Source organism: Streptomyces sp. LMG1-1-1.1, from assembly GCF_040815545.1.
Classification (GTDB): Bacteria; Actinomycetota; Actinomycetes; order Streptomycetales; family Streptomycetaceae; genus Streptomyces.
The window spans coordinates 1-112,215 of sequence record NZ_JBFPNH010000024.1 but is presented as its reverse complement, the minus strand read 5'-3'; the positions used below and the strand labels follow the sequence as shown (position 1 = coordinate 112,215).

Below are 112,215 nucleotides of genomic sequence, written 5' to 3'. Positions count from 1 at the left end.
GGCCGAAGACCTCGGCGCGGGCCAGGGTGACGCCGGCCGGAAGGTCGGTGAGGACGGTCGGGGCGTAGGTCGCGCCCTCGCGCTTGCCGCCGGTGAGGAGCTTGGCGCCGGCCGCGACGGCCTCGTCGACCCAGGACTCGACGCGCTGGGCGGCGGCCTCGTCGACCAGCGGGCCGACGTCGGTGGCGGCGTCGGACGGGTCACCAGTGACCTGGGCCTCGACGGCGGCGACGATCTTCGGCAGCAGGCGGTCGTGGACGGAGGAGTCGACGATCACGCGCTGGACGGAGATGCAGGACTGGCCGCCCTGGTAGTTGGAGAAGGTCGCGATGCGGCTCGCGGCCCAGTCCAGGTCGGCCTCGGAGGACCAGTCGGACAGGACGACGGCCGCGGCGTTGCCGCCGAGCTCCAGGGTGCAGTGCTTGTGCGGCACGGACTGCTGGATGGCGTAACCGACCTTGTCGGAGCCGGTGAAGGAGATGACCGGGAGGCGCTCGTCCTGGACGAGGGCCGGCATGCGGTCGTTCGGCACGGTCAGGATCGACCAGGAGCCGGCCGGCAGGTCGGTCTCGGCCAGGATCTCGCCCAGGATCAGGGAGGAGATCGGCGTCGACGGGGCCGGCTTGAGGATGATCGGGGCGCCGACGGCGATGGCCGGGGCGACCTTGTGGGCGCTGAGGTTCAGCGGGAAGTTGAACGGCGCGATGCCGAGGACGACGCCCTTGGGGATGCGGCGGGTGAGGGCGAGGCGGCCCGCGCCGCCGGCCTCGGTGTCCAGACGCTGGGCCTCGCCGGCGTTCCAGCGGCGGGCCTCCTCGGCGGCGAAACGGAAGACGGAGACGGCACGGCCGACCTCACCGCGGGCCCACTTGATGGGCTTGCCGTTCTCGGCGGAGATCAGCAGCGCGATCTCCTCGGTGCGCTCGGCGAGCCGCTTCGACACGTGGTCGAGGGCGGCCGCGCGGACGTGCGCCGGGGTCGCGGCGAACTCGTCGACGACGGCGTGCGCGGCGGCGACGGCCTCTTCGACCTGGGCCTCGGTGGGCACGCTGACCTTGCCGACCAGACGTCCGTCGAAGGAGTTCGTGACGTCGAAGGTGGCGTCGCCGGTGGCCTCGCGGCCGGCAAGCCAGAAGGCGTGGGTGGTCGTCATTGCGTCCCGGCCCTTTCCGTTTCGGATGGTGCGAGCGATTGCTCTCGTGACACGTTAGGGCCGGGGCGGCGGGCGTGGGCTTGTCCGGTGTGGAGTGGTGGGGTGGAAGCTCTGTCCGAATTGGCCGAAGGGGCCGGGCCCGGGCGCGGCCTTCGGCGGCGGCGCGGGCTCCGACGGCACGACGACGCCCGCCCGCCACCGGCCCCCTCGCCCTCGGGTCACCCCCGGGTCACCTGCGGCGTTCGGTCGAGACGATCAGGCACACCCCGCCGACGACGACCGCGCCGCCGAGCAGGAGCGGCCAGGTCAGGGCCTCGTTCAGGACGAGGGCACCGAGGAACACGGCGACGACCGGGTTCACGTAGGCGTAGGTGGCGACGAGCGAGAGCGGAGCGGCCTGCAGGAGCCAGGCGTACGCGGTGAACGCGAGCAGCGAACCGAAGAGGACCAGATAGGCGAGCGCCGCCCACGAGCGCCCCGATATCGCGGTCACGTCGAGGCCGTGCTGCTCGCCGCGCACGAGGCCGATCAGGAGCCCGGCGATACCGCCGGCGACCATCTCGTACGCGCTGGCCGTGAACGGGTTCTTCGGCATGGGCAGGCGGGAGGACGAGAACGAGCCGACCGACCACATCAGGGTCGCCACCACGACCAGGAGCACGCCGCTGATCCGCACCTCGCCGCTCAGGCCCGGCAGCGTGAGCACGGCGAGACCGGCGAGCCCCAGCAGCACGCCCCCGACGGCCCCCGTCCCGGGGCGCTCACCGGTCGCGGCGCGCAGGATGACGACCCAGGCCGGCACGACGGCGATGAGCAGCGCCGCGAGCCCCGACGGAATGGACGTCTCTGCGAGGACCACCAGGCCGTTGCCACCGGGGATCAGGAGCAGACCGACCAGCACCGCGGACCCGAGCTGCCTGCGGGTGACCTTCAGCGCGGCGGGACCCTGGCGCCAGGCGATGATCCCCACGAGCAGCAGCCCCGCGGTGACGAAGCGGGCGCCCGAGGACAGGAACGGCGGCATCGTCTCGACGACGATCCGGATGCCGAGGTACGTCGACCCCCACACCACGTACACGACACCCAGCGCCGCCCACACCGCACCGGTGATCCGGCGGGCGGGCCCCGCCGCCGTCACGGCGGGGACTTCGGGAACGGCCTTGTCTACCTCGGGTGCCGGATCCACGGCAGGGGTTGTCATGCTCAGGAGACTAGGGAGTGTCCGGCCGAATGACCAAGAAAATTGCCCGGATCCGGGCAGGGACACCGCGATACGGACCCCGCCGCCGCACGTGAGCCCCCACGCGACCGGGTGACAGGATGACCGGGACCGCAGGACCACAAGGGGGAAGACCATGATCCTTTCCGTTCTCATCACCGTCGTCGCACTCGCCGCCGCCGGCTGCGTCTGCGTCGTATGGGCCGAACGCGGCGGCCCCCGCTGGGTCCGCGCCGTAGCCGCCGTCACCCTGCTCGGCAGCGAGGTCGTCCGCAGCGGCCGACGACGCGGGCTGCGACGGGGGGACGACGGGGGCGACGGGGGCGACGGGGGCGACGGGGGGAGCGGGAGCGGCAGCGACGGGTAATGGCGGGAGCGGCGCGGTGGTAGGCGAAGGCCGGGGGCTACGCAGTGGTAGGCGAAGGCGGGGGGCTACGCGGTGGTAGGCGAAGGCTCCAGGGGCGAGGGTCTCGCGGAGCGAGGGCGGCCGCCCCTGGAGGGTGGACCCCGGCAGCGGCGCCGGCCGCCCCGCTACTCCGTCCCCTCGCCCGTCGCCTTCAGCGCCAGCCACAGCTCCATGCGGACGTCCGGGTCGTCGAGGGAACGGCCGAGGATCTCCTCGACGCGGCGCATCCGGTAGCGCAGGGTGTGCCGGTGGACGCCGAGGTCCGCCGCCGCCGCGTCCCACTGGCCGTGCCGGGAGAGCCAGGCGCGCAGGGAGGCGACGAGGTCGCCGCGCCCCGTCGCGTCGTGGTCCCGCAGGGCCCGCAGCATCCCGTCGGCGAAGGCGCGGACGGCGTCGTCGGCGAGGAGCGGGAGGACCGACCCCGCCGCCAGGTCCTCGTGTTCTACGAGCGCCCTGCCCCGTCGCCGGGCCACCGAGAGCGCCTGCTCGCCCTGCTTGAACGCCGTCGCGGCGGCGATCGGGCCGGCCGGGGCGGACAGTCCGATGACGACACCCGCGTCGTCCGCGTCCCGCTCCGCGTACCCCTCGCAGGCGGCGACGACCGCGCCCCCGTCCGCGGCGAGGACGACGAGCCGCCGCTCCCCCTCCTGGACCGCGAGGACCGCCTCCCCCGCCCGGGCGGCCGCCGCCTCCAGGGCCTCGGCGAGCACCGGCAGCGGAGGCTCGGCCGCCGCCTCTCCCCCGGCGGGCTCCGCGACGAGCACCCGGAACGGGGCGTCCAGCAGCTCGCCGTACACGTCGCCCGCCACCGCGCGGGCGTGGCCCGGCTCGCCCGTCAGCATCATCTGCAGCACCGCCGCGCCCAGCCGCTGCTCCGCGGCCTGGAGCGAGCGGGAACGTTCCGTCGTCAGGGTGAGCAGGGCGATCGCCGAGTGCACCGCGTAACGCTCGGCGGTCCCCAGGGGTGCGCCCGTGCCGACCGCGAGGGCGCCGCGCACCCGCCTCCCGGTGCCCAGCGACTGGAGTTCGACGCGGTCGTCCGTACCCCCGACGACCGCGCTCGCGGGCGCCGGCCTGTCCCGGAGCCGCTCCACGTCCGCCGTGAGCCGGGCAGCCCTGCGCGCCGCCCACTCCGGCGACACCGCGACCACCGTCCCTGACGTGTCGTACAGCGCCGCCCAGCCGTCCACGTGCGCCGCGAGCCGCGCGACCACCGCCTCGGGCCCCTCGGCGAGCGCCGCCCTCGTCAGCTCCCGCTGCGCCTCGAAGCCCGCCGTGACCGCCCGGTACTGGTCTGCGGAGATCGCCGCCGACACCGCCTTGCTGATCGCGAGGAACGGCGTCCTCCGCGGCACCTCCAGGAGCGGCAGATGTTCCTCCCGCGCCGCGTCGAGCAACGCCGGCGGGATCTCCTCGTAGTTCACCCCCACCGCGAAGCCCAGCCCCACCACCCCCGCCCCCAGCAACCGCCGCACGTAGCGGCGCATCGCCTCCAGATCCTCCGCGTCCAACGTCAGCGCCGTCGTCAGCAGCAGCTCCCCGCCCTCCATGTACGGAACCGGGTCGGCGAGCTCGCTCACATGAGCCCACCTCACAGGCGTGTCGAGCCGGTCCTCACCGGCACGGACGACGAGCTTCAGGGCGGAGTGCTGCACAAGCGAGGCGAGGGTGGGCGGCATCGTGAAACCGTCGGACCTTTGAGCGAGGGGGCGCCGCTCAGCCGAGCGGCGCCCCCGATTGTGCCAGCCCCGATGGGTACCCGCTCAGCCACGCGGACCGGTGGGCACCCGCCCCCGTCAGCCGCGAAGGTCGACGAGCAGCGGCGGCATGTGCTCGCCCCGTACATGCGTGAGCGAGAGCACGGCATGCCCCGGTGGCACCGCGTGCGCGAGCTCCGACGCCGACCACCGCTGCCGCTCCACCTCACGGACGGTGACCGCTTCGGTTGTCACGGCCTTGCCGGTCACCAGCTTGCGCAGGGCGTGGAGGGCCCTGGTCATCGGTTGGTCGGCGAAGACCGTGTGATGGGCCACCTCGGTCGTCTCCACCCGTTCGGTGCCCCACGCCTCGGCGAAGGCCCGGCCGTCCCAGGTGGGCAGCCCGGTGAACGCCATCCGGCATCCGACGGCCGCCAGAAGCGGGCCGTGCAGGGCCTCGGGCACCTCGGCGAGCGTACGGAGGGCGAGTACGACACCCGCGTTCTGCGGGCGCAGTCGCTGGAGGGCCCGCACGGTCCCGGGTGTCAGCGCACCGCCCGCGTCGTCGAGCACCAGGCACGCGAAGTGCCGGCTCCCGGCGCGGTCCCGGGTGACGTGCTGGAACTGGGCGAGCAGCAGCCGGGTGAGCAGGCGCCCCGCCTCCTCGTGGCCTCCGGCCGGCAGGCAGATCCGCACGCGCATCGGATGCTGGGCCACGGCGCCCAGGGAGAAGGGCCGCGCATCGGCCCCGCCTCCGAAGAACTCGGCGAAGACCGGTCGGTCCAGGGCGGTGAGCCGGTCCGCGAGCACGGGCCCCACATCGGTCGCCGTACCCACCTGGCGCATCCGGGACTCCAGCTCGCGGCGCATCGCCTGCGCGCCGTCGGCCGGCAGCAGGTCGAGCAGCGCCCCGAGCGCCTCGCTGCGGGCTTCGAGCAGTTCCCGCAGGACCGGCACGGTCGGGAAATGCCCGTACGCGGCGCGGTAGGGGCCGATCAGCTGGGCCAGCACGGTGGCGGCGCGCCGGGTCTCCACGCCTTCCATGTCGCCGACGAGCCCCTCGGCGAGGAAGGCCGCGGCCTCGTCGGGGTCGACGGCACCGGCGTACAGGTCCAGGTCGTATCGGGAGGACGGGTCGCCCAGTCGCACCACGACGTCGTAGGCCTCGTCGGGACCGAGCGGGGCGCCTGCCGCGCCCACGGCGACGACCGAGCAGGCGCCGGTGAGCGCCTGGAGGCTGAGTGACTCGACGACGGGCGCGACGAGGGAGCGGGTCTTGCCCACACCTGAGGCGCCCACCGCGAGGAGGGACGTGCCGAGGAGCCCGAGGTCGAGCGCGAGACCGGCACCGTGGTAGGCGCGCGGGGTGCGCTCGAGAACGGCTCCCCGCCCCACGCGGACCTGGCCCACGAGCAGGTCGTGGGTGGCCGAACGGTTCGGCAGGTCGCGGTCGCCCGACGGATGGGCACCCGCTGCGGCGCCCTTCCGGAGGACGGTGTCGACGAAGACGGAGCGTCGTTTGGCGTCCTGGCCGCTGTCCTGCCACATACGGCGTACGCGCGCGCAGTCGACGTCGTTCATCCTCCCGGTGACCAGTTCACCGGCAAGGAGGTCGGCAGCCCGGTGCTCGCCCGCGGCCCGGAGCTCGGTCCACTGCGAGCGGGGGCTGCCGGGTTCGGTCCGGCTGGCGGCGGCCGGGGCCGCGGGGGTGGACTTGGCGCGCCACTGCCGGTAGAGGCCCGCCCACTCACCGACGCGGGCGAACGGCCAGACGGCTGCCGCCGCGATCAGCAGGCGCACCGGGTAGAGGACGAACACCGAGGTGGGAATGTCCCAGCCGCCGGTGACCAGGGCGAGGAGGCAGAAGACCGGGTTGACGACGGGCAGCGGGGCCCAGCCGAGGTCGAGCTGCTCGGAGAAGACGAACGCAAGGACGAGCAGGGCTGCCGCGCCCGAGAGCGCGGCGCGCAAGGGTGGACGGCACCGGCCGAGGTAGTAGCGGGCGACCTTGCCCCAGGAGCCGAGGGCGCCGATCCCCCATACGAGTCCGACGAACAGGACGCCGTCGAAGACGCTGTGGGCCGCGACGCCCTCCCACCCCTTCGGTGCGGTGGTGAGGGAGTACCACCAGTCGTTCGGGGTGAAGGTCCGCAGCACGACGTCCGCGTACGGGAGTGTGTTGCGCCGCCAGGCCGACCAGATGATCAGTCCCACGGCTGCGGGGACCAGCATCCCGACGAAGGTGACCGGGGCGAGCCGCACCTTCTCCTGGGGTGGCGGAACGTGCCGGAACCGCCAGATTCCGAGGCCGGCCTCGGGGCGAGGAGCGTCCAGCCACTCGACGACGGACGCGGAGGCCGGTACGCCCGGGGCGCGGGCCGGGCGGGGCGGTACGTCCGGCGGGGCCGGAGGTCGTCCGGGGCCTCCGGCCCGAGCGGGGTCCGGGGCAGGGGAGGAGGGGGTTGCGGGGCGTACCTGGTAGGGCGGTCGTGCGGACGGGGCCTGCGGCATCTGAGGGGCCGGCGCCTCCGCCGGCGGGCCCGCCGGTCGGGGGACCGCGTTTCCCCGGGTGTCGCGTGACTCGTACGTGCCGTCGGTTTCCATGAACCCCTGCCCCCTGACCAGCCAGGTCGCCGCGTCTGTGCCAACGTCAATCTAGTGGGCGTGGGGCGTGGGGGAGGGGTTTCGAGCAGGCGTGCGGCGGATCGGTGGGAGGGGGCTTCCGGGAAGTGGAAGAGGAGGGGACCATGTCCATCGCGGACAACGACACGCACCCCACTACTCCCGATCGGCGCATGCCTGACGGGGCCTCGCGCGCCTAGCCTGCGGAGGAAACCCGCAAGTGCGTCCAGAACACCCCCAGGAGCCCCGCATGAACGCTGTCCCGCAGGAGCGGCGCATCGTCACCGCCATCCCCGGCCCGAAGTCGCAGGAGCTTCAGGCCCGCCGTCTCGACACGGTCGCCGGTGGCGTCGGCTCGACGCTGCCCGTCTTCACCGCGCGGGCCGGCGGGGGCATCATCGAGGACGTCGACGGCAACCGTCTGATCGACTTCGGCTCCGGCATCGCCGTGACCTCGGTCGGCGCGTCCGCCGAGGCCGTGGTGCGCCGCGCCTCCGCGCAGCTCCAGGACTTCACCCACACCTGCTTCATGGTGACGCCGTACGAGGGTTACGTGGAGGTCTGCGAGGCGCTGGCCGAGCTGACCCCGGGCGACCACGCCAAGAAGTCCGCGCTGTTCAACTCGGGCGCCGAGGCCGTCGAGAACGCGGTCAAGATCGCCCGCTCGTACACCAAGCGCCAGGCCGTCGTCGTCTTCGACCACGGCTACCACGGCCGTACGAACCTGACGATGGCGCTGACGTCGAAGAACATGCCGTACAAGCAGGGCTTCGGTCCGTTCGCGCCCGAGGTCTACCGCGTGCCGGTCGCCTACGGCTACCGCTGGCCCACCGGCCCGGAGAACTGCGGCCCCGAGGCCGCCGCCCAGGCGATCGACAACATCACGAAGCAGATCGGCGCCGACAACGTCGCCGCGATCATCATCGAGCCGGTCCTCGGCGAGGGCGGCTTCATCGAGCCGGCCAAGGGCTTCCTGCCGGCGATCGTGAAGTTCGCCAACGACAACGGCATCGTGTTCGTCGCGGACGAGATCCAGTCGGGCTTCTGCCGTACCGGCCAGTGGTTCGCCTGTGAGGACGAGGGCATCGTCCCGGACCTCATCACCACCGCCAAGGGCATCGCGGGCGGTCTGCCGCTCGCCGCCGTCACCGGCCGCGCCGAGATCATGGACTCCGTCCACGGCGGCGGTCTGGGCGGCACCTACGGCGGCAACCCGGTGGCGTGTGCCGCCGCGCTGGGCTCCATCGAGACGATGAAGGAGCTCGACCTCAACGGCAAGGCGCAGCGCATCGAGGAGCTCATGAAGGCCCGCCTGACGGCGATGGCCGAGAAGTTCGACGCCATCGGCGACATCCGCGGCCGCGGTGCCATGATCGCCATCGAGCTGGTCAAGGACCGCGCCACCAAGGAGCCGAACCCGGAGGCCGCCGGTGCGCTGGCGAAGGCCTGCCACGCCGAGGGCCTGCTGGTCCTGACCTGTGGCACCTACGGCAACGTGCTGCGCTTCCTGCCGCCGCTGGTCATCGGCGAGGACCTGCTGAACGAGGGCATGGACGTCATCGAGAACGCGTTCGCCCAGATCTGAGCCGTCCGGGTCCTCAGGGCCCGGATCTCATACACGGTGTGAAGACTCTGTGGGGGGCCGATGGCGGGATGTACTTCCCGCTGTCGGCCCCCTCTTCTCTGGCGTACGGTTTCCGCAGATGAGAGAAACACCCCGGGCGGAGCCTCCCCAGCCCCGTCCACACCGTGCCTTCGCGCACACCACCGGCGCCACGTGCTCCGGGACTCCTCACCGATCGGATGGCCGCACGCCCCATACCCCCCGGGGCGCGCGGCAGCCCGATCCCCTCGGCCGCCCTGGAACCACCCCCCCTGTTCCAGGGCGGCCGGCTCTCTTCTCGGCGCTCGTCGCCCTCGCCGTCGTGACCTGGCAGGTGCTCGTCCACGGCCCCTTGGCCAGGCTCGACGAGCGGGTGTCCGGCGCGGTGGTGGACTCGGTCCCCCGGCGTCTGAGTGAACTCGCCTCCGACCTCGGCAACATGACGGTCGCTCTTCCGGTCCTCGTCTGCGCCATGGCGTACGCCGTGTGGCGGGGCCGCCGCGCCGCCGCTCTCCACGCGGGCCTCGCCATGGCGGCCGTACCGCTGCTCGTGATCCCCCTGAAGGAGTGGACGGCCCGTCCCGGCCCCCTCGAACCCTGGGCCCACGGCTACTACCCGTCCGGGCACACGGCCACCGCGATGGTGGCCTACTTCGGCGCGGCCTTCCTCGTCTCCCGGCGGCTGGTCCCCGTCGCCGCCGTACTGACGGCGGTGACGGGGACCGGGCTCGTCCTGCGGGGCTTCCACTGGCCACTGGACGTGCTGGCCAGCCTCTGCCTGGGGCTGCTGGTCCTGGCCGTCAGCTCCAGTTGTACGCGTCGAAGTTCTTCGAGAAGGACCACTGGTTGTAGCGGTCCCAGTTGATCGACCAGGTCATGAGGCCGCGGAGGGCGGGCCAGGTGCCGTGGGTCTGGTAGGTGCCGCAGTTGGTCTTCCTGGTGAGGCAGTCGAGGGCCTTGGCGACCTCGGCGGGGGCGGTGTGGCCGTTGCCCGCCTGGGTGGAGGCGGGGAGGCCGATGGCGACCTGGTCGGCGCGCAGGGCGGGGAAGAAGCGGTCGGTGTTGCCGGCGACGGGGAAGCCGGTGAGGAGCATGTCGGTCATCGCGATGTGGAAGTCGGCGCCGCCCATGGAGTGGTACTGGTTGTCGAGGCCCATGATGGAGCCCGAGTTGTAGTCCTGGACGTGCAGCAGGGTGAGGTCGTCGCGGAGGGCGTGGATGACGGGCAGGTAGGCGCCGGCGCGGGGGTCCTGGCCGCCCCAGGGGCCGGAGCCGTAGTACTGGTAGCCGAGCTGGACGAAGAAGGTCTCCGGGGCCATGGTGAGGACGAACTTCGCGCCGTACTTGGCCTTGAGGGTCTTGACCGCCTGGACCAGGTTGACGATGACCGGGGTGGTGGGGTTCCGGAAGTCGGTGTCGCCGGTCTGGAGCGAGAGGGAGTGGCCCTCGAAGTCGATGTCGAGGCCGTCGAGGCCGTACTCGTCGATGATCTTCGAGACGGAGGAGACGAAGGTGTCGCGGGCGGCGGTGGTGGCGAGCTGGACCTGGCCGTTCTGGCCGCCGATGGAGATGAGGACCTTCTTGCCGGCGGCCTGCTTGGCCTTGATGGCGGCCTTGAACTCGGCGGCCGACTCGACGTTCGGGCACTCGGTGGCCGGGCAGAGGCCGAAGCGGATGTCGCCTGAGGTCACCGAGGTCGGTTCGCCGAAGGCGAGGTTGATGACGTCCCAGGAGTCGGGGACGTCTGCCATGCGGGTGTAGCCGGAGCCGTTGGCGAAGCTGGCGTGGAGGTAGCCGACGAGCGCGTGGGCGGGCAGGCCGCCGCCCCCGTCTCCGCCGCCGGAGGTCGTGGTGGCGGTGACGGCCGCGGACTTCGGGGACTCGCCGGCGCTGTTCACGGCGGTGACCTGGAAGGTGTACGGGGTGGAGGCGGTGAGTCCGGTCGCGGTGGCCGAGGTGCCGGCGACGGTCTGGACCTTGGTGGCGCCCTGGTAGACGTTGTACGAGGTGGCGCCGGAGACCGCGGTCCAGGTGAGCGGCACGGTGGTGGAGGTCGGGGAGCCTGCCGCGAGACCGGTGGGGGCGGTCGGGAGCTGGACCGGGTCGCCGCCGGGGCCGTACAGGGAGAGGTCGTCGGCCTGGTAGGCGGGGGTGCCGTACCAGCCGTGCGTGTAGATCGTCACCGAGGTGGTGGAGGCGCCGGTGGTGAAGGTGGTGGCGAGGCGCTGCCAGTCGGGGGCGGAGCCGGTCCAGGTGGAGACGTCGGTGGTGCCGGTGCCGGTGGCGCCGAGGTAGACATAGCTGCCGCGGACCCAACCGCTCAGCGTGTACGAGGAGTTGGGCTTGACGGTGACGGTCTGGGAGCAGCGGGCGTTGTCGCTGCCGGCGGGGGTGGCCTGGAGCGCCTTGGTCCCGCCGTGGACGGGCGAGGAGACGGCGGCGCCGCTGCCCGCCGTGCACGTCCAGCCGTCGAGGCCGGCCTCGAAGCCGCCGTTGCGGGCGAGTTCGGTGTCGGCGGCCTGGGCCGAGGGGGTGAGCGCCATGAGTCCGCCGGCGGCGAGGGCGCCCGCCAGCAGGAGGGTGAGGGGTCTGGTGCGGTCCACAACTGCCTCCGGGAGTGGGGGAATCGAGGTGGGAGCGCGCCACAGCATGGTCCAGACCAATTAAGTGGTCAAGACCTCTGTTCGCCGTTCGTCCGCCCCCGGGACCTCCCCGATGCGCCGTTCATCCGCCCCGGGACCTCCCCGATGCGCCGTTCGTCCACGTCAGACCGCGCCGCCCCCTCCTTCACGCCGGGCGAGCCGCCCCGCCGCCTCGTGCATCGCGAGCTCCAGGAGCGAGGCGTCGTTGAGGGTGCCCACGCCGTCCGGCGCCACCAGCCAGCGCACCCCGCCGGTCGACCGGCCGGGATAGGGGACCACGATCCAGGTGCCGGTGCCTGCGCTGCGCACCCCGGTGCCGATCCAGCGGGCGGCGGTGCCCGGCGGGACGAAGAAGCCGATGCGGGATTCGCCGAAGTCGGCCAGGACGGGCCCCGGGCGGTCCACGAGGCGGGTCAGCACGTCGAGGGTGGGGTAGCCGAGTTCGCCCGGCAGGATCAGCACGTCCCAGCGCCTGCCGGCGGGCAGCAGCGCGACCCCGTGCGGGTTGCGCTCCCACTCCCACCGGCAGGCGTCGGGATCGGGCGCGACCGAGGCCAGCCACTCCACCGCACTCTTGGCACCAGAAGCCCCCGTACCGGTCATCTCAACGATCTCCTCTCCGTGCGGACGCGGTGTCCACACGGAGAGAGCGGGTACGGGGGCTCCTCTTACGCGGGTTCGGCTACCCGTCGGTTGTGACCTGTGTCACACGACGGGCTCAGCTGTCGAAGCCGAGGCCCAGCCGGTCCATCGTCTTGAGCCACAGGTTGCGCCGGCCGCCGTTCTCGTCGGCGCGGGCCAGCGCCCACTTGGTGATGCCGATGCCGGCCCAGGCGATCGGCTCGGGCGGGAACGGCATCGGCTTGGAGCGGACCATGTCCAGCTCGGTGCGTTCGGTGCGCTCCCCCGCGAGCAGGTCGAGCATCACGTCCCCGCCGAAGCGGGTGGCGCCGACGCCGAGACCGGTGAAGCCGGCCGCGTACGCCACCTTCCCCTGGTACGCCGTACCGAAGAAGGCCGAGAAGCGCGAGCAGGTGTCGATCGCGCCGCCCCAGGCGTGGCTGAAGCGGAGCCCCTCCAGCTGCGGGAAGCAGCGGAAGAAGTGCTCGGCGAGCTTGAGGTACGTCTCCGGACGGTGGTCCATGTCGGCGTTGAGCTTGCCGCCGAAGGGATAGATCGCGTCGTAGCCGCCCCAGAGGATGCGGTGGTCGGCGGTGATCCGGAAGTAGTGGAACTGGTTGGCGGAGTCGCCGAGGCCCTGCCGGTTCTTCCAGCCGACGGAGGCGAGCTGCTCGGGGCTGAGCGGCTCGGTCATCAGCGCGTAGTCGTAGACCGGGACGGTGTACGGCCGGACGCGCTTGACCAGGGACGGGAAGACGTTGGTGCCGAGCGCGACCTTCTCGGCGACGACGCGGCCGTACGGGGTGCGCACGCCCATGCCGGCGCCGAAGGAGACCAGCTCCAGACCGGGGGTGTTCTCGAAGATCCGTACGCCCAGGTCGAGGCAGGCCCGCTTCAGGCCCCAGGCCAGCTTCGCCGGGTTGAGCATGGCGACGCCGCGGCGGTCCCAGAGGCCGCCGAGGAAGGTCGGGGAGTCGACCTCGGCCCGGACGGCGTCCTGGTCGAGGAGTTCGAGGCCGTCCGCGAGACCGAGCCGCTCGATCTCCTCGTACATGTCGGCGAGTTCCTCGACCTGGTGCGGCTCGGTGGCCACGTCGATCTCGCCGGTGCGCTCGAAGTCGCAGTCCAGGGAGTAGCGGGCGACCGCCTCCTCGATGCCGTCGAGGTTGCGCTCGCCGAGCTCCTCCAGCTTCGGCAGCTCGCCCGGCCAGCGGGCGAGCCCGTTGCCGAAGCCGTGGGTCAGGGAGGCGGCGCAGAAGCCTCCGTTGCGGCCCGAGGCGGCCCAGCCCACCTCGCGGCCTTCGATCAGGACGACATCCCTGGCGGGGTCGCGCTCCTTGGCGAGGAGTGCGGTCCACAGTCCGCTGTATCCGCCGCCGACCACGAGGAGATCGCACTTCTCGGTGCCGGTGAGGGCGGGCAGGGCGCCGGGCTTGCCCGGGTCTTCCAGCCAGAAGGGGACGGGCTGGGCGTCGGAGAGAGATTGTGCAGCGAGACGCATGGCGACTGGGGCCATGGTTTCCAACTCCTTCGGTGCCTGAGCTGCCTATTGCTCAGGCTGTTGCTGTTTTCTTGCGCCGGTTCGCGATGATCTGCCCGGCCACGACCATCAGTACCGCGAGGACGAACATCGCGGTGCCGATGACGTTGATCTGAACGGGGGTTCCGCGCTGCGCCGAGCCCCAGACGAACATGGGGAAGGTGACGGTGTCGGGACCCGCGTTGAAGTTGGTGATGATGAAGTCGTCGAACGAGAGCGCGAAGGCGAGCAGCGCGCCGGCGGCGATGCCGGGGGCGGCGATCGGCAGGGTCACGCGCAGGAAGGTCTGCGCGGGTCCCGCGTAGAGGTCGCGTGCCGCTTCCTCCAGGCGCGGGTCCATGGACATGACCCGGGCCTTGACCGCCGTCACGACGAACGACAGGCAGAACATGATGTGGGCGATCAGGACCGTCCAGAAGCCCAGCTCGATCCCCATGTTGAGGAAGAGGGTGAGCAGCGAGGCGGCCATGACGACCTCGGGCATCGCCATCGGCAGGAAGATCAGCGAGTTGATCGCGCCGCGCGCCCGGAAGCGGTAGCGGACCAGCGCGAAGGCGATCATCGTGCCGAGGACGACCGCGCCGAGCGTCGCCCAGGCGGCGAGCTGGAGCGAGAGCGAGAGCGACTCGCACATGTCGGCGACGCCGCAGGGGTCCTTCCAGGCGTCGAGCGAGAAACGCTGCCAGGAGTAGTTGAAGCGCCCGTTCGGTTTGTTGAACGAGAACACCATGACCACGACGTTCGGCACGATCATGTAGGCGAGCGTGAACAGGCCCGCCAGGACGACGAGGTTCTTCCGGAGCCAGCGCATCAGACCAGGTCCTCCGTTCCCGCCTTGCGGATGTACAGACTGACGATCACCAGGACGATCGCCATGAGGATGAAGGAGAGCGCGGCCGCCGTCGGGTAGTCGAGGACGCGGAGGAACTGCGACTGGATGACGTTTCCGATCATCTTGGTGTCGGTCGAGCCGAGCAGTTCGGCGTTGACGTAGTCGCCGCTCGCCGGGATGAAGGTGAGCAGGGTGCCGGAGACGACGCCGGGCATCGACAGCGGGAAGGTCACCTTGCGGAAGGTGGTGGACGGGGACGCGTACAGGTCCTGCGCGGCCTCGTGCAGCCGGCCGTCGATCCGCTCCAGCGAGGTGTAGAGGGGCAGGATCATGAACGGCAGGTAGTTGTACGTGAGACCGCAGACCACCGCCATCGGCGTGGCCAGCACCCGTTCACCGTCGGTCCAGCCGAGCCAGCTGGTCACGTCCAGGAGGTGCAGCGCGTTCATCAGTTCGACGACGAAGCTGTCGTCGGCCAGGATCGTCTTCCACGCCAGCGTCCTGATGAGGAAGCTGGTGAAGAAGGGCGCGATGACCAGGACGAGCAGCAGGTTGCGCCAGCGGCCCGCCTTGAAGGCGATGAGGTACGCGAGCGGGTAGCCGAGCAGCAGGCAGAGCAGGGTCGCGGTGCCCGCGTACAGCACCGAGCGCAGGAGCTGCGGCCAGTACTCGGTGAAGGCGTCCACATAGGTCTGGAAGTGCCAGGTGACCTTGAAGCCCGCTTCCAGGCTGCCCTCCTGGACGGAGGTCGAGGCCTGGTAGACCATCGGCAGCGCGAAGAAGACGAGCAGCCAGATGATGCCGGGCAGCAGCAGCAGGTACGGGACGAGCCGCCTGCGGGTCGAAGGCTTGCGAAGAACCGGTTCCTCTGTCGGAGGCGCGTCCTTCGTCAGCGTGGGAGTGCTCATCCGGCGTCCTCCACCGTCTCCACGCCCGCGTCGATGTCCTGCGCCGCGTCGAGCCCGAAGGTGTGCGCCGGGTTCCAGTGCAGGACGACCTCGGCGCCGGGGACCAGGCGGGTGTCGCGCTCTATGTTCTGCTCGTAGACCTGGAGCTCCGCGCCCGCCGGCGAGTTCACCACGTACTGGGTGGAGACGCCGATGAACGAGGAGTCGGCGATCCGGCCGGTGACGCGGTTGCGGCCGTCGGCGATCGAGCCCGCGTCGTCGGCGTGCGCGAGCGAGATCTTCTCGGGCCGGACGCCGACGAGCACCTTGCCGCCCTGGCGGACGGCGGAGGTACAGCGGTCGCCGGGGATCCGGAGCTTGCCGCCGCCGGCGGTGGCGAGCACGTCCGAGCCGGTCTCCAGGACCTCGGCCTCGATGAGGTTGGAGGTGCCGAGGAAGTTGGCGACGAAGGTGGTCTGGGGGTTCTCGTACAGGTCGGCGGGGGCGCCGAGCTGCTCGACCCGGCCGCCGTTCATGACCGCGACCTGGTCGGCCATGGTCATGGCCTCCTCCTGGTCGTGGGTGACGTGCACGAAGGTGATGCCGACCTCGGTCTGGATCCGCTTGAGTTCCAGCTGCATCTGACGGCGCAGTTTGAGGTCGAGGGCGCCGAGCGGCTCGTCGAGGAGCAGCACCTGCGGGTGGTTGATGAGCGCGCGGGCCACGGCGACGCGCTGCTGCTGGCCGCCGGAGAGCTGGTGCGGCTTGTGGTGGGCCTTGTCGCCGAGCTGGACGAGCTCCAGCATGTCGTCGACCTGCTTCTTCACCGACTTGATGCCGCGGCGGCGCAGGCCGAAGGCGATGTTCTCGGTGATGTCCATGTGCGGGAAGAGCGCGTAGGACTGGAAGACGGTGTTGACCGGCCGCTTGTACGGCGGGAGGTCGGTGACGTCCTTGTCGCCGAGGAAGACGGTGCCGGTGCTCGGGTCCTCCAGGCCGGCGATCATGCGCAGCGTGGTGGTCTTGCCGCAGCCGGAGGCGCCGAGGAGGGCGAAGAAGGAGCCCTGCGGGACGGTCAGGTCGAGCGGGTGGACGGCGGTGAAGGAGCCGTACGTCTTGCTGATCCCGGTGAGACGGACGTCGCCGCCGCCCGTGTTCTTTCCAGTGTGAGCAGTCTTGTCAGTCATGGGTTGCGGTCCCAGGGGAGTGAGAGAGGTGGACGAGGCCGGACTCAGGCGCCGATGAGCTTGGCGAACTTCTCCTCGTACGCCGTCTCCTCCGCGCTGGTGAGCGAGCGGAAGGCGTGCGACTTCTTGGCCATGGCCTTGTCCGGGAGGATCAGCGTGTTGTTCGCGAGCTCGGGGTCGATCTTGGCGAGCTCGTCCTTCACCCCGTCGACGGGGCAGACGTAGTTGATGTACGCGGCGAGCTGGGCGGCGACGGGGAGCTCGTAGTAGTAGTCGATGAGCTTCTCGGCGTTCGTCTTGTGCCGGGACTGCGCGGGGACGAGCAGGTTGTCGCTGGAGGTGATGTATCCGGCGGACGGGATCGCGTAGCGGATGTCCGGGTTGTCCGCCTGGAGCTGGATGACGTCACCGGCCCAGGCGAGGCAGGCCGCCAGGTCGCCCTTGTCCAGGTCGGAGGTGTAGTCGTTGCCCGTGAAGCGGCGGATCTGCTTCTTGTCGACGCCCTTCTGGAGGCGCCCGATCGCCGCGTCGTAGTCGGCGTCCGTGAACTTCCCCGGGTCCTTGCCGAGGTCGAGCAGGGTCATGCCGACGGAGTCGCGCATCTCCGTGAGGAAGCCGACCCGGCCCTTGAGGGAGGGGTCGTCCAGGAGCTGGGTGACCGAGTCGACCTTCTTCCCGCCGGTCGCCTTGATGTTGTACGCGATGACGGTGGAGATGCCCGTCCACGGGTACGAGTAGGCGCGGCCCGGGTCCCAGTCGGGGCTGCGGAACTGGGTGGAGAGGTTCGCGTACGCGTGGGGCAGGTTCGAGGCGTCGAGCTTCTGCGCCCAGCCGAGCCGGATCATCCGGGCGGCGAGCCAGTCGGTGACGCAGATCAGGTCGCGGCCGGTGTCCTGGCCGGCCGCGAGCTGCGGCTTGATCTTGCCGAAGAACTCGACGTTGTCGTTGATGTCCTCGGTGTACTTGACCTTGATCCCGGTGCGTCGGGCGAACGCCTCCAGGGTCGGGCGGGACTTCTCGTCCTCGCTGACGTCCATGTACTCGGTCCAGTTGGAGAAGGCGACGCTCTTCTCCTTGGCCGACACGTCGATGGACGCGGGGCCCTGGCCCTCCCGCTTGGCCGGCGGGATGCCACAGGCGCTCAGGCCGGCGAGGCCGCCGACGGTGAGCGCGCCGACGCCACCCGCGCGCAGCATCGATCGACGGCTGAGGGCGCCCCGGCCGCTCGTCATGCTGCGCCGTATCGCCGCCAGCTGCGCGGCGGACAGGCTGTCGGGCTCGTACTGCTCCATGCGCTGTGCCCTTTCGGGATGGGTGGGCCGCTGGTCGGGCGGCGAATTGCTATCGGTCCCCGAAGATCGTGCGGTGCCAATCCTTGGCCGCCACCGCTGTGTTGTCGAACATCACGTGCTTGACCTGCGTGTACTCCTCGAAGGAGTACACCGACATGTCCTTTCCGTAGCCCGATGCCTTGGTGCCGCCGTGCGGCATCTCGCTGATGATCGGGATGTGGTCGTTGACCCATACGCAGCCCGCCTTGATCTCCCGCGTGGCGCGGTTGGCGCGGTAGACGTCGCGGCTCCAGGCGGAGGCGGCGAGGCCGTACGGGGTGTCGTTGGCGAGCCGGATGCCCTCGTCGTCGCCGTCGAAGGGCAGGGCCACCAGGACCGGCCCGAAGATCTCCGACTGCACGACCTCGCTGTCCTGGTCGGCGCCGGTGATCAGGGTCGGACGGTAGTACGCGCCGTTCTTGAGGTCGCCGCCGGGGGCTTCGCCGCCGGTGACGACGGTGGCGTAGCCGCGGGCACGCTCGACGAAGGCGGCGACGCTGTCCCGGTGGCGGTGGCTGACGAGCGGGCCGAGGTCGGTGTCCGCCGCGAAGGGGTCGCCGACGCGGACGGTCTCCATCAGTTCGGCGACCCGGGCGACGAAGGCGTCGAAGAGCGGGCGCTGGACGTACGCGCGGGTGGCGGCGGTGCAGTCCTGGCCGCTGTTGATGAGGGAGGCGGCGACGGCGCCGTGGGCGGCTGCCTCCAGGTCGGCGTCGTCGAAGACGACGAAGGGGGCCTTGCCGCCGAGTTCGAGGTGGAGCCGCTTCACGGTGGCGGTGGCGACCTCGGCGACCCGCTTGCCGACCGGCGTGGAGCCGGTGAAGGAGGTCATGACCACGTCGGGGTGGCCGACGAGGTGCTCGCCGACGACCCGCCCGGAGCCGCTGACGACGTTGATCACACCGTCGGGGATGCCGGCCTTCTTCGCCGCCTGCGCGAACATCAGCGAGGTCAGCGGGGTGAGCTCGGCGGGCTTGAGGACGATCGTGTTGCCGGCGGCGACGGCCGGGAGGATCTTCCAGGCGGCCATCTGGAGCGGGTAGTTCCAGGGGGCGATGGAGCCGATGACACCGATCGCCTCCCGCCGGATGTACGAGGTGTGGTCGCCGTCGTACTCGGCGGCCGACTGGCCCTGGAGGTGGCGGGCGGCGCCGGCGAAGAACGCGGTGTTGTCGATCGTGCCGGGCACGTCGAACTCGGTGGTGAGCTTCAGCGGCTTGCCGCACTGGAGCGACTCGACCCGCGCGATGTCGTCCGCCCACTCGGCGAGGACACCGGCGAGGCGGTGCAGCGCGTCGGAGCGCTCGCCCGGGGTGGCGCCCGACCAGCCGGGGAAGGCCGCCTTGGCGGCGGCGACGGCGTCGTCCACGTCGGCCGTGGACGCGAGCGCGTAGGTGTACACGCTGTCCCCGGTCGCGGGGTCGATCACGCTGTGTTCCTGACCGGAGGTTCCGGCCCGGAGCCGCCCGCCGATGTACTGTGCGCCGTCCGCGAAGCGGTCCGTCACCTGGAAGCGGTTGCCCATGACGCTCTCCGTTGTCCCAGCTCGAATTGAGTGCCGATCCTGACATGGGGAAAGGGCCTCAACAAGTGATTCCGTTGTTGCCTTTTGGTTACGCGACGGAATCGGTGGACCATGTGTCGAGGCAGCCGGAAAATCTCCGTACGGAATGTCAGTGGCGGCTGCCACACTCGCATGCATGAACAAGATCGACGAGCTGACACAGCAGGTCAACAGGGGTGACCGTCCGAAGTGGCTGCTCTTCTGGGGCCACCGCCCCCACCCGGACGGGCGGCTTTCCGCGAGCTGCCTGAGCCAGTGGTGGCCGGCCCCGTTCACGGTCGACGGAGTGGCGTACGCGACGGCCGAGCACTGGATGATGGCGGCCAAGGCCCGCCTCTTCGGGGACGCCGACGCCGAGCGCGCGGCGCTGACCGCCCGTACCCCCGCGGAGGCCAAGAAGGCGGGCCGGCTCGTCCGGGGCTTCGACGACGCCGTGTGGGAGCGGGAGCGCCTCGGGATCGTCGTCGAGGGCAGCGTCCACAAGTTCTCGTCGAACGAGGCCCTGCGCGGGTACCTCCTGGGCACCGGCGACCGGATCCTGGTGGAGGCCAGCCCGGTGGACCGCGTGTGGGGCATCGGGCTGGCCGCCGACGACCCCGGCGCCCACGACCCGGCCCGCTGGCGCGGCCTGAACCTCCTGGGCTTCGCGCTGATGGAGGCCCGGGACCGGCTGCGCGGCGCCTGACCGGCGAAGGCACCACCGGCACAGGCCCCCTGGTACGCGAAGGTCCCGCACCTCACCGAGGTGCGGGACCTTCGCGCGTCGTGCGGGGCTCAGCGCTCGATCTCGAGCACCAGGCTCGACGAGAACGGGTCCTCGTCGGTGCCGGAGTCGTCGAAGGACGAGGAGTCCTGGGCGATGGCCCAGATGATGAAGCCGAGGAAGACGGCGCTCACCACGGTGCCGATGGAGCCGAGCACGATGCCCGCGATGGCCATGCCCCGGTTCGTCGCCTCGCCCCGGTTGACCTTCTTCAGGCCGATGACGCCGAAGATCAGGGCGAGGATGCCGAGGATCATGCCCAGGCCGTACATACAGAATCCGGCCACCGCGATGATGCCGAGCACCATCGCGGTCGTCCCCATGCCGTTGGACGGGGACTGCTGCCAGCCCGGCTGGCCGTACCCCGAGCCGTAGCCCGGGTAGCCGTAGCCGGACACGGCCGGGGCCGTCGGCGCGACCGGCTGCGGGGCCGGGGCCGCCGGGTAGCCGTAGGCGCCTGGCGTGGCCGGCGGGTAGCCGTAGGCATCGGGCGTGGCCGCGGGGCCGCCCGGGGCGACCGGGGGCGGCGGGACGTCGCCGCCGGGGCCGGTGGCGGCCGGCATCGACGTGACCGTCATCTGGTCGTGCACGGGCGGTGGCGTCGGTGTAGGCGACTTGCTCAGTTCCACCCCGTCGCGGTTCGGCGGAGCCCACGGGTCCGCCGGGTCGTACCCGCCCTGCGGCTGGTCTCGATTGTCAGACATGGGCCTCCCCCATCGTGGTCACGCCATGCTACGACCTCACCCCTACGGGGGACCCGCCCGGCCTACGATGATCGGATGACCGATCTCCACCCCTTCATCGCCGGCCTGCCCAAGGCCGAACTGCACGTCCACCACGTGGGCTCCGCCTCGCCGCGGATCGTCGCCGAGCTCGCCGCCCGGCACCCCGACTCCAAGGTCCCCACGGACCCGGAGGCGCTGACCGACTACTTCACGTTCACGGACTTCGCGCACTTCATCGACGTCTACCTGTCCGTCGTCGACCTGGTCCGCACCCCGGAGGACGTCCGGCTGCTGACCTTCGAGGTCGCCCGGGACATGGCCCGGCAGAACATCCGGTACGCCGAACTCACCATCACCCCCTACTCCTCCACCCGCCGCGGCATCGACGAGCGGGCCTTCATGGCGGCGATCGAGGACGCCCGCAAGGCGGCCGAGGCCGAGTTCGGCACGGTCCTGCGCTGGTGCTTCGACATCCCCGGCGAGGCCGGCCTCGTCTCCGCCGAGGAGACCGCGCGGCTCGCGACGACCGACGGGCTGCGCCCGGAGGGCCTGGTCTCCTTCGGCCTCGGCGGCCCGGAGATCGGCGTGCCGCGCCCGCAGTTCAAGCCGTACTTCGACCTGGCCCGCGCGGCCGGCCTGCACTCCGTCCCGCACGCGGGCGAGACGACGGGACCGGAGACGGTCTGGGACGCGATCCGGGACCTGGGCGCCGAGCGCATCGGCCACGGCACCAGCTCCGTCAAGGACCCCGAACTCCTGGCGTACCTCGCCGAGCACCGGATCGCCCTGGAGGTGTGCCCGACGTCGAACATCGCGACCCGGGCCGTCGCCACCCTGGAGGAGCACCCGATCCGGCGGATGGTCGACGCCGGCGTCCTCGTCACGATCAACAGCGACGACCCGCCGATGTTCGGCACGGACCTCAACAACGAGTACGCCGTCGCCGCCCGCCTCCTCGGCCTCGACGAGCGCGGTGTCGCCGCCCTCGCCAAGAACGCGGTGGAGGCCTCCTTCCTCGACGCGGCCGGCAAGGCCCGGATCGCCGCCGAGATCGACACGTACACGAACGACTGGCTGGCGCGCTGACGGCGACGAGAATGGGGCCATGCGCTCCGTCACTGTCGTAGGCCATCGCGGCGACCCGTACCGCGTCCGTGAGAACACGCTCCCCTCGATCGCCTCGGCGATCGAGCGGGGGGCGGACGCCGTCGAGATCGACGTCCGGCTGACCGAGGACGGCGTGCCCGTCCTCCTCCACGACGACACCCTGAAGCGGCTGTGGGGCCACGACCGTCCCCTCGCGGCGCTCACGTACGAGCAGGTGCGCGAGCTGACGCACGACGGGGTGCCGACCCTGCGCGAGGCGCTGCTCGCCGCCGGGGAGCACCGGCTGATGCTGGACCTGCCGGGCGGGAACGAGGAGTCGGTCCGCCGGATCGTCGGCACGGTCCGCGAATGCGGCGCGGGTGAGCGGGTGTACTACTGCGCCGGGGCCGTCGCCATGCTCCAGGTGCGGGCCGCCGACCCGGCCGCCGAGATCGCCCTGACCTGGACCACGCTCGCCCCGCCCCGGCCCGTGCTGATCGACGCGGTACGGCCCAGGTGGCTCAACTACCGCTTCGGCCTGGTGAGTCGGGAGCTCGGCGAGCGGGTCCACCGGGACGGGCTGCTGATCTCCTCCTGGACGGCGGACACCCGGCGCACCATGCGTAAGCTGATCTTGAGTGGGGTCGACTCCATCACCACGAACCGCGTCGACGCCCTCGCCTCCGTCCTGCGAAAGGCCCACGCGTGAACGACCGCACCCGGACCGACCTCGCCCCCGGCCCCCGGCCGTCCGCCGTGAGACCCACGCCGTAATGGGCATACGGGGGGATCTGAGGAACCACTGGGAGCGCACACGGAGTTGGGGCGCGGCGAACCCGTGGGCGGTGGACATCGGGATCGCGCTGCTCGTACAGGCGGCGATGACGATGCCGTTCGTGGTGCCGCGCGGGCCCGAACTCGAACCGGCGACCTGGCCCGCGTACGGCCTGACGACGCTCACCGTGCTGCCGCTGGTCTGGCGGCGGCGCGCGCCGCTCGCCGTACTGCTCGCGATCGTGGCGGCGAGCGCGCTGTACAAGCTGGCCCTGGAGGGGCCGGGTCAGCCGCTGCCGTACACCGGGCTCGTCAGCGTCTACACGGTCGCCGCGCTGTCGCCGCCGTGGCAGCGGCTCACGACGGCGGCGCTGCTGGTGGTCGCGGTGCCGGCCTCGGTGTGGCTCAACACCCAGTCGGCACGCGAACTGACCTTCTCGCTCTTCGTGTTCGGCGCCGCGTACGTCTTCGGGCGGCTCCAGGACGCCCGGCAGCGGGCGCACCGGATCGAGGCCGAGCAGGCCGCCGCGCGCGAACGGGCGCGGATCGCACGGGAGATGCACGACATCCTGTCGCACGCGGTGAGCCTGATGATCGTGCAGGCCGAGGCCGGTCCGGTGGCGGTGCGGGCGGCGCCCGAGCGCGCCGAGGCCGCGTTCGAGGCGATCTCGGAGACCGGCCGCGAGGCGATGGCCCAGCTGCGCCACATGCTGGGGCTGCTGCGCGAGGGCGACGAGGGAGCCGCTCCCCGTGAACCGCAGCCGGACCTCGGAGGCATCCCCGACCTGGTGGAACGGGTGCGGGCCAGCGGCCTCACCGTCGGGTACGAGACGGAGGGCGGGGTACGCGCGCTGCCGGCGGCGACCGGCGCGAGCGCGTACCGGATCGTCCAGGAGGCGCTGACGAACGTGGTCAAGCACGCCCAGGCCCGCGCGGCGGACGTCCGGCTGGCATACGGGGACGGCGTCCTGCGCGTGACGGTGACGGACGACGGCCGCGGCCCCCGGCCCGGGTCCGGCGGGCACGGGCTCGTCGGCATCAGGGAGCGGGCCGCCGCGCACGGCGGGACGGCGGCGATGGGCCCGGGCCCGGGCGGCCGGGGCTTCGAGGTGCGGGTCCTGCTGCCCGTGCCTTCCGGGGCGGAGACGGTGGAGGCGGGGAGATGACGATCCGGGTGGTGGTCGCGGACGACCAGGAACTGGTCCGCAGCGGCTTCGCGATGATCCTGGACGCGCAGCCGGACATCGAGGTGGTCGCGGAGGCCGGGGACGGGGCCGAGGCCGTCGAGGCGGTGCGCCGGCTCGCGCCCGACGTGGCGCTCCTCGACATCCGGATGCCCCGGACGGACGGCATCGAGGCCTGCCGGACGATCAGCGCGGAGTCCGGCTGCCGGACCGTGATCCTGACGACCTTCGACACCGACGCGTACGTGTACGAGGCGCTGCACGCGGGCGCGAGCGGCTTCCTCCTGAAGGACGTGCGCCGCGACGACCTGGTGCACGCGGTGCGGGTGGTGGCGGCGGGCGACTCGCTGCTCGCGCCGTCGGTGGCCCGGCGGCTCGTGGAGCAGTACACGGCGGGCGGGCCGCGCGCGACGGCCCCGGGCCCCGACCCCCGGCTCGACGTGCTGACCGGCCGCGAGCGGGAGACGCTGCTGCTGCTCGCGCGCGGGCTCTCCAACGCGGAGATCGCGGCGGAGCTGGTGGTCAGCGACCACACGGTGAAGACGCACGTGGGCAACGTCCTCGCCAAGCTGGGGCTGCGCGACCGGATCCAGGCGGTGATCTGCGCGTACGAGACGGGTCTGGTCTCGGCGGGTTCTCCCCCGCCCGGGGGAGGCGGGTAGCCCGCTCCTCCCCCGTGTCGGCGAGGAACCGGCCCGCAGGAGACCGCCGGTGCGGGCGATCCGCGGAGCGCCGCAGGTCAGCAGGATGGAGCCATCGAGAACAACGGCTCACACCACCGGAGTTGACCATGAGGAAGTCCACCCGCACGCTGCTCGCCGCCGCCTTGGTCCTGGGCATCGCCTCAGGGCCCGCGCTCTCCCCGGCCTTCGCGGCGGCGCCCCCTGCGGCCGCGTCCCCGGTGTCCGCGCCGGCCCCGTCGAGCCCGGACCTGGGCGCGGTGATCGCCGGGCTGCCCCGCGCCGACGCGACGGCCGCACTGGTCCGGGTCGGCGGCTCGGAGGGCTCGTGGCAGGGCAGTGCGGGTGTGCACGACCTGGAGTCGAACGCCCCCGCGGACCCGGCGGCCCGCTTCCGGGCGGGTTCCGTGACGAAGGTGTTCACGGCGGCGACCGTCCTCCAGCTGGCCGCCGAGGGCCGGATCGACCTGGACCGCCCGGCCCGCTCGTACCTCCCGGACCTGATCCCCGGCCGGTACGCCCGGGTGACCGTGCGCCAGCTCCTGAACCACACCCACGGCATCCCGGCCGCCGACATGCCCGGCGAGACGGTGGAGGAGTGGTACGCGAACCGGTTCGCCGTCCACACCCCCGAGGAGATGGTCCGCTCGGCGACGGCCAAGCCGCGCGAGTTCCGGCCCGGCACCCGGCAGCACTACCTCAACATCGGCTACACGATCGCCGGCCTGATCGTGGAGCGGGTCACCGGCGACTCCTACGCGCATCAGGTGGAGCGCCGGATCCTGCGGCCGCTCGGCCTGCGCGACACCTCCTTCCCCGGCACCGCGGCCGGGATCGCCGGGCCGTACAACCACGGCTACCAGACCATGCGGCTCGACGACGGCACGACCGGGCTCCGCGACGTCTCCGTGTGGGGGGTGACGGACGGCTGGGCCGCCGGTGACCTCGTCTCGACCACCGCCGACCTGGAGCGGTTCACCCGGGCCCTGTTCGCGGGCCGGGTGGTGCGGGGTCCCCTCCTGGAGGAGATGTTCACCCTGCCGAAGGTGGCGGACCTGCGGTCCGGCGACCCGGCCGCGTACTCCGCCGGCCTGTCCATGAAGCGGCTCGGCGGGCGGGAGGTGTGGGGCAAGACCGGCGGCCGCTGGGGCTACAACACGGCCATCGCCTCGACCCGCGACGGTGCCCGCACCCTCGTCTACAGCGTCAACGCCACCGACGCCAAGGGCCAGGACATGAACCGCACCGCCCTGACCCTGATGGTCTCGGCCTTCGGCCTCCCCGACTAGCCCGGCCTGAAGGGCGAGCCACCCCTAGGCGGAAACGGCCTCGCCCACGGGAGCCGCGGCCGTCGCGGCCTCCAGGCGCTTGATCAGCCGGCGTACGTGGAGCAGCGGCAGGATGCCGATCACCCCGAACGACATGTCGATGACCGACCACCAGAAGGGGATGCCCCGGATCGGGCCGCAGATCAGGGCGAGCGGGATGACGCCGACGCAGGCGATCATCCCGAACTCGACGACCCAGATGTTGCGAACGGGGTCGCGGTACACCCCGTAGAAGGCGACCGCGATGACGAGGTGCGCGAAGGCGAGCCAGTCGGTGCCGTAGAGGACGTACGGGGCGTCCCGGTCGGTGGCGGTGAGGCCGTCCCGCACCCGGTGGATCCACTCGGCGAGTCCGGGGAGCAGGTCGGCGACGGGGGCGGCCCAGCCGGTCAGCGCGGAGTCCACGAGCCGGAGTTCGGTCACGAGCGGGAAGGCGGTGGCCCCGCTCAGGACCAGGCAGACGACGAAGACGATCAGCCAGACGCGGATGTTCCTGAGAGGGGCTCTCGGCCCGTTCGTGTCGCTCACGGGGACAGCCTACGCCCCTCTTGAACGTGTTCAGAAACGGGGCGCGAGCCGTCGCGCGACGGCGTGCGAGACCACCGTCGCCCCCGCCGCCACCGCGAGCCCCGCCACCACTCCCCCGAGCCCGACGGGCCGCAGCACCCCGGCCCGCCGCAGCCGGCCGCGCGCCCACAGGGAGAAGGGGATGACGACGAGCGGCGAGGTGACCGAGCCGGGCGTCACGCCCCGGACCGCGGCGGCCTGCGCGAGATGGACCAGACCGTGCAGCCCGAAGCCGGTCACCGCGCCCTGGTAGAAGGCGGACCGGCCGCCCGAGCGCCCGCCCGCCACGGCGGCGCCGCCGACGATCAGCGCCATCACCCCGACGGCCAGGGCGAATTCACGGTCGTCGACCCCCTCGGCAGCCTTCCAGACCGCCTCCGGGACTCCGGGGAAGCGCTCCCGCAGCCCCGGCAGGTTCTCCCGGAGCCAGCGCGGGCCGCAGGCGAGCTCCTCCAGGTCGTGCACGGCCCAGGCGAGGAACAGCCCGTAGGTGGCGAGTGGTTCGAGGCGTGTGTCGGTCATGCCTGTGCAACTCACAGGCCGACGATCGCGTTCCACCTCTTCGCGAACTCCTGCCGCTCGTCGGCGCCGATGTCCCGGGCTATGGCGAGCCGTCCCCGCATGGCCGCGTCGGGGAAGATCAGCGGGTCCTCGGCGAGCGCGACGAGCTCCTCGTCGCCGGAGTCGGCGAGGACGGCCTGGGCGGCCGGCACCGGGCAGACGTAGTTGACCCAGGCGGCGAGTTCGGCGGCGACCTCGGGCTCGTAGTAGTAGTCGACGAGCTTCTCGGCGTTGCCCTTGTGCTGGGCGCGGTTGGGGACGAGCAGCGACTCGGCCCAGAGCTCGGCGCCCTCCTCGGGGACGACGAACTCGATGTCCGGGTTGTCGGCCTGGAGCTGGATGACGTCGCCCGAGTACGCCTGGCAGGCCAGCACGTCGCCGGTGGAGAGGTCCTTGATGTAGTCGTTGCCGGTGAAGCGCCGGATGTGCCGTGTCCGGACGAGTCCCTCGATCTGCTCGCACAGGGCGTGGAAGTCGTCGGCGGTCCACCGGGTCACGTCGACGCCGTTGCCCATCATGAGCAGCGCGAACGACTCGTCGAGCCCGGAGAGCAGGGTCACCTTGCCGCGCAGGTCGTCGGCCCAGAGGTCCTTGGTCGAGCGGAGTTCCCGGCCGAGCTTCTTCCGGTTGTACGCGATGCCGGTGATCCCGGACTGCCAGGGCACGCTGTGCAGCCGGCCCGGGTCGAAGGCGGGCGAGCGGAGCTGCGGGTTCAGGTGCCGCGCCACGTTCGGCTGGGCGGCGCGGTCCATCTCCTGGACCCAGCCGAGGCGGACGAAGCGGGCGGCCATCCAGTCGCTGACGACGATCAGGTCGCGGCCGGTCTCCTGGCGGTTCATCAGCGACGGGCCGATCTTGCCGAAGAACTCGTCGTTGTCGTTGATCTCCTCGGTGTACCGCACGGAGATCCCGGTGCGCTCGCTGAAGGCGTCCAGGGTGGGGCGCTTCGCCTTGTCCTCGTCATCGGTGTCGATGTAGAGCGGCCAGTTGGCGAAATCGACCGTCCGGTCCCGGGCGGACAGGTCGCGCCCGGCCCGGTCGCCCTCGTCCACATAGGCGGCGGGCACTCCGCAGCCGGCGAGCAGGGCCGCGGCCCCGACACCGCCGGCGCCGCGCAGCAGGGACCGGCGGGACACGTAGTTGCTGACTGTCGCTCTCACCCGGCCAGCATCCCGGGCGCCCGTCACCTGCGGCAATGGACGGTCCGTCGAGCGACGGCGCGCGGCCCCGACACCCTGTCGATCAAGGGTGACGGGGCCGCGCGGTGCGGGGCGGGGATCAGCCCAGCGAGGTCATGACGTGCTTGATGCGGGTGTAGTCCTCGAAGCCGTAGGCGGAGAGGTCCTTGCCGTAGCCGGACTTCTTGTAGCCGCCGTGGGGCATCTCGGCGACCAGCGGGATGTGGGTGTTGATCCACACGCAGCCGAAGTCGAGCGCCTTGGACATGCGCATCGCGCGCGCGTGGTCCTTGGTCCAGACGGAGGAGGCGAGGGCGTACTCGACGCCGTTCGCGAACTCCAGGGCCTGGGCCTCGTCCGTGAAGGACTGGACGGTGATGACCGGGCCGAAGACCTCGTTCTGGACGATCTCGTCGTCCTGCTTGAGGCCGGAGACGACGGTGGGGGCGTAGAAGTAGCCCTTGTCGCCGACGCGGTGACCGCCGGCCTCGACCTTGGCGTGGGCCGGGAGGCGCTCGATGAAGCCGGTGACCTGCTTCAGCTGGTTGGCGTTGTTGAGCGGGCCGTACAGCACGTCCTCGTCGTCCGGCTGGCCGGTCTTCGTCTCGGCGGCGGCCTTGGCCAGCTGCGCCACGAACTCGTCGTGGATCGCCTCGTGGACGAGGACGCGGGTGGCGGCCGTACAGTCCTGGCCGGCGTTGAAGAAGCCCGCGACGGAGATGTCCTCGACGGCCTTGGCGATGTCGGTGTCCTCGAAGACCACGACGGGGGCCTTGCCGCCCAGCTCCAGGTGGACGCGCTTGACGTCCTTGGCCGCCGACTCGGCGACCTGCATGCCGGCGCGGACCGAGCCGGTGATGGAGGCCATCGCCGGGGTCGGGTGCTCGACCATGGCCTTGCCCGTCTCGCGGTCGCCGCAGACGACGTTGAAGACGCCCTTGGGCACGATCTGCCCGATGATCTCGGCCATCAGGACGGTCGACGCGGGGGTCGTGTCCGAGGGCTTGAGGACGACGGTGTTGCCCGCGGCGAGGGCCGGGGCGAACTTCCACACGGCCATCATCATCGGGTAGTTCCACGGCGCGACCTGCGCGCAGACGCCGACCGGCTCGCGGCGGACGATGGAGGTCATCCCCTCCATGTACTCGCCGGCCGAGCGGCCCTCGAGCAGCCGGGCGGCACCCGCGAAGAAGCGGATCTGGTCCACCATCGGCGGGATCTCCTCGCTCGCGGTGATCCCGACCGGCTTGCCGGTGTTCTCGACCTCGGCGGCGATGAGTTCCTCGGCGCGCTCCTCGAACGCGTCCGCGATCTTGAGCAGTACCTTCTGGCGGTCGGACGGCGTGCTGTCACGCCAGGCGGGGAAGGCGGCCGCGGCGGCCTCCATGGCGGCGTCGACGTCAGCCTGCCCGGAGAGCGGGGAGGTGGCGTACACCTCTCCGGTGGCCGGGTTGACCACCTCGATGGTGCGGCCGTCGGCCGCGTCGCGGAACTCCCCGTTGATGTAGTTACGCAGCCGGCGCAGCTCGGTGGTCACTTGCCACCCCTCCTGTCACGTTCTGTCTTCGCACATCCTTGTGCGGTGTCCCGATGGGCGAGACACCTCAGCCTAATCGCTCGACTGACGCTTTCAACAGCCCCGACCCCCCGCAACTTCGGATTCAGTGAGATTGAGGGCCGTCGACAACGAATTACATCGGTCCGGGCTTGCACGACAGACAATCTCGGTGCACAGTGGAGCCGTGGCCAGTCGAAGCACAGACTCCAGAACCGGAACCGGTTCGTCCCCGACGATCGACGCCGTCTCCCTGGCGATCATCGAACAGCTCCAAGAGGACGGTCGCCGCCCCTACGCGGCGATCGGAAAGGCCGTGGGCCTCTCCGAAGCCGCCGTGCGGCAGCGCGTCCAGAAGCTGCTCGACCAGGGCGTCATGCAGATCGTCGCCGTCACCGACCCCCTCACCGTGGGTTTCCGACGGCAGGCGATGGTCGGCATCAACGTCGAGGGTGACCTGGATCCGGTCGCCGAGGCACTCACGGCCATGGCCGAGTGCGAGTACGTGGTCATGACCGCGGGCTCCTTCGACCTGATGGTGGAGGTCGTCTGCGAGGACGACGACCACCTACTCGATGTGATCAACAAGCGGATCCGCACCCTCCCCGGCGTGCGCTCCACCGAGAGCTTCGTGTACCTCAAGCTCAAGAAGCAGACCTATATGTGGGGAACCAGATAACCGTGACCCAGGACCTCTCCAAGACCGCGTACGACCACCTGTGGATGCACTTCACCCGCATGTCGTCGTACGAGAACTCGCCTGTTCCCACGATCGTGCGTGGTGAGGGCACCTACATCTTCGACGACAAGGGCAAGCGCTACCTCGACGGTCTCGCGGGTCTCTTCGTGGTCAACGCGGGACACGGCCGACGAGAGCTGGCCGAGGTCGCGTACAAGCAGGCCCAGGAGCTCGCGTTCTTCCCCGTGTGGTCGTACGCGCACCCCAAGGCCGTCGAGCTCGCCGAGCGCCTCGCCCACTACGCCCCGGGCGACCTGAACAAGGTCTTCTTCACCACCGGTGGCGGCGAGGCCGTCGAGACCGCCTGGAAGCTCGCCAAGCAGTACTTCAAGCTCAAGGGCAAGCACACCAAGTACAAGGTCATCTCGCGTGCGGTCGCCTACCACGGCACCCCGCAGGGCGCGCTGTCCATCACCGGTCTGCCGGCCCTGAAGGCCCCCTTCGAGCCGCTGGTCCCCGGCGCGCACAAGGTGCCGAACACCAACATCTACCGCGCCCCGATCCACGCCGACGACCCGGAGGCCTTCGGCCGCTGGGCCGCCGACCAGATCGAGCAGCAGATCCTCTTCGAGGGCCCCGAGACCGTCGCGGCCGTCTTCCTGGAGCCCGTGCAGAACGCCGGCGGCTGCTTCCCCCCGCCGCCCGGCTACTTCCAGCGCGTCCGCGAGATCTGCGACCAGTACGACGTGCTGCTCGTCTCCGACGAGACGATCTGCGCCTTCGGCCGCCTCGGCACGATGTTCGCCTGTGACAAGTTCGACTACGTGCCGGACATGATCACCTGCGCCAAGGGCATGACCTCGGGCTACTCCCCGATCGGCGCCTGCATCGTCTCGGACCGCCTCGCCGAGCCGTTCTACAAGGGCGACAACACCTTCCTGCACGGCTACACCTTCGGTGGCCACCCGGTGTCCTCGGCGGTCGCGCTCGCCAACCTGGACATCTTCGACAAGGAAGGCCTGAACCAGCACGTCCTCGACCAGGAGGGCAACTTCTTCAACACCCTGAAGAAGCTGCACGACCTCCCGATCGTCGGCGACGTCCGCGGCAACGGCTTCTTCTACGGCATCGAGCTCGTCAAGGACAAGGTCACCAAGGAGTCCTTCAACGACGACGAGGTGGAGCGCGTCCTGTACGGCTTCCTCTCCAAGGCGCTGTACGACAACGGCCTGTACTGCCGCGCCGACGACCGTGGCGACCCGGTCATCCAGCTGGCCCCGCCGCTGATCGCCGACCAGGGCACCTTCGACGAGATCGAGGGAATCCTGCGCACGGTGCTCACCGAGGCGTGGACCAAGCTGTAGGACCACGCTGCACGGACCCCGAGCTGTAGCGAGGTCCCCCCAGCATCACGCCGCCCTCACGGCGTGACCCCGGCCCGGGCATGCCGCCATCCGAGTGGATGGCGGCGGCCCGGGCCGCGTGCTGTCCGTATGAGCGGATCTGAATCCTTACGGTGCCGAGTGACCCACAGCCCCGTCTCCTCGTTCCCCCGTACGGGGGAACACATCAGATCCGACATCGAGGTGTACGCGATGGCCCCACCGGACAACGACGTGCTCTGGGCGCGTTCCCTGCACTGCTCCCTGGGCGGCACGGAGGCGCTCACCGGCGTCTCCCTCGGCGTCCGCGAGGGCGAGATCCTCGCCCTCGCCGGGCCGCGCGGCAGCGGCAAGACCACCCTCATGCGCTGCCTCTCCGGCCAGCTCGTCGCCCAGCAGGGCGAGGTCTGGTTCAACAGCAGCCCCGTGCACACCCTGAGCCCGACCCAGCGCGAACGGCTCCGCCGCGACCGCTTCGGCTGGATCGACCCCGAACCCGGCCTCGTCCCCGAACTCACCGGCTGGGAGAACGCCGCCCTGCCGCTGCTGCTCCGCGGGGCCTCCCACCGGGCCGCGAAGACCGCCGCCCTGGAATGGCTCGACCGGCTCGACATCGGCGCGAGCGCCCGCAAACGGCCGCACGCCCTCACCCACCCCCAGCGCCAGCGGATCGCCATCGCCCGCGCCCTCGTCACCACCCCCTCGGTGCTCTTCGCCGACGAGCCCACCGCCGCCCTGCACCAAGCCGACGGCGCGCAGGTCCTGCGCACGCTGACCGCCGCCGCCCGCTCGCACGGCATCACGGTGCTCCTCGCGACCCACGACGGCGAGGTCGCGGCGCTCGCCGACCGCACGGTCGGACTCCTCGACGGACGCCGGGTGGGCACCGTACCCCCGGCGTCAGGGGCGGAGGGCGTCGCCGCGTGCTCGCTCTCCGTCTAGCCCGCGGGACCCACCCCCTCGTCCTCACGCGGCGGCTCCTCGTCGCCGCCGCGGCCGCGGGGGTCGGCTTCCTCCTGCTCTGCACCCTCGGATACGCCGTCGGGCACCCGGCACACTCCTCGGCGTCGGTACTGCGGCTGCTGTGGTGCGGGCTGCCGCTCGCCGCCACGGTCCAGTTCGCCGTCGCGGTGGCCCGCACCGACCCCAGCACCCGGCCGCGCCCCGGCCTCTCCGCGGTCGGCCTCGGCCCCGCCCGGCTCACCGCCATCGCCGCCGCGTCCACGGCCGTCGCCTGCACCCTCGGCTCGATGGTCGCGCTCCTGTTCTACCTGCACCTGCGCGGCGACATCACCGGGCTGCCCTTCGACGGGGCGGCCGCCGAACTGCTCGCCGCCGACCAGCCGATGCCCGTCGCGGCGGCCCTCACCCTCCTCGCGGTCCTGCCGGTCGTCGCCGCCACGGCGGCGGGCCTGGCGCTCCGGCCGCGCACGGCCGCCGCCGCCCCGGAGGGCGCGGAGCGGCCCGTGCCGTCCGGCCTGCCCTGGGGAGTCGCCCTCGTCGCGGTCGGCCTCGCGGTCGAGACGTACGCGGGCCGCGGCGGCGGCGACGGCGTCCCGATGCCCGGCCGCTTCGACGGCAGCCCGGCCGGCGTCCTCGTCGGCTGGATCCTCACCGCGGTCGGCCTCGCGATGGCCGGCCCCGGCCTCACCCACCTCAGCGGCCGCCTCCTCCAGGCGATCAGGCCCGGCGCCACCCGGCTCCTCGCCGGCCGCGTCCTCATGGACGAGTCCCGCCGCATCGGCCGCCCACTCGGCGTCGTCAGCGCCGTGCTCTCCGGCACCCTCGCCGCCGCCGCGCTGTACGACGCGCACACCGGCCCCGCCGCCTTCGGCCCGCTCACCGGCCTCGGCGCCGCCCTCGTCCTGGCCTGCACCACCGCCACGCTCCTCACCGCGGCCCTGGAGTCCAAGCAATGCCGGACCCACACCACCGAGGCCCTGCTCCGCCTCGGCGCACCCCCCACGGTCCTGCGCACGGCCGCCCTCATGCGCGCCGGCGCCCTCCTCGCCGTCTTCCTCCCCCTCACCTGGGCAGTCGGTCGCCTCGCCGCCCTACCCCTCACCGGCTGAAACCCCCTCAGAAGGGGCCGCCCCACCCGGCGGCCCCTTTCGTGCGCCCACGGCGACGCTCCCACTGCCCACCGCCCGCCCGGCCCGCGCGGCCCGCGCGGCCACGGTCACAAGATCCACCCACGCGGCCACGGTCCCGAGATCCACCCGCGCGGGGCGTCCCGCCCCACCCACCCCCCGTGGGCAACCATCCCGCCCCACCCCGCCCACTCCCCGTGGGCAGGGCATCCCGCCCCACCCCGCCCGCCCCCTCCGTGTGGGCAATCGTCCCGCAGGGCGGGACGGGTGGGCACACGGGACGGCGCCCTCAGCGGCGCCTCCGCCCCCGAAACCTGACCCGCGCCACCCGCACCTACCAGCGCGAGCGACCCGCAGGACCCGCGACCGGTGCCGGCAAGCACCGGAGGTACCGGAGACCCGAGGTTCCATCAGACGCCGGACGTACCGGAGCCACGGGCCAGCACCACAACGTCCTCCACCCGGAACTCCACGCCGACCCGCCCCCCCTCCTCCGGCGCCTCCCGCAACGGCAGTTCGGCCTCCAGAGCGGGCCCCTCCACCGGGCGGAGCCGTAGCGCGACCCGGTCGCCACGGAAGGTCCGGGACTCCACCGTCCAGCTCGCCCCCTCGGCCACGAGCCGCACACCCCCGGGCCGGACGAGGAGCCGCCGCTCCCCCTGGGGCGAACCGTCCGGGACGGGAATCCGGCCCCAGGGGGTCTCCGCGACCGCGCCGCTCACCCGCGCGGCGACCACGTTGTCGAAGCCGAGGAAACGGGCGACGAACTCGGACGCGGGGCGGGACCACACGTCGACGGGAGCGCCGGACTGGGCGATCCGCCCGTCGCGCATCACCACGACCCGGTCGGCGAGGGCGAAGGCCTCGCCCTGGTCGTGGGTGACGGCGAGCACCGTCGTGCCGAGCCGCCCGAAGAGCTGCCGCAGCTCGACGACGAGCCGTTCACGCAGCCCGCGGTCGAGCTGGCCGAGGGGCTCGTCCAGCATCAGCAGCCGGGGCCGCGGCGCGAGCGCACGGGCGAGCGCCACCCGCTGCTGCTCACCGCCGGAGAGCGCGGCGACGGACCGCCGCTCGGCGCCGGGCAGACCGACGAGGTCGAGGAGCTCCCGCACCCGCTCGGCCTGCTCCGCCTTCGCGGCCCCCCGCATCCGCGGCCCGAAGGCGACGTTGCCGCCGACGTCCCGCTGAGGGAACAGCTGGTGGTCCTGGAACATCAGGCCGACGCCCCGCCGGTGCACCGGCACCCCGGCCTGGTCGGCGCCGCCGAGCAGCACCCGGCCTGCGTCCAGCGCCTGGAGCCCGGCGACGGCCCGCAGCAGCGTGGACTTGCCGCTGCCGCTGGGGCCGAGGACGCACACGATCTCGTGCTCGGCGACCTCCAGGTCCACGGCGTCGAGCACGGCCCGCTCCCCGAACCGTACGGTCGCGTCCTCGATCGAAAGCATCAGAACTCCCCGGAGGTCCGGTCGGTGCGCAGCCGTTCGAGCAGCAGCAGGGACGCCGCGCACACCACCATCAGAATCGTCGACAGGGCCATGGCCTGGCCGTAGTTGAGCTCGCCCGGCCGGCCGAGCAGTCGGGCCACCGCCACCGGCAGCGTCGGGCTGTCGGGCCTGGCGATGAAGACGGTCGCACCGAACTCGCCCAGCGAGACGGCGAACGCGAACCCGGCGGCGATGAGCAGCGCCCGCCGCACCAGCGGCAGGTCCACCTCCCGCCAGGCCCGCCACGGCGACGCGCCGAGCACGGCCGCCGCCTCCCGCAGCCGCTCGTCCACGGCCCGCAGCACCGGCAGCATGGTCCGTACGACGAAGGGGACGCCGACCAGCGCCTGTGCGAGCGGGACGAGGATCCAGCTGGCCCGCAGGTCGAACGGCGGCTCGTCGAGCGTGATGAGGAAGCCGAAGCCGACGGTGACCGCCGACACCCCGAGCGGCAGCATCAGGAGGGCGTCGAAGCCGCGCACGAGCCGTCCGGCGCGCCGCGTGAGGGCCGCCGCCGCGAGCCCGCCGATCACCACCGCGATGGCGGTGGCGGCCACCGCGTACCGCAGCGAGTTCCCGACGGCCTCCAGGGGCGGCACGAGGAACGTGCCGCTCTCGTCGAGCGAGCCCAGCGCCCGGTAGTAGCCGAGCCCGTACCCGCCGGACCCGGCGAAGGAGCGCTCCACCAGGACGCCGAGCGGCAGCAGGATCAGCAGCGCCACGGAGAGCAGCACGCCCGCGAGGAGCGTCCACTGGCCGGCGCCGCGCGGCCGGCGGGCGGTCCGCTCCGGCGGGACGAGCCGCAGCGCGGTCTCCCGTCGGCGTACCGTCCACGCGTGCACGCCGAGGATCGCGCCGACCGCGGCGAACTGCACGAGCGTGAGCACGGCGGCCGTCCGCAGGTCGAGCAGCCGCGCGGTCTGGCGGTAGATCTCCGCTTCCAGGGTGGAGTACGCGTCCCCGCCGAGGATCTGCACGACGCCGAACGAGGTGAAGGTGAAGAGGAACACCATCAGCGCGGCCGCCGACACCGCCGGGACCAGCGCGGGCAGCGTCACCGTCCGCCAGGCCGTCCAGCGCGAGGCGCCGAGGACCCGGGCGGCCTCCTCCTGGCGCGGGTCGAGCTGGGACCAGAGGCCGCCGACGGTCCGTACGACGACGGCGTAGTTGAAGAAGACGTGGGCGAGGAGGATCGCCCAGACGCTGGTGTCGAGCCGCAGTCCCCACAGCTCGTCGGTCAGCCCGCCCCGTCCGACGACCGCCAGGAACGCGGTGCCGACGAGGACGGTCGGCAGCACGAACGGCACGGTGACGACGGCCCGCAGCACGTTCTTGCCGGGGAAGTCGAAGCGGGCGAACACGTACGCCCCCGGCAGCGCCACGAGCAGCGTCAGCACCGTCGAGGCGAGGGCCTGCCACACGGTGAAGCCGAGCACGTCGAGGATGTCGGGCCGGCTCAGCGTCTCGCCGATCCGCCCGAGGTCCCAGGTGCCGTCGGGTCGGAGCCCGCGCTCCACGATGGACGCGACGGGCCAGGCGAAGAGGACGCCGAAGAACGCGAGCGGCAGGGCCATGAGCCCCAGCCGCGTCGCGCTCCCCTTGACGTCGCGCCTTACTTCAGGACGAGCGACGACCACTGCTGGATCCACGCGTCTCGCTTCACGGCGATCTTCTCAGGGACCATGGTCTCCGGCTTCTCGACGACCACGCCGTGCTTCGTGAACAGCTCGGGCAGCGCCGCGTCCTTCGCCACCGGGTTCACGAACATCTGGAGCGGCATGTCCTCCTGGAACTTCTTGGAGATCAGGAAGTCGATCAGCGCCTTACCCCCCTCGGGGTTCTTCGCCCCGTTCAGCAGACCGGCGAACTCCGTCTGCCGGAAGCAGGTGCCGGTGGAGACGCCGGTGGGCGCCACCTTCGGCTGCGGCTCGCCGTACAGCACCTCGACGGGCGGGCTGGAGGCGTACGACACGACCAGCGGCCGGTCGCCCTTGGCCTGCTTGCCGCCGGCCGAGCCGGAGAACTCCTGGTTGTAGGCGAGCTCCCAGCTGTCGACGGTCTTCACGCCGTTGGCCTTGAGCTTCTTCCAGTAGTCCTGCCAGCCCTCGTCGCCGTACTTCGCGGCCGTGCCGAGGAGGAAGCCGAGGCCCGGGGAGGACCGCTCGGGGTTCTCGACGACGAGCAGGTCCTTGTACGCCGGCTTCGCCAGGTCGTCGAAGGTCACCGGCGGCGCCAGCTTCTTGTCGGCGAAGTACTTCTTGTCGTAGTTGACGCAGATGTCACCGGAGTCGATCGGGGTGACCCGGTGCTCCTTGTCCAGCTGGTACGCGGCCGGGACCCGGTCGAGCCCCTTCGCCTCGTACGGGACGAAGATCCCGTTGTCGAGGGCGCGGGACAGCAGGGTGTTGTCGACGCCGAAGAAGACGTCGCCCTGCGGGGAGCCCTTGGTGAGGATCTCCTTGTTGACGGCCTCGCCGGCGTCGCCGCTCTTGAGGACCTTGACCGTGAAACCGGTCTGCTTCGTGAACGCGGCCAGCACCTCCTTGGAGGCGTTGAACGAGTCGTGGCTGACGAGCGTCACGGTCTTCGGCGCGGGCGCACCGGTCTTGCCGGCCGCGTCCCTGACGTCGTCGGTGCCGCACGCGGCGAGGCTGGTGACGCCGAGCGCCGCGACGAGCGCGGTGGCGGCGGCCTTCTTGATGCTCACTGGTTTTCCTCCTGGGTGTGACCAGGAAGAGACGCGGCCCCGCCCACCCGGAGGTGGGCGGGGCGCAACAGCTCGAGTTACGACCGAACTTCCTACCCAGAATGACCTGGGCGAGGTTCAGAGGGTCTGCGGTCCTACGGTGACCGCACTCTCAGCGCTGTGGCGCTCCCCTGTCGGAATATGAAGATGTGTTCGAGCTCAGACTACAAGGTCAGCGCTCGGCCGCCGCCAGCTGTCCACAGGCGCCGTCGATCTCCTGGCCGCGGGTGTCCCGCACGGTCACCGGCACCCCGTGGCGCGCGATGGCCTCCACGAACGCCTTCTCGTCCTCGGGACGCGACGCCGTCCACTTCGAACCGGGCGTCGGGTTCAGCGGGATGAGGTTGACGTGCACCCGCCGGCCCTTGAGGAGCCGACCGAGCAGGTCACCGCGCCAGGCCTGGTCGTTGATGTCCCGGATGAGCGCGTACTCGATGGAGATCCGGCGCCCGGACTTCTCCGCGTACTCCCAGGCCGCGTCGAGGACCTCGCGGACCTTCCAGCGCGTGTTCACGGGCACCAGGGTGTCGCGCAGCTCGTCGTCCGGCGCGTGCAGCGAGACCGCGAGCCGGCACTTGAAGCCCTCGTCGGCGAACCGCAGCATCGCGGGCACGAGACCCACGGTCGACACCGTGATCCCGCGCTGCGACAGGCCCAGCCCGTCCGGCTCGGGGTCCGTCAGCCGCCGGATCGCTCCGACCACCCGCTTGTAGTTCGCGAGCGGCTCCCCCATACCCATGAAGACGATGTTGGAGAGCCGCGCCGGTCCCCCGGGCACCTCCCCGTCCCGCAGGGCCCGCATCCCGTCCACGATCTGGTGCACGATCTCGGCCGTCGACAGGTTCCGGTCGAGGCCCGCCTGCCCCGTCGCGCAGAACGGGCAGTTCATCCCGCAGCCGGCCTGCGACGAGATGCACATGGTCACCCGGTCCGGGTACCGCATCAGCACCGACTCGACGAGCGTCCCGTCGTGCAGCCGCCACAGCGTCTTGCGGGTCGTGTCGTCGTCGCACGAGATGTGCCGCACCACCGACATCAGGTCGGGCAGCAGCTCCCCCGCCAGCTTCTCCCGCGAAGCGGCCGGAATGTCCGTCCACTCCGCCGGGTCGTGGGCGTACCGCGCGAAGTAGTGCGTGGACAGCTGCTTCGCACGGAACGGCTTCTCGCCGATCGCGGCGACAGCCTCCTTCCGCTCGGCAGGCGTGAGGTCGGCCAGGTGCCGCGGCGGCTTCTTGGCTCCGCGGGGGGCGACAAAAGTGAGTTCTCCGGGCTTGGGCATGGTGCTACCAGTGTCGCAGACACGCGCGGGTGTGCCGGCGCGTGGCGGGTGAGGGGGGTCACGGGGTGGGGTGGCCGGGTGGGGTGCGGGGGATGCGGGAGGTGAAGAAGAGGGCGAGGACGGAGGCGGCGGCGAGGATGGCGAGGGCGGCGCGGACGCCGTCGAGGCGGGCTTCCGTGTTGGCGTCGAGGGCGGCGTCGGTCACCGCGGGGCCGGCGCCGGCCTCGTCGAGGGCGTCGGTGAGCTGGGCGTCCGAGAGGAAGGGGATGCCGCTCTGGAGTTGTACGACGGCCTGCTCCTTCACCCTCGCGGGGACCGCCGGGTTCTGTTCGACGCTGGTGAGGAACGAGGAGGTGAGCGCGGTGATCATGAGGGAGCCGGCGAGGGCGGTGCCGATGGAGGCACCGAGGTTGGTGACGGAGTTCTGGATGCCGCCGACCTCGGCGCTCTGCTCGTCCGGCACGGCGGACACGGTGACGGCGCCGAGCTGGGAGGCCAGGGCTCCCATCCCGAAGCCGACGAGCAGCAGGGGGACGGTGACGACGGCGGCGTCGGCGTCCGCATCGAGGGCGGCCATCAGCACGACGGCGCCGGCGAGCAGCGCGAGCACCCCGACCCGCACCACCCGGCGGGGGGACGCCCCGGGGAACAGCCGGGGGATGAGGAGCGCGGCGGCGAGCAGGGTCACCGACAGCGGCAGGATCCGGACGCCGGTGTCGAGCGCCGACAGGCCGAGTGCGACCGACAGGTAGAGCGGGACGACGAAGAAGACGCCCATCTGGACGAGGTACTGGAAGAAGAACATGGTGAGGCCGCCGCCGAGCTGCCGGTTGCGCAGCATGTCCGGGTGGATGAGCGGCTCCCGGTGGCGTGCGACGAGCCGGGACTCCCAGCGCAGGAAGAGCCACAGCAGCAGGAGGCCCGCCAGCATCAGCCACACGACCAGTGACACCCCGAGCCAGGCGGGCGCGTCGGGCTTCGGCTGGAGCCAGCCCCACTCACCCGAGCGGAGCACGCCGTACACGAAGATCCCGAGGCCGGCCGCGCAGAGCAGCGCGCCGAAGAGGTCGACGCGCGGGCGTTCCTCGCTGACGGCGTCGGCGATGCGGCGGGCGAAGACGAGGATCACGAGCACTACCAGGACCTCGCCGGCGAAGACCCAGCGCCAGGAGAAGTACGTGGTGGCGACACCGCCGATGAGGGGCCCGGCGGCGATCGCGACGGCGCCCGCGGCGGCGACGACGCCGTACGCCATCGGGCGGCGCTCGGTGGGGAAGTTGCCGGCCACCAGGGCCACGATGGCGGGCATGATCAGCGCGGCGCCGACGCCTTCGAGGAACGACCAGCCGAACAGCAACACCGGGAGGTTCGGGGCGAGGGCCGTGGTGAGGGAGCCGGCGCCGTAGACGCAGCAGCCGATCATGAAGGCCCGCTTGCGGCCGATCAGGGTGCCGACCTTGCCGCCCGGGATCATGAGCATCGCCATCACCAGCGTGTACGCGGTGATGGCGCCCTGGATGCCGGTGATGGTGGTGCCGACGTCCTCGGCCACCGTGGCGATGGAGACGTTCATGACGGAGCTGTCGAGCGCCATGAGGAACTGCCCCGCCGCGAGGGTCAGCAGGACCGAGAGGGCCCCGGAGGGCCGTTCGGCGGAGCGGGCCGTGGGTGCTGTCATGCTGGGCATCCTTCCCGCGCCGGGGCGGCGGGCCGCCGATCCGCCGCCCGCTTCCCCCACATGGCCGACGCCGGAACGAGGACGGGCCCGCTGCCACGAAGGCAGCGGGCCCGTCCCACGGAACGAACGGTTCAGCCGGTCCCGACGAACAGCGCGAGCAGCAGCCACACCACCGGTGCCGTGGGCAGCAGCGAGTCGAGCCGGTCCATGATGCCGCCGTGACCGGGGAGCAGCGTCCCCATGTCCTTGATGCCGAGGTCGCGCTTGATCATCGACTCGCCCAGGTCGCCGAGCGTCGCGCTCGCCGCCACCGCGAGACCGAGGATCAGGCCCTGCCACCAGGCGCCGTCGTCGATCATGAACTCCATGCACAGCGCGCCCGCCGCCATGGCGAACGCCACCGCGCCGACCAGACCCTCGCGGGTCTTGCCGGGGCTGATCCTCGGGGCCAGCTTGTGCTTGCCGAAGCGCCAGCCGACGGCGTACGCCCCGGTGTCGCTGACCACCGTCAGGATCAGGAAGGTCAGCACCCGCTGCGGACCGTCGTCGGCGGTCAGCAGCAGTGCCACGAACGTCGCCAGGAACGGCACGTAGAACGCGGCGAAGACGCCCGCCGTGACGTCCTTCAGGTAGCCCTCGGGGGGCTCCGTCATCCGCCACACCAGCACCGCGAGCGCGGTCAGCGCCATCGCCACCCAGGCACCCTCGGCACCCCGGACGTAGCCGGCGACGACCATCGCCGCACCGCCGACCGCGAGCGGCACCAGCGGGGCCTTGATGGCCTTGCGCTCCTGGAGGCGGGAGGTGAGCTCCCAGAGGCCGACCACCACGGCGACCGCTATCACCCCGATGAACGCGGCCTTCCAGATGAACAGCGACGCGACGATGACGGCGCCGAGTCCGACCCCGACCCCTATGGCCGCGCCCAGGTCGCGCCCCGCGCTCTTCTTCTGCCGTGGCGCCGTCGGCGCGGGCGGCGGAGGCGGGGTGGGGCTGGGCATGGGCTCCTGCGGGTGCTCGTGCGGCGTCTCGTCACGGAACAGGGGACCGCTCGGGTGAGCGGCCCCCCGGCCGTGACCGTCCTGGAATCCGCCGGCGGGAACGTCGGGCACGATGGGCATGGGCCGAGTCTGCGCCGCCTGGTGCCGATCGTATGCGGGACCCGCCGGGGCGGGACCCTGGTCGGGTCCACCACGGCCGGAACCGGCCGGGGCACCCCAGGAAGAGTCGTTCATCAGACCTCGAGCAGCTCGGCTTCCTTGTGCTTGAGCAGCTCGTCCACCTGCGTGACGTACTTCGCGGTGGTGTCGTCGAGCTCCTTCTCGGCGCGGCGGCCCTCGTCCTCGCCGACCTCGCCGTCCTTGACGAACTTGTCGATGGTCTCCTTGGCCTTGCGGCGCACCGAGCGGATCGAGATCTTCGAGTCCTCGGCCTTGCCCTTGGCGACCTTGATGTACTCCCGGCGGCGCTCCTCGGTCAGCTCCGGGAACACCACACGGATGATGTTGCCGTCGTTGCTCGGGTTGACGCCGAGGTCCGAGTCACGGATCGCCTGCTCGATGTTGCGCAGCGCGCTCTTGTCGAACGGGGTCACCACGGCCATCCGCGGCTCCGGCACGGAGAAGGACGCCAGCTGGTTGATGGGGGTGATGGCACCGTAGTAGTCGGCCACGATCTTGTTGAACATCGCCGGGTGCGCACGGCCGGTGCGGATCGCGGCGAAGTCCTCCTTGGCGACCACGACGGCCTTCTCCATCTTCTCCTCGGCCTCGAGGAGGGTCTCTTCGATCACCACATGCTCCTGCGTGTCGTCGCGTTGTGTCCTGCACGGTGTACGACCGGCAGGGCTCTGTCCATCCCCTTGCGGGGCGGTTCCCCGGTTCGGGTGTCAGGCCCGGGTGCCCTGGTCGCTCACGAGCGTGCCGATCTTCTCACCCTTCACCGCGCGAGCGATATTGCCCTCGGTGAGCAGTTCGAAGACGAGGATCGGGAGGTTGTTGTCCCGGCACAGGGTGATGGCGGTGGCGTCGGCGACCTTGAGGTCGCGGGAGAGCACCTCGCTGTACTCCAGTGCGTCGAACTTGACCGCGTCGGGGTTGGCCTTGGGGTCGGAGTCGTAGACGCCGTCCACGCCGTTCTTGCCCATCAGCAGAGCCTCGGCGTCGATCTCCAGGGCACGCTGGGCGGCCGTGGTGTCCGTGGAGAAGTACGGCATGCCCATGCCCGCACCGAAGATGACCACACGGCCCTTCTCCAGGTGGCGCACGGCGCGCAGCGGGATGTACGGCTCGGCGACCTGGCCCATCGTGATGGCGGTCTGGACGCGGGAGTCGATGCCTTCCTTCTCCAGGAAGTCCTGGAGGGCGAGGCAGTTCATCACGGTGCCGAGCATGCCCATGTAGTCGGAGCGCGCCCGGTCCATGCCGCGCTGCTGGAGCTCGGCGCCACGGAAGAAGTTGCCGCCGCCGATCACCACCGCGATCTCCGCGCCGTCGCGGACGACGGCTGCGATCTCACGCGCGATGGCGTGCACGACATTGGGGTCGACACCCAGGCCGGTACCGCCGGAGAAGGCCTCTCCGGACAGCTTCAGCATGTAGCGGCCGGCCTTGCTGCCGTTGTTGTCGTCGCCCTGTACGGCGCCCTGGTTCATGGAGATCTCCTCGTGCACATACGAAGGAGGCCATTGCCTTGGGTCCTCGCGGTATCCCGTACGGCAATGGCCTCCTCGTCAGATCTGCGGTCGTCCTGCGCGTGCGCGGACGACTGCCTCAGACCCTACCGGGGTCCGGTGTCCGTCGCGTTCGCGTACGGACTCAGATGCCGACCTTGATGCGGGTGAAGCGCTTCAGGGTGACACCGGCCTCGTCCAGGATCTGCTGGACGGACTTCTTGTTGTCAAGGGCGTACGGCTGACCGAGCAGCGTCGCGTCCTTGAAGAAGCCGTTCACGCGACCCTCGACGATCTTCGGGAGCGCGGCCTCGGGCTTGCCCTCGGCGCGGGTGGTCTCCTCGGCGACGCGACGCTCGGTCTCGACGACCTCGGCCGGAACGTCCTCACGGGTGAGGTACTTCGGCGCGAAGGCGGCGATGTGCTGCGCGATGCCCTTGGCGACGGCGGCGTCGGCCTTGTCGAACTCGACGAGGACACCGATCTGCGGCGGGAGGTCCGGCATCGTGCGGTGCATGTACGAGAAGACGAAGCCGTCGGCGTACTGCGCGAAGCGGTCCAGGACGATCTTCTCGCCGAGGTTGGCGTTGGCCTCGTCGACGAACGCCTGCACGGTCTTGCCGGCCTCGATCTCGGAGGCGAGCAGCGCCTCCAGGTCGGCCGGGGAGGTGGCGGCGACGTGGGCGGCGAGCTGGTCGGCGACGGCCTGGAACTTGTCGCCCTTGGCGACGAAGTCCGTCTCGCACTTCAGCTCGACGAGGACACCGGAGGTGTTGTCGTCGGCGATGAGGGAGACCACGGCGCCGTTCTCGGCGGAGCGGCCCTCACGCTTGGCGACACCCTTCTGGCCCTTGATGCGCAGGGCCTCTACGGCCTTGTCGACATCGCCCTCGGCCTCGTCCAGGGCCTTCTTGCAGTCCATCATGCCGGCGCCGGTGAGCTCGCGGAGCTTCTTGACGTCAGCGGCGGTGTAGTTCGCCATGAGTCTGTTTCTCTCTCGAAGTCTGAAAGATCGGGCGGGTCCACGGGTGGACGGCGGGGGCTTCGTGGGCCCCCGCCGTCGTCACCCGAAGGTCCTGAGGGGTCAGGCCTGCTCGGCGTCCGCGGCCGGAGCCTCGGTGGCCTCGACCTCGGCCTCGACCTCGGCCTCGGCGGCGGCCTCGGCCGGAGCCTCGGTGACCTCAGCGGCCTCGACGGCCTCGGCGGCGGGGGCCTCGACGGTCTCGTCGGCCTTCTTCTCGCCCGCGAGCAGGTCGCGCTCCCACTCGGCGAGGGGCTCGCCGGCGGCCTTCTCGCCCGGCTTCGAGTCGCCGGTCGCGGCGCCGGAACGGGCGATGAGGCCCTCGGCGACGGCGTCGGCGATCACGCGGGTGAGCAGGGTGACGGAGCGGATCGCGTCGTCGTTGCCCGGGATCTTGTAGTCGACCTCGTCGGGGTCGCAGTTGGTGTCGAGGATCGCGACGACCGGGATCTTCAGCTTGCGCGCCTCGCCGACGGCGATGTGCTCCTTCTTGGTGTCCACGATCCAGACGGCGCTGGGAACCTTGGACATCTCGCGGATACCACCGAGGGTCTTCTCCAGCTTGGCCTTCTCGCGCGAGAGCACGAGAAGCTCCTTCTTGGTGAGACCGGAAGCGGCGACGTCCTCGAAGTCGATCTGCTCGAGCTCCTTGAGGCGCTGCAGACGCTTGTAGACGGTGGAGAAGTTGGTGAGCATGCCACCGAGCCAACGCTGGTTGACGTACGGCATGCCGACGCGCGTCGCCTGCTCGGCGATGGCCTCCTGGGCCTGCTTCTTCGTACCCACGAACATGATGGAGCCGCCGTGCGCGACGGTCTCCTTGACGAACTCGAAGGCGCGGTCGATGTACGACAGCGACTGGAGCAGGTCGATGATGTAGATGCCGTTGCGCTCGGTGAAGATGAAGCGCTTCATCTTCGGGTTCCAGCGACGGGTCTGGTGACCGAAGTGGACGCCGCTCTCCAGCAGCTCCCGCATCGTGACGACGGCCATGGCCATCTCCTTGGTTTTCTCGGTTGTGTTCCTGACGCCCCGGCGCGCCATGCCCACGAGGGACCGAAAGGCGCTGCCACGGCCGGTGAGGGCAGTGGCGGGGCGTGCGAAGTCGACCCGGTGACCCGGGTCGCCATAGGAAGTGTACGGGACCTCGGGAGCGGCGGGTGACGACCCCGTCCACAACCGACGAGTAGTCCACAGAAACCGTCGCGGAACCGTCCGAACCGGTCAGCCGGTGAAGCCTTTTCCCATGCACCTCACCACACTGCTCCTCGTCCTCGGGCTGCTCTGGCCGGTGGGCCCTCCGCCGCCGGAGATCGTCCGCGGCTGGAAGCCGCCGCCCGGTCCCTACGCCGCCGGCCACCGGGGCGTCGACCTGGCCGCAGCGCCGGGCGTCGCGGTCCTCGCCCCCGCCGCGGGGACGGTCTCGTTCGCGGGCCCGGTCGGCGGTCGCGGGGTCCTCACCCTCACGCTGCCGGGCACGGGCACTCCCCCGCTCCGGACCACGTTCACCCCGGTCGTCCCGCTCCTGAGGGCGGGCGCCCGGGTCCGCGCGGGCACCCCGATCGCCCGGGTCGCCCCCGGCACGCACTGCCCGGAGTCGTGCCTCCACTGGGGGCTGCTGCGCGGCGGGACGTATCTGAACCCGCTGGTCCTGACGCGCCGGCCGCCCTCGCGGCTGCTGCCGCTCGGGGAGGGAGGGGTCAGGCCGTCGCGCCGTTGACGCCGTGGAGGGCCATCGAGACCGCCGCCTCGGCGATCTCCGAGGGGTTCTCGGCGGCACCGAGTTCGATGCGGCGGACGGCCGCGTCGACGACTCCCTGGAGGAGCATGGCGCCGAGGCGGGGCTGCGGCTGGCCGAGGGCGGCGAGGGCTTCGACGATCATGGCGACCAGTCCGCCGTGGGCGGCCCGGATCTTCTCGCGGGCGCCGTCGTCGAGCTCGCTCGCGGAGATCGCGACGACGGCGCGGTGGCGGCGGTCCCCGACCAGCTCCAGCTGCTTGCGGACGTAGGCCTCGACCTTGCCGCCGGGCGTCTCGGAACCGGCCATGGCGGCCTCGACCTCGGCGGCCCACAGGGGGAAGTCGACGGCGCACAGCTCTTCGACTACGGCCGCGCGCGACCGGAAGTACTCGTACACGGAGGAACGGGCGAGGCCCGTGCGCTCGGCGAGTGCGGGGAAGGTCAGCGCCTCCGTCCCGCCCTCGGACAGCAGGGATCGCGCGGCGTCCAGGAGGGCGCCGCGCTGCATCGTCCGGTGCTCGGCCACCGAGGCCGCTCGAATCCTGGGCACGGATCCACTGTACGACCGGCCCCGGACGCTCAGCGTCCGACGTCGGCCAGCTTGGCCCGGAGCTGCAGGACCGATTTGGTGTGGATCTGGCTGACGCGGCTCTCGGTGACGCCGAGGACGTTCCCGATCTCGGCGAGGGTGAGGCCCTCGTAGTAGTAGAGCGTGACCACGGTCTTCTCCCGCTCGGGGAGCGTGTTGATGGCGCGGGCCAGCAGTCGGCGCAGCTCGCGGCCCTCGGCGACCTCGACGGGGTTGTCGGCGGCCGTGTCCTCCAGGGTGTCCATCAGGGAGAGCCGGTCGCCCCCCTCGCCGCCCACGTGCAGCAGCTCCTCCAGGGCCACCACGTTCGCCAGGGACAACTGGCTGAAAACCGCGTGCAGTTCCTCCAGGGTGACGTCCATCTCCGCGGCCACCTCGCTCTCCGAGGGGGTGCGCCGGAGCTGGGCCTCGAGGGTGGCGTAGGCGCGCTCGACGTTGCGCGCCTTCTGCCGGACGGAGCGCGGGATCCAGTCCAGCGCCCGGAGCTCGTCGATCATCGCGCCGCGGATGCGGGTGATGGCGTACGTCTCGAACTTGATCGCCCGCTCGACGTCGAACTTCTCGATGGCGTCGATGAGGCCGAAGACCCCGGACGAGACGAAGTCGGCCTGTTCCACGTTGGACGGCAGACCCACGCTGACGCGTCCGGCAACGTACTTGACGAGCGGCGAGTAGTGCAGGATCAGCTGCTCCCGCAGCCGCTCGTCGCCCGTGTCCTTGTACGACCGCCACAGTTCGTCGAGCGATGTCGGTGCGGGCGGTCGCACGGTGCCCCGGGCTGCTGGGGGCACCGCAGCGCGGTCAGACCCGGAGGTGTGCTGGGGCATGCGTTGCCTTGAGCCGTTCTGCTGTCGGGTGTGTCGGTGTGGGGGTCCCGGTGGGAATTCTGGTGAGCGTAGCGTGAGTGCGCCGTCGCGGTGCGCGAACATCGGCGGATCGCGCCGCTCCGGGTGGACGCCGTCGGTCGCATCTTCGAACCCGGGCCGTGGCGCGTGTCGGCCCCTCGGGTGCGGCCGAGAGAACTCGATTGTTCATCGCCTCAACCCTTTCACCCGAATGCTCCAGGTCAAGGACCGCCTCGCCGCGCGTTCGACGGCGGAGAGGTCCTGTTCGTCAACCGCCAGCCCTCTCCCTGACGTTCGACGAAGCCCAGCGAGTGGAGTTCGTACAGCTTGGCGAGGGTGTCGTCGGGGGTGGTCCCGGCACGGTGGGCGATGACGGTGGCGGGGGTGGGGCCGCGAGCGGGTACGGCTTCCAGGACGTGCGCCGCGGCGGGGGCGAGGAGGTCCCGGGGCAGGACGGGGCCGCGGCGGGCCGGGGCGAGCTGGCCCATGTCGCCGACGAGTTCGATGATCTCGTCGGCGTCGGTGACGAGGGTGGCGTCGCCGCGCAGCAGTTCGTGGACGCCGGCGGAGAGGGCGCTGGTGACGGGGCCGGGTACGCCCATGGTGTGGCGGCCGAGCCGGGCGGCGGCACGGGCGGTGACGAGCGAGCCGCTGCGGTGCTGTGCCTCCACGACGACGGTCCCCCGGGTGAGGGCGGCGATGACGCGGTTGCGGAGGATGAAGCGACTGGGGGTGGGGTGGCTCTCGGGTGGCAGCTCCCCGATCACGAGTCCCTGTTCCGCCACGCGGCGGATGAGGCGGTCGTGGCCCCGGGGGTAGGGGGTGTCGACGCCGCAGGCGAGGACGGCGGCGGTGGCCCCGCCCGCGGCGAGGGCGCCCCGGTGGGCCGCGCCGTCGATGCCGTAGGCGGCGCCGGAGACCACGACCCAGCCGTGCCGGGCCAGACCGGTGGCGAGGTCGGCGGCGGTGTGGGCGCCGTACGGGGTGCAGGCGCGGGCGCCGACGAGGGCGACCGAGCGCAGGGCCCAGGTGCGCAGGTCGGCGGGGCCCCGGACCCAGAGCCCGACGGGCCGGGCGTCGCCGAGGTCGTCGAGTTGCCGCGGCCATTCCATGTCGCCCGGGATCAGGAAGCGGCCGCCCAGGCGATGCACGGTGTCGAGGTCCCTGGCGGGCTCGGCGGCGCGAGCCCGTCGCCGCCAGCCGTCCACCCGTCGGGCTCCGGTGCCGGGGAAGAGGCCGTCACCGGGATCATCACCCAGGACAGCGAACAGGGTGCCGCCCGGACCTCCGCCCCGCACGCCGCCGTCCCGGCGCTCGTCGGGGTATCCGTCGTCCGGGTGTTCGGGCGGGTGATCCGCCGGGCTTCCGGCCCGGTCCCCGGCCGGAGGCTCGGGCCCGCGCTCGACCCGGCGCTCGTCCGGGTGCCGGGGCCGGTGCTCGGCCGGGTATCCGGACGGCCGGTGCTCATCCGGGTGTTCGGGCGCCCGGTGCTCGGCAGGGTATCCGGGCGCCCGGTGCTCGGCCGGGCCGAGGAGGCGGTCGAGGAAGCCGGTGGCGCCGAGGCGGCGGAGCCAGCGGCCGGCGTGCTCGTCGCCGGGTTCGACGGCGCGGGTGAGGGCGGCCCTGGCCATGCGCTCGTCCGTGGTGGTCATGCGAGCTTCGGTGGTCATGCGAACTCCCCCGCTCCCACGGGCACGCCGCGCGCGATGCCGGTGCGCAGTTCGAGGGCGAGGGCGATGTCCTGGCTGTCGGGCCGGTCGTGCCCGGCGAGGTCGGCGACGCTCCAGGCGACCCGGAGGACCCGGTCGAGTCCTCGGGCGGTGAGGAACCCTCGCTCGATGTCGCTCTCGGCGGTGGCGAGCGCGCCGGGGGCGGCGAGGTAGCGCGTACGGAGTTCGTGTCCGGGGATCTCGCTGTTGACGTTCCAGGGGGTGTCGGCGAGGCGGGCCGCCGCACGGGCCCTCGCCTCGCGGACGCGGTCGGCGACGGTGGCGGTCGTCTCGCCGCGGCCGCCTTGGCCGAGGAGGTCGGCGCGGGTGACGGGTTCGACCTGGACGCGCAGGTCGACGCGGTCGAGCAGCGGACCGGAGAGACGCGCCTGGTAGCGCCGGATGAGCGCGGACGGGCATTCGCAGCCGGCGCCCTGGAGGGTGTGCCGCCCGCAGGGGCACGGGTTGGCCGCGAGGGCGAGCAGGAAGCGGGCCGGGAGCCGGACGACGCCGGCGGCGCGGGCGATGACGACGTGTCCGGATTCGAGGGGCTGGCGGAGCGCGTCGAGGACCTTGCCGGAGAACTCGGGGGCCTCGTCCAGGAAGAGGATTCCGCGGTGGGCGAGGGAGACGGCGCCGGGCCTGGGCAGGCCGTTTCCGCCTCCGACGAGGGACTGCATGGTGGCGGAGTGGTGGGGCGCGCAGTAGGGGGCGCGGCGGACGAGGGGCTCGCCGGGCGGGAGGATGCCGGCGACGGAGTGGACGGCGGTGACTTCGAGGGATTCCTGTCGGGTGAGGGGCGGGAGGATCCCGGGCAGCCGCTCGGCGAGCATGGTCTTGCCGGCTCCCGGTGGGCCGGAGAGCATGAGGTGGTGGCTGCCCGCGGCGGCGATCTCCAGGGCCCGGCGGGCCCGGTGCTGGCCCGCGACGTCGGCGAGGTCGGGGCCCTCGGCGGGGTCGGCGGCGAGTCCGGTGCCGATGCCGGCGCCGGGGACGAGCAGTCCGGCGAGCATGGCGTCGGGCCGGCCCTCCTCGGTGGTCTCCTCCTCGGGTACGGGTTCGTCGGTGAGGACGGCGATGAGCTGCCTCAGGCTGCGGACGCCGAGGACGGAGACGCCTGGGACGAGCGCGGCCTCGCCGGCGGTCTGCTCGGGGACGACGACCTGCCGGTAGCCGGCGTCGGCGGCGGCGAGGACGGCGGGCAGGACGCCCCGGACGGGCCGGACGCGTCCGTCGAGTCCGAGTTCGCCGATGAGGACCAGGTCGGCGATGGCGCGCGGGTCGATGCGCTCGGCGGCGCCGAGCACGGCGGCGGCTACGGCGAGGTCGAAACCGCTTCCGCCCTTGGGCACGGAGGCCGGGCTGAGTCCGACGGTGAGCTTCTTCTGGGGCCATTCGGCACCGGAGTTGACGACGGCGGCGCGGACGCGGTCCCGGCTCTCGCTGAGGCTCTTGTCGGGGAGCCCGACGAGGGTGAAGGCGGCGACACCGGGTTCGAGGTCGGCCTGGACCTCGACGACGACGCCTTCGACGCCGACGAGGGCGACGGAGCAGGTGCGGGCGAATCCCATCACGCCACCCCCTGGGCGTGGGTGAGGACGGGGCCGCCGCGCCGGGGCAGGACGATGCCGACGAGGTCGATGCGGACGCCGCCGGCTGGGGCCGGGGTGCCGCTGCGGTCGAGCCAGCAGTCCGCGAGGCGGCGGAGCCGGTCGGCCTTGCGGGGCGTGACGGCGGCCATCGGGTGTTCGTACGTGCCGTGGCGGCGGGTCTTGACCTCGCAGATGACGAGGGTGTCGCCGTCGCGGGCGACGATGTCGATCTCGCCGGTGCGGCCGCAGCGCCAGTTGCGGGCGAGGATGTGCATGCCGGTCGCGGTGAGCCGGCGGGTCGCCAGCTCTTCCCCGTACCGTCCGAGGGCTTGGGTGTTGTTCATGCGGTACCACCTCCGTCACCGACTGTGACGGAGTGCGGCGGACCGCGTGCGGCGCTGTGGACGGCCGGGGGGCTGTGGAGAACGGCGTCACTCCTGAGGGTGATGGGCCGCCCTCCGGCGTGCGCCGGCCGCTCCTCGTGGGGTCAGCTGCCGGGGAGTTCGAGGTCGCTCTTGTTGAGTTCCTCGATGTTCACGTCCTTGAACGTGAGGACGCGGACCTGCTTGACGAACCTGGCCGGCCTGTACATGTCCCAGACCCAGGCGTCGGCCATGCTGACTTCGAAGAAGACCTCGCCCTGGACCGAGTGCACCTGCATCTCGTAGTCATTGGTGAGGTAGAAGCGACGCTCGGTCTCGATCACGTATTTGAACAGCCCGACGACGTCGCGGTACTCCCGGTAGAGCTTCAGCTCCATCTCGGTCTCGTACTTCTCGAGGTCCTCGGCGCTCATGGCATGTTCCCCTTCAGCCGTGCGTCCCCCTATTGTGCGCCCGCCGTACGCGCCCCTAAACGATTTCCGGGGCGAGAACCACCGGTGCACTGGGAGGTCCCTCGTCGAGCAGCTTGTGCAGCAGCTCGGCGAGCCTGGTCGGGTACACCGTCTCACGCGCCGCCGACAGTTCGGCGGAGGTCCACCATCTCAGGCCCGCGAGACTGCGGGTCTCCAGCTCCGTGAGGGCCTGCGGCCCGGGTACGGGCACGGTCCCGCGGGTGCGGGCGAGGTAGTACCACTCGTCCTGGTCCCAGCGGCGCCCGTCGAAGGGGAAGGAGCAGTACCGCTTCCACAACACCGGGCCGAGCTCGACGTCGGTGATGCCGGTCTCCTCGGCGAGCTCGCGCAGCGCCGCCTGCTCCCGCGTCTCCTGGCCCTCCAGGCCTCCGCCCGGGGTGAACCACCAGGTGTCCGCCGGGTCGTCCGGCTCGTACCCGTGCATGAGGAGGATGCGGTCGTCGGGATCGAGCAGCACGACCCGCGCCACCCGCCGCGGACCGGCGGCGCCGGCCGCCTCCGCGCCCGTCCCGCGCTCCGTCACGCGCCCACCTTCTCCCGCTTCCCGGGCCGCCCTGCGGCCGGCCGCCGGGTCAGCCGCCGGGCCACCGGCCCGTACGCCGCCCCCGCGAAGATCAGTACACACCCGGCGACGATCGCCGTGAAGAGGGCCTCGAACGGGCCCGGTCGCGAGATGCCTCCGGGGAGGTCCGCGTAGCCCGTCGGGGGCTCCAGGAGGCCCTTGGCGGGCCAGACGACCGCGTCGACCCTGCCGACGACCGTGGAGCGGGGCACGGCGCCCTGGCCGGCGTCCTCCAGGTGCGTGCGGGAGTCGAGCGAGGTGTGCCGGTCGTCGCCGAGGAGGAACAGGCTGCCCTCCGGGACGGTCACGGAGAACTCCTTGTCCGAGGCGACCGCGCGGCCGCTGACCCCCGGCCTCAGGTACGGCTCGACGACCGGCTTGCCGCCGACGGTCAGCCGCCCGTCCTGGTCGCAGCAGGCGACGGTGTCGCCCCCGACGGCGGCGACCCGCTTGACCATGGGCGAGTCGCCCCAGAGCGGGTCCTTGAAGACGACGACGTCGCCGCGCCGCACGTCGTCGCCGTCGATGCGCTCGGCGAGGATCTTGGATCCGACGTCGAGCGTCGGCGTCATGGAGTCGGTGGGGACGGTGTACGGCTGGTAGAGCAGCGCTCCGCCGACGAAACCGCCGAGGAACAGCAGACAGCCGACGGCCACGGCCAGCCCCGACAGCACGCTGCCGAGGCGGCCGTGGCCGCCCTGGGTCCCTGTTTTTCCGCTCATGTGCAACCCCAGATGTCTGTCGACGGTCCGGGACGGCACCCTACCCGCGGGTTGCTACTCGGCGGTATGCCCCGCGGTGCGCTTCTTCCGGCGCCACAGCACCAGCGGGAGCGCTCCGGCCAGGCTCGCCGCGCCGACGGGGGCGGCGGCCAGGGCCTGGTTGAGGCCGGGCTGGTCGAAGATGTCCGGGACCGGGAGCGTGGCCCAGCGGGTGACCGGCCAGGCGATGACGACGGCGCGGCCGACGACCTCGTCGTTGGAGACGGTGCCGCCACCCGGAAGCTGCTGGTGGAAGCGCGAGTCCAGCGAGTTCTGCCGGTTGTCGCCCATCACCCAGATCCGGCCCTCGGGGACCTTGATCGGACCGAACGAGTCCTGGCAGGGCACGGAGCCCGGGTAGAGGTACGAGGTCTCGTCCAGCGCCACGCCGTTGAGGACGACCTTGCCGCCCTCCTTGCACGACACGGTGTCACCGCCGACGGCGATGACGCGCTTGATGAGGTCCTTCTCCTCGGCCGACGGCATGAGGCCGATGAAGCTGAGGAACTTCTGCACGACGTTGGGCTTGGGCGCCTCCTGGCCCTCCAGCCAGCCGCCCGGGTCGTGGAAGACGACGACCTCGCCGCGCTCGGGCTCCGAGCCGAACCAAGGGGTCAGCTTGTCGACGAGAACCCGGTCGCCCTTCTGGAGGGTGTTCATCATCGACTCCGAGGGAATCGAGAACGCCTGTACCAGGAAGGTCTTGATCAGCAGGGCGAGCACCAGGGCGATGCCGACGAGGAGCGGCAGTTCCTTCCAGAAGGAACGCTGCTTCTTCGGGGCCCTGGGCCCCTCCGCCGCGTCGTCGTGCGACACCTCGTCACCCGTCACGTCGTCACCCGTCACACCATCGCCGGTGGCCTCGTCGGCCCTCTTCTCGGGCTCATCGTGTCCGGATCGTGCGCCGACGGCCAAATCCCCCACATCCACTCCTCAATCCGTGCGAACGCCTGCCCCGGAACAGGGACAGGCCCACCACTCCCATAACGAGCAGAAGTTCCGCAGGGGTCGGGAGCCCGGGCAATCCGTTCAGATTCCGCTGGGACACACTATGCGACAGACCGACCCCCGACTCGGAACTCGCACTGCTGTGCGGTCCGGCGTCCGGCACCGCGCCGAACGTCTGCCGTTCCTCCAGGCGCCGCCAGTGCGCGAAGGGCCAGGCGATCACCACGGCGCGCCCCACCACCTGCTCCTCGGAGACGGTGCCGTGGCCCTCCTCGTCCAGGTGGAAGCGGGAGTCGGCCGAATCGGACCGGTGGTCGCCGAGGACGAAGATCCGCCCCTGCGGGACCTTCACCTCGAAGGGGATCTCGGACGGCTGGTTGCCGGGGTGCAGGTACGGCTCGTCCAGCGGTACGCCGTTGACGGTGAGCCGCCCGTCCTTGTCGCAGCAGCGGACGGTGTCGCCGCCGACGGCGATCACCCGCTTGATGAGGTCCCGGTCGTCGGCCGAGGGCAGCAGCCCGATGAAGGTCAGCGCCTGCTTGGCCTGCTTGACGCCGATCGGGTCGTCGGCGGGCGGCGCGGCGTCGTGCCGGAGCCAGGTTCCGGGGTCCTTGAAGACGACGACGTCGCCGCGCTCAGGGCGGGAGCCGAACCACGGGGTCAGCTTGTCGACCAGGACCCGGTCGTCGATCCGGATCGTCTGCTCCATGGAGCCGGAGGGGATGACGAACGCCTGCACCAGGAAGGTCTTGAGGACGAGGGCGATGAGCACGGCCACCGTGATCAGGACGGGGATCTCCCGCACCGCGGAGCGCTGCCGGCGCCGCTTGACCTTGCGGGCGAGCTTGCGCCGCTCGGCGCGGCCTGGCAGGGGCGCGCCCTGGGCGGAGTCGCCGCCCCGGGCGGATCCGCCGGCGGGTCGGCCGCGGCTACCCATGGGCCCCCGCCCCGTGTCCGCCGGCCGGCGGGGCCGGTACGGCACCGAAGGCGCCCGTGTCGGGGAGGGCCGACCAGCGGCCGAAGGGCCAGGCGATCCAGCCGGCGCGTCCGACGACCTTGTCGACGGGGACCATCCCGCCGCCGGGGTTGCCCAGGTGGTCGCGGGAGTCGCTCGACTGGCTGCGGTGGTCGCCCATGACCCAGAGCCTGTCCGGGGGGACGACGATGTCGAAGGCCACGCTGGACGGCTGGTCGCCGGGCATCAGGTAGCGCTCCTGGACGGCGACGCCGTTGACGGTGATCCGGCCGTCCGCGTCGCAGCAGACCACCCGGTCGCCGCCGGTGCCGACGACCCGCTTCACGAAGTCGGTCTCGGCGGGCTCGGCGAGCCCGAGCGCGGCCCCGGCGCCCCGCAGGAGCCCGGTGACCGGATCACCCTCCGGTTCCTCCCGTACGAAGGAGCCGGTGCCGTCGAAGACGACGACGTCGCCCCGGCTCGGCTCGGTGCCGAAACGGTACGCCAGTTTGTTGACCAGGATGCGGTCGCCGACCTGGAGCGTCGGTTCCATCGAGCCGCTGGGGATCAGGAAGGGCTGCATCACGAAGTGGCTCAGGAGCAGCAGGAAGGCCACGCAGGCGGCGCCCACGGCGGCCGTCCGCCGCCACGAGGGCAGGGTCCTGGAGTCCTCGGAAACGCGCGCGGAGCGCGACCCTTCCTCCGCGTCGGAAGAGGGGTCGCGCTCCGTGTGCTGTGCTTCGGTGTCCATCGCTGGCAGAGCCTATCCGGCGAGCCTGTGCGCGGACCCGGAAGCGTCGAGCGTGCCGGGAGCCGAAGCTCAGCGGTCGCGCTTCTCCTTGATCTTGGCAGCCTTGCCGCGCAGCTCACGCAGGTAGTAGAGCTTGGCGCGACGGACGTCACCGCGGGTCACGAGCTCGATCTTCTCGAAGATCGGGCTGTTCACCGGGAAGGTGCGCTCGACGCCGACGGAGAACGAGACCTTGCGGACCGTGAAGGTCTCGCTGACGCCCGAGCCCTGGCGGCGGATGACGACACCCTTGAACTGCTGGATGCGGGAGCGGGTGCCTTCGATGACGCGCACGTGGACGTTCACGGTGTCGCCGGGGCGGAAGGCGGGGAGGTCGGAGCGGATCGCGGCCGCGTTGACCTGGTCGAGCAGGGAGGCCATGGAGGTCTCTTTCCTCGCTGATGCCACAGGTCATCAGCGGTACGTTCGAAAGTGAATCGGGGAGTCGTCCGCTTCGTGCGGCGTCGTTCCCCCTGTGGCAGGGGCGCACGCCGGACGGACGACAGCGGCCTATTCTTCCACGTCTTCGAGCTTGCGCCAAAATCGGCCGCCGGGCTCGGGCGCCCACCCCATCATCGAGAGGATCTCGCGGTCCTTCTTGTCGAAGGCCGCCGGATCGCAGCGCTCGATGAGGTCGGGGCGGTGGGCGGCGGTGCGCCGGAAGGCCTCGTCGCGCCGCCAGCGGGCGATCTTGCCGTGGTGCCCGCTGAGGAGGACGTCGGGGATGCCCCGGCCGCGCCACTCGGGGGGCTTGGTGTAGACGGGGCCCTCCAGGAGGTTGGCCATGGCCCCGGGAGCGAAGGAGTCGTCGCGGTGGGACTCGGCGTTGCCGAGGACACCGGGCAGGAGGCGGGCGACGGCCTCGGTGACGACGAGGACGGCGGCCTCTCCGCCGGCGAGCACGTAGTCGCCGATGGAGACCTCGTAGACGGGCATCCGGGTCGCGTACTCGTCCATGACGCGGCGGTCGATGCCCTCGTAGCGGGCCGGGGTGAAGATCAGCCAGGGCCGCTCGGAGAGCTCGACGGCCAGCTCCTGGGTGAAGGGCCGGCCGCTGGGGGTCGGGACGACGAGGACCGGGCCGTGGGCGCCGCCCTCGTAGCCGTCGGCGAGCGCCTGGTCGAGCGCGTCGCCCCAGGGCTCGGTCTTCATGACCATGCCGGGGCCGCCGCCGTACGGGGTGTCGTCGACCGTGTTGTGCCGGTCGTAGGTCCACTCGCGCAGGTCGTGGACGTGGACGTCGAGCTGCCCGCGCGCGCGTGCCTTGCCGACGAGGGAGACGTTCAGCGGTTCGAGGTACTCGGGGAAGATCGTGACGACGTCGAGCCTCATGCGTCGTCACCCTCCTCGGCGTCGCGGGTGGAGACGATCTCGGCGCGGTCGTCGATGAGACCGGGCGGCGGGTCGATCACGGCCCGCTGCTCCTCCAGGTCGATCTCGACGACGATCTCCTGGACGAACGGGATCATCAGCTCGGTGCCGTCGGGGCGCTCGACGATGAAGAGGTCCTGCGACGGCAGGTGGGAGATCTCGGTGATGCGGCCGATCTCGGTGCCGTCGGTGAGGACCACGTCGAGGTCCATGAGCTGGTGGTCGTAGTACTCGTCCTCCTCCTCGGGCATCTCCTCGGGGTCGACCTCGGCGATGAGGAGGGTGTTGCGCAGGGCCTCGGCGCCGGTGCGGTCGCGGACGCCCTCGAAGCGCAGCAACAGCCGGCCGCTGTGGACCCGGCCGGTCTCGATGGTCAGCGGCCCGGTGGAGGCCGGGTCGGTCAGCAGTACGGCTCCGGGTCCGAGCCTGAGCTCGGGCTCGTCCGTCCGCACCTCGACGGTGACCTCGCCCTTGATGCCGTGGGCGCGGCCGATCCGCGCGACTACCAACTGCACTGCTCCACACTCTCCTGTCACACAGCTCGTACGACAAAAAACGACAACGGGCCGGGGTGGGCTCGTAAGCCCTCCCCGGCCCGTGCCGGCACATCATTCAACCGATGTGGCCGACTTGTTCAGCGGACCTGGTCCACGTCGACGAGGTCGACTCGGATTCCACGACCGCCGATGGCGCCCACGACGGTACGCAGCGCGCGTGCGGTGCGGCCGTTGCGGCCGATCACCTTGCCGAGGTCGTCGGGGTGAACCCGGACCTCGAGCACGCGGCCACGACGCAGGTTGCGCGAGGCGACCTGCACATCGTCGGGGTTGTCGACGATGCCCTTCACGAGGTGCTCGAGAGCCTCCTCGAGCATGATCAGGCCTCGGTCGACTCGGTCGACGCGGCCTCGGCCTCGTCAGCCTTCTTGTCGGCCTTCTTGGCCTTCGGGGTGATGGCCTCACCCTTGTCGTCGCCGCTCTCGAGGGTCTTCGCGAACTCGTCGAACGAGGCGCGCTTCGCCTCCTTGGTGGCGGGGACGAGCAGCGCCTTCTCGGGGGCCGGGAGGCCCTTGTGCTTCTGCCAGTCGCCGGTGAGCTTCAGGATGGCGAGGACCGGCTCGGTCGGCTGGGCGCCGACGGACAGCCAGTACTGCGCACGCTCGGAGTCGACCTCGATACGCGACGGGTTGTACGTCGGGTGGTAGAGGCCGATCTCCTCGATCGCGCGACCATCGCGGCGGGTGCGCGAGTCGGCGACGACGATGCGGTAGTGCGGCTGGCGGATCTTACCGAGGCGCTTGAGCTTGATCTTGACTGCCACTGGAGTGGTGTCTCCTGGTCTTGACGTGGTTGGGCACTTGAGATGCCACGTGGGGTTGCGGTACTCGGATGCCCGATGGACGCGTCAGCCGGAGGAGAGAGGGGTCCTATGCGACTGTCGAGTACAGCTAGCCATTGTGCCACACGCCGCCGGGTCAGGTGGCGGCGCCCACCGTCTCCGGGATCCGGAAGGGCTTGCCGCAGCCGCCGCAGACGATCGGGGCCTGGGCCAGCACGGACGGCACCACGCGCACGTTCCGTCCGCAGTCGCAGACGGCCTTGACGCGCACGCCGCCGCCCGAGGATCCGTGCCGGGCGGCCGGTCCGCGGAAGGAGCGCTTGGTGTCGGCGGCGGTGGCGACCGTGTGGGCCTTCAGGGCCCGCTGGAGCCGCTCGATCGTGGGCCGGTAGCGGCGCCTCGCCTCCGGGTTGAGCGTGACCAGGGAGAAGCCGCTGCTCGCGTGCGGCTCCTCGGGGTGGTCGAGGCCCATCTCCTCGGCGATCGCGAGGAATCTGCGGTTGTGATAGCGGCCGGCGCGGGAGGTGTCGCGGACCCCCCGGGCGGCGGCGATGCCGTGGACTGCCTCGTGGAGCAGTCGTTCGAAGGAGAGTTCGGCGCCACAGGCGGACGAGGACTCTCCGATCAGGGACTCGGGCGCGGCAAGGTCCGGCAGCTCGGGGTGGTGCCGCTGAATGTCGGCCCACGCCTGTGCCAGCTCTGCGGCGAGAACAGGTGGTGTCGTGCTCACGTCGCGTACAACGAGCCGAAGTGCCCCCGGGTTCCATTCCGGGGCATCCCAAATATTTTGCACGTACCCGTCAGTTGCCGTTGATGCGTCCTGACGAGGGCCAGTGCGCCGATCTGCGGAGAAGCCGCGCAGGGAGCGTCAAGCTGGTGCGTAGTAGCGCATACGCCCCGGCGCGTAGCCGCGGTACGTGCGCCCCCGGGAAGCGCCTCTTCGGAGCCGGGCCCGAGCCGGGGCGGTGTCCCGCCGGGAAGTGTTGCTGGGACATTACCGGGTCCGGGTGCGGGACCCCGCACCGCCCCTCCCCCGGGCGAATCGGTCCGGCGCGAGCACTGGACGCGGCCCGGGATGCGCAGTTCCCTGACTACGGGGGGCTGTCGTCCAGGCACGGATAGGGGCTCTTTCCATGACACCTACGCTCGTCCCGCACCACCCCGCGCGCGACTGGGCCGAAATCCAGGAACGCATGCTCGTCCCGCTCTACGAGGCGGTGTACGAGCGCCTCGGCGTGGGCGCCGGCTCCCGGGTCCTCGGCCTCGGCTGCGGCTCCGGCCTGGCCCTGCTGATGGCGGCGGCCAGGGGCGCGCGGGTGGCCGGAGTGGACCGGGACCACGCGCGCGCGGAGCTCGCCAGGGAGCGGCTGCCGGAGGGCGTCGTGGTCGCGGAGGCGGTGCCCGAGGACCTCCCGTACGACGTCTTCACGGTCTTCCACGCGACCGACGGGATCCTCGCGGAGCTGACCGCCCTCACCCGTTCGGCGCAACGCGGCGCGACGGTCGTCCTCGGCGGCTGGGGACCTCCGGAGCGGTGCGCCACGGAGCCGGTCCTGCGGGTCGCGGCCCGGCTCGCGGACCGCCCGCCCCGGTTCCGGGTCGACCTGGACGGCCTGGCGGCCGCCGCGGGGCTGCGCCCGGACGGCTCCGGCCGGGTGGCCTGCCCCTTCGGGTACGCGAGCGAGGGCAGCGCGGTGCGCGGGCTGCTCTCGACGGGCGCGTTCGACGAGGCCGTACGGGCCACCGACCTCTCCCAGGTCGAGAAGGAGATCGGGGAGGCCCTCGCGCCGTACGTCCGCGCGGACGGGACGGTCTGGATGCCGAACGTCTTCCGGTACGTCGTCGCCCGCGTCCGCTGAAGGATCAGGCGTCCTTGCGCAGCCGCGTGATCCCCGCCGCCCGGTAGGCCGCGTCCTCCTCGAGGGTCTCGTTCGCGAGGAGGGCTTCGGCCAGGGCGTCCAGCTGGTCGCGGTGCTCGCGGAGCTGCCGTACCGCGCTCTCGTAGCACTCGTCGACGATCCGCCGCATCTCCTCGTCCACGGTGTCGAGGGTCGCGGGGGCCGCCGACAGGCCGTACGCCTGCTGGGCGTCGGCCGGGATGGCGGTGAGGCGGCCGACGCGCGCGCTCATGCCCCAGCGGCCCGCCATGCCCCGGGCGATGTTGGTGACCTGTTCGAGGTCGCTCTCGGCGCCGGTGGTGATGACGCCGAACACGACCTGCTCGGCCGCCATGCCGCCGAGGGCGCCGATGATCCGGCCGCGCAGGTAGTCCTCGGTGTACGCGTACTTGTCGGAGTCCGGGGTCGAGAGGGTGACGCCGAGGGCCCGGCCGCGCGGCACGATGGTGATCTTGCGGACCGGGTCGGCGCCCGGCTGGAGCATCCCGAGGAGCGCGTGCCCGCTCTCGTGGTACGCGGTCCTGCGCCGCTCCTCCGCCGGCATCACCAGCGGCCGCTCCGCACCCAGCTGCACCTTCTCCAGGGCGTCGGAGAGGTCGGACTGGGTGACCGCCTTCTGCTCGCGCTTGACCGCGAGGAGAGCGGCCTCGTTGGCGAGGTTGGCGAGCTCGGCGCCCGTCATGCCCGGGGTCGTCCGGGCCACGTGCTCCAGGTCGACGTCCCTCGCCAGCGGGATCTCCCGGGTGTGGATCCTGAGGATGGCCTCGCGGCCGCCCCGGTCGGGCGGGTTGACGTGGACGATCCGGTCGAAGCGGCCCGGCCGGGTGAGGGCGGGGTCGAGCACGTCGGCGCGGTTGGTGGCGGCCAGGACGATCACGCCCTCGGATCCGGTGAAGCCGTCCATCTCGGTGAGGATCTGATTGAGGGTCTGCTCGCGCTCGTCGTGGCCGCCCATCCCCGAGCCGCCGCCGCGCGCCCGGCCGATGGTGTCGATCTCGTCGATGAAGATGATCGCGGGCGCGACCTTGCGGGCCTCGGCGAACAGCTCGCGGACCCGGGAGGCGCCGACGCCCACGATCATCTCGATGAACTCGGAGGCGGAGGCCGAGAAGAACGGCACCCCGGCCTCGCCCGCGACGGCCCGGGCCAGCAGGGTCTTGCCGGTGCCGGGGGGCCCGGCGAGGAGCACACCGCGGGGCATCTTGGCCCCCATCTCGCGATAGGCCTGCGGGTTCTTCAGGAAGTCCACGACGTCGTTGAGCTCGCCCTCGACCTCGTCGATGCCGGCGACGTCGGCGAAGGTCGTGCGCTTGCCGCCCTCCAGCTCCACCGGCTTGGGCGGGGTCTTGCGGCCGAGCATGCCGCCCGCGCCGCCCATGCCCGCGCTCATCCGCCGGGCGATGAACACCCACAGGACGATGAGCAGCAGCATCGGGGCGAGCGAGATGAGCAGGTTGGCGAGGAAGCTGCGCTCCTTGACGACCGGCTCGGCGGTGACGACCACGTTCTGCTTGGTCAGCTGCGCCCACAGGTCGTCGTCGGCGAACGCCGGACGCTGGGTGGTGAACTTGGTGTAGTCGCCGTCGCCGTCGGGGACGGGCTGCTTGTTCTTCAGCTGCCCCTGGATCGCGTCGCCCTTGGAGTAGATCTTCGTGACGTTGCCGGCCGCGACCTGCTTGTCGAACTCGGTGTACGAGATCGTCGGCCCGTCGCCGTCGTTGAAGAACGACAGGACGATGTTGGCCAGCAGGTACACGACGAGCGCGGTGAGGATGAGGCTGCCCCAGCTGCCCGGCATGCGCTTCTTCGGCGGCGGGGGTGGCGGGGCCCCCTCCGAGCGCCAGGGCTGATCGGTCCGGTCGCGCGGGGGTACGGGGTTGGCCACGTGGCTCTCCTCGGGGCGGCAGTGGCCCCAGTATCGAAGAGCGGGACGAACCCGGCATCGCGGACGGCCCGGAGGGGTGAAAAGGGGCCCGGGGCGGTTTCGCACCGCCCCGGGCCCCTCCTCGTACGAGCGTCAGCCCATGAACTTCTTGAACTCGTCCGGGAGCTCGAAGTCCTTGGGGGTCTGGCCCGCCGCCGGGAGGCCGAACGCGCCGCCCGCCTGCGCCTGCTCGCGGCGCTCGGCCGCGGCCTGCTCCTCGGCCTTCCGCTTCATCGGGTTGCCGCTCTTGCGCTTGCCCTTGGCCTGCTTGATCTGCTTCTTCTGCCGGCCGGGGCCGCCGCCCATGCCGGGGATGCCGGGCATCCCGGGCATGCCGCCGCCCTGCGCCATGCGGGACATCATCTTGCGGGCCTCGAAGAACCGCTCGACCAGGCCCTTGACCGCGCTGACCTCGGCGCCCGAACCCTTGGCGATACGGGCCCGGCGGGAGCCGTTGATGATCGTCGGGTCCTGGCGCTCGGCCGGGGTCATCGACTTGATGATGGCGGCCATGCGGTCGACGTCCCGCTCGTCGATGTTGGCGATCTGCTCCTTCATCTGGCCCATGCCGGGGAGCATGCCGAGGAGCTTCGAGATGGAGCCCATGCGACGGACCTGGTCCATCTGCGCCAGGAAGTCGTCGAGGGTGAACTCCTGGCCCTTCTTCGACGCGAGCTTCGAGGCCATCTTGGCGGCCTCTTCCTCGTCGAAGGTCTGCTGGGCCTTCTCGATGAGGGAGAGCATGTCGCCCATGCCGAGGATGCGGGACGCCATGCGGTCCGGGTGGAACGCGTCGAAGTCGTCGAGCTTCTCGCCGTTGGAGGCGAACATGATCTGCTTGCCGGTGACGTGGGCGATGGAGAGCGCCGCACCACCGCGGGCGTCGCCGTCGAGCTTCGACAGCACGACGCCGTCGAAGCCGACGCCGTCGCGGAACGCCTCCGCGGTGTTGACCGCGTCCTGACCGATCATCGCGTCGACGACGAAGAGGATCTCGTCGGGGGACGTCGCGTCGCGGATGTCAGCGGCCTGCTGCATCAGCTCCTGGTCGATGCCGAGGCGGCCGGCGGTGTCGACGATCACGACGTCGTACATCTTGGTCCGCGCGAACTCGATCGAGTCCTTGGCGACCTGGACCGGGTCACCGACGCCGTTGCCGGGCTGCGGGCCGTAGAAGGCGACGCCGGCGCGGTCGGCGACCACGGACAGCTGGTTGACGGCGTTCGGGCGCTGGAGGTCACAGGCCACGAGCAGCGGCGAGTGCCCCTGCCCCTTCAGCCACAGACCGAGCTTTCCGGCGAGCGTGGTCTTACCGGCACCCTGGAGACCGGCCAGCATGATCACGGTCGGCGCGGTCTTGGCGAACCGCAGGCGACGGGTCTCGCCACCGAGGATCGACACCAGCTCGTCGTTGACGATCTTGATGACCTGCTGGCTGGGGTTCAGCGCCTTGGAGACCTCGGCGCCGAGGGAGCGCTCCTTGACCCGCGAGATGAAGGCCCGGACGACGGGCAGCGCGACATCGGCCTCGAGGAGGGCGATACGGATTTCCCGAGCCGCGGTGTCGATGTCCTGCTCGGAGAGGCGGCCCTTGCCCCGGAGGGACTTGAAGGTATTCGCCAAGCGGTCGGAAAGAGTATCGAACACGGCGCTCGTCGGTCCTTGGGGTCGGGAGTGGGGAATCGCCCTCCAGGGTATCCGGCCCGGCAAAGGATTCGGCCCCGCCCACCGGATCGGGTGGGCGGAGACGTATCCCCGCGGGCGCGCGGAGCGGGAAACCCCCGGCTCGGCGGGCGGCGAACCCGGAGGTCACGCCCTCACCGCAGTGCCGACTCCAGGGTCCGGGCCAGGTCGATCGCCTCCTCGTCCGGGAGGAGGGAGCCGTCCGGGCGGGTCACGTAGAGGGTGTCGACGGCGTTGGCGCCGAGTGTCGACACGTGCGCGCTCCGCACCCGTACCGCCGCGCCCTCCAGGGCTCGGCCGATGCGGTGGAGGAGGCCGGGGGCGTCCTGGGCGCGGACTTCGATGACGGTGGCGAGGCGGGAGTCGGCGGCGGCGACGGTGACGCGGGGCGGCGGGGCGGTGAGGCCCCGGCGGCGCGGGTAGGCGGCGTCGCGCTCGGCGAGGCGGGCGGGGACGTCGAGGGTGCCGTCCAGGGCGCGGACGAGGTCGGCGCGGAGCCGGGCCGCTTCGGGCAGGGAGCCGTACTCGGCGGCGACCCGCCAGTCGAGGACGAGGACGGAGCCGGAGCCGAGCGCGGTGGGCAGTTCCACGGCCCTGAGGTCGGCGGCCCGGACGGTGAGCCGGTGGAGGGCGAGGACGCCGGCGACGGCGGGGAGGACGCCGGGCTGGTCGGGCAGGGCGATGAGGAGTTCGACGCCGACGGCCTCGGGTTCCTCGGGTTCCGCCGCGACCGGTTCGGTGCGCAGGGCGAGGACGGGTTCGCCGGTGCGGAGCGCCTCGATGGCGAGGCGTTCCTGTTCGGCGCTGGGCGCGGCGGCCTCGGGGTCGGGCGGGGTCTCGCCGGCGAGGACGCCCGCGACGCGTTTGACCAGGTCGGCGACGAGTGAGGCGCGCCAGGAGGACCATGCGGCGGGTCCGGTGGCGAGGGCGTCGGCCTCGGTGAGGGCGTGCAGGAGTTCGAGGGTGCCCACGGTGCCGACGGCCTGGGCGACGGACTGGACGGTGGCGGGGTCGTCGAGGTCGCGGCGGGTGGCGGTCTCGACGAGGAGGAGGTGGTGGCGGACGACGGTGGCGATGACGCCGACGTCGGCGCGGTCGAAGCCGATGCGGGTGGCGACGTCGCGGGCGATGGTCTCGCCGGCGACGGAGTGGTCGCCGGGCCAGCCCTTGCCGATGTCGTGGAGGAGGGCGGCGACGAGGAGGAGGTCGGGGCGGCCGACGCGGCGGGTGAGGGAGGAGGCGCGGACGGCGGTCTCGACGAGGTGGCGGTCGACGGTCCAGGTGTGGACGGGGTTGCGCTGGGGCCGGCAGCGGACGCGTTCCCAGTCGGGGAGCAGCAGGGTGACGAGGCCTTCGGCCTCCAGGGCCTCCCAGACGGGCACGGTGGCCTCGCCGGCGCCGAGGAGGGTGACGAGTTCCTCGCGCGCCTCGGCGGGCCAGGGCACCGGGAGGGGTTTGGCGGCCGCGGCGAGGCGGCGTACGGCGTGCAGGGAGATCGGCAGGGCGGATTGGGCGGCCGCCGCGGCGGCCCGCAGGGGCAGCACGGGGTCGCGTTCGGGCCTGGCGCTGAGGGCGAGGACGGCTTCGCCGTCCATCTCGACGACGCCTTCGGCGAGCGGGGTGCGCTCGACGGGGGGTTTCGTGCCGCCGCGGCTCAGGAGGGAGCGCAGCCGGGGTCGGGCGGAGCGGGCCTTGAGGACGCGGTTGACCTCGCGCCAGGTGACGTCGGAGGCGTACGAGATGGTCCGGGCGGCCTCGTACACCTCGCGGAGCAGGGTGTCGGCGTCGAGGAGGCCGAGTTCGGCGGCGACGGCGTCCTGTTCCTGGAGGGCGAGCCGGTCGGTGGCGCGTCCGGTGGCCAGGTGGAGGGCGTCGCGGGCGTCGAGGAGGCGGCGGCGGGCGTCGTCGAGGCCTTCGCGGGGGGCGTCGGCGAGCCAGGAGGCGGCGACGGCGCGGAGGGCCTGGGCGTCGCGGAGGCCTCCCCTGGCCTCCTTGAGGTCGGGTTCGAGGAGGAACTGCAGCTCCCCCATGCGCTCGGCGCGCTCGCGGCACAGTTCGTCGAGTTCGGGGAGGCGTCGGGGTGCCTGGTTGCGCCAGTCGGCGAGGACGGTGGTGCGCAGGGCGGCGACGAGGCCGGCGTCTCCGGCGACGGTCCGGGCGTCGAGGAGGCCGAGCTGGACCTTGAGGTCCTCGCCCGCCGTGGCGCGGGCCTCGGCGGGGGTGCGGACGGAGTGGTCGAGGGCGAGGCCGAGGTCCCACACGGGGTACCAGATGCGGTCGGCGAGGGCGGCGACGGCGGCCGCGTCGGCGCTGCCGTCGTGGAGCAGGAGGAGGTCGAGGTCGCTGCGCGGGGAGAGTTCGGCGCGGCCGTAGCCGCCGACGGCGACGAGGGCGAACCCCCCGCGGGGTGGTGCGGCGGCGGCGAAGAGGCCGGCCAGCCACTCGTCGGTGAGCCGGGCCAGGGCGGAACGGCGCAGCGGCCCGGACCGCTCCTTCTCGTGGAGAAGGAGCAGCCGGGCCGCCGCGTAACCGCCGGGTCCCGAATCTTCGGTCTCTGTATTCGCTTCGAGGCTCGTCACCCGGCGGCTCCTCACGTGTGCTTACAGTGCGTCCGGACCGCGCTCGCCGGTGCGGACCCGTACGGCGGTCTCGACCGGCACGCTCCACACCTTGCCGTCACCGATCTTGCCGGTTCGGGCGGCCTTGACGACGACGTCGATGAGCTGTTCGGCGTCGTCGTCCTCGACGAGGACCTCGATGCGGATCTTGGGGACGAGGTCGACGGTGTACTCGGCGCCCCGGTAGACCTCGGTGTGGCCGCGCTGGCGGCCGTAGCCGCTGGCCTCGGTGACGGTGAGGCCGTGGACGCCGAACGCCTGGAGGGCCTCCTTGATCTCGTCGAGCCGGTGCGGCTTCACGACCGCGGTGATGAGCTTCATGCGTCCACCTTCTTGTTCTGCGTGACGGCCGGGGCGGGGGCGGTGGAGCGCGAGGACGCGCCGCCGCCGGCTCCGCTGAAGTCGTACGCGGTCTCGGCGTGCTCGACCTGGTCGATGCCGGAGACCTCGTCGTCCTCGCTGACCCGCATCCCCATCGTCTTGTCGATGATCAGGGCGAGGATCGCGGAGACGATCAGAGAGTAGGCGAGGACCGCGAAGACTCCGACGGCCTGCTTGCCGAGCTGGTCGAGGCCGCCGCCGTAGAAGAGGCCCTTGGCGTCGGACTGGACGCCGCCGGTGGCGAAGAAGCCGACGAGGAGGGAGCCGACGACTCCGCCGACGAGGTGGACGCCGACGACGTCGAGGGAGTCGTCGTAGCCGAACTTGTACTTGAGGCCGACGGCCATGGCGCAGAGCAGACCGGCGATGGCGCCGACGGCGATGGCGCCGAGCGGGCTCACGGCGCCGCCGGACGGGGTGATGGCGACGAGTCCGGCGACCGCGCCGGAGGCGGCGCCGAGGGTGGTGAAGGAGCCGTGGCGGATCTTCTCGTAGGCGAGCCAGGCGAGCATGGCGGCGGCGGTGGCGACCTGGGTGTTGACGAACATCACGGCGCCGACGCCGTCGTCGTTGCCGAGCCACGAGCCGGCGTTGAAGCCGAACCAGCCGAACCAGAGGAGACCGGCGCCGAGCATGACCAGCGGGAGGCTGTGCGGGCGCATCGGGTCCTTCTTGAAGCCGACGCGCTTGCCGATGACGAGGATGACGCCGAGGGCGGCGGCACCGGCGTTGATGTGGACGGCCGTACCACCGGCGAAGTCGATGACGCCCATCTCGAAGAGCCAGCCGCCGGAGCCCCAGACCCAGTGGGCGACGGGGAAGTAGACGATCGTGACCCAGAGGGTGATGAAGAGGGCCCAGGCCGTGAACTTGACGCGGTCGGCGAGGGCGCCGCTGATGAGCGCGGGGGTGATGATCGCGAACATCAGCTGGAAGACGGCGAAGACGTACACCGGGATGGTGTAGCCGTCCCAGAGCTCGGTGATGCCGATGCCGCTGAGGCCGACGTACTCGGAGGACCAGCCGATGAGCGATCCGGAGTCGGTGCCGAACGCGATGCTGAAGCCGTAGAGCACCCACAGGATCGTGACGATCCCGAGGCTGATGAAGCTCATCATCAGCATGTTGAGGGTGGACTTGACGCGGACCATGCCTCCGTAGAAGAAGGCGAGAGCCGGGGTCATCAGCATGACCAGGGCGGAGCAGATGAGCATGAACCCGGTGTTGGCGGCGGACAGCTCGGGGGCGTCTGCTGCCAGGGTCGTGATGGCTGGTGCCATCGGCGTCTCCTCGTCGTCGGTACGGCCTGTGCGGGGCGGGGCCGGAGAGAGCGGCGGCCGTGAGGGGCGTGGCCGGTTATGGGCCAGAGATTCGCGCAGCGCGGTTTCCGCCGATGCCGCTCGATGTTTCGGCGCAGTGACGAAGGGGTGGGGCGTGTTACGCGGCGGTGAACGGCCGTGTCACGACGAGGTAACGCCCGTATCCTCCGCACACGTCCGCACACACGGACCGGCCGCGCCCGGCGTCCGTGTGACCTTGCGGCGGGGGAGCCGAGTCGGGCAGTACGGGACGTCTGGCGCGGCCGGGGATCGTGCGGGCCCGCGGGGCCGGGATCAGACCGCTTCGGCGGCCTCGGGCAGGAGCAGGGTGAGCCGGTCGGTGAGCTGGACGACCTCGGCGACGTCGCTGTAGTTGCGGGCGGCGTGGTCGACGGTCTTGCGGAGCCGGGTGTTGACCCGCTCGGAGCGGATGCTCCGGGCGACCCCGAGGGCCTTCTCGGCGAGGACGACGGACTGCTCGGGCTCGCGCTTGAGGAGGTGGACGGTGGCCATGCCGATGAGGTTGAGCGCGTACGACCGCTGGTGGTCGGGGTCCTTCTCGAAGAGCTCGACGGCCCGCTCCATGACGGGCTCGGCCAGCGAGGCGTAGGTCGGGGAGCGTCCGGCGACGTAGGCGAGGTCCCGGTAGGAGTGGGAGTTCTCGCCGTTGAGTTCGGCCTCGGAGAAGAAGCCGATCCAGTCGGGCTCGGGCTCGCCGTCGAGGCCGACGTCGGCGAAGGTGTCCTCGGCCATCCGGACGGCCCGCTTGCACTTGGACGGCTGGCCCATGTTGGCGTAGGCGCGGGCCTCCATCGCATACAGCATGGCCTGGGTCCGGGGGGTGGCGCACTCCCGACTGCCGTACTGGGCGAGATGGATGAGTTCGAGCGCGTCGTCGGGCCGTCCGAGGTGGATCATCTGGCGGCTCATGGACGAGAGGATGTACGAGCCGAGGGGCTTGTCGCCGGCTTCCTTGGCGGCGTGCAGGGCGAGTACGAAGTACTTCTGGGCGGTGGGCTGGAGGCCCACGTCGTAGCTCATCCAGCCGGCGAGTTCGGCGAGTTCGGCGGCGCAGGTGAAGAGGCGCTTGGCGGTGGCGGCGGGCTGCGGCTCCTGGAGCAGGTCGGTGACCTCGTGGAGCTGTCCGACGACGGCCTTGCGGCGCAGTCCGCCGCCGCACTGGGCGTCCCACTTGCGGAACATGGCGGTGGTGGACTCCAGGAGGTCGAGTTCGACCTCGGAGAGCCGGTTGGGGCGGCGGGCGTCGGCGAGCGCGTCGGGCCGCTCGACGTCGCCGACCGGGGTGGGCACGAGCCAGCGCTGCATCGGTTCGATGAGGGAGGGTCCCGCGGCGAGCGACAGGGACGAGCCGAGGAAGCCGCGGCGGGCGAGCATGAGGTCGCTGCGGGAGAACTCGCTGAGCAGGGCGACGGTCTGCGGGCCGGCCCAGGGCAGGTCGACGCCGGAGACGGACGGCGACTGGTGGGCGGCGCGCAGGCCGAGGTCCTCGATGGCGACGACGGAGCCGAAGCGCTCGGAGAACAGCTCGGAGAGGATGCGCGGGATGGGTTCGCGCGGCTGCTCGCCGTCGAGCCAGCGGCGCACCCGCGAGGTGTCCGTGGAGATGTGGTGCGCGCCCATCTGGCGCGCCCTGCGGTTCACTTGCCGCGCGAGTTCGCCCTTGGACCAGCCGCTGCGCACGAACCACGAGCCCAGCTGCTCGTTCGGGCGCTTGCCGGCAGTCGTACCGTCTGCGCCGTTGCCGCCCACTGGAACGCCCCCATCCACCTGATTGCCTGTCCTGCGAACCCTTACCAGAATGCCGCGTCTCGCGGCACCCGTCCGGCGTTCGCGCTCCTTCGAACTGGAAACCGGGTTGCCTCCGGCATACCCGCGCGTGCCAGCGACCCCGGGGTTCGAGTACCGAAAGTAATCCTACGATCACCCCTCTACGAGGGCGATTCAAGAAACGCCACCATTCGCCACCCCTTCGAATGAACTCGCCGCGCGTGGAACGCGATTCACTTGACAGGCGACGAACCGGAGTCGGCGGACGGATGCGCGGAGAGGCGCGCGCGGCGGTCCGCACCACCCCGAGCACGACCGCGCGCCAAGCTGGGGCGACGGAGAGTGACGAAGGGTGACGACGGTGCTCCGGGTCGTAACCACCGGCGCGCTCGACCCGTTGGAGGGGGCATGGGTTTCACGATCGGCGGCATTCGTGAGATGCGGTCCGGCGCACGCCGCCGCGTTCGCACCACGGAGTGCACAGCGGTGGCGGAGTACACGGGACTGTGGGGCTGGGACGTAGCCCCCGGAGCACGGGCGGTCTCCGGCCAGTGCTCCTGCGGGGACCGGGCGTGCAAGGCCCCGGGCGCGCATCCCCTCTCCTTCGCGGAAGCGGTCCCGGCCGGCGCCGGCCTCGACGACGCCACCAAGGCATGGTCGGAGTACCCGGGCGCGGCGCTGCTGCTCCCGGTGGGCAAGGCCTTCGACGTGATCGAGGTCGCGGAGGCCGCGGGCCGGCGGGCGCTGGTGCGCCTGGAGCGCATGGGGCTGCCGCTGGGCCCGGTGTGCGCGACCCCGACCGGGCGGGCGCGGTTCTTCGTGGCGCCCGGCGCGGCGGCCGAGCTGCCCCAGCTGCTGTACCGGATGGGCTGGGACGACGCCGATCTGGACCTGCACTGCCTGGGTCCCGGCAGCCACATCACCGCTCCCCCGTCGGACCTGGGCGGGCTCGGGCCGGTGCGCTGGCTGCGTCCGCCGACCCTGGACACAGCGGGCGCGCCGCCGCAGGCGCGGCTGCTGCTCGGCACGTTGGCGTACATCTGCCACCGGACGCGCTTCTGACCCCTGCCCCCTGGTACGCGGAAGGGCCCCCGCCATCCGATGGCGGGGGCCCTTCCGTGTGCCGTGCGGGGTGTCAGTCGCCGATCAGGGCGTCGACGAAGGCACCCGGCTCGAAGGGGGCCAGGTCGTCGGGGCCCTCGCCCAGGCCGATCAGCTTGACCGGGACGCCCAGCTCGCGCTGGACGGCGACGACGATGCCACCCTTGGCGGTGCCGTCGAGCTTGGTCAGCACGATGCCGGTGATGTCGACGACCTCGGCGAAGACGCGGGCCTGGATCAGGCCGTTCTGGCCGGTGGTGGCGTCGAGGACGAGGAGGATCTCGTCGAGCGGGCCGTGCTTCTCGACGACCCGCTTGACCTTGCCGAGCTCGTCCATGAGGCCGGTCTTGGTGTGCAGCCGTCCCGCGGTGTCGATGAGGACGACGTCGGCGCCCTCGGCGATGCCCTCCTTGACGGCGTCGAAGGCGATCGAGGCGGGGTCGCCGCCCTCCGGTCCGCGCACGGTCCGGGCGCCGACGCGCTCGCCCCAGGTCTGGAGCTGATCGGCGGCGGCGGCGCGGAAGGTGTCGGCGGCGCCGAGGACGACGGACTTGCCGTCGGCGACGAGGACGCGGGCCAGCTTGCCGGTGGTGGTGGTCTTGCCGGTGCCGTTGACGCCGACGACCATGACGATGCCCGGGACGTCCGCGGGGCTCTCGGTCCTGACCGTGCGGTCGAGGTCGGGGCCGAGGAGGGCGACGAGCTCCTCGCGGAGCAGGTCGCGCAGCTGGTCGGGGGTGCGGGTGCCGAGCACCTTGACCCGCTCGCGCAGCCGGTCGACGAGCTCCTGGGTGGGGGCGACGCCGACGTCGGCGGTGAGGAGGGTCTCCTCGATCTCCTCCCAGGTGTCCTCGTCGAGGTGCTCGCGGGACAGCAGCGTGAGCAGCCCCTTGCCGAGCGAGTTCTGGGAGCGGGCGAGGCGGGCCCTGAGCCGTACGAGTCGGCCCGCGGTGGGCTCCGGGACCTCGATCTCGGGGGCGGCGGGGGCCTCGGGCTCCTCGGCGACCGGGGCCTCGGGGGCCGTTTCGGTGGGGAGCTGGACCTCCTCGACCGTGCGGCGTGGTTCCTCCCGCGGCGTCTCCGCCTCCTCGCCGACGTGCGGTTCGGCGGGCGGAGCGGTGATGGTCGGCGTGGTGGACGGCGGCTCGGCCGGCGGCAGCTGCTTCTTCTTGCGACCGCTGATCACGAGCCCGCTCGTCACGGCGACCGCGACGACCAGAGCGATGACTACAGCAAGGATGAGTTCCATAACCTGACCAGTATCGGCCAAGAAGCGACCGGAGACGGAGCACTACGCTGCGTGGGTCCCCCGCACCTGTGCGGAGTACTCCGATGGTGGCGGCCGCCGCTCCCCCGGGTCCCATCGGAGTCCGCGAGACCGTTTTCATCTGACGCCACGTCAGCTAACGTCCCCCTTCGCCGGTATCCCACGCGGAGGGGGACTTCCCATGCCCTTCACAGTCGTACGGTTCAACCTCGTCGATCCGCACGCGACCCCCGACTCCCTCGCCGCCCGCTACCGGGCCGCCGTCGAGATGGCCGCCCACGCCGACGCGCACGGCGTCGACACCGTCCAGACCGAGGAGCACCACGGCGTGGCGAACAACTGGCTGCCCTCGCCCTTCACCTTCGCGGGCGCGGTCTTCGGCGCGACGCGGCGGATCGCCGTCACCGTGTCGGCGATCATCGGGCCGCTGCACGACCCGCTGCGGCTCGCCGAGGACATCGCGGTCCTGGACCTGCTCAGCGGGGGCCGGCTGGTCACGGTGGCGGGGATCGGCTACCGGCCGGAGGAGTACGAGGAGCGGGGGGTCGACTGGGGCAGGCGCGGCCGGCTCCAGGACGAGCTCCTGGAGACCCTGCTCACCGCCTGGACCGGCGAGCCGTTCACGTACCGGGGCCGTACCGTACGGGTCACCCCGCGCCCCCTCACCCAGCCCCATCCGATGCTCCTCGTCGGGGGGTCGTCGCGGGCGGCGGCCCGGCGGGCGGCCCGGCTGGGGCTGCCGTTCTTCCCCAGCGCGCACCTGCCGGAGCTCGACGCGTACTACCGGGAGCGGTGCGCGGAGTACGGCACCGAGGGCTGGACGATGATGCCGGCCCAGGAGACCCCGCTGCTGCACCTGTCGGAGGACCCGGACCGGACCTGGGCGGAGTACGGGGAGCACTTCCTGCACGAGGCCCGGACGTACGCCTCCTGGCAGTCGAAGGACATCACCTCGGCGGTGCGGTCGACCGCGACGACGGTGCCGGAGCTGCGGGCGGAGGGGGTGTACCGGGTCGTGACGCCGGAGGAGTGCCTGGCGCTCGGCCTGGAGAGCGTGGTGCTGCATCCGCTGTGCGGCGGGATGCCGGTCGAGGAGGGGTGGCGGAGCCTGCGGCTGTTCTGCGACGAGGTGGTGCCGCGGCTCGCGGCCTGAAGGGTGTAGCGCAACGACGTAGGGACCCGGCTCACGGCCTGAACGGTGTACCGCAACGACGTTTGGTGCCGCCGCTCGCGGCCTGAACGGTGTACTGCCCCGGCGCGAGGCACGGGCCTCGGGCCGGGGCAGTCCCGTGGGTGAGGAGCGGGGCAGCGGGGTTCAGCCCATCTCCTCCAACGCCTTGCCCTTGGTCTCCTTGACGTACCTGAGTACGAAGGGGATCGAGAGTACGGCGAAGACCGTGTAGATGACGTAGGTGCCGGAGAGGTTCCAGTCCGCGAGGGACGGGAAGCTCGCGGTGATGGCCCAGTTGGCGATCCACTGGGCGGAGGCGGCGACGCCCAGGGCGGCGGCGCGGATCCGGTTGGGGAACATCTCGCCGAGGAAGACCCAGACGACGACGCCCCACGAGAGGGCGAAGAAGAGCACGAAGACGTGGGCGGCGACGAGGGCCACGACGCCCTGCGTCTCGGGCAGCTTGCCGTCGACGAGGTCCGCGGAGAAGGCCCAGGCCTCGACGGCCAGGGCGATGGCCATGCCGACGGAGCCGACGAGGGCGAGCGGCTTGCGGCCGACCCGGTCGACCAGGACCATCGCGATCACGGTGCCGATGATGTTGATGATCGACGTGGTGAACGAGTAGAAGAACGAGCTCGACGGGTCGATGCCGACCGACTGCCAGAGCGTCGAGGAGTAGTAGAACGCGACGTTGATGCCGACGAGCTGCTGGAAGACCGAGAGGCCGATGCCGACCCAGACGATGGGCAGCAGCTTGTACTTGCTCCCCGCGACGAGCAGGTCCCTGAAGGTGGACTTGTGCTCGCTGCGCATGGCCCGGTCGATCTCGGCGACGCGGTGGTCGAGGTCGACGCCCTGGCCCTCGACCTCGGCCAGGACCTCCTTGGCGCGGTCGGTCTTCCCGACGGAGATGAGGAAGCGGGGGGACTCCGGGATCGCGAAGGACAGCATGCCGTAGAGGAGCGCGGGGACGACCATCACGCCGAGCATCCACTGCCAGGCCTCGATGCCGCCGATCTCGCCGCGCTGGTCGCCGTCGGCGAGCTGGAGGATGCCGTAGTTGACGAGCTGGGAGATCGCGATGCCGATGACGATCGCGGCCTGCTGGAAGGAGCCGAGGCGGCCGCGGTAGGCGGCGGGGGCGACCTCGGCGATGTAGGCGGGGCCGATGACGGAGGCCATGCCGATGGCGAAGCCGCCGATGATCCGCCAGAAGGCCAGGTCCCAGAGGGCGAAGGGGAGCGCGGAGCCGACGGCGCTGACCGCGAAGAGCACCGCGGAGATCTGCATGCAGCGGATGCGGCCGATCCGGTCGGCGATCCGGCCGGCGGTCGCGGCGCCGATGGCGCAGCCGATCAGGGCGATGGCGATGACCTGGGCGAGGGTGCCGGAGCCGATGTCGTACCGGTCGCGGATCGCCTCGACGGCGCCGTTGATGACGGAGCTGTCGTAGCCGAAGAGGAATCCGCCCATCGCGGCGGAGGCCGTGATGAAGATGACGTGGCCGAGGTGGTCCGGGTGGGCGGCTCGGCCTTCGGAAGGCGGCGGCGTGGGCGCCTGCGCGGTGTTGGTCACATGGACTCCTCGGTGGGGGGAAGCCCTTCCAGTGGCGCACAACTTCACGCCGCCCACCACGTGAAGGTAAAAGCAACGTTGCAGAGACTATGCCTTCAAGTTTCGAAGTCAATAGTCGATGTCGTGTGACTTTATGCGCGTGATGGGGGCCAGTCCGTTCAAGACTTGAATGGGTAGTCCTCAGCGGAGCCGCTGACTGATCACCTTCGAGACGCCGTCGCCCTGCATGGACACGCCGTACAGCGCGTCCGCGACCTCCATCGTGCGCTTCTGGTGGGTGATCACGATCAGCTGCGAGGACTCCTGGAGCTCCTGCATGATCCGGATCAGCCGCTGGAGGTTGGTGTCGTCGAGCGCCGCCTCGACCTCGTCCATCACGTAGAACGGGCTGGGCCTCGCCTTGAAGATGGAGACGAGCAGTGCCACGGCCGTGAGCGACCGCTCGCCGCCCGAGAGCAGCGACAGGCGCTTGACCTTCTTGCCCGGCGGCCGGGCCTCCACGTCCACGCCGGTGGTGAGCATGTCGTCCGGGTCCGTGAGGACCAGCCGGCCCTCGCCGCCCGGGAAGAGGCGCGAGAAGACGCCCTCGAACTCCCGGGCCGTGTCCCGGTACGCCTCCGTGAAGACCTGCTCGACGCGCACGTCGACCTCCTTCACGACCTGAAGCAGGTCGGTCCGGGTCTTCTTCAGGTCCTCCAGCTGCTCCGAGAGGAACCGGTGCCGCTCCTCGAGCGCCGCGAACTCCTCCAGAGCCAGCGGATTCACCTTGCCGAGCTGGTGATACGCCCGTTCGGCGGCCTTGAGCCGCTTCTCCTGCTCCGAACGGACGAACGGGCGCGAGGCGACGGCGGGGTCGCCCGCGGCGGCACGTGCCACGTCGCCGCGTCCGGTGTCCTCCCCGTCGGAGTCCTCCGGGTCGGTGGCGGCCCGGTCGGCTCCGGACCGCTCGGTGGCGGCCCGGTCGGCTCCGGCCTGGCCGGCTCCGCTCCGGTCGGTTCCGTCCTCCGCCGGCGACGGGGGGACGGGCTGGTCGGGGCCGTACTCGGCGACCAGATCGGCCGACTCGACGCCGAACTCCTCCAGGGCCTTCGCCTCCAGCTGCTCGATCCGCAGCCGCTTCTCGGCGCCGAGCACCTCGCCCCGGTGGACGGAGTCGGTCAGCTTGTCGAGCTCGGCCTTGAGGTCCCTGGCACGGGTACGGGCGGTCGTCAGCCCCTCCTCCCGGTCGGCCCTGGCGGCCTGGGCCGCCACCCGCTCCCGCTCGGCGCGGACCAGCGAGACCTCCACATGGGCGAGGAGCGCGCGGGCACCCGCGGCGACCGCGCCCGCCACCCGCTCCTCGTGGCGCAGCCTGGCCCGGCGCTGCTCGGCACGCACGCGCGCGTCCCGTTCGGCTCGGGCGGCCCGGTCGAGTGAGTCGGCCCGCCCGGCGAGCCCCTTCACCCGCTCCTCGTGGGTACGGACCTGGAGCCGCGCCTCCATCTCGGTCTGGCGCGCGTTGGAGCCGTCGATGGCGAGCCGGTCGCGGACGGAGGTGTCGGGCTCGTCCTCCCCGTCGCCGAAGGCGGTGGCCTCCTGGGCGACGAGCAGGCGTTCGGCCAGCTCCTCGGCGTCGGCGGTGGCCTTCTCCAGGGCCTCCTGGGCGCGGGCGGCGGCCGCCGCGGTCCGCTCGGCCTCCCCCGCCGCTCCCCTGGCCTGCCCGGCGAGCCGGCCGAGCTGCTGGGCGACGGCGGACTTCTCGCGCTCGGCGGCGCGGCGGCGGGTGTCGAGCTCCTCGACGAGCGCCCCCGCGGTACGGCGCCGCTCGTCGGCCTCCCGCTGCCCGGTGGCCAACTCCGCGCACGCCACGGCCAGTTCGTCGAGTTCCGCGGCGGCCTCGGCCACCGACGCCTGGACTTCGAGCAGGCTGGGCGCCCCGGCGGAGCCGCCTTGGGCGAAGTGGGCTCCGAGCAGGTCCCCTTCGGCGGTGACGGCGGTCAGCGCGGGCCTGGCCCTGACCAGTTCCGCGGCCTCGTCGAGATCCTCGACGACGACGACGCCCGCCAGCAACCTGCGGACGGCGCCCATGAGTTCGGCAGGGCCGCGCACCAGGTCCGCGGCGTGCCGGTGGCCGTCGGCATCGGCGCCGGGGGCCGGCTCGGGAGCGCCGGTCAGGAGGAGCGAGGCGCGGCCCGCGTCCTGCTTGCGCAGCAGGCGGAGCGCGTCGGCGGCGGCGGAGGGTCCGGTGGCCGCGACCGCGTCGGCGGCCGCGCCGAGGGCGGCGGCGACGGGGATCTCGTATCCCGGGGTGACGGTGAGGAGTTCGGCGGCCGGGCCGAGGAGTCCGGTGAGGCCTGCGGCGAGGAGCGCGCCCGTGCCGTCCTTGCGGCGCAGGCCGAGGGCGAGGGTGTCGTGCCGGGCCCGGGTCGCGGCGCGGCGGCGCTCGGCGGTGCCGGCGGCTTCGCGGGCGGCGCTCAGGGCGGCCTCCGCCTCGGCCAGCTCGCGGCGGGCCGTCTCGTACCGCTCGGCGTGCTCGGTGTCCTCCGCGTCGAGGCCGTCGACCTCCGCCTTGAGCTGCTCGTACTCCTCCTGGGCGGCGGCGGCCCGCTCCCCCGCCTCGTCACGGGCGGCGGCGAGCCGGTCGATCTCGGCCTGGGCCGAGGCGGCGCGCGAGCGGGCCGCGTTGACCTGGCCGTGGAGCCGGACGAGGCCCTCGCGCCGGTCGGCGATGGCGCGGGCCAGGTCCTTGAGGCGCCGCTCCTCCGCCGACAGCGCCCGTTCCAGTTCGGCACGGTGGGCGACGGTGTCCTCCAGGGCGCGCTCGGCCGCCTCCAGGGCGGCTTCGAGCTCCGCCTCCTGTTCGCGGACCCGGGCCGCCTCGCGTTCCAGGTCCTCCGGGTCGCGGCCGCGCCGCTCCTCGGCGGGGGCGGCGGTGGCGCTCTTCACCCGCGCGTCGGCCAGCGAGACGGTGCCGCGGACGCGCTCGGCCAGCTGGGACAGGGCGACCCAGCTCTGCTGGGCGCGCTCCAGGCGGGGAACGAGGGCGCGGGCCTCCGCTTCGAGGTCCGCCTCCCGGGCGAGCGCGGCACGCAGGTCGGCCTCGGTGGCCTCCTTGCGGGCGAGCAGCGCCGCCTCGTCGGCGACCTCGGCCGTGAGGGCCCGCTGGAGGTGGACGAGGTCGTCGGCGAGGAGTCGGAGGCGCGCGTCGCGCAGGTCGGCCTGGATAACGACGGCGCGGCGGGCGACGGCGGCCTGCCGGCCGAGGGGCTTGAGCTGGCGGCGCAGTTCGTCGGTGAGGTCCTGCACGCGCGCGAGATTGGCCTGCATCGCGTCCAGTTTCCGCAGCGCCTTCTCCTTGCGCTTGCGGTGCTTGAGGACGCCCGCGGCCTCCTCGATGAAGGCACGGCGGCCCATCGGATCGGCGTGCAGCACGGAGTCGAGCTGGCCCTGCCCGACGATGACGTGCATCTCGCGTCCGATGCCGGAGTCGGAGAGCAGGTCCTGGAAGTCGAGCAGCCGGCAGGTGTCGCCGTTGATCTGGTACTCGCTGCTGCCGCCCCGGAACATGATCCGGGTAAGGGTGACCTCGGCGTAGTCGATGGGCAGGGCGCCGTCGGAGTTGTCGATGGTCAGCGAGACCTCGGCGCGGCCGAGCGGCGGGCGCCCGGTCGTGCCGGCGAAGATGACGTCCTCCATCTTGCCGCCGCGCAGCGACTTGGCGCCCTGCTCGCCCATGACCCAGGACAGGGCGTCCACGACGTTGGACTTGCCCGATCCGTTGGGCCCCACGACGCAGGTGATCCCTGGTTCGAACCGCAGGGTGGTGGCCGATGCGAACGACTTGAATCCGCGGAGGGTCAGGGCCTTGAGGTGCACCCCGGGGACTCTACCGGGGCACCTGCGTTTCACCCGCGAAGGTGCAGGGCAGATCATCGGGTGAGGAGGGGTGGGACACGGGGGAAACGGCGGGTGAAAGAGAGAAGGGACGCCGAAGCGCCCCTTGCAAGGAGTGTTTCCCACCTGGCCCCTCGGGGCTGGGTTGTCAGGTGAGCGCAGGCTCCGCCTGGGGTACGTCGAGGTCGATGCTGTTCAGCAGCGACTCTCCCTGGTGCTGAGCGGCGGCAGCGGCGAGCGAGTCGTTCTCGGACTGAATCCGTACCAGCTCGGATTCGAGGTCCTGGACGCGCTGCTGAAGCCGTCGCATCTCGGCGAGGAGTCGCGGGTCGGAGCCGCCGACGTAACCGAGAAGCGCCTTTGCCATGATGGATGGTCCTCCACAATGAGTGACCGACCGTAGCGGTGTGGGTCGTGAGGGATTCGCACCCGCGGTGCTCGGCAGTACTGCTTGTCGTGCCGGTTCCACTGCCAAACAGCTAAGGTGCGCGGGGATTCCAGCGTCTCACCAAAAAGTTTGACGGTCAACACGATCACGCCCCGATTGAAGGGCCGACCGAGGGGGGCCACCACCGCTCGATACGCGGTGGGTCCTCGCAACTCGGTGCCTCAGGGCGTCGCGATCATCCTTAAGCGGCAGCCTTGCACGACGGGCGCATATTGGCAACCACCAGGGGCTTTTCCCCTCACGCGACCGTTACGGCGCGTCCGTCAGGCGCCCCTCTCGGTCACCGGAGGGGGCGCCCCGAGCGTCACGCTCAGCGGATGGCGAAGCTCTCGTAACCGCCGCGCGGGGTGTCCCAGATCTCAGTGACACCGTCCACACGCCCGGGTGTGTCGGCGGAGTGCAGCCATGCGAGCAGACGGTGGCAATTCTCACGCGGACCTTCGGCCACCACCTGCACCCGGCCGTCGTCGAGGTTCAGGGCGAAGCCCACCAGGCCGCCGATCTCCAGCGCATTTGCCCTGGTGAACCAGCGAAAGCCCACTCCCTGCACCCGTCCGCGTACCCAGGCGGTCATCCGTACGTCGTCACTCATGACTGCACGCTAACGGGCGATTTCCCTGTTGAGCACATCGCCCCCCAGGTCCCATGGCGTACAGTCCCGACGAACACGCCTCACCCATTCGGGCGCGAGCCGTTCGACTGTCGATCCGGAACGGCACCGACAGCAAAGATCAGCAAAGACCACGCAAGGACCAGCAGGAAGGCAGAGCAGATGGGACGCCACCGTCGCTCCGGCGCCGCACCCGCCGCAGAAGACTACGCGGCCGGTTCGGACCGCCGGCACCCGGGTCCCCGCCCCAGGCGGCCCGTGCGCACCGGACTGCTCGGCGCCTCCGCGGCGGTCGCCGTCGGCGCCGTCGTCGTCACCTCCGGCCTGCTGCCGGGCGGGGACACCTTCACGATCGGCAGCGCCGGCAGCAGCGAGCAGCGGACCCAGCAGTCCCGCCAGGCTCCGGAGCTCACCACCCAGGGCGGCGCCACCGAGACCCCCGCCCTCGCGTCGGGCGGCACGGGCAAGGGCACCACCGGCGGCGGGGCCTCCCCCTCGGCGACCCCGTCCGCGAAGCCGAGCCCCAAGGCCACCCCGAAGCACACCCCGACCCCGTCGAAGACGACGAAGGCCGCCGTGAAGCCGACGGCACCCAAGGCCCCGGCCGCGCCCACGACGAAGGCCCCCGCGCCGAAGGCACCCGCACCGAAGGCACCCGCACCGAAGGCGCCCACGACGAAGGCTCCCGCGCCGAAGCCGGCCCCCACCACGGCGGCACCCACCGGGAAGGCCGCGGTCACCTCCACCGCCGACCGCGGCCAGGCCGCCGAGGCCGAGGTCCTCCGCCTCGTCAACACCGAGCGCGCCAAGGTCGGCTGCACCCCAGTCCACTCCGACGCCCGCCTCGCCTCCCTCGCCGGCGCTTTCAGCGCCGACATGGCCACCCGCGGCTTCTTCGACCACACCGACCCCGACGGCGACACCCCCTGGGCCCGCGCCCAGCAGGCCGGCATCTCCGGCATGGGCGGCGAGAACATCGCCCGCGGCCAGGTCGACGCCGCCGCCGTCATGACCTCCTGGATGAACAGCGACGGCCACCGCGCCAACATCCTCAACTGCGACTTCACCACCCTCGGCGTCGGCGTCCACTTCGCCGACGGCGGCCCCTGGTGGACCCAGGACTTCGGCTACTGACATTCCCGCAGGCCAGAGCCCTGCACATGCATGTGGGCCGCCCCGGGGCCGTGATCGGCACCTGGGACGGCCCACACTGCTTTCGCGGCCTACTGCCTCATGGCCGGTGCCGAAGATGACGTCGATCCCGCGTAGATGAAGTCCCAGGCCCGTTCCTTGGGTGCGTTGCAGCAGTCGCAGGTGAACGCACGGGACTTTGATCGCGTGCCCCTTGCGTGCCCGAACGAGCGGGAAGCTACGGGGAAACACCGGACACGCGGAGAGAAGGGGTACGAGAGCGGCCCCTGACCAAAGTTACTGGTCCGAGGCCGCTTCACCGTGCGGTGGGTGTGGGATTCGAACCCACGGTGACTCGCGCCACGACGGTTTTCAAGACCGTGTACGGATCGACGCTCCCAAAGTGTCGAGTGCACCCACGGCCGCGTGGATATGAGCCGGGCCGCGACGCAACCGTTCTCCCGCGCACCACCAGGACAGTCGCTCTTCTGTGTCCTCCCTTGGATGCATGCCGAGGCCATGCTCGGGGCACAGGGGCCACGCCTGCCACAGAAGCTCCATGACGGTCTCCTGCGCGGCATCGGCGAGGCTCGCCAGTGCAGAGGCAAGGCTGTCCTGTGAGTTCGGGTCCAAGGGGTTGCCGTGCCACTCGCCGTTGGCCATGGCGACGTAGACGTTCTCCGGCTCATCCGCGTCGTAAGACGGAAGGGCCAGCAACTGCAAGGGTTCCAGCTGGGGAAGCGTCACCGCCAGGTCCCGGTTCAGAAGGGCGAGAGCCTGGTCCCACACTGGGCACTCGCCCGGCGAGACGCGGCGAGGCGCAGGGGGGTCGAAAAGAGCGCACATGAGCACCATCCTCCGCCCAGGGACAGCCCCAATCGCTCAACAGCGTCGCCTCCTTGCAAAGGCCGCAAGCGGGGGCTGACATCAACGCCGCTGGACGGTGCGTACACCGGCACCTCTGCCCGGCCGTCGCACACCAATTGACGAAAGCCGCCGCTGCGGGCCCGGATCGAACTCGTAAAGCGGTGACTCCCAACGCCTCAAAGCAAAGGAGAAAATCCGGCGGACTGGTCGAGCTGGTAGGGCGAGCCACTCCGTGTGGGGTCCCAGCCCTGCCGTAGGGCGGATTCGATGGCCTCGGCAACATCGGAGGGCAGTACGGAGCCGCCCGGAGCTTCGAGCCAGTTGCCAGGGTGCACTTTGTTCGTGGTGACAACGAGGGTGGTCCCAGGATGATCCGCATGTTCCACGGCGTACGTGCAGGGGGACCAGCCGAGGCCTTGGCTGTAGGTCGGTCTGCGTCGCAGCCGCCAGCGATAGGCCGTGCCGCCGACGACGATGCGCCGTGCTCCTTTGCGGCCCAGCGCCATGTGACTTCCTTGGTGTCGGAGCGCTGGAAGCCCAGCTCTGCGAAGGATCTGAACGATACCCGGGGCCGTGACGGGGCCGTCCGGGGGCAGCCGAAGGCGACCAATACCGACAACCGTTAGCGACTGGATCGCAGGTCACAGCGTTGGCCACCGAGGAAGACCCAGGCCAGGACGGCACCGCGTCGCTTCTTCGGCTACTGAGCCGGACGCCCCCGCGGGACGTGAACGAAAGGGCCCCGTCACCTTCGTGGTGGCGGGGCCCTTTGTGTGCGGGAGGCGAGGGGGTCAGGCGGCGGACTTGCCGGTGGCGAAGGTGCGGGCGGTGAGGGCGACGCGGCGGCCGAGGTGTTCGGCGGTGGCGACGTCGGCCTTGTGGACGCCTTCGGGGCCGAGGTCGGTGTGGGTCTGGGCGCCGGCGCCGGCGAAGAAGCCGAGGCGGTTGAGGTCGTTCTCGGAGGCCTCGCTGCTGTTCCAGCCGGGCTTGAGGCCGAGGTTGACCCAGGTCATGCCGTGCTGGCCGGCCAGGGTCTGGAAGAACTGCAGGGTGTGCAGCTTGTCGCCGCTCTTGGAACCGGAGTTGGTGAAGCCGGCGGCGAGCTTGTCCAGCCAGGCGTCGGTGAACCAGCGCTTCGAGGTGTCCTCGGCGAACTTGTGAAAGGCGCCGGAGGCGGTGCCCATGTAGGTCGGGGAACCGAAGACGATCGCGTCGGAGGCGTCGAGGAGCTCCCACTCGGCCTCGGTGATCCCGTCGACGTTGATCAGGTGGACGGTGGCGCCCGTGTCGGCGGCACCGGCACGGACGGCCTCGGCCAGGACGGCGGTGTGGCCGTAGCCGGAGTGGTAGGCGATGGAGACGACGGGGGTGGTCACAACGGGCTCCTCGAAACGGTCGGCAGGGCAACGACCAGAAGTAGAGCACTAACTTTTGGAAAGCGCAAGCGGGAGGTTAGCGCCCTCATGGCAGTAAGCGCTGCGCGGGAGTACGGTAGGGGCATGACTGACGACCTCGCCTACGACGTGTTCGCGCGCGCGTGCCCCTCCCGCGGCACGCTGGAACACGTGACGGGCCGCTGGGGCAGCCTGACCCTGGCCGCCCTGTACGACGGGACGTTCCGCTTCAACGAGCTGCGACGGCGGGTCGACGGCGTGAGCGAGAAGATGCTGTCGCAGACCCTGCACGCCCTGGAGCGCGACGGCCTCGTCCACCGCGAGGCGCAGCCCACGAACCCGCCCCGGGTCGACTACCGGCTCACCCCGCTCGGCCGCGAGATCGCGGAACGGCTCATGGGCCTGATCCAGCTGGTGGAAGGCCGCATGCCCCAGGTCCAGGCGGCACGGGACACCTACGACACGAAGCGCGCGACCACCGTCACCGCCTGACGGCCGGGCGCCTGACCACGGGCGTAGCGCAGTGACCGCGCTGACCTGCGCGGACTTGCGCTGACCTGGGTACGCCTCACCGTGGTGACCGCGCTGACCTCGGTACGCCCGACGCCCGGGCTGCTGACCACGCTGATGACGCAGACCGCGGTACGCCCGACGCCCGGGGCTTCTCCGGGTCGTTATGCCGTCGCGCGCGGCGGGCGCTGGCAGCGGGGGCAGAAGTAGCTGGAGCGGTTCATCCAGGCGCGGCGGCGCATGGGGGTGCCGCAGCGGCGGCAGGGCTCGTCCTCTCGCCCGTAGGCGTCGAGCGAGCGGTCGAAGTAGCCGGACTCGCCGTTGACGTTCACGTACAGACTGTCGAAGCTGGTGCCGCCGACCGCGAGCGCCGCGTTCATCACGTCCCGGACGTGCCCGAGGAGTTCGGCCGAGCGCGGCCGGGTCAGGGTCGCCGTGGGCCGGTCGTAGTGGAGCCGGGACCGCCAGAGCGCCTCGTCCGCGTAGATGTTGCCGACGCCGCTGATCAGCGACTGGTCGAGGAGTGCCCGCTTGATCGTCGTACGGCGCAGTCGCAGCGCGGTCTGGAAGGCGGCGTCGTCGAACTCGGGGTCCAGCGGGTCGCGGGCGATGTGCCCGATGACGTCGGGCAGCCCGTCCGGGGTCTGGTCGTGGAGCGAGAGCCCGCCGAAGGTGCGCTGGTCGACGAAGCGGAGCTCGGTGCCGGCGGAGTCGTCGAAGCGGAGCCGGATGCGGAGGTGCTTCTCGTCCGGGGCGTCCTCCGGCTGGACGAGGAGCTGGCCGCTCATGCCGAGGTGCCCGAGCACGGAGGTGCCGGTGTCGGCGAGCGGGAGCCAGAGGTACTTGCCGCGTCGGCGCGCGACCTCGAACCGCTGCCCCTTGAGCCGGGCCGCGAAGTCCTCGCCGCCGGCCGGATGGCGCCGTACGGCCCTCGGGTGCAGTACCTCGACCTCGGTCACGGTCCGTCCGGCGACCCAGCGCTCCAGACCGCGCCGTACGACCTCGACCTCGGGCAGCTCGGGCACGGGGGACTCCTCCGGACGTCTTCGACAGCGCCTCAACCCTACCGGCGGCGCACGCACGGCGGAAAGACGAGAACCCCGCCCTGGGGCGGGGTTCTCGGGAAGCGGTGGGTGCGGCCGTCAGGCCGACGCCGGGTGCTCGGTCGGAGAGGGGTCGGCGACCTCTCCCGTGCCCGCCTCGGCAGCGGCCTTCGCCGCCGCCGCGCGTTCGTCCGCGGCCGCGCGAATCTCGCGCCACGCGGACTCGGCGGCCTGTTGCTCCGCTTCCTTCTTGCTGCGGCCGGTGCCGGTGCCGTACGAGACACCACCGACGCGGGCGGCAGCCGTGAAGACCTTCTCGTGGTCGGGGCCCTCTTCGGTGACGAGGTACTCCGGCACGCCCAGGCCCTCGGCCGCGGTGAGCTCCTGGAGACTGGTCTTCCAGTCCAGGCCGGCACCGAGGTTCGAGGACTTCTCGATCAGCGGGTCGAAGAGCCGGTGCACCAGCTCGGACGCCGCTTCGAGGCCCTGGTCGAGATAGACCGCGCCGATCACCGCTTCGAGGGTGTCGGCGAGGATGGATGCCTTGTCCCGGCCACCCGTGCCCTCTTCGCCCCGGCCGAGCCGGATGAAGGAGCCGAGTTCGAGGCCGCGACTGACCTCCGCCAGCGCACGAGAGTTGACCACCGCGGCCCGCAGTTTGGCCAGCTGGCCTTCGGGCAGGTCGGGGTGGGTGCGGTACAGCGTGTCCGTGACCACCAGGCCGAGCACCGAGTCCCCGAGGAACTCGAGACGCTCGTTGGTGGGCAGACCGCCGTTCTCGTACGCGTACGAGCGGTGCGTCAGCGCACGCACCAGAAGGGCGGACTCGAGCCGATAGCCGAGCCGCCCTTCCAGAAGCGTGTGGGACGAGGCTGCGCTGATGTTCTCAGACATCGTGCCTCTCACCAGCCACTCAGACCGAGAGGACCTGGCGCTTGTTGTAGGTGCCGCAGCTCGGGCACGCGATGTGCTGCAGCTTCGGCTCCTGGCAACGCTCACACGAAACCAGGGTGGGGACCGCAGCCTTCCACTGCGACCGGCGGTGGCGCGTGTTGCTGCGCGACATCTTCCGCTTCGGAACAGCCACGGCTACTTCTCCTGCTTCTCGGCGGCGCTTCGGACGTCCCCGTCAGAGGCTTTGCCGCTCATGTTGTCCTTCTCATCGGTTCCCAGCGAACCGGCGAGTCCCTGCAGTGCCGCCCAACGAGCGTCGACGGCGTCATGGTGGTGGTCCGGGTTCTCGTTCAGGTTGGCCCCACATTCGGAGCACAGACCCGCACAGTCCTCCCGGCACACCGGCTGCATCGGCAGTGCGAGCACCACCGCATCACGCAGCACGGGTTCGAGGTCGAACATGCCGTCCTCGAGGGGGATCATGTCCTCGTCGTCCTCGGCTTCGTCGTCCGCGGCCGCCTTGGAGCGGCCCCGGTCGTCGGAGTCGGGGTACGAGAACATCTCCTGGAAGTCCACGTCGAGATCGAGCTCGACGGGCTCCAGACACCTTACGCACTCCCCCTCGGCCGATGCACGGGCGGTGCCTGTGACAAGCACCCCTTCCATGACCGACTCAAGACGGAGATCGATTTCCACCGGAGCACCCTCGGGCACTCCGATCACTCCTTCGACGCCGAGGGCCCCGGGGGCCTCGACCGAACGCGAGATCCGCTGGAGGGCACCAGGACGCCGCCCCAGCTCGTGCGTGTCGAACACGAGGGGGTTGCGGTGGTCGAGGCGCGTGCTCAGGGTTCTTCCTGCTTTCGGATCGTTCTCGAGGTGAGGAGGCTGCCGACGTTGGGCAGCAAGGATCGCGGGCATACGCGCGACCGAAGAGCCAGGATACTGGACGCTTCGCTCAGGGCCCAATCGGGGCTGGATGCCCCTAGGGGGCGTCTTGCCGATCAGGCCGGATCAGGGAGCGGGGCCTGGTGCGTGCGCTCGCAAGGCGGAGGAGGGAGGCAACGCGGAGCGTTGTGGACTGACGACAACGCCGCGAGCGCGCGTGCCAGGCCCCGCGAGCCCGGCATGATCGGCAAGACGCCCCCTAGTGCCCCTGTTCGTACCTGCGGAGTTGCTCCAGGTCGATCATGCCGGTGTCGAAGAAGCTGGTCTCGTCGAGCGCGGCGGGCTGCTGGGGCTGGACCTGCGGGGGGTAGGCCTGCTGGTCGTAGCCGTACTGGCCCTGGTAGGCGTACGGGTCGGGCTGCTGGTACGCGTAGGGGTCCTGCTGCTGGTAGCCGTAGGACGGGTCCTGCGGGGGCTGCTGCTGGTAGCCGTACGGGTCGGGCTGCTGCTGGGCGGGGATCTGCGCCTGGGCGGCCCGGACCTGCGCCGGCTCGGGGTCGGCGAGCTCCGCGAGTCCGGCCAGGTAGTCGGCGTCGCTGGTGTGCACCGGGCCGCCGAGGCCGTCCTGCGCGGCCATGTGCTCGCCGAGGTCGTCCGTGGCGATCCGGCCGTGCAGCTTCTGCCGGCCGCGGCCCACCGCCTCCAGGGTCTTGCTGAGCACCGCCTCGAACGCGCCGAGCTTGGCGTCCACGTACTCGTCGGCCCGCTGGATCAGGGTCTGCGGGTCGGCGCTGTACTCCGGGGCGTCCGGGTCCGCGTAGCCGTCCTGGTCGAGTCCCGGACCGCGGCCGAGGAGCTTCTCGCGGCCCCGGTCGACGGAGCCGATGGTCTTGTTGAGGACGACCTCGAAGTTGGCGAGCTTGGAGTCGACGTAGTCGTCGGCCTCGGCCTTGACCTCCTCGGCCTCGCGGCGGGCCTCGGAGAGGATCCGGTCGGCCTCCTCCTGCGACTGCCGGGCGACCTGGGTGTCGGAGACGATCGAGCCCCGCTCGGCGTGGGCGGCCTCGATGATCCGGTCCGCCTCCTGGCGGGCCTGCTCGACCAGCTGCTCACGGCCGCCGATCAGCTCCTGGGCCTGGGCGAGGGAGCCGGGCAGGGCCTCCCGCACCTCGTCGAGCAGGGCGAGCAGCTCGGCCCGGTTGACCACGCAGGATGCCGACATGGGCATGGAGCGGGCGCCCTGTACGGTCGCGACGATCTGGTCGAGCTTCTTCTGCACGTCCACCGGGTGCTCGCCACTCTCTACAGCTGGATGGAGACGGACGGGACGACTTTACGGGCAGTCGGCTCCCGTCCGACACCAGGTGACGGTCTGTCAGCGGTGGTGGCCGCGCGTCACTTCCCGGTCAGGCGCTCGGTCAGCCGGCCGAGGACCGCCGGGGGGACCAGATGGGAGACGTCGCCGCCCCAGGCCGCCACTTCCTTGACCAGCGAGGAGGACAGGAAGCTGTAGGTCGGGTTGGTGGGGACGAACAGCGTCTCCACGCCCGTGAGGCCGTTGTTCATCTGGGCCATCTGCAGCTCGTAGTCGAAGTCGCTGACCGCGCGCAGGCCCTTGACGATGGCGGGGATGTCGCGCTGCTTGCAGAAGTCGACGAGAAGGCCGTGGAAGGACTCCACCTCGACGTTGCCGAAGTCGGCGGTGACCTCGCGGATCAGCTCGATCCGCTCGTCGACCGTGAAGAGGCCCTTCTTCGACTGGTTGATCATCACCGCGACGTGCACGACGTCGTACAGCTTGGACGCGCGGGCGATGATGTCGAGATGTCCGTTGGTGATGGGGTCGAATGACCCCGGACAGACGGCGCGGCGCAACGTGGGTCCCTCGCTCTCCGGTCCGGTCATCGTGCGTCTTCGCACGTAGAGGCGGCGCGACCGTACCAAAACGTTCCCTCGCCGTAGCGACGGGACCGCATGGGTTCGAAACCGGCCGGCCAGCCGAATTCACCGCCTCGAGTGCTGCGCTCCACGGTGACGAGGGCATCCTCGCTCAGCCAGCCCCCCGAGCGCAGTGTGAGGAGAATCTCGCGCAGTTCGGCGTCCTCGACGGCGTACGGCGGGTCGAGGAAGACCAGGTCGTACGGGGCGGCCGGGGCCGGTCCCGTCACGATCTGCTCGGCCTTGCCGGTGCGGAGTTCGGCGCCGGGCAGGCCGAGCGACGCGATGTTCTCGCGGACGGTCCGGGCGGCACGGGGCTCCGCCTCGACGAGGAGGGCGTGGGCGGCGCCCCGGGACAGCGCCTCCAGGCCGACGGCGCCGGAACCCGCGTACAGGTCGGCGACCCGGGCGCCGTCGAGGGTGCCGAGGAACGCCTCCCAGGTGGAGAAGAGGCCCTCGCGCGCCCGGTCGGAGGTGGGGCGGGTGCCGTTGCCTGGCGGCACGGCCAGGCGGCGCCCGCCGGCCGTGCCGGCGATCACGCGGGTCATCGGTGTCCTCGTCCTGCGTCGTCCAGTGCGTACGTCTCAGGATATGACCGCGGTCGGCGCGGTGTGGTCAGCCCTTCTCCAGGTACTCCTCGCGCTCCTCGCTGAGCAGCGCGTCGAGCGCGGTGCGCAGGCCGGGGTGGGCGGTGAGGTCGGGGTCGGCGAGGACGAGGGCGGTGGCCTCCTCGCGGGCGGCGGTGATGACGTCCTCGTCGTCGATGACGGTGAGCACCCGCAGCGAGGAGCGGACGCCGGACTGGGCCTGGCCGAGGACGTCGCCCTCGCGCCGCTGTTCGAGGTCGATGCGGGAGAGCTCGAAGCCGTCGAGGGTGGCGGCGACGGCGTTCAGGCGCTGCCGGGCGGGGCTCGCCTCGGGCATCTCGCTGACGAGGAGGCACAGGCCGGGGGCGGAGCCGCGGCCGACGCGGCCGCGGAGCTGGTGGAGCTGGGAGACGCCGAAGCGGTCGGCGTCCATGATCACCATGGCGGTGGCGTTGGGGACGTTGACGCCGACCTCGATGACGGTGGTGGCGACGAGGACGTCGAGCTCGCCTGCGGCGTAGCGGCGCATCACGTCGTCCTTGTCGTCGGGGTGCATGCGGCCGTGCAGGACGGCGATCCGCAGCCCCGCGAGGGGCCCGGCGCCGAGCTTCTCGGCGACGTCGAGGACGGCGAGCGGCGGGCGCTTCTCGGCCTCGTCCTCCGGGGACGCCTTGGGCTTCTTCTTCTGGTCCTCCTCGTCGCCGATGCGGGGGCAGACCACGTACGCCTGGTGGCCGTTCTCGACCTCCTCGCGGACCCGTTCCCACGCCCGCGCGAGGAAGTGGGGCTTGTCGGCGGCGGGGACGACGTGGCTGGCGATCGGCGAACGGCCGGCGGGCAGCTGGTCGAGGACGGAGGTCTCCAGGTCGCCGAAGACGGTCATGGCGACCGTGCGCGGGATCGGGGTGGCGGTCATCACGAGGAGGTGGGGCGGCTGCTTCCCCTTGCCCCGGAGCGCGTCGCGCTGCTCGACGCCGAAGCGGTGCTGCTCGTCGACCACGACCAGGCCCAGGTCGTGGAACTGCACCTTGTCCTCGATCAGCGCGTGGGTGCCGATGACGATGCCGGCCTCGCCGGTGACCAGGTCGAGCAGGGCGTGGCGGCGGGCGGCGGCGCCCATGGAGCCGGTGAGCAGCACGACCTTGGTGGAGCGGTCGGCGCCGCCGAGCATGCCTCCCTCGGCGAGTTCGCCCATCATCTCGGTGACGGAGCGGTGGTGCTGCTGGGCGAGGACCTCGGTGGGGGCGAGCATCGCGGCCTGTCCCCCGGCGTCGACGACGGCGAGCATGGCGCGCAGGGCCACCATCGTCTTCCCGGAGCCGACTTCGCCCTGGAGGAGGCGGTGCATCGGGTGGTCGGTCGCGAGGTCGTCGAAGATCTCCTCGGAGACCTTCCGCTGGCCGTCGGTGAGGGTGAAGGGCAGCTTGGCGTCGAAGGCGTCGAGGATGCCGTCGGGGGCGGGGCGGCGGGGGACGGCGGGGAGCTGGGTGTCGGCGTGCCGCCGGCGGGCGAGGGCGACCTGGAGGACGAAGGCCTCGTCCCACTTGAGCCGTTCGCGGGCGTCGGCGATGTCGGCCTTGGTACGGGGCCGGTGGATCTTCCGCAGGGCGTCGGGCAGGTCGGTGAGGCCGCGGCCCTCGCGCAGCGCGGGCGGGAGCGGGTCGACGGCGTCGCCTGCGCTGGGCAGGACGGCGTCGACGGCCTTGGCGACCTTCCAGGACTCCATCTTGGTGGTGGCCGGGTAGATCGGGATGAGGGCGCCGGCCCAGGTGTCCACGGCCTCGTCGCCGTCGCCGCGGAGGAGTTCGTACGACGGGTGCGCGAGCTGGAGGCGCCGGTTGAAGAGCGACACCTTGCCGGCGAACATCGCGCGGGTGCCGGGGAGCAGGTCCTTGTGCGGCTTGTGGACGCCCTTGCCGAAGAAGACCAGTTGCACGCGGCCGCTGCCGTCGGTGATGGTCACTTCGAGGCGCTGGCCGCGCCCCTTGGAGCCGTTGAAGGTGAGCACGCGGGCGTCGGCGACCTGGGCGACCACCGTGACGTGCTCGTCGAGCGGCAGGTCGGCGAGGGTGGTCAGCTCCCCGCGCTCGGCGTACCGGCGGGGGTAGTGGTGGAGCAGGTCGCCGACCGTGTGCAGGTCGAGTGCCTCGGCCATCACCTTGGCGGTGGCGGGACCGAGGGACTTCTTGAGTGGTTCGTCGAGCGCGGGCACGCGTTCCATTCCACACCAAAGGACCGACAGTCGCGGCGAAGGCTGTGGACGACCGCCGGGAAAGGGGCCTATTCCACCCCGATGAGCAGCGGCGGTGCCCCCGCGCCCGCGTGGTACGTGGTGGTGTCGACCGCGAGGTAGCCGCGGCGGACGTGCCGTTCCAGGTCGGGGGCGAGCTCGGGCGGGGTGTCGTCGGCGACGACGAGGGTGACGAGTTCGCCGCCCGCCGAGAGCATCCGGTCCAGGACGGTGCGGGCGGTCTCGGCGAGGTCGGTGCCGATGACGGCGACGTCGCCCTCGATGAGGCCGAGGACGTCGCCGGCCTGGCAGACGCCGGCCGAGGTGAAGGACTGCCGTTCGGCGACGGCGAGTTCGGCGTAGCGGGTGGCTCCGGCGGCGGCGGTCATGGCGACGACGTCCTCGTCGAAGCGCCGGTCGGGTTCGTGGACGGCCAGGGCCGCGATGCCCTGGACGGCGGCCCGGGTGGGGATGAGGGCGACGCGGATGCCCTCGGCCCTGGCGCGTTCGGCGGCGGCCGCGGCGGTCTGCCGCAGGTCGGTGTCGTTGGGGAGGAGGACGACCTCGCGCGCGTGGGCCCGGCGGATGGCGTCGACGAGTTCGTCGCCCGCGGGCGGTTCGCCGGGGCGGGTCTGGACGGTGGTCGCGCCGGCCTCGGCGCAGAGTCCGGCGAGGCCTTCGCCGGGGACGACGGCGACGACGGCGCGCTGGGCGCGTTCGCCGCGTCCGGCCGCGGCCGGGCTGTCGGCCGCGAAGTGGGTGATGCGGATCCGGTGCGGCCGTCCGGCCTCGACGCCGGCCTCGACGGCGGCTCCCGCGTCGTCGACGTGCACGTGGACGTTCCAGAGTCCGTCGCCGCCGACGACGACCAGGGACTCGCCCAGGGCGTCCAGTCGCTCGCGGAGCAGGTCCACGGCGGTGTCGTCGGCCTCCAGGAGGTAGATCACCTCGTAGGCGGGCCCGCCGTCGCCTGCGCAGTCGTCGACGGGGTCGGGTGCGGCGGGGCGGCGGGGTGCCGTCGCGGGGTCGGGCGGGGCCTGTCCGGTCACGGTCTCCAGGAGCGCGCCGAGGATCGTCACGAGGCCGCGTCCGCCCGCGTCCACGACGCCGGCGCGTTCGAGGACGTCCAGTTGCCCCGAGGTGGCCGCCAGGGCCGTCCTGGCGCCGTCGTAGGCGTTCCTGGCCACCGCCACGAGGGTGCCGCCCGTGGCGCAGGCCCCGGCGGCGGCGGTGGCGACGGTGAGGATGGTGCCTTCGACGGGGTGGGCGACGGCCCGGCGGGCCGAGGTCGCGGCCTCGGCGAGGGCGCGGGCGAGGTGTTCCCCGTCACATCCGCCGGCGAGGACGCCGGCCATGCCGCGCAGCAGCTGGGAGAGGATGGTCCCGGAGTTGCCGCGGGCGCCGAGCAGGGCGCCGTGGGCCATGGCCCGTACGGTCTCCGCGGTGTCCGGCGCGGACGCGGTGAAGACCGCTTCGACGGCCTGGTGGGCGGCTTCCGCGGTCAGGTAGAGGTTGGTGCCGGTGTCCCCGTCGGCGACCGGGTAGACGTTGATCGCGTCGATGTCCTCGCGCTCCCGGCCGAGGGCGTCCAGCGTCCGCGCGCACCAGGTCCGGAGGGCTTCCGCGTCGAGCTCGACGAGCTCCTCGGACGGCTGAAGGGCTCGCGACAACGGGGGTCCTCCTTCTGCGGTGAGCTCACCGCAGGGTAGACCCGGGGTGTCCGGCCTGTGACCTGGGCCCGGGGCGAGGTGGGCGGAGACCATGGTAGTTTCGTTCCACCGAAGCAGGCGTTGTATGCTGCTTCGGTTGCCCGGTCCACACCGGGCCGTTCCCCGGCAAGCCACTTCAGACTCCTGATTCCGGTGCGCCGGATTTCACTGTAAATCTGAAGTCTTTGGAGTGACCCGTGGCTGCCAACTGCGACGTCTGCGGCAAGGGGCCGGGCTTCGGCAACAACATTTCGCACTCGCACCGCCGTACGTCCCGTCGCTGGAACCCGAACATCCAGCGCGTGCGTGCCGTGGTCGGTCGGACGCCGAAGCGGCTCAACGTCTGCACCTCGTGCATCAAGGCCGGCAAGGTCTCGCGCTAATTGCGACGTTCTGTCGTAGCGCAGCCCCTGCGGTTGCCTTGAAAGGCCGGTTCACCTAGGTGAACCGGCCTTTTGCCATGCCCTGAAACAGTCGGGCCACCCTGAAACGGCCGGACCCTTGTCGGCACGGCCCCCAAGACGGCCCCGCCGCCGAGGCCGTCAGGCCCCGAAGCGCCAGCCGTGGTCGACGGGGCCGATGCCCCCGCCCAGGGCGAATCCGGCGGCGATGGCCCCCGTCACGTACTCCTTGGCCTGCCGTACCGCCTCCGGCACCGGGAGGCCCTTGGCCAGCCCCGACGCGACGGCCGAGGCGAGGGTGCAGCCCGTGCCGTGGGTGTGCCGGTTGTCGTGGCGCGGGGCGCGCAGCCAGTGCTCCTCGGTGCCGTCCGTGAGCAGGTCGACGGCGTCCCCGCCGCCGGGCAGGTGCCCGCCCTTGATCAGGGCCCAGCGCGGCCCGTACGCCAGGATCGCCTCGGCGGCCGGCCGCATGTCGCCCTCGTCCACGACGTGTACGCCTGTGAGCTGCGCCACCTCGTCCAGGTTGGGGGTGGCGACGGTCGCGCGGGGCAGCAGCCTCGTGCGGACGGAGTCGAGCGCGGCCTCGGCGAGGAGGGAGTCCCCGTGCTTGGAGACCCCGACCGGGTCGACGACGACGGGGGCGCCGGTGCCGGCGAGCAGCTCGGCGACGGTCTCCACGAGCGCGGCGGAGGCCAGCATGCCGGTCTTCACCGCCTGGACGCCGATGTCGTCGACGACGGCCCGGTACTGGGCGCGCACGGCGTCCACGGGCAGCTCCCAGACGCCCTGGACGCCCCGCGAGTTCTGGGCGGTGACGGCGGTGAGCACGCTCATGCCGTGGACGCCCAGCGCGAGCATCGTCTTCAGGTCGGCCTGGATGCCGGCGCCGCCGCCGGAGTCGGATCCGGCGACGGTCAGCACGAGCGGGGGCGGGGAGGTCACTCCGTCTCTCCGAAGTGGTCCCAGCCGCCCACGCTGTGCCAGGGCGCCCCGTCGACGGTGACCTGCGGCAGCGCGGACGGGTTGAGGACCTCGCCGATGACCTTCCAGCGGGCGGGGAGCTTCACGTCGGGCGGGAAGGTGGCCACGATGGCGTGGTCCTCTCCCCCGGTGAGCACCCACTGCATGGGGTCGACGCCGACGGCCTGGCCGATGTCGTTCATCTGGGTGGGGATGTCGATGAGTCCGGAGCGCAGGTCGATGCGGACCTTGCTGGCCTCGGCGATGTGGCCGAGGTCGGCGATGAGGCCGTCGCTGACGTCGCACATGGCGGTGGCGCCGAGTCCGGCGGCCGCCGGGCCCGCGTGGTACGGCGGTTCGGGCCTGCGGTGGGCCTCGACGAAGGCCCGCGGGGACCGGAAGCCGCGGGAGAGGACCGCGAATCCGGCGGCGGACCAGCCGAGCCAGCCGGTGTAGGCGACGACGTCGCCGGGCTGGGCCCCGCCCCGGGTCACCGGGTCGTGGTTGCGCAGGTCGCCGAGCGCGGTGATGGACACCATGATCGTGTCGCCGCGGACGACGTCGCCGCCGACCACCGCCGCGCCCGCGACCTGACATTCGTCGCGCAGTCCGTCCATGAGTTCGGTGGCCCAGGTGACGGGGAGTTCGGCGGGTACGACGAGGCCGAGGAGGAGTGCGGTGGGGACCGCACCCATGGCCGCGATGTCGGCGAGGTTCTGCGCGGCGGCCTTGCGGCCGACGTCGTACGCCGTCGACCAGTCGCGGCGGAAGTGACGTCCTTCGAGGAGGATGTCCGTGCTGGCCACCACGCGCCGGTCGGGGGCGGAGACGACCGCGGCGTCGTCGCCGGGCCCGATCCGCACCGCGGGGGTGGAGGTGAGCCGGGACGTGAGCTCTCTGATGAGCCCGAACTCGCCCAGCTCTCCGACTGTGCCCTTCACCGCGTCTCACCTCGTGTCTTCGTGCCGGCCGGCGGGCGGGGGCGCGTCTGGGCGCGCCGCGGGTCGCGGGCCGTCACCGTGCTGGGTACCGTCAAGTAGACCGTCAACTTCTGTCCTGCGTACGCCACACCCCGGGTGCCCCGGGACGCGCGGGTCTCCCCGCGGCCCGCGGCGACGCGGTACCGTGGCGTCCCTTTCTCCCACAAGATCCTCGTGGTCGCCCTGGAGGTTCCGTGGTTCAGGCGTACATCCTCATCCAGACCGAGGTGGGCAAGGCGTCGACCGTCGCCGACACCATCTCCAAGATCCCGGGGGTGCTCCAGGCGGAAGACGTGACCGGTCCGTACGACGTCATCGTGCGTGCGCAGGCGGACACGGTCGACGAGCTCGGCCGCATGGTGGTCGCCAAGGTCCAGCAAGTGGACGGCATCACGCGCACCCTCACCTGCCCGGTCGTTCATCTGTAGCCCCCGTCTACCCTTGGCCGGTGATGTCTGCCCACCGGCCTTTCGGCCTGCCCGCCGCCGTGTCGGCCGCCGTCCTGCTGCTGGCCGTCGCCGGCTGCTCCTCGACGGGCGCCGCGGCGTCCGTCGAGGTTCCCAGCCCCCCGGTGGAGGAGGCCGCCTTCTGCCAGGCCTTGGCGAAGGAGCTTCCCGACACCGTGGCGGGGCTGGAACGGAGTGATCCGGAGCCCGGCTCCGAGCTGACCGCCGGGTGGGGTGACGGTGCGATCGTACTGCGCTGCGGGGTCCCCCGGCCCGAAAAGATGAGCGACCCGACGTCGCAGGGCGTCTCCGCGAACGGCGTGCGCTGGATGCTGGAGCACACGGAGGGCGGCGGCCCCCGTTTCACCACGGTGTACCGGAAGACCTACGTCGAGGTGAGCCTCGACGAGCGGTTCGCGCACGACATCGGCCCGCTGGTGGATCTCGCCTCCCCCGTGGCGAGGACGGTCCCCTGCGGCCTGGATCCGGAGTGCGGCTGACCGCACCCCGGATCGGGCGTTCCGGTGCGTCTAGCGCAGGCCCGTGGAGCGGTTCAGCGCGGCCTGGATGAGCCGGTCGACGAGCTCCGGGTAGCCGACGCCGCTCTCCTGCCACATGCGCGGGTACATGGAGATCGGCGTGAAGCCCGGCATGGTGTTGATCTCGTTGATGACGAAGTCGCCGTCCTCGGTGAGGAAGAAGTCCGCGCGGACCAGGCCCTCGCAGGAGACGGCCTCGTAGGCGGCGACGGCCAGGCGCTGGACCTCGGCGGTGGCCTCGTCCCCGATCGGGGCGGGCACGATGCCGGAGGCCGAGTCGATGTACTTGGCCTCGAAGTCGTAGAAGTCGTGGTTCGTGACCGGCGGGATCTCCGCCGGCACGCTGGCGCGCGGGCCGTCCTCGAACTCCAGGACGCCGCACTCGATCTCGCGGCCGCGCAGCAGCGACTCGACCAGGATCTTGGGGTCGTGGCGGCGGGCCTCCGCGATGGCCTCGTCCAGGCCGGAGAGGTCGTCGACCTTGGTGATGCCCATGGACGAGCCGCCGCGGGCCGGCTTCACGAAGAGCGGCCAGCCGTGGTCGGCGGCGAACTCCACGATCTTCTTGCGGGCGGCGGCCGGGTTCTGCTCCCACTCGCGGGGGCGGATGACCTCGTACGGTCCGACGGGCAGGCCGAAGGAGACGAAGACCCGCTTCATGTACTCCTTGTCCTGGCCGACGGCGGAGGCGAGGACGCCCGCGCCGACGTAGGGGACGCCGGAGAGCTCGAGGAGGCCCTGGAGGGTGCCGTCCTCGCCGTACGGGCCGTGGAGCATCGGGAAGACCACGTCGACCTCGCCGAGGGCCTTCGGCACGGCGCCGGGCTCGGTGAGGACGACCTCGCGGTTGGCGGGGTCGACGGAGAGGACGACGCCGCCCTCCGCGGACTCGGCCAGGTCGGCGACGTTCGGCAGGGCGCGGTCGGCGATGGCCATGCGCTCGGGGGCGTCGGCGGTGAGCGCCCAGCGCCCGTCCGTCGTGATGCCGATGGGCAGCACGTCGTACTTGTCCCGGTCGATGGCGCTCAGGACGGCGCCGGCCGTGACGACGGAGATGGCGTGCTCGGAGCTGCGTCCGCCGAAGACGACGGCCACGCGCGGCTTGCGGGGGCTCTGGGTGTTCTCGCTCATATCGCGATGAGCGTACCTTGCGACTCCCGAACCGCTGAGCGCCCCGCTGCCGCCGCGCGCGTACGGCGCAGCGGGTGCGCGACCGGCCGCCGGCGACGGTTCAGCGGCGTTCGGGCTTGGCCGAGCGCGACATCAGTTCCTTGAGCGCGACGATCGGCGGCTTGCCGTCGTGGACGATCGAGACGACGGTCTCCGTGATCGGCATGTCGACGCCGTGGCGGCGGCCCAGATCGAGCACGGACTCGCAGGACTTGACGCCCTCGGCGGTCTGCTTGGTGGCCGCGATGGTCTCCTGGAGGGTCATCCCGCGGCCGAGGTTGGTGCCGAAGGTGTTGTTCCGGGAGAGCGGCGAGGAGCAGGTCGCGACCAGGTCCCCGAGGCCTGCGAGGCCGGAGAAGGTGAGCGGGTCGGCGCCCATGGCGAGGCCGAGGCGGGTGGTCTCGGCGAGGCCGCGGGTGATGAGCGTGGCCTTGGAGTTGTCGCCGAGGCCCATGCCGTTGGCGATGCCGACGGCGAGGCCGATGACGTTCTTCACGGCGCCGCCGAGCTCGCAGCCCACCACGTCGGTGTTGGTGTACGGGCGGAAGTACGGGGTCATGCAGGCGGCCTGGAGCCGCTGGGCGACCGTCTCGTCGACGCAGGCGGCGACGGCGGCGGCGGGCTGCCGGGCGGCGATCTCCTTGGCCAGGTTGGGGCCGGTGAGGACGGCCACGCGCTCGGCGGGCACGTCGGCGACCTCGGTGATGACCTCGCTCATCCGCTTGGCTGTGCCGAGTTCGACGCCCTTCATGAGGGAGACGAGGACGGTGTCCCGGGCGAGCAGCGGCTTCCAGGCGGCGAGGTTGCCGCGCAGGGTCTGGGAGGGGACGACGAGGACGGTGAAGTCGGCGTCGTGGGCGGCCTCCGCCGGGTCCGCGGTGGCCGTGATCGCCCCCGGGAGTTCGACGCCCGGCAGGTAGTCCGGGTTGGTCCGGGTGGCGTTGATCTCCTTGGCGAGTTCGGCGCGGCGGCCCCAGAGGCTCACCTCGCACCCCGCGTCGGCGAGCACCATGGCGAAGGCGGTGCCCCAGGATCCGTTGCCGAAGACGGCTGCCTTGGTCACTTGGTGCCCTCCTCGGCGGCCTTGCGCCGCTGTTCCAGGCGGGCCTTGCGGTGGTCGTACGGTTCGGCGGGCGCCTTCTCGCCGCGGACCTCCTCCAGGAGGGCGGTGATGGCGGCCATGATGACCTCGGTGGCCTCGCGGAGCACCTCGGGCGTCGGCTCCAGGCCGTGGAAGCGGGAGAGGTCGACGGGCGGACCGGCCTGCACGATCAGCGTCTTGCGGGGGAACAGGCTGAGCTTGTTCTCCTTGGCGTACGGCGGCATCGCGAGGTTGGCGCCCCACTGGGCGACCGGGATCACGGGGGCCTGGGTGAGCAGCGCGACGCGGGCGGCGCCGGTCTTGCCCGCCATGGGCCACATGTCGGGGTCGCGGGTGAGGGTGCCCTCGGGGTAGAAGGCGACGCACTCGCCGCGCTCGATGGCGTCGACGGCGGCGCGGAAGGCGTCCAGCGCGTTGGTGGTCTCGCGGTAGACCGGGATCTGCCCCGTGCCGCGCAGCATCATGCCGACGAAGGGGGCCTTGAAGAGGGCCGCCTTGGCCAGGAGGCGCGGAACGCGCCCGGTGTTGTACTGGTAATGCGCGTACGACAGCGGGTCCAGGTAGGAGTTGTGGTTGACCGCGGTGATGAATCCCCCGTCGGCCGGAACGTGCTCCATACCGCGCCAGTCCCGCTTGAACAGAACCACCAGGGGGGGTTTGGCGATGACCGCCGCGAGGCGGTACCAGAAGCCGATTCTGCGGCGGGGCACTCGGACACCTTTCTCCGGGACTGGCTGGCAGGGGGCAAGTGTCGCCCCGTGCTCCTGCTGTGTCGAGGACACCGTACGCCCCGGACCCCGCCGCGGACCGCGTGGGCGGGACAGAATGGGCCGCGATGAACACGGACACGGACGACGACTGGTCGCTGGTCGTACCTCTGAAGCCCCTTGCCCTGGCGAAGAGCAGACTGGCAGCGGCGGCGGGAGCCCGGTTACGCCCCCGGCTCGCGCTGGCGTTCGCCGAGGACACCGTGGAGGCGGTGCTGAACTGCGCGCGCGTACGGGATGTGGTGGTCGTCACGGACGATCCCGCGGCCGGTACGGCGCTCGCGGCCCTCGGCGCCCGGATCGTTCCGGACCTCCCGGCGGCGGGGCTCAACGCGGCGCTCGGGCACGGGGTCCGCGCGGTACGGGCCGGGCGGCCGCACGCGCGCGTGGCCGCGCTCAACGCGGACCTGCCTGCGCTGCGGCCCGCGGAGCTGACCCGGGTCCTGGACGCGGCCCGGAATTTTCCGAGGGCATTTCTCGCGGATGCCGCCGAAATAGGTACGACATTCCTCTCGGCGGGCCCGGGGGTGAAATTGGAACCGGCATTCGGAGGTGCGTCGAGGTTGCGGCATTTGTCTTCGGGAGCGGTGGAAATCAGGCTCGCCGGGGTGGATTCCGTACGCCGGGACGTGGACACCGGGGAGGATCTCGCGGCGGCCGGGGCGCTCGGGCTCGGCCCGCGGACGGCCGCCCGGTGGCTGCCGGTGGCCGGATAGGCTGCGGTCCATGCAGGCGACCGCGTTCACGTACGACCCCGAGACCCGCAGCGGCAGTGTGCTGCTCGACGACGGCACCCCCGTGGAGTTCGGGGCGGAGGCCTTCGAGGCGGGCGGGCTGCTCCTGCTGCGGCCGGGCCAGCGGGTGCGGATCGAGACGGAGCCCGGCACCTCGGGGGCCGGGTCGCGGATCACGCTGGTGACGCTGCAGACGTTCTGACCGGGGCTTCTCGGGCCGCCGGGGGGTGTAGACGCGCCGCGGGCCGGGCTCCCTGGGGGGAGCCCGGCCCGGCGGATGTGTCCCGCACGTCCTTACTTCTTGGCGGCGGCCTTCTTGGCGGTCGTCTTGCGCGCCGTCGTCTTCTTGGCGGGCGCCTTCGTCGCCGCGGCCTTCTTGGCCGCCGGCGCGGTCTTCTTCGCCGCGGCCTTGGTGACCTTCTTGGCGGCGGCCGTGGTGGCCTTCTTGGCCGGGGTCGCCTTCTTGGCGGCGGCCGTGGTGGTGGTGGTCTTCTTGGCCGGGGTCGCCTTCTTCGCGACCGCCGTGGTGGTCTTCTTGGCCGGGGTCGCCTTCTTCGCGACCGCCGTGGTGGCCTTCTTCGCCGGGGTCGCCTTCTTCGCGGCGGCCTTCTTGGCTGTGGTGGCCTTCTTCGCGGCGGCCTTCTTGACCGTCGCGGAGGCGCCACCGGTGAGGCTGCCCTTGGGCGCCTTCTTGACGGAGACCTCGCCTCCCTTGGGGAGCTTCTTCGAGCCGCTGACCAGGTCCTTGAAGCCCTGACCTGCACGGAAGCGCGGGACCGAGGTCTTCTTGACCCGCACGCGCTCACCCGTCTGGGGGTTGCGGGCGTAGCGGGCCGGACGGTCGACCTTCTCGAACGAGCCGAAGCCCGTGACCGAGACCCGGTCGCCACCGACCACGGCACGCACGATGGCGTCGAGCACGTGGTCGACGGCTTCGGCGGCCTGCTGACGACCGCCCATCTTGTCGGCAATCGCTTCTACGAGCTGCGCCTTGTTCACGTCTTCCCCTTCGGAGACATTGCCAGAACGAAAGTGTTCAAGCTTTTTCGCACGTTAGGCATGTATATACCGCAAATCAAACACGAAACGGGCTAATCACCCTAGTGCCGCAACGCGGAAGAGCCGCTACGGAGTTCCTGGTGTCAGTCGTCCTCTGGGAATCGGCCCTCGTCGAGGTCCTTCATCAACCGCTCCAGACGCGCTGCCGCGTCCTTGAGATCGTGCTTCGCCGCGGCCGTCACGACCAGCAGCTTCCGGGACAGCGCCATCCTTACGCCCTCCGGGACTTGCAGTGAGCGCACCCTTGTGTGCGCTTCCTTCAATCGGGCGGCGACTGCCTCGTAGAGCTCGAGTTGGCTGTCGCGTTCCATGCACCGATTGTGCCATCTAGGGCGAGTTGTCGCCCGACAGGGTCCCAACAAGCGACTGCGCCCCCCACCGTGAGGTGGGGGGCGCAGTCTTGGAAAAGCGCTGCTCAGACCGTAATTGTACGGGGCTTGAAGGCCGGCCTTGCCGCCTCGTAGGCGGCGATGTCGGCTTCGTTCTGAAGGGTGAGGCTGATGTCGTCGAGGCCGTTCAGCAGACGCCAGCGGGCGTTCTCGTCGAGCTCGAAGTCGGCGTCGATCCCGGCGGCCAGGACCTTGCGGCGCTCCAGGTCGACGGTGATCTCGGCGGTCGGGTCGGCCTCGGTCAGCTCCCAGAGCGCGTCCACCGTCTCCTGCGGCAGGACGACGGTCAGCAGGCCGTTCTTCAGCGAGTTGCCGCGGAAGATGTCGGCGAAGCGGGCGGAGATGACCGCCTGGAAGCCGTAGTTCTGGAGCGCCCAGACGGCGTGCTCACGGGAGGAGCCGGTGCCGAAGTCGGGGCCGGCGACGAGGACCGAGGCGCCCTGCCGCTCGGGGCGGTTGAGGACGAACTCGGAGTCCTTGCGCCAGGCCTCGAAGAGGCCGTCCTCGAAGCCGTCGCGGGTGACCTTCTTCAGCCAGTGCGCCGGGATGATCTGGTCGGTGTCGACGTTGCCGCGACGCAGCGGGACGGCCCGGCCGGTGTGCGTGGTGAAAGCTTCCATGGTTCCTCAGACCCCCGCGGTGGTGGCGACGTCGGACAGATCGGCCGGGGAGGCCAGGTGGCCCAGTACGGCGGTGGCGGCGGCGACCTGGGGCGAGACCAGGTGGGTGCGGCCGCCCTTGCCCTGCCGGCCCTCGAAGTTGCGGTTGGAGGTGGACGCGGAGCGCTCACCGGGGGCCAGTTGGTCGGGGTTCATGCCCAGGCACATCGAGCAGCCCGCGTGCCGCCATTCGGCGCCGGCCTCCTTGAAGACCTTGTCCAGGCCCTCCTCCACGGCCTGCAGGGCGACCCGGACCGAGCCGGGGACGACCAGCATGCGGACGCCGTCGGCGACCTGGCGGCCCTTGAGGAGGTCCGCGGCGTTGCGCAGGTCCTCGATGCGGCCGTTGGTGCAGGAGCCTACGAAGACGGTGTCGACCTTGATGTCGCGCAGCGGCTGCCCGGCGGTCAACCCCATGTACTCCAGGGCCTTTTCGGCGGCCAGGCGCTCCGAAGCGTCTTCGTACGAAGCCGGGTCGGGGACGTTCGCCGAAAGCGGCGCGCCCTGGCCGGGGTTGGTGCCCCAGGTGACGAACGGTGCCAGCGAGGCGGCGTCGATGACGACCTCGGCGTCGAAGACCGCGTCCTCGTCGGACTTCAGGGTCTTCCAGTACGCGACGGCGGCGTCCCAGTCCTCGCCCTCGGGGGCGTGGGCACGACCCTCCAGGTAGGCGAAGGTGGTCTCGTCGGGGGCGATCATGCCCGCGCGGGCGCCGGCCTCGATCGACATGTTGCAGATGGTCATCCGGGCCTCCATCGAGAGCTTCTCGATGGCGGAGCCGCGGTACTCCAGGATGTAGCCCTGGCCGCCGCCGGTGCCGATCTTGGCGATGATCGCCAGGATCAGGTCCTTGGCGGTGACGTCCTCGGGCAGTTCGCCGTCGATCGTGATGGCCATGGTCTTCGGGCGGGCCAGCGGCAGCGTCTGGGTGGCGAGCACGTGCTCCACCTGGCTGGTGCCGATGCCGAACGCCAGCGCGCCGAAGGCGCCGTGCGTGGAGGTGTGGGAGTCGCCGCAGACGACGGTGGTACCGGGCTGGGTCAGGCCCAGCTGGGGTCCCACGACGTGGACGACGCCCTGCTCGACGTCGCCCAGCGGGTGCAGCCGGACGCCGAAGTCGGCACAGTTCTTCCGGAGGGTCTCCAGCTGTGCGCGGGAGACCGGGTCGGCGATCGGCTTGTCGATGTCGAGGGTCGGGGTGTTGTGGTCCTCGGTGGCGATGGTGAGGTCGAGGCGCCGCACCTGCCGGCCGTTCTGGCGCAGGCCGTCGAAGGCCTGGGGGCTGGTCACCTCGTGCAGCAGGTGCAGATCGATGAAGAGGAGGTCGGGCTCGCCCTCGGCGCGCCGGACGACATGGTCGTCCCAGACCTTCTCCGCGAGTGTCCTACCCATCGCTTTCCCTCCGGCCGACGTCTACGCCGGCACAACTAGAGACCCGTTTCGCGGGCCGTTGTGCGGCCGCCCCACCAGAGTGACAAGTTCCTCGGGAAATTGAACTTGCGTTTCACAGAGTGAGACGCGAATATCGTTGCATGGACAACTCTAGCGGCGTAGGCGTTCTCGACAAGGCAGCCCTTGTCCTGAGCGCCCTGGAGTCCGGTCCGGCCACCCTCGCAGGACTGGTCGCGGCGACGGGACTCGCACGACCCACGGCACATCGTCTCGCCGTGGCACTGGAACACCACCGGATGGTGGCGCGTGACATGCAGGGCCGGTTCATCCTCGGACCGCGCCTGTCGGAGCTCGCGGCCGCGGCCGGCGAGGACCGCCTGCTCGCGACCGCCGGCCCCGTGCTGACGCATCTGCGCGACGTCACGGGCGAGAGCGCCCAGCTCTACCGCCGGCAGGGCGACATGCGCATCTGCGTGGCGGCGGCCGAGCGCCTCTCCGGCCTGCGGGACACCGTGCCGGTCGGCTCGACGCTGACCATGAAGGCCGGCTCCTCGGCGCAGATCCTGATGGCCTGGGAGGAGCCCGAGCGGCTGCACCGCGGCCTCCAGGGCGCCCGCTTCACGGCGACGGCCCTGTCGGGCGTACGGCGCCGCGGCTGGGCCCAGTCGATCGGCGAGCGGGAGCCGGGCGTCGCGTCCGTCTCCGCGCCCGTACGGGGCCCTTCCAACCGCGTGGTGGCCGCCGTGTCGGTCTCGGGTCCGATCGAGCGCCTGACGCGCCACCCGGGCCGCATGCACGCCCAGGCGGTCATCGACGCGGCCGCCCGCCTCTCCGAGGCGCTCCGCCGCAACGGCTGACCTCCGCCGCCCCTCTGTTCGTTTCCCGGCCCACCGCTTCAACGCCGCAGCGGTGGGCCGGAGTTGTGTCCGCCCGCGGTACGGAGTCCGCGTCCGGTGCCGAACAGCGAAGAAGCCCTCCCCCGAAGGGAAGGGCTTCTTCGACTTGTACCCCCGACCGGATTCGAACCGGCGCTACCGCCTTGAGAGGGCGGCGTGCTAGGCCGCTACACAACGGGGGCCCTTGCGGATCAGATCCGCGGGTGCAGATGAGCTCTGCGAGCTGGCCTACCTGGACTCGAACCAAGAATGACGGTACCAGAAACCGTAGTGTTGCCAATTACACCATAGGCCATGGTGGTTACACCGTACCCCCGACCGGATTCGAACCGGCGCTACCGCCTTGAGAGGGCGGCGTGCTAGGCCGCTACACAACGGGGGCCCTAGCGATCCCACCCGGAACGAGCCGGGTGATGTCACCGCGGATTCACCGGGAGCTACCCAGGTGATCCACAGGATGGATCTGTACCCCCGACCGGATTCGAACCGGCGCTACCGCCTTGAGAGGGCGGCGTGCTAGGCCGCTACACAACGGGGGCTTTGTGGATGCCATCCACGGGTTGCAGATAAAGCTCTGCGAGCTGGCCTACCTGGACTCGAACCAAGACTAACGGAACCAGAAACCGTCGTGCTGCCAATTACACCATAGGCCACCGGAGCAACGTCCCCCACCAGGGAGGATCTTGCTCGGCTTGCGCTTTCCGGGTTCTTGCCTTTCGGCTTGTTCCCCTCGGCGCAGAAAGAACATTACCCGAAGGTGGACGGTGCTCCAAAACGGGTAGGCCCGCGGAGCAGGGCGGGGAGCTGGCGGAGGTCCGTGATCCGCCGCAGCTCGGGCCGGCCGCCGGTGTCCGCGCGGTCCAGCCAGATGCCGAGGAGCCCCGCCTCCACCGCGCCCCGCGCGTCGATGTCGGGCTGATCACCGACGTACGCGACCTCCTCCGGGGCCAGGCCGAGTGCGGTACAGGCGGCGTGGAAGGCCTCCGGGGCCGGCTTGGCGAAGCCGAGCTCGGCGGCGCACAGGACGGCCTCGAACCGGTCCCGCACGCCGAGCGCCCGGAGCTTGGGCTCCTGGGCGTGGATGCTGGAGTTCGACAGCACGGCGTGACGGTAGTCACCCGCGAGCAGGTCGAGGACGGGCAGCGCGTCGGGGAAGAGCTCCCAGGCGGCCTGGTAGTGGGCGACGTACCGGTCGAACCAGTCGTCGGCCCCGGTGGCCGAGAGCCCGGGGTCGCCGAGGAAGTCACGCACCCTGGCCCGCCGCTGGTCCTGGAAGTCGCCGCCCTCGCTCTCGAAGCGGCGCCAGTGCAGGACCGTGAGCTCCTTCCAGCGGTCCAGGGCCTGGTCCACGGAGTCGTATCCGGCGAGCAGGCCCTCGGCCGTCAGGTGCCCGCGCATCCCGGTGCGGTCGGCGCTCTCGTAGTCGAAGATCGTGTCGTCCACGTCCCAGAGGACCGCTCGGATGGCCATGGCACGACCGTACCGCCGCTCCCCCGGCCCGCGGGGGCCATTTTCCGGGCGGGAACGCCCGTGGGGGCGGCGGCCGGGGGTACCGGTCGCCGCCCCCACGGGACGGAGGACGGGGCTCAGGCGGTGAGCTTCGCCAGGGCCGCGTCGATGCGGGTCAGGGTCTTCTCCTTGCCCAGGATCTCCAGGGACTCGAAGAGGGGCAGGCCGACGGTGCGGCCGGTGACGGCGACGCGGACCGGGGCCTGGGCCTTGCCGAGCTTGAGGCCGTGGGCCTCGCCGGCGGCCAGGACCGCGTTCTTGAGCGACTCGGGGTCGCTCCAGTCGGCGTCCACGAGCTTCTCGCGGGCCGTGGTGAGCAGCGCGGCCGGCTCGCCCTTCATGGCCTTGTCCCACGAGGGCTGGTCGAAGACCGGCTCCGGGAGGAAGAGGAAGTCGACGTTGGCCGTGATCTCCGAGAGGACCGTCATGCGGGTCTGGGCGTGCGGCGCGATGGCCTCCCAGGCGGCGCGGTCGAAGTCCTCGGGCGCCCAGTTGGCGTGCGGGGCGTTGAGCCAGGGCTCGCAGGCCTCGGTGAACGCCTTCACGTCGAGCATCCGGATGTGGTCGGCGTTGATCGACTCGGCCTTCTTGAGGTCGAAGCGCGCCGGGTTGGCGTTGACGTCGGCGATGTCGAACTTCGCCACCATCTCGGGGATGGTGAAGAGGTCCTGGTCGGCCGAGAAGGACCAGCCGAGGAGCGAGAGGTAGTTCAGCAGGCCCTCGGGGAGGAAGCCGCGCTCCCGGTAGAGGTTGAGGGAGGCCTCGGGGTCGCGCTTGGAGAGCTTCTTGTTGCCCTCGCCCATCACGTACGGCAGGTGGCCGAAGGAGGGGATCTCCTTGGCGACGCCCAGCTCGATCAGCGCCTTGTAGAGCGCGACCTGGCGGGGGGTGGAGGAGAGCAGGTCCTCGCCGCGCAGGACGTGGGTGATCTCCATCAGGGCGTCGTCGACCGGGTTGACCAGGGTGTAGAGCGGGGCGCCGTTCGCGCGGAGGATGCCGTAGTCCGGCACGTTCTCCGGGGTGAAGGTGAGCTCGCCGCGGACCAGGTCGGTGAAGGTGATGGGCTCGTCGGGCATCCGGAAGCGGACGATCGACGCGCGGCCCTCGGCCTCGTACGCGGCCTTCTGCTCGGCGGTGAGGTCGCGGCAGTGGCCGTCGTAGCCGGAGGGGCGGCCGGCGGCGCGGGCGGCGGCGCGGCGCTCCTCGAGCTCCTCGGTGGTGCAGTAGCAGGGGTACGCGTAGCCGCCGGCGAGCAGCTTGTCGGCGACGTCCTTGTAGATGTCCATCCGCTGCGACTGGCGGTACGGCGCGTGCGGGCCGCCGATCTCCGGGCCCTCGTCCCAGTCGAGGCCGAGCCACTTCAGCGAGTCGAGGAGCTGCTCGTACGACTCCTCCGAGTCGCGCGCGGCGTCGGTGTCCTCGATGCGGAAGACCATGGTGCCCTCGTTGTGCCGGGCGAAGGCCCAGTTGAAGAGGGCGGTGCGGACCAGGCCCACGTGGGGGTTGCCGGTCGGCGAGGGACAGAAACGGACGCGGATGTTCGCGTTAGCCACGCTTGATCACCTTATTGGTGAGAGTGCCGATGCCTTCGATGGTGACGGCGACCTCGTCGCCGACGTTGAGGGGGCCGACCCCGGCGGGGGTGCCGGTGAGGATGACGTCGCCGGGCAGCAGCGTCATGGCCTCGGTGATGTGGACGACCAGGTCCTCGATGGAGCGGATCATGTCGCTCGTCCGACCCAGCTGGCGCTGTTCGCCGTTGACCGTGGCCTGGACGGCCAGGTCGCTCGGGTCGAGGTCGGTCTCCACCCAGGGGCCCAGGGGGCAGGAGGTGTCGAAGCCCTTGGCGCGGGCCCACTGCTTCTCGCGCTGCTGGGCGTCGCGGGCGGTGACGTCGTTGGCGCAGGTGTAGCCGAAGATGACGTCCTTCACGCGCTCGCGGGGCACCTCGCGGCACATGCGGCCGATGACCACGGCCAGTTCGGCCTCGTGGTGCAGCTCGTTGGAGAAGGAGGGGTACTCGATGGCGTCGCCGGAGCCGATCACCGAGGTGGTGGGCTTGAAGAAGGCGACGGGGACCTCCGGGACCTCGTTGCCGAGTTCGGCCGCGTGCTCGGCGTAGTTGCGGCCGATGGCCACGACCTTGTTGGGGAGCACGGGCGGCAGGAGCCGCACCTTGCTCAGCGGGACCTTGGTGCCGCTGAGCTCGAAGTCGGTGTACGGGATGCCCTTGATGATGTCGAGGACGAGGCCGCCGGACTCGACGGTTCCCTCGCCCTCGACGGCGCCGAAGGCCACGTTGCCGTCGATGGAGAATCTGGCGATGCGCACGAGTGCTGTCGCCCCTCACTTGCTACTGGCTGGAGTCTGACGCTCCAGGCTAACGCGGCGAGGGGGCGGCCCACCGGCGATATCACCGGGGCGCACGGAGTGGGCGACGCCCGTCCGGGTCAGCGGGAGGCGGCGGCGTACGGCTGGGGCTCGTACGGGGCCGGGGCCTGCATGAGGATCGTGCGGCGGGGGTTGGCCGTGTTGCCGGGCAGTTCGGCCGCGTACTCCGGCTGGGCGCCCCGGCCGAGCTGTGCGGCGTCCGCGAGGTGGGCGAGGGTGGAGCGGCGCGGGTTGGCCGTGGTGCGGAGCGTCGTCGTGTTCATCGCGGTGATCTGCCCTTGTTCCGGGACGGGCGCCCGTGCGGGCGCGAAGGGGTGTAAAGCGTCAGGCTAAACATGCGATTCCCTTCGAATGCATGGCTGAGACATCGATTCGCGTGTGAGTTTGCTCACCACGCACGCTACATTCCGGGCATTACGGACAGTCGCGGGTCACTACGGAAAGGGACATTACGCCACTGAATGCTGCATTCCGCTCCTGATCATGCCGACTGGGACACAGGGGGATGCCGGTTCATTGGAGAGGAAAAGTCCGAAACCTCCGTGATCATCTTCTACATGGGGTGATACAACGTGCACAGGTTGTCATTCCCCTCACAGTGCGACACGCGGCCCTTGTTGGAGATCCGGCACTGTGCTGGAATTCCACGCACCGCCGCGGGTTTACGAGCCGGCACGCAGGAGGCGCGACGCAGCGCCGGCCGAGTGGCGGGGAAGGGGGAACTGCGCCGGTCACCGATGACCGCCTGGGGTACTCACGTACCTCGACTGACGCCGACACCGTCCGCTCCGTTCACCCGGAAGGACGCCTGGTCAAAAGGTTGCGACGCTAGTGCAGGGACGTTTCAAGAGGGATGGCTCGGGGACTCCCCAGGCCCGCCAGAGCCGAGCGGAAGCTCAGGCGGAGCAGGAACCGCGCGCCGGGACCGACCGCGGTCCCTCGGCCCCGCACACCCCGAACCAGGGTCAGGGTCCGTCGGGCGACGCCGGTGACGCCGGCAGGCGTGCGAGCGGCAAGAACGGCAAGGCCTCAGCGGCCGAGCCGTCGGCCGTGCCCGCCAAGCCCCGCGCCGAGAACGAGGTCGGCCCGCGAATAGCCCTGCGCAACTGGCGCATCTCCACGCGCCTCGTCGCCCTCCTCACCCTCCCCGTGGTGGCGGCGACCACCCTGGGCGGCATCCGCATCAGCGAGTCGCTCCAGGACATGGAGCAGCTCGACCACATGCAGCTGCTCACCAAGCTGACCCGTGAGGCGACCGACCTCGCGCAGGCGCTGCAGTCCGAGCGCGACCTGTCCGCGGGTCCGCTGGCCAACGGCCGCCCGGTCAGCGACTACCAGGTCGCCAACCCGCGCCGGAAGACGGACCGCGAGTACAAGGCCTTCCTCGACGCCACCGAGGACATCCCGACCACCGAGGGCGACGAGGCGCTGCGGAGCATCCGCCAGAACGTCAGCCAGATCGCCTCGCAGGTCATCCAGCTCAACACGATCCGCGGCAACGCCTACGAGAAGGGCGTCGCCCACTCGGTGACGGTCGAGGCGTACAGCCGTCTCATCCGCTCGCTGCTCAGCCTGTCGCAGGACATGGCGCAGGCGACCAGCAACCCGGAGATGATCAAGCGGACCCGCGCGCTCGCCGCGTTCTCGTCCGCCAAGGAGTACGCCTCCATCCAGCAGGCGGTCATCGCCGCCGCGCTGCCCCCGAACGACAAGACCCCGGGCCGCATCCAGCAGGGTGACCGCCTCTACGCCGACGCCGCGCTCAACTCCGAGGGCGTCGAGTTCAAGTCGTTCCAGGCGATCTACGAGTCGACCGGTGGCGACGCCGCCGAGCGGACCGCGTCCCTCACCGGCGCCAACCCGTCGATCGTCGCCGCCGACAAGTACGCCGAGCGCGTCCTGAACGCGGACGACGCCATGCCCGGCGGCACCCGGCGCGGTCACCTGAACTTCACCGACGAGTACGGCATCAAGATCAACGCCATGAACGTCATCGAGGACGGCCTCCTCGGCGACATGGAGACGATGGCCCGTGAGCTGCGGCAGGAGTCGCAGCGCGAGGCCATCATCAACGGTGCGCTGATCCTGCTCGTCCTCGGCGTCTCGCTCATCGGCGCCTTCGTCGTGGCCCGGTCCATGATCCGGTCGCTGCGCCGACTCCAGGACACCGCGACCAAGGTCGCCCAGGACCGTCTGCCCGAGCTCGTCAAGCAGCTCTCCGAGTCCGACCCGCAGGACGTCGACACCTCCGTCGAGTCCGTCGGTGTGCACTCCCGGGACGAGATCGGCCAGGTGGCCGCGGCCTTCGACGACGTGCACCGCGAGGCCGTCCGCCTCGCCGCCGAGCAGGCCCTCCTCCGGGGCAACGTCAACGCGATGTTCACCAACCTCTCGCGCCGCTCCCAGGGCCTCATCCAGCGTCAGCTGTCGCTCATCTCCGAACTGGAGTCGCGCGAGGCCGACCCGGACCAGCTCTCCTCGCTCTTCAAGCTCGACCACCTCGCGACCCGTATGCGCCGGAACGGCGAGAACCTCCTCGTCCTCGCCGGCGAGGAGCCGGGCCGCCGCTGGACCCGCCCGGTCCCGCTGGTCGACGTGCTCCGTGCCGCCGCCTCCGAGGTGGAACAGTACGAGCGCATCGAACTGGCCGCGGTCCCGGCGACCGAGGTCGCCGGCCGGGTCGTCAACGACCTCGTGCACCTCCTCGCCGAGCTGCTGGAGAACGCCACCTCGTTCTCCTCCCCGCAGACGAAGGTCCGGGTCACCGGTCACGCCCTGCCCGACGGCCGCGTGCTCGTCGAGATCCACGACACCGGCATCGGCCTCTCCCCCGAGGACCTCGCCGCGATCAACGAGCGGCTCGCCTCGCCGCCCACCGTGGACGTCTCGGTCTCCCGCCGCATGGGCCTCTTCGTGGTCGGCCGCCTGTCCCTGCGACACGGCATCCGCATCCAGCTGCGCCCCTCCGACTCGGGCGGCACCACCGCGCTCGTCATGCTCCCCGTCGACGTCGCCCAGGGCGGCAAGAAGCCGATGCCCAAGCCGGGCGCGGGCGGCCAGGGCGCGATGCCGCAGGGTGCCTCCGCCCCCGGCGGCCGGCTCCCCGGCGGTCCCGGTGCGGCCGGTGGCCCCGGCGGTGGACGTCCCGGCGGTCCGGGTGGCGCGCCGCAGTCGGCGGC

At 71.6% G+C, this 112,215-nt stretch carries 105 protein-coding genes and 6 tRNA genes (1 of these 111 only partly in view); 26 read left to right on the top strand and 85 right to left on the bottom strand.

All coding sequences use genetic code 11. From position 1 onward, the window contains the following. Both MRBLMG1_RS14520 and MRBLMG1_RS14515 read right to left on the bottom strand, forming a co-directional pair. A protein-coding gene (locus tag MRBLMG1_RS14520) for an aldehyde dehydrogenase family protein (RefSeq protein WP_367824319.1) crosses the window boundary here: on the bottom strand, positions 1–1,153 show its 5' portion. 293 nt of this gene lie to the left of the window's left edge; 1,153 of the gene's 1,446 nt are visible here — the first part of the coding sequence; it begins with the start codon at positions 1,151–1,153; its stop codon lies off the left edge, out of view. Between the two features lie 229 nt (positions 1,154–1,382). Continuing rightward, complete coding sequence (locus MRBLMG1_RS14515) at positions 1,383–2,354, bottom strand: EamA family transporter (RefSeq protein ID WP_367824318.1); 972 nt, start codon at positions 2,352–2,354, stop codon at positions 1,383–1,385. A 154-nt stretch (positions 2,355–2,508) separates the two neighbouring features. Between MRBLMG1_RS14515 and MRBLMG1_RS14510 the strand changes: the two genes are divergently transcribed. Continuing rightward, positions 2,509–2,739 carry a hypothetical protein gene (locus tag MRBLMG1_RS14510; protein WP_367824316.1) on the top strand — a complete coding sequence of 77 codons (231 nt, stop codon included), beginning with the start codon at positions 2,509–2,511 and terminating at the stop codon, positions 2,737–2,739. Positions 2,740–2,903: 164 nt separating this feature from the next. On the opposite strand, the gene MRBLMG1_RS14505 is transcribed toward MRBLMG1_RS14510, so the two are convergent. After that, the gene (locus tag MRBLMG1_RS14505) at positions 2,904–4,457 is read right to left on the bottom strand and encodes a PucR family transcriptional regulator (RefSeq protein WP_367824315.1); all 1,554 of its coding nucleotides are present in this window, start codon (positions 4,455–4,457) and stop codon (positions 2,904–2,906) included. A 117-nt stretch (positions 4,458–4,574) separates the two neighbouring features. Beyond that, a complete protein-coding gene (locus MRBLMG1_RS14500; RefSeq protein WP_367824313.1) occupies positions 4,575–6,707 on the bottom strand; it encodes an ATP/GTP-binding protein in 2,133 nt (710 codons plus the stop codon). A gap of 640 nt (positions 6,708–7,347) precedes the next feature. Between MRBLMG1_RS14500 and gabT the strand changes: the two genes are divergently transcribed. Together gabT and MRBLMG1_RS14490 are read left to right on the top strand one after the other, a co-directional pair. Continuing rightward, entirely contained in the window at positions 7,348–8,682 is a 1,335-nt protein-coding gene (gene gabT, locus MRBLMG1_RS14495) for a 4-aminobutyrate--2-oxoglutarate transaminase (RefSeq protein ID WP_367824311.1), read from the top strand. A gap of 118 nt (positions 8,683–8,800) precedes the next feature. Further along, positions 8,801–9,565, top strand: a complete 765-nt coding sequence (locus tag MRBLMG1_RS14490; RefSeq protein ID WP_367824309.1) for a phosphatase PAP2 family protein — start codon at positions 8,801–8,803, stop codon at positions 9,563–9,565. On the opposite strand, the gene MRBLMG1_RS14485 is transcribed toward MRBLMG1_RS14490, so the two are convergent. The 8 genes from MRBLMG1_RS14485 to MRBLMG1_RS14450 form a co-directional block, all read right to left on the bottom strand. Then, complete coding sequence (locus MRBLMG1_RS14485; protein WP_367824352.1) at positions 9,501–11,243, bottom strand: chitinase; 1,743 nt, start codon at positions 11,241–11,243, stop codon at positions 9,501–9,503. The genes MRBLMG1_RS14490 and MRBLMG1_RS14485 overlap by 65 nt on opposite strands. 222 nt (positions 11,244–11,465) lie before the next feature. Continuing rightward, positions 11,466–11,945 carry a hypothetical protein gene (locus MRBLMG1_RS14480; RefSeq protein WP_367824307.1) on the bottom strand — a complete coding sequence of 160 codons (480 nt, stop codon included), beginning with the start codon at positions 11,943–11,945 and terminating at the stop codon, positions 11,466–11,468. A 115-nt stretch (positions 11,946–12,060) separates the two neighbouring features. Further along, positions 12,061–13,479: an NAD(P)/FAD-dependent oxidoreductase gene (locus MRBLMG1_RS14475; RefSeq protein ID WP_367824305.1), complete on the bottom strand. Its 1,419-nt coding sequence runs from the start codon at positions 13,477–13,479 to the stop codon at positions 12,061–12,063. A 37-nt stretch (positions 13,480–13,516) separates the two neighbouring features. Continuing rightward, entirely contained in the window at positions 13,517–14,314 is a 798-nt protein-coding gene (locus MRBLMG1_RS14470; protein WP_367824303.1) for an ABC transporter permease, read from the bottom strand. Next, the gene (locus tag MRBLMG1_RS14465; RefSeq protein WP_367824301.1) at positions 14,314–15,243 is read right to left on the bottom strand and encodes an ABC transporter permease; all 930 of its coding nucleotides are present in this window, start codon (positions 15,241–15,243) and stop codon (positions 14,314–14,316) included. Before MRBLMG1_RS14465 ends, MRBLMG1_RS14470 begins: the two co-directional genes overlap by 1 nt. Then, positions 15,240–16,409 (bottom strand): ABC transporter ATP-binding protein, encoded by a 1,170-nt coding sequence (locus MRBLMG1_RS14460; protein WP_367824299.1) that lies wholly within the window; start codon positions 16,407–16,409, stop codon positions 15,240–15,242. Before MRBLMG1_RS14460 ends, MRBLMG1_RS14465 begins: the two co-directional genes overlap by 4 nt. A gap of 44 nt (positions 16,410–16,453) precedes the next feature. Continuing rightward, on the bottom strand, positions 16,454–17,701 hold the full coding sequence (locus tag MRBLMG1_RS14455; protein WP_367824297.1) for an ABC transporter substrate-binding protein: 1,248 nt from the start codon (positions 17,699–17,701) through the stop codon (positions 16,454–16,456). A gap of 49 nt (positions 17,702–17,750) precedes the next feature. Further along, complete coding sequence (locus MRBLMG1_RS14450; RefSeq protein ID WP_367824295.1) at positions 17,751–19,265, bottom strand: gamma-aminobutyraldehyde dehydrogenase; 1,515 nt, start codon at positions 19,263–19,265, stop codon at positions 17,751–17,753. Between the two features lie 175 nt (positions 19,266–19,440). On the opposite strand from MRBLMG1_RS14450, the gene MRBLMG1_RS14445 reads away from it, so the two are divergent. Next, positions 19,441–19,989, top strand: coding sequence for an NADAR family protein (locus MRBLMG1_RS14445; protein WP_367824293.1), 549 nt, complete (start codon positions 19,441–19,443; stop codon positions 19,987–19,989). A gap of 89 nt (positions 19,990–20,078) precedes the next feature. Here MRBLMG1_RS14445 and MRBLMG1_RS14440 read toward each other — a convergent pair whose 3' ends face one another. After that, positions 20,079–20,771 carry a DUF4190 domain-containing protein gene (locus tag MRBLMG1_RS14440; protein WP_367824291.1) on the bottom strand — a complete coding sequence of 231 codons (693 nt, stop codon included), beginning with the start codon at positions 20,769–20,771 and terminating at the stop codon, positions 20,079–20,081. A 75-nt stretch (positions 20,772–20,846) separates the two neighbouring features. On the opposite strand from MRBLMG1_RS14440, the gene MRBLMG1_RS14435 reads away from it, so the two are divergent. The 5 genes from MRBLMG1_RS14435 (at position 20,847) to MRBLMG1_RS14415 (ending at position 25,805) form a co-directional block, all read left to right on the top strand. Beyond that, entirely contained in the window at positions 20,847–21,878 is a 1,032-nt protein-coding gene (locus tag MRBLMG1_RS14435; RefSeq protein ID WP_367824289.1) for an adenosine deaminase, read from the top strand. Positions 21,879–21,897: 19 nt separating this feature from the next. Beyond that, positions 21,898–22,587: a glycerophosphodiester phosphodiesterase gene (locus MRBLMG1_RS14430; RefSeq protein ID WP_367824287.1), complete on the top strand. Its 690-nt coding sequence runs from the start codon at positions 21,898–21,900 to the stop codon at positions 22,585–22,587. 64 nt (positions 22,588–22,651) lie between these two features. Beyond that, positions 22,652–23,818: a sensor histidine kinase gene (locus MRBLMG1_RS14425; RefSeq protein WP_367824285.1), complete on the top strand. Its 1,167-nt coding sequence runs from the start codon at positions 22,652–22,654 to the stop codon at positions 23,816–23,818. Beyond that, positions 23,815–24,498, top strand: coding sequence for a response regulator (locus tag MRBLMG1_RS14420; protein WP_367824284.1), 684 nt, complete (start codon positions 23,815–23,817; stop codon positions 24,496–24,498). The genes MRBLMG1_RS14425 and MRBLMG1_RS14420 overlap by 4 nt, the downstream gene beginning before the upstream one ends. A gap of 128 nt (positions 24,499–24,626) precedes the next feature. Further along, positions 24,627–25,805, top strand: coding sequence for a serine hydrolase domain-containing protein (locus MRBLMG1_RS14415; RefSeq protein ID WP_367824282.1), 1,179 nt, complete (start codon positions 24,627–24,629; stop codon positions 25,803–25,805). Positions 25,806–25,829: 24 nt separating this feature from the next. On the opposite strand, the gene MRBLMG1_RS14410 is transcribed toward MRBLMG1_RS14415, so the two are convergent. The 4 genes from MRBLMG1_RS14410 to MRBLMG1_RS14395 form a co-directional block, all read right to left on the bottom strand. Beyond that, the gene (locus tag MRBLMG1_RS14410) at positions 25,830–26,372 is read right to left on the bottom strand and encodes a hypothetical protein (protein WP_367824280.1); all 543 of its coding nucleotides are present in this window, start codon (positions 26,370–26,372) and stop codon (positions 25,830–25,832) included. A gap of 30 nt (positions 26,373–26,402) precedes the next feature. Continuing rightward, entirely contained in the window at positions 26,403–26,933 is a 531-nt protein-coding gene (locus tag MRBLMG1_RS14405) for an HXXEE domain-containing protein (RefSeq protein WP_367824278.1), read from the bottom strand. Between the two features lie 11 nt (positions 26,934–26,944). Further along, positions 26,945–28,108, bottom strand: a complete 1,164-nt coding sequence (locus MRBLMG1_RS14400; RefSeq protein ID WP_367824350.1) for a polyamine ABC transporter substrate-binding protein — start codon at positions 28,106–28,108, stop codon at positions 26,945–26,947. Positions 28,109–28,250: 142 nt separating this feature from the next. Beyond that, on the bottom strand, positions 28,251–29,687 hold the full coding sequence (locus MRBLMG1_RS14395; RefSeq protein ID WP_367824277.1) for a gamma-aminobutyraldehyde dehydrogenase: 1,437 nt from the start codon (positions 29,685–29,687) through the stop codon (positions 28,251–28,253). Between the two features lie 205 nt (positions 29,688–29,892). Between MRBLMG1_RS14395 and MRBLMG1_RS14390 the strand changes: the two genes are divergently transcribed. The 4 genes from MRBLMG1_RS14390 to MRBLMG1_RS14375 all read left to right on the top strand — a co-directional run bounded on the left by MRBLMG1_RS14390 (position 29,893) and on the right by MRBLMG1_RS14375 (position 33,838). Further along, positions 29,893–30,384, top strand: a complete 492-nt coding sequence (locus MRBLMG1_RS14390) for an Lrp/AsnC family transcriptional regulator (protein ID WP_017235908.1) — start codon at positions 29,893–29,895, stop codon at positions 30,382–30,384. Beyond that, positions 30,369–31,748 carry an aspartate aminotransferase family protein gene (locus MRBLMG1_RS14385; RefSeq protein ID WP_367824276.1) on the top strand — a complete coding sequence of 460 codons (1,380 nt, stop codon included), beginning with the start codon at positions 30,369–30,371 and terminating at the stop codon, positions 31,746–31,748. Before MRBLMG1_RS14390 ends, MRBLMG1_RS14385 begins: the two co-directional genes overlap by 16 nt. 231 nt (positions 31,749–31,979) lie before the next feature. Beyond that, positions 31,980–32,708 carry an ABC transporter ATP-binding protein gene (locus MRBLMG1_RS14380; RefSeq protein ID WP_367824348.1) on the top strand — a complete coding sequence of 243 codons (729 nt, stop codon included), beginning with the start codon at positions 31,980–31,982 and terminating at the stop codon, positions 32,706–32,708. After that, positions 32,690–33,838 carry a hypothetical protein gene (locus tag MRBLMG1_RS14375; protein ID WP_367824274.1) on the top strand — a complete coding sequence of 383 codons (1,149 nt, stop codon included), beginning with the start codon at positions 32,690–32,692 and terminating at the stop codon, positions 33,836–33,838. The genes MRBLMG1_RS14380 and MRBLMG1_RS14375 overlap by 19 nt, the downstream gene beginning before the upstream one ends. Positions 33,839–34,266: 428 nt before the next feature. Here MRBLMG1_RS14375 and MRBLMG1_RS14370 read toward each other — a convergent pair whose 3' ends face one another. From MRBLMG1_RS14370 to rpsB, 10 genes are all read right to left on the bottom strand, one after another. Beyond that, positions 34,267–35,301, bottom strand: coding sequence for an ABC transporter ATP-binding protein (locus tag MRBLMG1_RS14370; RefSeq protein ID WP_367824272.1), 1,035 nt, complete (start codon positions 35,299–35,301; stop codon positions 34,267–34,269). Further along, positions 35,301–36,914: an ABC transporter permease gene (locus tag MRBLMG1_RS14365; RefSeq protein ID WP_367824270.1), complete on the bottom strand. Its 1,614-nt coding sequence runs from the start codon at positions 36,912–36,914 to the stop codon at positions 35,301–35,303. The genes MRBLMG1_RS14370 and MRBLMG1_RS14365 overlap by 1 nt, the downstream gene beginning before the upstream one ends. A gap of 38 nt (positions 36,915–36,952) precedes the next feature. After that, positions 36,953–38,047, bottom strand: a complete 1,095-nt coding sequence (locus tag MRBLMG1_RS14360) for a thiamine ABC transporter substrate-binding protein (protein WP_367824269.1) — start codon at positions 38,045–38,047, stop codon at positions 36,953–36,955. A gap of 211 nt (positions 38,048–38,258) precedes the next feature. Further along, positions 38,259–39,365 carry a 23S rRNA (adenine(2503)-C(2))-methyltransferase RlmN gene (gene rlmN / locus MRBLMG1_RS14355; RefSeq protein WP_015036491.1) on the bottom strand — a complete coding sequence of 369 codons (1,107 nt, stop codon included), beginning with the start codon at positions 39,363–39,365 and terminating at the stop codon, positions 38,259–38,261. Between the two features lie 58 nt (positions 39,366–39,423). After that, a complete protein-coding gene (locus MRBLMG1_RS14350; protein WP_367824266.1) occupies positions 39,424–41,043 on the bottom strand; it encodes an MFS transporter in 1,620 nt (539 codons plus the stop codon). Positions 41,044–41,174: 131 nt separating this feature from the next. Next, entirely contained in the window at positions 41,175–42,278 is a 1,104-nt protein-coding gene (locus MRBLMG1_RS14345) for a phosphatidate cytidylyltransferase (RefSeq protein ID WP_367824265.1), read from the bottom strand. Next, entirely contained in the window at positions 42,278–42,835 is a 558-nt protein-coding gene (frr, locus tag MRBLMG1_RS14340) for a ribosome recycling factor (RefSeq protein WP_367824263.1), read from the bottom strand. Before frr ends, MRBLMG1_RS14345 begins: the two co-directional genes overlap by 1 nt. A gap of 96 nt (positions 42,836–42,931) precedes the next feature. Next, positions 42,932–43,696 carry a UMP kinase gene (gene pyrH, locus MRBLMG1_RS14335; protein ID WP_328942312.1) on the bottom strand — a complete coding sequence of 255 codons (765 nt, stop codon included), beginning with the start codon at positions 43,694–43,696 and terminating at the stop codon, positions 42,932–42,934. Positions 43,697–43,859: 163 nt separating this feature from the next. Then, positions 43,860–44,696: a translation elongation factor Ts gene (gene tsf / locus MRBLMG1_RS14330; RefSeq protein WP_367824261.1), complete on the bottom strand. Its 837-nt coding sequence runs from the start codon at positions 44,694–44,696 to the stop codon at positions 43,860–43,862. A 102-nt stretch (positions 44,697–44,798) separates the two neighbouring features. Continuing rightward, the gene (gene rpsB / locus MRBLMG1_RS14325; protein ID WP_367824259.1) at positions 44,799–45,728 is read right to left on the bottom strand and encodes a 30S ribosomal protein S2; all 930 of its coding nucleotides are present in this window, start codon (positions 45,726–45,728) and stop codon (positions 44,799–44,801) included. Positions 45,729–45,981: 253 nt separating this feature from the next. Here rpsB and MRBLMG1_RS14320 point away from each other — a divergent pair, with 253 nt between their 5' ends. Next, positions 45,982–46,455: a peptidoglycan DD-metalloendopeptidase family protein gene (locus MRBLMG1_RS14320; protein WP_367824257.1), complete on the top strand. Its 474-nt coding sequence runs from the start codon at positions 45,982–45,984 to the stop codon at positions 46,453–46,455. On the opposite strand, the gene MRBLMG1_RS14315 is transcribed toward MRBLMG1_RS14320, so the two are convergent. The 17 genes from MRBLMG1_RS14315 to MRBLMG1_RS14235 all read right to left on the bottom strand — a co-directional run bounded on the left by MRBLMG1_RS14315 (position 46,436) and on the right by MRBLMG1_RS14235 (position 59,522). Then, a complete protein-coding gene (locus tag MRBLMG1_RS14315; RefSeq protein ID WP_367824346.1) occupies positions 46,436–46,984 on the bottom strand; it encodes a TetR/AcrR family transcriptional regulator in 549 nt (182 codons plus the stop codon). The genes MRBLMG1_RS14320 and MRBLMG1_RS14315 overlap by 20 nt on opposite strands. A 71-nt stretch (positions 46,985–47,055) precedes the next feature. Beyond that, positions 47,056–47,892, bottom strand: coding sequence for an RNA polymerase sigma factor WhiG (whiG, locus tag MRBLMG1_RS14310; protein WP_367824255.1), 837 nt, complete (start codon positions 47,890–47,892; stop codon positions 47,056–47,058). A gap of 239 nt (positions 47,893–48,131) precedes the next feature. Continuing rightward, positions 48,132–49,208: a DNA-processing protein DprA gene (dprA, locus tag MRBLMG1_RS14305; RefSeq protein ID WP_414721581.1), complete on the bottom strand. Its 1,077-nt coding sequence runs from the start codon at positions 49,206–49,208 to the stop codon at positions 48,132–48,134. A 368-nt stretch (positions 49,209–49,576) separates the two neighbouring features. Further along, positions 49,577–51,190: a YifB family Mg chelatase-like AAA ATPase gene (locus MRBLMG1_RS14300; protein WP_367824251.1), complete on the bottom strand. Its 1,614-nt coding sequence runs from the start codon at positions 51,188–51,190 to the stop codon at positions 49,577–49,579. Beyond that, on the bottom strand, positions 51,190–51,555 hold the full coding sequence (locus tag MRBLMG1_RS14295; protein ID WP_367824249.1) for a YraN family protein: 366 nt from the start codon (positions 51,553–51,555) through the stop codon (positions 51,190–51,192). Before MRBLMG1_RS14295 ends, MRBLMG1_RS14300 begins: the two co-directional genes overlap by 1 nt. Before the next feature lie 143 nt (positions 51,556–51,698). Next, positions 51,699–52,007, bottom strand: coding sequence for a DUF2469 domain-containing protein (locus tag MRBLMG1_RS14290; RefSeq protein ID WP_005311352.1), 309 nt, complete (start codon positions 52,005–52,007; stop codon positions 51,699–51,701). 55 nt (positions 52,008–52,062) lie between these two features. Next, complete coding sequence (locus MRBLMG1_RS14285) at positions 52,063–52,590, bottom strand: NUDIX hydrolase (RefSeq protein ID WP_367824244.1); 528 nt, start codon at positions 52,588–52,590, stop codon at positions 52,063–52,065. Continuing rightward, complete coding sequence (gene lepB, locus MRBLMG1_RS14280) at positions 52,587–53,351, bottom strand: signal peptidase I (RefSeq protein ID WP_367824242.1); 765 nt, start codon at positions 53,349–53,351, stop codon at positions 52,587–52,589. Before lepB (MRBLMG1_RS14280) ends, MRBLMG1_RS14285 begins: the two co-directional genes overlap by 4 nt. Before the next feature lie 54 nt (positions 53,352–53,405). Beyond that, the gene (lepB, locus tag MRBLMG1_RS14275) at positions 53,406–54,305 is read right to left on the bottom strand and encodes a signal peptidase I (RefSeq protein ID WP_367824344.1); all 900 of its coding nucleotides are present in this window, start codon (positions 54,303–54,305) and stop codon (positions 53,406–53,408) included. Beyond that, positions 54,274–55,275, bottom strand: a complete 1,002-nt coding sequence (lepB, locus tag MRBLMG1_RS14270; protein ID WP_367824240.1) for a signal peptidase I — start codon at positions 55,273–55,275, stop codon at positions 54,274–54,276. Before lepB (MRBLMG1_RS14270) ends, lepB (MRBLMG1_RS14275) begins: the two co-directional genes overlap by 32 nt. Further along, entirely contained in the window at positions 55,268–56,044 is a 777-nt protein-coding gene (lepB, locus tag MRBLMG1_RS14265) for a signal peptidase I (RefSeq protein ID WP_367824239.1), read from the bottom strand. The genes lepB (MRBLMG1_RS14270) and lepB (MRBLMG1_RS14265) overlap by 8 nt, the downstream gene beginning before the upstream one ends. 69 nt (positions 56,045–56,113) lie before the next feature. Next, on the bottom strand, positions 56,114–56,464 hold the full coding sequence (rplS, locus tag MRBLMG1_RS14260) for a 50S ribosomal protein L19 (RefSeq protein ID WP_367824237.1): 351 nt from the start codon (positions 56,462–56,464) through the stop codon (positions 56,114–56,116). 129 nt (positions 56,465–56,593) lie between these two features. Next, positions 56,594–57,415, bottom strand: coding sequence for a tRNA (guanosine(37)-N1)-methyltransferase TrmD (trmD, locus tag MRBLMG1_RS14255; RefSeq protein WP_367824235.1), 822 nt, complete (start codon positions 57,413–57,415; stop codon positions 56,594–56,596). Next, positions 57,412–57,969 (bottom strand): ribosome maturation factor RimM, encoded by a 558-nt coding sequence (gene rimM, locus MRBLMG1_RS14250; RefSeq protein WP_367824233.1) that lies wholly within the window; start codon positions 57,967–57,969, stop codon positions 57,412–57,414. Before rimM ends, trmD begins: the two co-directional genes overlap by 4 nt. Before the next feature lie 119 nt (positions 57,970–58,088). Further along, positions 58,089–58,328: an RNA-binding protein gene (locus tag MRBLMG1_RS14245; protein WP_005311361.1), complete on the bottom strand. Its 240-nt coding sequence runs from the start codon at positions 58,326–58,328 to the stop codon at positions 58,089–58,091. 2 nt (positions 58,329–58,330) lie between these two features. Next, positions 58,331–58,774: a 30S ribosomal protein S16 gene (rpsP, locus tag MRBLMG1_RS14240; RefSeq protein WP_053644511.1), complete on the bottom strand. Its 444-nt coding sequence runs from the start codon at positions 58,772–58,774 to the stop codon at positions 58,331–58,333. A 154-nt stretch (positions 58,775–58,928) separates the two neighbouring features. After that, complete coding sequence (locus MRBLMG1_RS14235; protein WP_033204778.1) at positions 58,929–59,522, bottom strand: hypothetical protein; 594 nt, start codon at positions 59,520–59,522, stop codon at positions 58,929–58,931. Positions 59,523–59,925: 403 nt separating this feature from the next. Between MRBLMG1_RS14235 and MRBLMG1_RS14230 the strand changes: the two genes are divergently transcribed. Further along, entirely contained in the window at positions 59,926–60,651 is a 726-nt protein-coding gene (locus MRBLMG1_RS14230; RefSeq protein ID WP_367824230.1) for a class I SAM-dependent methyltransferase, read from the top strand. Positions 60,652–60,655: 4 nt separating this feature from the next. On the opposite strand, the gene ftsH is transcribed toward MRBLMG1_RS14230, so the two are convergent. The 6 genes from ftsH to MRBLMG1_RS14200 all read right to left on the bottom strand — a co-directional run bounded on the left by ftsH (position 60,656) and on the right by MRBLMG1_RS14200 (position 70,385). Then, positions 60,656–62,575 carry an ATP-dependent zinc metalloprotease FtsH gene (gene ftsH / locus MRBLMG1_RS14225; RefSeq protein WP_367824228.1) on the bottom strand — a complete coding sequence of 640 codons (1,920 nt, stop codon included), beginning with the start codon at positions 62,573–62,575 and terminating at the stop codon, positions 60,656–60,658. 132 nt (positions 62,576–62,707) lie between these two features. Continuing rightward, positions 62,708–64,261, bottom strand: a complete 1,554-nt coding sequence (gene ffh, locus MRBLMG1_RS14220) for a signal recognition particle protein (protein WP_367824226.1) — start codon at positions 64,259–64,261, stop codon at positions 62,708–62,710. A gap of 170 nt (positions 64,262–64,431) precedes the next feature. Further along, positions 64,432–66,876, bottom strand: coding sequence for a [protein-PII] uridylyltransferase (locus tag MRBLMG1_RS14215; protein WP_367824224.1), 2,445 nt, complete (start codon positions 66,874–66,876; stop codon positions 64,432–64,434). A 21-nt stretch (positions 66,877–66,897) separates the two neighbouring features. Further along, positions 66,898–67,236 (bottom strand): P-II family nitrogen regulator, encoded by a 339-nt coding sequence (locus MRBLMG1_RS14210; RefSeq protein ID WP_004924863.1) that lies wholly within the window; start codon positions 67,234–67,236, stop codon positions 66,898–66,900. Beyond that, positions 67,233–68,576, bottom strand: coding sequence for an ammonium transporter (locus tag MRBLMG1_RS14205; protein ID WP_367824222.1), 1,344 nt, complete (start codon positions 68,574–68,576; stop codon positions 67,233–67,235). The genes MRBLMG1_RS14210 and MRBLMG1_RS14205 overlap by 4 nt, the downstream gene beginning before the upstream one ends. A gap of 333 nt (positions 68,577–68,909) precedes the next feature. Then, on the bottom strand, positions 68,910–70,385 hold the full coding sequence (locus MRBLMG1_RS14200; protein WP_367824220.1) for a hypothetical protein: 1,476 nt from the start codon (positions 70,383–70,385) through the stop codon (positions 68,910–68,912). Positions 70,386–70,811: 426 nt separating this feature from the next. Here MRBLMG1_RS14200 and MRBLMG1_RS14195 point away from each other — a divergent pair, with 426 nt between their 5' ends. Then, positions 70,812–71,465 (top strand): bifunctional DNA primase/polymerase, encoded by a 654-nt coding sequence (locus tag MRBLMG1_RS14195; protein WP_367824219.1) that lies wholly within the window; start codon positions 70,812–70,814, stop codon positions 71,463–71,465. 73 nt (positions 71,466–71,538) lie between these two features. On the opposite strand, the gene ftsY is transcribed toward MRBLMG1_RS14195, so the two are convergent. After that, positions 71,539–72,753, bottom strand: a complete 1,215-nt coding sequence (gene ftsY, locus MRBLMG1_RS14190) for a signal recognition particle-docking protein FtsY (RefSeq protein WP_367824218.1) — start codon at positions 72,751–72,753, stop codon at positions 71,539–71,541. A 199-nt stretch (positions 72,754–72,952) separates the two neighbouring features. On the opposite strand from ftsY, the gene MRBLMG1_RS14185 reads away from it, so the two are divergent. Then, positions 72,953–73,924, top strand: coding sequence for an LLM class flavin-dependent oxidoreductase (locus MRBLMG1_RS14185; protein ID WP_367824217.1), 972 nt, complete (start codon positions 72,953–72,955; stop codon positions 73,922–73,924). A gap of 162 nt (positions 73,925–74,086) precedes the next feature. On the opposite strand, the gene MRBLMG1_RS14180 is transcribed toward MRBLMG1_RS14185, so the two are convergent. From MRBLMG1_RS14180 to MRBLMG1_RS14165, 4 genes are all read right to left on the bottom strand, one after another. Continuing rightward, complete coding sequence (locus MRBLMG1_RS14180; RefSeq protein WP_367824215.1) at positions 74,087–75,520, bottom strand: sugar porter family MFS transporter; 1,434 nt, start codon at positions 75,518–75,520, stop codon at positions 74,087–74,089. Positions 75,521–75,700: 180 nt separating this feature from the next. Next, positions 75,701–79,375 carry a chromosome segregation protein SMC gene (gene smc, locus MRBLMG1_RS14175; RefSeq protein ID WP_367824213.1) on the bottom strand — a complete coding sequence of 1,225 codons (3,675 nt, stop codon included), beginning with the start codon at positions 79,373–79,375 and terminating at the stop codon, positions 75,701–75,703. A gap of 166 nt (positions 79,376–79,541) precedes the next feature. Continuing rightward, positions 79,542–79,760, bottom strand: coding sequence for a hypothetical protein (locus MRBLMG1_RS14170; protein WP_015036455.1), 219 nt, complete (start codon positions 79,758–79,760; stop codon positions 79,542–79,544). Positions 79,761–80,151: 391 nt separating this feature from the next. Then, the gene (locus tag MRBLMG1_RS14165; RefSeq protein WP_367824211.1) at positions 80,152–80,433 is read right to left on the bottom strand and encodes an acylphosphatase; all 282 of its coding nucleotides are present in this window, start codon (positions 80,431–80,433) and stop codon (positions 80,152–80,154) included. Between the two features lie 180 nt (positions 80,434–80,613). On the opposite strand from MRBLMG1_RS14165, the gene MRBLMG1_RS14160 reads away from it, so the two are divergent. Beyond that, positions 80,614–81,585 (top strand): CAP domain-containing protein, encoded by a 972-nt coding sequence (locus MRBLMG1_RS14160; protein WP_367824209.1) that lies wholly within the window; start codon positions 80,614–80,616, stop codon positions 81,583–81,585. A gap of 321 nt (positions 81,586–81,906) precedes the next feature. Here the strand turns inward: MRBLMG1_RS14160 and MRBLMG1_RS14155 are convergent. The 3 genes from MRBLMG1_RS14155 to MRBLMG1_RS14145 form a co-directional block, all read right to left on the bottom strand. After that, positions 81,907–82,002, bottom strand: a tRNA-OTHER gene (locus tag MRBLMG1_RS14155). Positions 82,003–82,625: 623 nt separating this feature from the next. Continuing rightward, positions 82,626–82,955: a hypothetical protein gene (locus MRBLMG1_RS14150; protein WP_367824208.1), complete on the bottom strand. Its 330-nt coding sequence runs from the start codon at positions 82,953–82,955 to the stop codon at positions 82,626–82,628. A gap of 285 nt (positions 82,956–83,240) precedes the next feature. After that, complete coding sequence (locus tag MRBLMG1_RS14145) at positions 83,241–83,825, bottom strand: flavodoxin family protein (RefSeq protein ID WP_367824206.1); 585 nt, start codon at positions 83,823–83,825, stop codon at positions 83,241–83,243. Positions 83,826–83,948: 123 nt separating this feature from the next. Between MRBLMG1_RS14145 and MRBLMG1_RS14140 the strand changes: the two genes are divergently transcribed. After that, positions 83,949–84,335, top strand: a complete 387-nt coding sequence (locus tag MRBLMG1_RS14140) for a winged helix-turn-helix transcriptional regulator (protein ID WP_367824204.1) — start codon at positions 83,949–83,951, stop codon at positions 84,333–84,335. Between the two features lie 182 nt (positions 84,336–84,517). On the opposite strand, the gene mutM is transcribed toward MRBLMG1_RS14140, so the two are convergent. From mutM to MRBLMG1_RS14095, 9 genes are all read right to left on the bottom strand, one after another. Further along, positions 84,518–85,378 carry a bifunctional DNA-formamidopyrimidine glycosylase/DNA-(apurinic or apyrimidinic site) lyase gene (gene mutM, locus MRBLMG1_RS14135; protein WP_367824202.1) on the bottom strand — a complete coding sequence of 287 codons (861 nt, stop codon included), beginning with the start codon at positions 85,376–85,378 and terminating at the stop codon, positions 84,518–84,520. A 117-nt stretch (positions 85,379–85,495) separates the two neighbouring features. Beyond that, on the bottom strand, positions 85,496–86,290 hold the full coding sequence (rnc, locus tag MRBLMG1_RS14130) for a ribonuclease III (protein WP_367824200.1): 795 nt from the start codon (positions 86,288–86,290) through the stop codon (positions 85,496–85,498). Between the two features lie 19 nt (positions 86,291–86,309). Further along, positions 86,310–86,483 (bottom strand): 50S ribosomal protein L32, encoded by a 174-nt coding sequence (gene rpmF, locus MRBLMG1_RS14125; protein ID WP_015036448.1) that lies wholly within the window; start codon positions 86,481–86,483, stop codon positions 86,310–86,312. Between the two features lie 2 nt (positions 86,484–86,485). Further along, positions 86,486–87,211 carry a YceD family protein gene (locus MRBLMG1_RS14120; RefSeq protein ID WP_367824198.1) on the bottom strand — a complete coding sequence of 242 codons (726 nt, stop codon included), beginning with the start codon at positions 87,209–87,211 and terminating at the stop codon, positions 86,486–86,488. Between the two features lie 226 nt (positions 87,212–87,437). Then, the gene (locus MRBLMG1_RS14115) at positions 87,438–88,463 is read right to left on the bottom strand and encodes an ATP synthase F0 subunit B (protein WP_367824196.1); all 1,026 of its coding nucleotides are present in this window, start codon (positions 88,461–88,463) and stop codon (positions 87,438–87,440) included. 110 nt (positions 88,464–88,573) lie between these two features. Continuing rightward, a complete protein-coding gene (gene coaD, locus MRBLMG1_RS14110) occupies positions 88,574–89,053 on the bottom strand; it encodes a pantetheine-phosphate adenylyltransferase (RefSeq protein WP_367824343.1) in 480 nt (159 codons plus the stop codon). Positions 89,054–89,079: 26 nt separating this feature from the next. After that, a complete protein-coding gene (rsmD, locus tag MRBLMG1_RS14105; RefSeq protein WP_367824194.1) occupies positions 89,080–89,664 on the bottom strand; it encodes a 16S rRNA (guanine(966)-N(2))-methyltransferase RsmD in 585 nt (194 codons plus the stop codon). A 67-nt stretch (positions 89,665–89,731) separates the two neighbouring features. Next, complete coding sequence (gene recG, locus MRBLMG1_RS14100; protein ID WP_367824192.1) at positions 89,732–91,924, bottom strand: ATP-dependent DNA helicase RecG; 2,193 nt, start codon at positions 91,922–91,924, stop codon at positions 89,732–89,734. Positions 91,925–91,983: 59 nt separating this feature from the next. After that, positions 91,984–93,603, bottom strand: a complete 1,620-nt coding sequence (locus MRBLMG1_RS14095; RefSeq protein ID WP_367824190.1) for a DAK2 domain-containing protein — start codon at positions 93,601–93,603, stop codon at positions 91,984–91,986. Between the two features lie 236 nt (positions 93,604–93,839). Here MRBLMG1_RS14095 and rpmB point away from each other — a divergent pair, with 236 nt between their 5' ends. Then, positions 93,840–94,025, top strand: a complete 186-nt coding sequence (gene rpmB / locus MRBLMG1_RS14090; protein WP_003957616.1) for a 50S ribosomal protein L28 — start codon at positions 93,840–93,842, stop codon at positions 94,023–94,025. A gap of 159 nt (positions 94,026–94,184) precedes the next feature. Here the strand turns inward: rpmB and thiD are convergent, their stop codons facing one another. Continuing rightward, positions 94,185–94,985 carry a bifunctional hydroxymethylpyrimidine kinase/phosphomethylpyrimidine kinase gene (gene thiD, locus MRBLMG1_RS14085; RefSeq protein WP_367824186.1) on the bottom strand — a complete coding sequence of 267 codons (801 nt, stop codon included), beginning with the start codon at positions 94,983–94,985 and terminating at the stop codon, positions 94,185–94,187. Then, on the bottom strand, positions 94,982–95,944 hold the full coding sequence (locus MRBLMG1_RS14080; RefSeq protein ID WP_367824184.1) for a thiamine-phosphate kinase: 963 nt from the start codon (positions 95,942–95,944) through the stop codon (positions 94,982–94,984). The genes thiD and MRBLMG1_RS14080 overlap by 4 nt, the downstream gene beginning before the upstream one ends. A gap of 233 nt (positions 95,945–96,177) precedes the next feature. On the opposite strand from MRBLMG1_RS14080, the gene MRBLMG1_RS14075 reads away from it, so the two are divergent. Then, positions 96,178–96,411: an Lrp/AsnC family transcriptional regulator gene (locus MRBLMG1_RS14075; protein ID WP_015036438.1), complete on the top strand. Its 234-nt coding sequence runs from the start codon at positions 96,178–96,180 to the stop codon at positions 96,409–96,411. Positions 96,412–96,434: 23 nt separating this feature from the next. Beyond that, positions 96,435–96,929, top strand: coding sequence for a DUF3515 domain-containing protein (locus MRBLMG1_RS14070; RefSeq protein ID WP_367824341.1), 495 nt, complete (start codon positions 96,435–96,437; stop codon positions 96,927–96,929). A gap of 30 nt (positions 96,930–96,959) precedes the next feature. On the opposite strand, the gene MRBLMG1_RS14065 is transcribed toward MRBLMG1_RS14070, so the two are convergent. The 3 genes from MRBLMG1_RS14065 to MRBLMG1_RS14055 form a co-directional block, all read right to left on the bottom strand. Then, positions 96,960–98,099 carry a D-alanine--D-alanine ligase family protein gene (locus tag MRBLMG1_RS14065; RefSeq protein ID WP_367824182.1) on the bottom strand — a complete coding sequence of 380 codons (1,140 nt, stop codon included), beginning with the start codon at positions 98,097–98,099 and terminating at the stop codon, positions 96,960–96,962. 100 nt (positions 98,100–98,199) lie between these two features. Continuing rightward, positions 98,200–99,201 (bottom strand): NAD(P)H-dependent glycerol-3-phosphate dehydrogenase, encoded by a 1,002-nt coding sequence (locus tag MRBLMG1_RS14060; RefSeq protein ID WP_367824180.1) that lies wholly within the window; start codon positions 99,199–99,201, stop codon positions 98,200–98,202. Continuing rightward, entirely contained in the window at positions 99,198–99,950 is a 753-nt protein-coding gene (locus MRBLMG1_RS14055) for a lysophospholipid acyltransferase family protein (RefSeq protein ID WP_367824178.1), read from the bottom strand. Before MRBLMG1_RS14055 ends, MRBLMG1_RS14060 begins: the two co-directional genes overlap by 4 nt. A 125-nt stretch (positions 99,951–100,075) precedes the next feature. Between MRBLMG1_RS14055 and cofC the strand changes: the two genes are divergently transcribed. Then, positions 100,076–100,723: a 2-phospho-L-lactate guanylyltransferase gene (cofC, locus tag MRBLMG1_RS14050; RefSeq protein WP_367824176.1), complete on the top strand. Its 648-nt coding sequence runs from the start codon at positions 100,076–100,078 to the stop codon at positions 100,721–100,723. 10 nt (positions 100,724–100,733) lie between these two features. Further along, positions 100,734–100,943 carry a hypothetical protein gene (locus MRBLMG1_RS14045; protein ID WP_367824174.1) on the top strand — a complete coding sequence of 70 codons (210 nt, stop codon included), beginning with the start codon at positions 100,734–100,736 and terminating at the stop codon, positions 100,941–100,943. Between the two features lie 92 nt (positions 100,944–101,035). Here the strand turns inward: MRBLMG1_RS14045 and MRBLMG1_RS14040 are convergent, their stop codons facing one another. The 4 genes from MRBLMG1_RS14040 to leuC form a co-directional block, all read right to left on the bottom strand. Further along, the gene (locus MRBLMG1_RS14040; RefSeq protein WP_367824172.1) at positions 101,036–101,740 is read right to left on the bottom strand and encodes an HU family DNA-binding protein; all 705 of its coding nucleotides are present in this window, start codon (positions 101,738–101,740) and stop codon (positions 101,036–101,038) included. Positions 101,741–101,883: 143 nt separating this feature from the next. Continuing rightward, positions 101,884–102,111: a hypothetical protein gene (locus tag MRBLMG1_RS14035; protein ID WP_366308267.1), complete on the bottom strand. Its 228-nt coding sequence runs from the start codon at positions 102,109–102,111 to the stop codon at positions 101,884–101,886. 104 nt (positions 102,112–102,215) lie between these two features. Further along, complete coding sequence (leuD, locus tag MRBLMG1_RS14030; RefSeq protein WP_367824170.1) at positions 102,216–102,809, bottom strand: 3-isopropylmalate dehydratase small subunit; 594 nt, start codon at positions 102,807–102,809, stop codon at positions 102,216–102,218. A gap of 6 nt (positions 102,810–102,815) precedes the next feature. Then, positions 102,816–104,240 carry a 3-isopropylmalate dehydratase large subunit gene (leuC, locus tag MRBLMG1_RS14025; protein ID WP_367824169.1) on the bottom strand — a complete coding sequence of 475 codons (1,425 nt, stop codon included), beginning with the start codon at positions 104,238–104,240 and terminating at the stop codon, positions 102,816–102,818. 140 nt (positions 104,241–104,380) lie between these two features. Here leuC and ndgR point away from each other — a divergent pair, with 140 nt between their 5' ends. Further along, positions 104,381–105,097, top strand: coding sequence for an IclR family transcriptional regulator NdgR (gene ndgR, locus MRBLMG1_RS14020; protein WP_017235973.1), 717 nt, complete (start codon positions 104,381–104,383; stop codon positions 105,095–105,097). Positions 105,098–105,245: 148 nt separating this feature from the next. Here the strand turns inward: ndgR and MRBLMG1_RS14015 are convergent. From MRBLMG1_RS14015 to MRBLMG1_RS13975, 9 genes are all read right to left on the bottom strand, one after another. Beyond that, positions 105,246–105,318, bottom strand: a tRNA-Glu gene (locus MRBLMG1_RS14015). A gap of 41 nt (positions 105,319–105,359) precedes the next feature. Continuing rightward, a tRNA-Gln gene (locus MRBLMG1_RS14010) sits at positions 105,360–105,431 on the bottom strand. A 14-nt stretch (positions 105,432–105,445) separates the two neighbouring features. Then, positions 105,446–105,518: transfer RNA gene (locus MRBLMG1_RS14005), tRNA-Glu, on the bottom strand. Positions 105,519–105,602: 84 nt separating this feature from the next. Continuing rightward, positions 105,603–105,675, bottom strand: a tRNA-Glu gene (locus tag MRBLMG1_RS14000). Between the two features lie 42 nt (positions 105,676–105,717). After that, a tRNA-Gln gene (locus tag MRBLMG1_RS13995) sits at positions 105,718–105,789 on the bottom strand. Positions 105,790–105,883: 94 nt separating this feature from the next. Continuing rightward, the gene (locus MRBLMG1_RS13990) at positions 105,884–106,606 is read right to left on the bottom strand and encodes an HAD family hydrolase (protein WP_367824167.1); all 723 of its coding nucleotides are present in this window, start codon (positions 106,604–106,606) and stop codon (positions 105,884–105,886) included. 116 nt (positions 106,607–106,722) lie between these two features. Then, a complete protein-coding gene (gltX, locus tag MRBLMG1_RS13985) occupies positions 106,723–108,198 on the bottom strand; it encodes a glutamate--tRNA ligase (protein ID WP_367824165.1) in 1,476 nt (491 codons plus the stop codon). Continuing rightward, a complete protein-coding gene (locus MRBLMG1_RS13980; RefSeq protein ID WP_367824164.1) occupies positions 108,191–108,976 on the bottom strand; it encodes a fumarylacetoacetate hydrolase family protein in 786 nt (261 codons plus the stop codon). The genes gltX and MRBLMG1_RS13980 overlap by 8 nt, the downstream gene beginning before the upstream one ends. A 119-nt stretch (positions 108,977–109,095) precedes the next feature. Next, positions 109,096–109,299 (bottom strand): hypothetical protein, encoded by a 204-nt coding sequence (locus tag MRBLMG1_RS13975; RefSeq protein WP_367824162.1) that lies wholly within the window; start codon positions 109,297–109,299, stop codon positions 109,096–109,098. A 568-nt stretch (positions 109,300–109,867) separates the two neighbouring features. On the opposite strand from MRBLMG1_RS13975, the gene MRBLMG1_RS13970 reads away from it, so the two are divergent. After that, positions 109,868–112,215, top strand: a 2,348-nt coding sequence (locus MRBLMG1_RS13970) for a nitrate- and nitrite sensing domain-containing protein (protein WP_367824160.1), incomplete at its 3' end; no start/stop codon positions are given.

Coding starts and splice junctions, on each gene's coding strand:
- MRBLMG1_RS14515 (WP_367824318.1), bottom strand. CDS start 2,354: ATGACAACCCCTGCCGTGGATCCGGCACCCGAGGTAGACAAGGCCGTT.
- MRBLMG1_RS14510 (WP_367824316.1), top strand. CDS start 2,509: ATGATCCTTTCCGTTCTCATCACCGTCGTCGCACTCGCCGCCGCCGGC.
- MRBLMG1_RS14505 (WP_367824315.1), bottom strand. CDS start 4,457: ATGCCGCCCACCCTCGCCTCGCTTGTGCAGCACTCCGCCCTGAAGCTC.
- MRBLMG1_RS14500 (WP_367824313.1), bottom strand. CDS start 6,707: ATGCTGGTCCCCGCAGCCGTGGGACTGATCATCTGGTCGGCCTGGCGG.
- gabT (WP_367824311.1), top strand. CDS start 7,348: ATGAACGCTGTCCCGCAGGAGCGGCGCATCGTCACCGCCATCCCCGGC.
- MRBLMG1_RS14490 (WP_367824309.1), top strand. CDS start 8,801: ATGAGAGAAACACCCCGGGCGGAGCCTCCCCAGCCCCGTCCACACCGT.
- MRBLMG1_RS14485 (WP_367824352.1), bottom strand. CDS start 11,243: ATGGCGCTCACCCCCTCGGCCCAGGCCGCCGACACCGAACTCGCCCGC.
- MRBLMG1_RS14480 (WP_367824307.1), bottom strand. CDS start 11,945: ATGACCGGTACGGGGGCTTCTGGTGCCAAGAGTGCGGTGGAGTGGCTG.
- MRBLMG1_RS14475 (WP_367824305.1), bottom strand. CDS start 13,479: ATGGCCCCAGTCGCCATGCGTCTCGCTGCACAATCTCTCTCCGACGCC.
- MRBLMG1_RS14470 (WP_367824303.1), bottom strand. CDS start 14,314: ATGCGCTGGCTCCGGAAGAACCTCGTCGTCCTGGCGGGCCTGTTCACG.
- MRBLMG1_RS14465 (WP_367824301.1), bottom strand. CDS start 15,243: ATGAGCACTCCCACGCTGACGAAGGACGCGCCTCCGACAGAGGAACCG.
- MRBLMG1_RS14460 (WP_367824299.1), bottom strand. CDS start 16,409: ATGACTGACAAGACTGCTCACACTGGAAAGAACACGGGCGGCGGCGAC.
- MRBLMG1_RS14455 (WP_367824297.1), bottom strand. CDS start 17,701: ATGGAGCAGTACGAGCCCGACAGCCTGTCCGCCGCGCAGCTGGCGGCG.
- MRBLMG1_RS14450 (WP_367824295.1), bottom strand. CDS start 19,265: ATGGGCAACCGCTTCCAGGTGACGGACCGCTTCGCGGACGGCGCACAG.
- MRBLMG1_RS14445 (WP_367824293.1), top strand. CDS start 19,441: ATGAACAAGATCGACGAGCTGACACAGCAGGTCAACAGGGGTGACCGT.
- MRBLMG1_RS14440 (WP_367824291.1), bottom strand. CDS start 20,771: ATGTCTGACAATCGAGACCAGCCGCAGGGCGGGTACGACCCGGCGGAC.
- MRBLMG1_RS14435 (WP_367824289.1), top strand. CDS start 20,847: ATGACCGATCTCCACCCCTTCATCGCCGGCCTGCCCAAGGCCGAACTG.
- MRBLMG1_RS14430 (WP_367824287.1), top strand. CDS start 21,898: ATGCGCTCCGTCACTGTCGTAGGCCATCGCGGCGACCCGTACCGCGTC.
- MRBLMG1_RS14425 (WP_367824285.1), top strand. CDS start 22,652: ATGGGCATACGGGGGGATCTGAGGAACCACTGGGAGCGCACACGGAGT.
- MRBLMG1_RS14420 (WP_367824284.1), top strand. CDS start 23,815: ATGACGATCCGGGTGGTGGTCGCGGACGACCAGGAACTGGTCCGCAGC.
- MRBLMG1_RS14415 (WP_367824282.1), top strand. CDS start 24,627: ATGAGGAAGTCCACCCGCACGCTGCTCGCCGCCGCCTTGGTCCTGGGC.
- MRBLMG1_RS14405 (WP_367824278.1), bottom strand. CDS start 26,933: ATGACCGACACACGCCTCGAACCACTCGCCACCTACGGGCTGTTCCTC.
- MRBLMG1_RS14380 (WP_367824348.1), top strand. CDS start 31,980: ATGGCCCCACCGGACAACGACGTGCTCTGGGCGCGTTCCCTGCACTGC.
- MRBLMG1_RS14370 (WP_367824272.1), bottom strand. CDS start 35,301: ATGCTTTCGATCGAGGACGCGACCGTACGGTTCGGGGAGCGGGCCGTG.
- MRBLMG1_RS14365 (WP_367824270.1), bottom strand. CDS start 36,914: ATGGCCCTGCCGCTCGCGTTCTTCGGCGTCCTCTTCGCCTGGCCCGTC.
- rlmN (WP_015036491.1), bottom strand. CDS start 39,365: ATGCCCAAGCCCGGAGAACTCACTTTTGTCGCCCCCCGCGGAGCCAAG.
- MRBLMG1_RS14350 (WP_367824266.1), bottom strand. CDS start 41,043: ATGACAGCACCCACGGCCCGCTCCGCCGAACGGCCCTCCGGGGCCCTC.
- MRBLMG1_RS14345 (WP_367824265.1), bottom strand. CDS start 42,278: ATGAACGACTCTTCCTGGGGTGCCCCGGCCGGTTCCGGCCGTGGTGGA.
- pyrH (WP_328942312.1), bottom strand. CDS start 43,696: ATGAACCAGGGCGCCGTACAGGGCGACGACAACAACGGCAGCAAGGCC.
- tsf (WP_367824261.1), bottom strand. CDS start 44,696: ATGGCGAACTACACCGCCGCTGACGTCAAGAAGCTCCGCGAGCTCACC.
- rpsB (WP_367824259.1), bottom strand. CDS start 45,728: ATGGCCGTCGTCACGATGCGGGAGCTGCTGGAGAGCGGCGTCCACTTC.
- MRBLMG1_RS14320 (WP_367824257.1), top strand. CDS start 45,982: ATGCACCTCACCACACTGCTCCTCGTCCTCGGGCTGCTCTGGCCGGTG.
- MRBLMG1_RS14315 (WP_367824346.1), bottom strand. CDS start 46,984: ATGCAGCGCGGCGCCCTCCTGGACGCCGCGCGATCCCTGCTGTCCGAG.
- whiG (WP_367824255.1), bottom strand. CDS start 47,892: ATGCCCCAGCACACCTCCGGGTCTGACCGCGCTGCGGTGCCCCCAGCA.
- MRBLMG1_RS14300 (WP_367824251.1), bottom strand. CDS start 51,190: ATGGGATTCGCCCGCACCTGCTCCGTCGCCCTCGTCGGCGTCGAAGGC.
- MRBLMG1_RS14295 (WP_367824249.1), bottom strand. CDS start 51,555: ATGAACAACACCCAAGCCCTCGGACGGTACGGGGAAGAGCTGGCGACC.
- MRBLMG1_RS14290 (WP_005311352.1), bottom strand. CDS start 52,007: ATGAGCGCCGAGGACCTCGAGAAGTACGAGACCGAGATGGAGCTGAAG.
- lepB (WP_367824242.1), bottom strand. CDS start 53,351: ATGAGCGGAAAAACAGGGACCCAGGGCGGCCACGGCCGCCTCGGCAGC.
- lepB (WP_367824240.1), bottom strand. CDS start 55,275: ATGGGTAGCCGCGGCCGACCCGCCGGCGGATCCGCCCGGGGCGGCGAC.
- lepB (WP_367824239.1), bottom strand. CDS start 56,044: ATGGACACCGAAGCACAGCACACGGAGCGCGACCCCTCTTCCGACGCG.
- rplS (WP_367824237.1), bottom strand. CDS start 56,464: ATGGCCTCCCTGCTCGACCAGGTCAACGCGGCCGCGATCCGCTCCGAC.
- trmD (WP_367824235.1), bottom strand. CDS start 57,415: ATGAGGCTCGACGTCGTCACGATCTTCCCCGAGTACCTCGAACCGCTG.
- MRBLMG1_RS14245 (WP_005311361.1), bottom strand. CDS start 58,328: ATGCTCGAGGAGGCTCTCGAGCACCTCGTGAAGGGCATCGTCGACAAC.
- MRBLMG1_RS14230 (WP_367824230.1), top strand. CDS start 59,926: ATGACACCTACGCTCGTCCCGCACCACCCCGCGCGCGACTGGGCCGAA.
- MRBLMG1_RS14210 (WP_004924863.1), bottom strand. CDS start 67,236: ATGAAGCTCATCACCGCGGTCGTGAAGCCGCACCGGCTCGACGAGATC.
- MRBLMG1_RS14205 (WP_367824222.1), bottom strand. CDS start 68,576: ATGGCACCAGCCATCACGACCCTGGCAGCAGACGCCCCCGAGCTGTCC.
- MRBLMG1_RS14195 (WP_367824219.1), top strand. CDS start 70,812: ATGGGTTTCACGATCGGCGGCATTCGTGAGATGCGGTCCGGCGCACGC.
- ftsY (WP_367824218.1), bottom strand. CDS start 72,753: ATGGAACTCATCCTTGCTGTAGTCATCGCTCTGGTCGTCGCGGTCGCC.
- MRBLMG1_RS14185 (WP_367824217.1), top strand. CDS start 72,953: ATGCCCTTCACAGTCGTACGGTTCAACCTCGTCGATCCGCACGCGACC.
- MRBLMG1_RS14170 (WP_015036455.1), bottom strand. CDS start 79,760: ATGGCAAAGGCGCTTCTCGGTTACGTCGGCGGCTCCGACCCGCGACTC.
- MRBLMG1_RS14165 (WP_367824211.1), bottom strand. CDS start 80,433: ATGAGTGACGACGTACGGATGACCGCCTGGGTACGCGGACGGGTGCAG.
- MRBLMG1_RS14160 (WP_367824209.1), top strand. CDS start 80,614: ATGGGACGCCACCGTCGCTCCGGCGCCGCACCCGCCGCAGAAGACTAC.
- MRBLMG1_RS14150 (WP_367824208.1), bottom strand. CDS start 82,955: ATGGCGCTGGGCCGCAAAGGAGCACGGCGCATCGTCGTCGGCGGCACG.
- MRBLMG1_RS14140 (WP_367824204.1), top strand. CDS start 83,949: ATGACTGACGACCTCGCCTACGACGTGTTCGCGCGCGCGTGCCCCTCC.
- rnc (WP_367824200.1), bottom strand. CDS start 86,290: ATGTCTGAGAACATCAGCGCAGCCTCGTCCCACACGCTTCTGGAAGGG.
- MRBLMG1_RS14120 (WP_367824198.1), bottom strand. CDS start 87,211: ATGCCCGCGATCCTTGCTGCCCAACGTCGGCAGCCTCCTCACCTCGAG.
- rsmD (WP_367824194.1), bottom strand. CDS start 89,664: ATGACCCGCGTGATCGCCGGCACGGCCGGCGGGCGCCGCCTGGCCGTG.
- recG (WP_367824192.1), bottom strand. CDS start 91,924: ATGGAACGCGTGCCCGCGCTCGACGAACCACTCAAGAAGTCCCTCGGT.
- MRBLMG1_RS14070 (WP_367824341.1), top strand. CDS start 96,435: ATGTCTGCCCACCGGCCTTTCGGCCTGCCCGCCGCCGTGTCGGCCGCC.
- MRBLMG1_RS14065 (WP_367824182.1), bottom strand. CDS start 98,099: ATGAGCGAGAACACCCAGAGCCCCCGCAAGCCGCGCGTGGCCGTCGTC.
- cofC (WP_367824176.1), top strand. CDS start 100,076: ATGAACACGGACACGGACGACGACTGGTCGCTGGTCGTACCTCTGAAG.
- MRBLMG1_RS14045 (WP_367824174.1), top strand. CDS start 100,734: ATGCAGGCGACCGCGTTCACGTACGACCCCGAGACCCGCAGCGGCAGT.
- MRBLMG1_RS14035 (WP_366308267.1), bottom strand. CDS start 102,111: ATGGAACGCGACAGCCAACTCGAGCTCTACGAGGCAGTCGCCGCCCGA.
- leuD (WP_367824170.1), bottom strand. CDS start 102,809: ATGGAAGCTTTCACCACGCACACCGGCCGGGCCGTCCCGCTGCGTCGC.
- leuC (WP_367824169.1), bottom strand. CDS start 104,240: ATGGGTAGGACACTCGCGGAGAAGGTCTGGGACGACCATGTCGTCCGG.
- ndgR (WP_017235973.1), top strand. CDS start 104,381: ATGGACAACTCTAGCGGCGTAGGCGTTCTCGACAAGGCAGCCCTTGTC.
- MRBLMG1_RS13990 (WP_367824167.1), bottom strand. CDS start 106,606: ATGGCCATCCGAGCGGTCCTCTGGGACGTGGACGACACGATCTTCGAC.
- MRBLMG1_RS13975 (WP_367824162.1), bottom strand. CDS start 109,299: ATGAACACGACGACGCTCCGCACCACGGCCAACCCGCGCCGCTCCACC.